The 88,411-nt window shown below is 47.9% G+C and carries 70 protein-coding genes and 3 tRNA genes; 51 read left to right on the top strand and 22 right to left on the bottom strand.

Features of this window, described 5'->3' with window-relative positions; genetic code table 11:
• Positions 1-7 precede the first annotated feature (7 nt).
• The 4 genes from BM082_RS15290 to BM082_RS15275 all read left to right on the top strand — a co-directional run bounded on the left by BM082_RS15290 (position 8) and on the right by BM082_RS15275 (position 3,253).
• A tRNA-Met gene (locus BM082_RS15290) sits at positions 8-84 on the top strand.
• A 261-nt stretch (positions 85-345) separates the two neighbouring features.
• Positions 346-840 carry an Lrp/AsnC family transcriptional regulator gene (locus BM082_RS15285; protein ID WP_017008280.1) on the top strand — a complete coding sequence of 165 codons (495 nt, stop codon included), beginning with the start codon at positions 346-348 and terminating at the stop codon, positions 838-840.
• Between the two features lie 228 nt (positions 841-1,068).
• On the top strand, positions 1,069-2,037 hold the full coding sequence (gene ctlX / locus BM082_RS15280) for a citrulline utilization hydrolase CtlX (protein ID WP_017008279.1): 969 nt from the start codon (positions 1,069-1,071) through the stop codon (positions 2,035-2,037).
• Between the two features lie 283 nt (positions 2,038-2,320).
• A complete protein-coding gene (locus BM082_RS15275; RefSeq protein ID WP_017013968.1) occupies positions 2,321-3,253 on the top strand; it encodes a DHH family phosphoesterase in 933 nt (310 codons plus the stop codon).
• Between the two features lie 98 nt (positions 3,254-3,351).
• Here BM082_RS15275 and BM082_RS15270 read toward each other — a convergent pair whose 3' ends face one another.
• The 5 genes from BM082_RS15270 to cmoA form a co-directional block, all read right to left on the bottom strand.
• Entirely contained in the window at positions 3,352-4,338 is a 987-nt protein-coding gene (locus BM082_RS15270; protein WP_017008277.1) for an alpha-L-glutamate ligase-like protein, read from the bottom strand.
• A gap of 4 nt (positions 4,339-4,342) precedes the next feature.
• Positions 4,343-5,848, bottom strand: coding sequence for an inactive transglutaminase family protein (locus BM082_RS15265; RefSeq protein ID WP_017008276.1), 1,506 nt, complete (start codon positions 5,846-5,848; stop codon positions 4,343-4,345).
• Positions 5,849-5,886: 38 nt separating this feature from the next.
• Positions 5,887-6,648, bottom strand: coding sequence for an ATP-dependent zinc protease family protein (locus tag BM082_RS15260; RefSeq protein ID WP_074927583.1), 762 nt, complete (start codon positions 6,646-6,648; stop codon positions 5,887-5,889).
• 91 nt (positions 6,649-6,739) lie between these two features.
• Positions 6,740-7,711: a tRNA 5-methoxyuridine(34)/uridine 5-oxyacetic acid(34) synthase CmoB gene (cmoB, locus tag BM082_RS15255; protein WP_017008274.1), complete on the bottom strand. Its 972-nt coding sequence runs from the start codon at positions 7,709-7,711 to the stop codon at positions 6,740-6,742.
• Between the two features lie 67 nt (positions 7,712-7,778).
• Complete coding sequence (gene cmoA, locus BM082_RS15250) at positions 7,779-8,507, bottom strand: carboxy-S-adenosyl-L-methionine synthase CmoA (protein ID WP_017013967.1); 729 nt, start codon at positions 8,505-8,507, stop codon at positions 7,779-7,781.
• A 266-nt stretch (positions 8,508-8,773) separates the two neighbouring features.
• On the opposite strand from cmoA, the gene BM082_RS15245 reads away from it, so the two are divergent.
• The 4 genes from BM082_RS15245 (at position 8,774) to BM082_RS15230 (ending at position 14,120) form a co-directional block, all read left to right on the top strand.
• The gene (locus BM082_RS15245) at positions 8,774-9,544 is read left to right on the top strand and encodes a TetR/AcrR family transcriptional regulator (RefSeq protein WP_017008272.1); all 771 of its coding nucleotides are present in this window, start codon (positions 8,774-8,776) and stop codon (positions 9,542-9,544) included.
• 268 nt (positions 9,545-9,812) lie between these two features.
• The gene (locus tag BM082_RS15240; protein ID WP_074927581.1) at positions 9,813-12,134 is read left to right on the top strand and encodes an efflux RND transporter permease subunit; all 2,322 of its coding nucleotides are present in this window, start codon (positions 9,813-9,815) and stop codon (positions 12,132-12,134) included.
• Positions 12,135-12,153: 19 nt separating this feature from the next.
• The gene (locus BM082_RS15235) at positions 12,154-12,948 is read left to right on the top strand and encodes an outer membrane lipoprotein-sorting protein (protein WP_074927579.1); all 795 of its coding nucleotides are present in this window, start codon (positions 12,154-12,156) and stop codon (positions 12,946-12,948) included.
• A gap of 8 nt (positions 12,949-12,956) precedes the next feature.
• On the top strand, positions 12,957-14,120 hold the full coding sequence (locus tag BM082_RS15230) for a hypothetical protein (protein ID WP_017008269.1): 1,164 nt from the start codon (positions 12,957-12,959) through the stop codon (positions 14,118-14,120).
• 160 nt (positions 14,121-14,280) lie between these two features.
• Here BM082_RS15230 and BM082_RS15225 read toward each other — a convergent pair whose 3' ends face one another.
• Positions 14,281-15,171, bottom strand: a complete 891-nt coding sequence (locus BM082_RS15225; RefSeq protein WP_074927577.1) for a DUF72 domain-containing protein — start codon at positions 15,169-15,171, stop codon at positions 14,281-14,283.
• 283 nt (positions 15,172-15,454) lie between these two features.
• Here BM082_RS15225 and aspS point away from each other — a divergent pair, with 283 nt between their 5' ends.
• From aspS to BM082_RS15195, 6 genes are all read left to right on the top strand, one after another.
• Entirely contained in the window at positions 15,455-17,242 is a 1,788-nt protein-coding gene (aspS, locus tag BM082_RS15220; RefSeq protein ID WP_074927575.1) for an aspartate--tRNA ligase, read from the top strand.
• A gap of 429 nt (positions 17,243-17,671) precedes the next feature.
• Positions 17,672-18,418, top strand: a complete 747-nt coding sequence (locus BM082_RS15215) for a YebC/PmpR family DNA-binding transcriptional regulator (RefSeq protein WP_017008266.1) — start codon at positions 17,672-17,674, stop codon at positions 18,416-18,418.
• A gap of 6 nt (positions 18,419-18,424) precedes the next feature.
• Positions 18,425-18,946, top strand: a complete 522-nt coding sequence (gene ruvC, locus BM082_RS15210; RefSeq protein WP_017008265.1) for a crossover junction endodeoxyribonuclease RuvC — start codon at positions 18,425-18,427, stop codon at positions 18,944-18,946.
• A 323-nt stretch (positions 18,947-19,269) separates the two neighbouring features.
• A complete protein-coding gene (locus BM082_RS15205; RefSeq protein ID WP_017008264.1) occupies positions 19,270-19,695 on the top strand; it encodes a hypothetical protein in 426 nt (141 codons plus the stop codon).
• Positions 19,696-19,956: 261 nt separating this feature from the next.
• Positions 19,957-21,738, top strand: coding sequence for an ABC transporter transmembrane domain-containing protein (locus tag BM082_RS15200; protein ID WP_017013964.1), 1,782 nt, complete (start codon positions 19,957-19,959; stop codon positions 21,736-21,738).
• Positions 21,739-21,993: 255 nt separating this feature from the next.
• Positions 21,994-22,152, top strand: coding sequence for a DUF3012 domain-containing protein (locus BM082_RS15195; protein ID WP_074927573.1), 159 nt, complete (start codon positions 21,994-21,996; stop codon positions 22,150-22,152).
• 82 nt (positions 22,153-22,234) lie between these two features.
• On the opposite strand, the gene deoD is transcribed toward BM082_RS15195, so the two are convergent.
• Positions 22,235-22,963, bottom strand: coding sequence for a purine-nucleoside phosphorylase (deoD, locus tag BM082_RS15190; protein ID WP_074927571.1), 729 nt, complete (start codon positions 22,961-22,963; stop codon positions 22,235-22,237).
• Between the two features lie 244 nt (positions 22,964-23,207).
• On the opposite strand from deoD, the gene BM082_RS15185 reads away from it, so the two are divergent.
• The 18 genes from BM082_RS15185 (at position 23,208) to BM082_RS15105 (ending at position 39,013) form a co-directional block, all read left to right on the top strand.
• Entirely contained in the window at positions 23,208-24,647 is a 1,440-nt protein-coding gene (locus tag BM082_RS15185) for a cytochrome ubiquinol oxidase subunit I (RefSeq protein WP_017008261.1), read from the top strand.
• Complete coding sequence (cydB, locus tag BM082_RS15180; protein WP_074927569.1) at positions 24,647-25,645, top strand: cytochrome d ubiquinol oxidase subunit II; 999 nt, start codon at positions 24,647-24,649, stop codon at positions 25,643-25,645. The genes BM082_RS15185 and cydB (BM082_RS15180) overlap by 1 nt, the downstream gene beginning before the upstream one ends.
• Positions 25,638-25,757 (top strand): hypothetical protein, encoded by a 120-nt coding sequence (locus BM082_RS24810; RefSeq protein WP_017008259.1) that lies wholly within the window; start codon positions 25,638-25,640, stop codon positions 25,755-25,757. The genes cydB (BM082_RS15180) and BM082_RS24810 overlap by 8 nt, the downstream gene beginning before the upstream one ends.
• Positions 25,758-25,859: 102 nt before the next feature.
• Complete coding sequence (ruvA, locus tag BM082_RS15175; RefSeq protein WP_074927567.1) at positions 25,860-26,489, top strand: Holliday junction branch migration protein RuvA; 630 nt, start codon at positions 25,860-25,862, stop codon at positions 26,487-26,489.
• A gap of 13 nt (positions 26,490-26,502) precedes the next feature.
• Positions 26,503-27,510: a Holliday junction branch migration DNA helicase RuvB gene (gene ruvB, locus BM082_RS15170; RefSeq protein ID WP_017013960.1), complete on the top strand. Its 1,008-nt coding sequence runs from the start codon at positions 26,503-26,505 to the stop codon at positions 27,508-27,510.
• 619 nt (positions 27,511-28,129) lie between these two features.
• Positions 28,130-29,716 carry a cytochrome ubiquinol oxidase subunit I gene (locus tag BM082_RS15165; protein ID WP_017008256.1) on the top strand — a complete coding sequence of 529 codons (1,587 nt, stop codon included), beginning with the start codon at positions 28,130-28,132 and terminating at the stop codon, positions 29,714-29,716.
• A 14-nt stretch (positions 29,717-29,730) separates the two neighbouring features.
• Positions 29,731-30,867 carry a cytochrome d ubiquinol oxidase subunit II gene (gene cydB / locus BM082_RS15160; RefSeq protein ID WP_017008255.1) on the top strand — a complete coding sequence of 379 codons (1,137 nt, stop codon included), beginning with the start codon at positions 29,731-29,733 and terminating at the stop codon, positions 30,865-30,867.
• Positions 30,868-30,882: 15 nt separating this feature from the next.
• Positions 30,883-30,993, top strand: coding sequence for a cytochrome bd-I oxidase subunit CydX (gene cydX, locus BM082_RS15155; protein ID WP_017008254.1), 111 nt, complete (start codon positions 30,883-30,885; stop codon positions 30,991-30,993).
• A 10-nt stretch (positions 30,994-31,003) separates the two neighbouring features.
• A complete protein-coding gene (ybgE, locus tag BM082_RS15150) occupies positions 31,004-31,288 on the top strand; it encodes a cyd operon protein YbgE (protein WP_026024901.1) in 285 nt (94 codons plus the stop codon).
• Positions 31,289-31,455: 167 nt separating this feature from the next.
• Positions 31,456-31,869 (top strand): tol-pal system-associated acyl-CoA thioesterase, encoded by a 414-nt coding sequence (gene ybgC / locus BM082_RS15145; RefSeq protein WP_074927565.1) that lies wholly within the window; start codon positions 31,456-31,458, stop codon positions 31,867-31,869.
• Positions 31,859-32,545 (top strand): protein TolQ, encoded by a 687-nt coding sequence (gene tolQ / locus BM082_RS15140; RefSeq protein ID WP_017013958.1) that lies wholly within the window; start codon positions 31,859-31,861, stop codon positions 32,543-32,545. The genes ybgC and tolQ overlap by 11 nt, the downstream gene beginning before the upstream one ends.
• A gap of 3 nt (positions 32,546-32,548) precedes the next feature.
• Positions 32,549-32,995 (top strand): protein TolR, encoded by a 447-nt coding sequence (gene tolR, locus BM082_RS15135; protein WP_026024418.1) that lies wholly within the window; start codon positions 32,549-32,551, stop codon positions 32,993-32,995.
• A gap of 13 nt (positions 32,996-33,008) precedes the next feature.
• Positions 33,009-34,100 (top strand): cell envelope integrity protein TolA, encoded by a 1,092-nt coding sequence (gene tolA / locus BM082_RS15130; protein WP_017016507.1) that lies wholly within the window; start codon positions 33,009-33,011, stop codon positions 34,098-34,100.
• 15 nt (positions 34,101-34,115) lie between these two features.
• Positions 34,116-35,468 (top strand): Tol-Pal system beta propeller repeat protein TolB, encoded by a 1,353-nt coding sequence (gene tolB, locus BM082_RS15125; protein WP_074927563.1) that lies wholly within the window; start codon positions 34,116-34,118, stop codon positions 35,466-35,468.
• 33 nt (positions 35,469-35,501) lie between these two features.
• On the top strand, positions 35,502-36,023 hold the full coding sequence (gene pal, locus BM082_RS15120) for a peptidoglycan-associated lipoprotein Pal (RefSeq protein ID WP_017008247.1): 522 nt from the start codon (positions 35,502-35,504) through the stop codon (positions 36,021-36,023).
• Between the two features lie 18 nt (positions 36,024-36,041).
• Complete coding sequence (gene ybgF, locus BM082_RS15115) at positions 36,042-36,779, top strand: tol-pal system protein YbgF (RefSeq protein WP_017008246.1); 738 nt, start codon at positions 36,042-36,044, stop codon at positions 36,777-36,779.
• A 149-nt stretch (positions 36,780-36,928) separates the two neighbouring features.
• Positions 36,929-37,990 carry a quinolinate synthase NadA gene (nadA, locus tag BM082_RS15110; RefSeq protein ID WP_026025111.1) on the top strand — a complete coding sequence of 354 codons (1,062 nt, stop codon included), beginning with the start codon at positions 36,929-36,931 and terminating at the stop codon, positions 37,988-37,990.
• Positions 37,991-38,158: 168 nt separating this feature from the next.
• Positions 38,159-39,013 carry a bile acid:sodium symporter family protein gene (locus BM082_RS15105; protein WP_017016510.1) on the top strand — a complete coding sequence of 285 codons (855 nt, stop codon included), beginning with the start codon at positions 38,159-38,161 and terminating at the stop codon, positions 39,011-39,013.
• Between the two features lie 89 nt (positions 39,014-39,102).
• On the opposite strand, the gene dbpA is transcribed toward BM082_RS15105, so the two are convergent.
• The 5 genes from dbpA to BM082_RS15080 all read right to left on the bottom strand — a co-directional run bounded on the left by dbpA (position 39,103) and on the right by BM082_RS15080 (position 45,855).
• Positions 39,103-40,515 (bottom strand): ATP-dependent RNA helicase DbpA, encoded by a 1,413-nt coding sequence (gene dbpA, locus BM082_RS15100; protein WP_017016511.1) that lies wholly within the window; start codon positions 40,513-40,515, stop codon positions 39,103-39,105.
• A 353-nt stretch (positions 40,516-40,868) separates the two neighbouring features.
• Entirely contained in the window at positions 40,869-41,444 is a 576-nt protein-coding gene (locus BM082_RS15095; protein ID WP_026024416.1) for a UPF0149 family protein, read from the bottom strand.
• 170 nt (positions 41,445-41,614) lie between these two features.
• Positions 41,615-43,108 carry a CoA-acylating methylmalonate-semialdehyde dehydrogenase gene (locus BM082_RS15090; RefSeq protein WP_074927561.1) on the bottom strand — a complete coding sequence of 498 codons (1,494 nt, stop codon included), beginning with the start codon at positions 43,106-43,108 and terminating at the stop codon, positions 41,615-41,617.
• 18 nt (positions 43,109-43,126) lie between these two features.
• Positions 43,127-44,287: an iron-containing alcohol dehydrogenase gene (locus tag BM082_RS15085; RefSeq protein ID WP_017016512.1), complete on the bottom strand. Its 1,161-nt coding sequence runs from the start codon at positions 44,285-44,287 to the stop codon at positions 43,127-43,129.
• Positions 44,284-45,855: a BCCT family transporter gene (locus BM082_RS15080; protein WP_017008239.1), complete on the bottom strand. Its 1,572-nt coding sequence runs from the start codon at positions 45,853-45,855 to the stop codon at positions 44,284-44,286. Before BM082_RS15080 ends, BM082_RS15085 begins: the two co-directional genes overlap by 4 nt.
• A gap of 277 nt (positions 45,856-46,132) precedes the next feature.
• Between BM082_RS15080 and gcvA the strand changes: the two genes are divergently transcribed.
• The 8 genes from gcvA (at position 46,133) to BM082_RS15040 (ending at position 59,839) form a co-directional block, all read left to right on the top strand.
• A complete protein-coding gene (gcvA, locus tag BM082_RS15075; RefSeq protein ID WP_074927559.1) occupies positions 46,133-47,059 on the top strand; it encodes a transcriptional regulator GcvA in 927 nt (308 codons plus the stop codon).
• Positions 47,060-47,217: 158 nt separating this feature from the next.
• Complete coding sequence (locus tag BM082_RS15070; RefSeq protein ID WP_017013949.1) at positions 47,218-49,728, top strand: CoA transferase; 2,511 nt, start codon at positions 47,218-47,220, stop codon at positions 49,726-49,728.
• A gap of 180 nt (positions 49,729-49,908) precedes the next feature.
• Positions 49,909-49,996, top strand: a tRNA-Ser gene (locus BM082_RS15065).
• Positions 49,997-50,438: 442 nt separating this feature from the next.
• On the top strand, positions 50,439-51,023 hold the full coding sequence (locus tag BM082_RS15060; protein ID WP_229491831.1) for a DUF1449 domain-containing protein: 585 nt from the start codon (positions 50,439-50,441) through the stop codon (positions 51,021-51,023).
• Between the two features lie 24 nt (positions 51,024-51,047).
• The gene (locus BM082_RS15055; RefSeq protein WP_017008235.1) at positions 51,048-53,132 is read left to right on the top strand and encodes a flotillin family protein; all 2,085 of its coding nucleotides are present in this window, start codon (positions 51,048-51,050) and stop codon (positions 53,130-53,132) included.
• A 59-nt stretch (positions 53,133-53,191) separates the two neighbouring features.
• Positions 53,192-58,057, top strand: coding sequence for a DNA repair ATPase (locus tag BM082_RS15050; RefSeq protein WP_074927556.1), 4,866 nt, complete (start codon positions 53,192-53,194; stop codon positions 58,055-58,057).
• Positions 58,058-58,762 carry a phospholipase D-like domain-containing protein gene (locus BM082_RS15045; protein ID WP_017013946.1) on the top strand — a complete coding sequence of 235 codons (705 nt, stop codon included), beginning with the start codon at positions 58,058-58,060 and terminating at the stop codon, positions 58,760-58,762.
• Positions 58,763-58,777: 15 nt separating this feature from the next.
• Positions 58,778-59,839 (top strand): toxic anion resistance protein, encoded by a 1,062-nt coding sequence (locus BM082_RS15040; protein ID WP_017016515.1) that lies wholly within the window; start codon positions 58,778-58,780, stop codon positions 59,837-59,839.
• 72 nt (positions 59,840-59,911) lie between these two features.
• Here the strand turns inward: BM082_RS15040 and BM082_RS15035 are convergent, their stop codons facing one another.
• From BM082_RS15035 to BM082_RS15020, 4 genes are read right to left on the bottom strand one after another with little or no spacing between them, the layout of a single operon-like run.
• The gene (locus tag BM082_RS15035) at positions 59,912-60,190 is read right to left on the bottom strand and encodes a S24/S26 family peptidase (protein ID WP_017008231.1); all 279 of its coding nucleotides are present in this window, start codon (positions 60,188-60,190) and stop codon (positions 59,912-59,914) included.
• Positions 60,191-60,233: 43 nt separating this feature from the next.
• Positions 60,234-60,734, bottom strand: a complete 501-nt coding sequence (gene sodN, locus BM082_RS15030) for a superoxide dismutase, Ni (protein ID WP_017008230.1) — start codon at positions 60,732-60,734, stop codon at positions 60,234-60,236.
• A gap of 2 nt (positions 60,735-60,736) precedes the next feature.
• Complete coding sequence (locus BM082_RS15025; protein WP_017008229.1) at positions 60,737-60,937, bottom strand: hypothetical protein; 201 nt, start codon at positions 60,935-60,937, stop codon at positions 60,737-60,739.
• Positions 60,934-61,335 (bottom strand): tetratricopeptide repeat protein, encoded by a 402-nt coding sequence (locus tag BM082_RS15020; protein ID WP_017008228.1) that lies wholly within the window; start codon positions 61,333-61,335, stop codon positions 60,934-60,936. The genes BM082_RS15025 and BM082_RS15020 overlap by 4 nt, the downstream gene beginning before the upstream one ends.
• A 277-nt stretch (positions 61,336-61,612) precedes the next feature.
• Here BM082_RS15020 and BM082_RS15015 point away from each other — a divergent pair, with 277 nt between their 5' ends.
• The 4 genes from BM082_RS15015 (at position 61,613) to BM082_RS15000 (ending at position 64,722) form a co-directional block, all read left to right on the top strand.
• Positions 61,613-62,095 (top strand): YehS family protein, encoded by a 483-nt coding sequence (locus tag BM082_RS15015; protein WP_017008227.1) that lies wholly within the window; start codon positions 61,613-61,615, stop codon positions 62,093-62,095.
• A 105-nt stretch (positions 62,096-62,200) separates the two neighbouring features.
• Positions 62,201-63,448: a DEAD/DEAH box helicase gene (locus tag BM082_RS15010; protein ID WP_074927554.1), complete on the top strand. Its 1,248-nt coding sequence runs from the start codon at positions 62,201-62,203 to the stop codon at positions 63,446-63,448.
• A gap of 142 nt (positions 63,449-63,590) precedes the next feature.
• Positions 63,591-63,678: transfer RNA gene (locus tag BM082_RS15005), tRNA-Ser, on the top strand.
• A gap of 156 nt (positions 63,679-63,834) precedes the next feature.
• A complete protein-coding gene (locus tag BM082_RS15000) occupies positions 63,835-64,722 on the top strand; it encodes a LysR family transcriptional regulator (RefSeq protein WP_026024414.1) in 888 nt (295 codons plus the stop codon).
• Between the two features lie 64 nt (positions 64,723-64,786).
• Here BM082_RS15000 and BM082_RS14995 read toward each other — a convergent pair whose 3' ends face one another.
• Positions 64,787-65,197, bottom strand: coding sequence for a nuclear transport factor 2 family protein (locus BM082_RS14995; RefSeq protein ID WP_017008224.1), 411 nt, complete (start codon positions 65,195-65,197; stop codon positions 64,787-64,789).
• A 492-nt stretch (positions 65,198-65,689) separates the two neighbouring features.
• Here BM082_RS14995 and BM082_RS14990 point away from each other — a divergent pair, with 492 nt between their 5' ends.
• Complete coding sequence (locus BM082_RS14990) at positions 65,690-66,628, top strand: Dyp-type peroxidase (RefSeq protein ID WP_074927552.1); 939 nt, start codon at positions 65,690-65,692, stop codon at positions 66,626-66,628.
• Positions 66,629-66,734: 106 nt separating this feature from the next.
• Here BM082_RS14990 and BM082_RS14985 read toward each other — a convergent pair whose 3' ends face one another.
• The 3 genes from BM082_RS14985 to BM082_RS14975 form a co-directional block, all read right to left on the bottom strand.
• Entirely contained in the window at positions 66,735-68,333 is a 1,599-nt protein-coding gene (locus BM082_RS14985) for a methyl-accepting chemotaxis protein (protein ID WP_017008222.1), read from the bottom strand.
• Positions 68,334-68,571: 238 nt separating this feature from the next.
• Positions 68,572-70,122 carry a trypsin-like serine protease gene (locus tag BM082_RS14980; RefSeq protein ID WP_074927550.1) on the bottom strand — a complete coding sequence of 517 codons (1,551 nt, stop codon included), beginning with the start codon at positions 70,120-70,122 and terminating at the stop codon, positions 68,572-68,574.
• A 225-nt stretch (positions 70,123-70,347) separates the two neighbouring features.
• Complete coding sequence (locus BM082_RS14975; protein ID WP_017008220.1) at positions 70,348-71,241, bottom strand: LysR family transcriptional regulator; 894 nt, start codon at positions 71,239-71,241, stop codon at positions 70,348-70,350.
• 121 nt (positions 71,242-71,362) lie between these two features.
• Between BM082_RS14975 and BM082_RS14970 the strand changes: the two genes are divergently transcribed.
• From BM082_RS14970 to BM082_RS14945, 6 genes are all read left to right on the top strand, one after another.
• On the top strand, positions 71,363-71,797 hold the full coding sequence (locus BM082_RS14970; RefSeq protein WP_074927548.1) for a RidA family protein: 435 nt from the start codon (positions 71,363-71,365) through the stop codon (positions 71,795-71,797).
• A gap of 61 nt (positions 71,798-71,858) precedes the next feature.
• The gene (locus tag BM082_RS14965) at positions 71,859-73,307 is read left to right on the top strand and encodes an aldehyde dehydrogenase family protein (RefSeq protein WP_074927546.1); all 1,449 of its coding nucleotides are present in this window, start codon (positions 71,859-71,861) and stop codon (positions 73,305-73,307) included.
• Positions 73,308-73,423: 116 nt separating this feature from the next.
• Entirely contained in the window at positions 73,424-74,413 is a 990-nt protein-coding gene (locus tag BM082_RS14960; RefSeq protein WP_074927544.1) for a membrane dipeptidase, read from the top strand.
• A 91-nt stretch (positions 74,414-74,504) separates the two neighbouring features.
• Complete coding sequence (locus BM082_RS14955; protein ID WP_026024412.1) at positions 74,505-76,070, top strand: BCCT family transporter; 1,566 nt, start codon at positions 74,505-74,507, stop codon at positions 76,068-76,070.
• A gap of 117 nt (positions 76,071-76,187) precedes the next feature.
• Complete coding sequence (locus BM082_RS14950; RefSeq protein WP_074927542.1) at positions 76,188-77,921, top strand: hypothetical protein; 1,734 nt, start codon at positions 76,188-76,190, stop codon at positions 77,919-77,921.
• The gene (locus tag BM082_RS14945) at positions 77,918-78,637 is read left to right on the top strand and encodes a DUF3726 domain-containing protein (RefSeq protein WP_229491832.1); all 720 of its coding nucleotides are present in this window, start codon (positions 77,918-77,920) and stop codon (positions 78,635-78,637) included. Before BM082_RS14950 ends, BM082_RS14945 begins: the two co-directional genes overlap by 4 nt.
• A 683-nt stretch (positions 78,638-79,320) precedes the next feature.
• Here the strand turns inward: BM082_RS14945 and BM082_RS14940 are convergent.
• Both BM082_RS14940 and BM082_RS14935 read right to left on the bottom strand, forming a co-directional pair.
• Positions 79,321-82,200 (bottom strand): VCBS domain-containing protein, encoded by a 2,880-nt coding sequence (locus BM082_RS14940; RefSeq protein ID WP_074927540.1) that lies wholly within the window; start codon positions 82,198-82,200, stop codon positions 79,321-79,323.
• A gap of 490 nt (positions 82,201-82,690) precedes the next feature.
• A partial coding sequence (locus tag BM082_RS14935; RefSeq protein ID WP_074927538.1) for a VCBS domain-containing protein occupies positions 82,691-88,411 on the bottom strand: 5,721 nt, incomplete at its 5' end.

Here is an 88,411-nt window from a genome sequence, read left to right as displayed (position 1 = left end):
AATCGGACGCGGGATGGAGCAGTCTGGTAGCTCGTCGGGCTCATAACCCGAAGGTCGTTGGTTCAAATCCGGCTCCCGCAACCACTTTCGAAAAGCCTGACTGCAAAGTCAGGCTTTTTTCGTTTTCGTCATGGATTGTCATCACCCTCAGGCCGTTGCAAAGGGTTTGCCCGTACAAATCCGTCACCCACATCACGCTCGAAATATCGGGCTGTAAAGTCAGGCTTTTTTCGTTTTTGCTATTTCTCTTCTCAATATCTATTCCCTTAACTTGGCCACTTCTATAGGTAATTTCTCTGTGTTACGTTATTGGACTGGTTATCTAGGACAGAGGAGAGAACTTACATGGCAGCTTCTGATACGTCGAACCTCGACCGCATTGATATCGAGATCCTTCGAATTCTGCAATCTAATGGGCGATTACCTGTCGTTGAATTAGCAAAGAGGGTGAACCTCACGACAACGCCTTGTTCAGAGCGTGTTAAGCGGTTGGAGAGGGAAGGGTATATCTCGGGTTATCACGCGGATATTTCTGCTGAGAAGCTTGGGTTAGAGGTTGTAGTATTCATCCATATCCGGCTAGACCAAACGAACTTGTCGATCTTTGATAAATTCGCAAAATCGGCGTTACTGATCCCCGAAATTGAAGAGTGTTACTCTTTGTCTGGTGACTTCGATGCAATGATTAAAATCCGCGTCAAAAACATAAAAGCCTACCAACAATTCATGTCGACGCGAATCATTCAGCTACCTGGCGTTATCCAAACACGCAGCGAAATCGTCATTGCTGAATACAAACGAAGTGCAGGGATTAATCCTGAGTTGATGTCTCCCTGTTGATCTCGTCAACACACGCTCGCTGAATCACCACCTTTAGATTGTTTAGGTTAAGAGAAAGTGACGGGGTGATTCTGTGCTATAAAGGTAAATTACCCATATATTCATTATAATTAAGGTTATTTACCTTTTGGTGGCCAAAGAGTTTCTGCAATTTAGGTAAATGTCTCTTCAGAGTGTTACTAAAATAAACCTCATAATAACAATGTTAATAAAATGTTGAGGTGTAAGATGGTCGCACCAGCGCTTAGAGATATGATCCCTGCTCCAAAAGAATATGTGCACTCGACCAATGCGGTTGTGATGGTGCCGCCTGTCGATTTCAAATTTAATGCTGAAACCAGCGCAGACAATGAATTTCAAAAGAAACTGGCCCTGACGGACGAACAAGTGCGTCAACAAGCTCTGTTGGAATTTAACGGTATGGTTGAGTTGCTTCGTCGTCATGGTGTGAACGTGACGGTGATGAATTACGAACAAGGCAAAGATGAAACGCCTGATGCCGTCTTTCCCAATAATTGGTTTTCTACCTCGCCGACGGGTGATGTGTATTTGTTTCCTATGGCATGTGAAAACCGCCGTCGAGAAGTGAGGACGCGACAATTGGTCTCGTCACTTGTCGCGCAAGGCTTCAATGTTCTGAATGTGCAGGAAATTGGTGACTTGAAGGCACCTCAATCTTTTCTAGAAAGCACCGGTGTCATGATCATGGATCATATCAACGCCACCATTTACGCCGCGTTATCTGTGCGATGTGACCGTGAGTTACTCCAGCAATTTGCTCATGAAGCGGGATTCAAGGATGTGGTCTTTTTTGACACGAAAATGGCGTCAGGGCAGGCTGTGTACCACTCCAACGTAATGATGGCAGTGGGTGAAGGGTTTGCGGTGATCTGTGATGAGATCATTGAGGAATTCGAGCGTCGTCGTGTTCTGTCATCACTTCAGAAAACGAAAGACGTGGTTTCAATCACCGAAGAACAGATGAACCACTTCTGCGGCAATATTTTGCAGCTGCGTAATGACAAAAATGAAAAGCTCATTGTGATGTCGATGTCCGCTTACAATGCGTTCACGAAGGAGCAGAAAGATGTGCTTCGTCATCATGGCCAATTGATTCCTATTGATGTGTCTACCATAGAGACCATTGGTGGTGGTAGCGTGCGCTGTATGCTGGCGGAAAATTTCCTTCCTCGCTAATGCGGTCGCTTTTCAGCAAAAGCCCTATCTCTTGATGGGCTTTTTGTTTTTGAACTGTCTCGTCCTGGAATAAGTTGACACTTTGTATAACAGCGATGTTTTCAATTCAGCTTCTCGCGTGCTGCCAAACAAGCTCTCGTTGTACAAGCACCTTGAGGTTGTTTGGGTATAAAAGCAATTAGTTGCACAATTGGGTATCCGTCTTATCCTTAAGAGAGTCTATAAGAATAAGCTAGTTAGCAATGAGAGGGGAATGTCTCCACCTCGATAAGGGAGAGTTGCTATGCCGGAAAGACGATACCGCCTTATCACTCGAAGCGATTTCGATGGGTTAGTGTGTGCGGTACTGCTCAAGCACATCGACTTGATTGACGACATCAAGTTTGTTCATCCGAAGGATATGCAAGATGGTGTGATTGATATCAACGAGTACGACATAACCACCAACCTTCCTTACAACCCGAAAGCACACCTTTGTATCGATCACCATGCGTCTGAGTTAATCCGAAACGGAGAACTCAGCCCTAACCATATTATCGATCCTGATGCCCCTTCTGCGGCGCGCGTTGTATGGAAGCATTTTGGTGGCGACAGCACGTTCCCTGCGGAGTGGGACGAAATGATGGAAGAAGTGGACAAAGGCGACTCTGCGCAATACACCAAAGATGAAGTTTTATACCCCGCAGGGTGGGGCTTGTTGAATTTCATTATGGATTCCCGCACAGGGCTAGGTCGATTCCAAGACTTCCGCATCTCTAATTATCAATTGATGATGGATTTGATTGACCACTGTCGTGATAAGAGTATTGATGAAATCATGTTGCTGGACGACGTGAAAGAACGCGTTGATCTGTATTTTAGTCATCGTGAGAAGTTTCAAGAGCAACTGCGTCGTTGTGGTTCGATATGCGGAAATTTGGTCATTCTCGACCTTCGCCATGAAGACAAGATTTGGGCTGGGAATCGCTTCGAAATCTATGCGTTGTTTCCACAATGCAATATTTCCATCCATGTACTGTGGGGCTTCAAAAAGCAAAACACCGTGTTTGCGTGTGGCAAATCCATCTTCGATAAATCCTCGAAGACGAACATTGGTGAATTGATGTTGAACTTCGGCGGCGGTGGACATGAGAACGCAGGAACCTGCCAAGTGCCGAACGAAATGGCGGCGCAGATCCAAGATGATCTGATCGTGAGGATCAACACGGACGGCTAGCCCCATGTGCAAGCCGAATGGCGAATGACATAACGGATAATAATAAAAAGTCGGGCATGCCCGACTTTTTCTGTTTTCGTCATGTGTAAACACTAACCCTAATTGGATGGCGTGTACGTGCCTACAAAGTGTTTTGCGCAGTAAGCCACACGCTCTTCGGGTGTTGGCGGTGTGGCAAGCACACCCATACGTTCAATATGACGAAGACGCGGTAACAAACCACAGTCATTAGCGATCTGAATGGCCAAACCTGGACGCGCGTTAAGTTCGAGCACCATCGGGCCTTTTTCTTTGTCCAACACCATGTCTGTACCTAGGTATCCAAGGCTTGTCATTTCCCATGCGCTGGCAGCAAGGGTTAATAATTGCTCCCAGTGAGGGACATGCAATTCTGACAGCGCACGACCAGTGTCTGGGTGATGCTCGATAGGACGGTTAAATTGCACGGCGCGAAGGGCTTTTCCAGTGGCGATATCAATACCGACACCCACAGCACCTTGGTGAAGGTTCGCTTTCCCGTCAGAGGCTGATGTCGAAAGACGCATCATCGCCATGACAGGGTAGCCTTTGAACACGATGACGCGAATATCAGGCACACCTTCGTAGCTAAAACCATCAAAGACATCGTCAAATTGAATCAAGTTTTCGACTACTGCGACATCGTTTTTTCCGCCAAGGGAGAAAAGGCCAGCAAGCGTGTTGGTGATATGGCGTTCAACTTCAATCTTGCTAACTTCAGTGCCTGAGGGCTTTTTGTAAATGCCATCTTGGTTTGAGGTAACAACCAGAATGCCTTTACCGCCAGAGCCTTGCGCGGGTTTGATAACAAAGCCTGGCCAGTCTTTCACCATGTCGTGAATGGATGGTACGCTGTGTTGCTCGCTGATGACGCCGATAAGCTCAGGTACGGTTGCCCCCGCGTGTTGTGCGAGGGTTTTCGTCTTGAGCTTGTCGTCCACTAAAGGGAACAACTTACGGTTGTTATAACGTCCAATGTAGCTGATGTTACGTCGGTTCATGCCCATGATGCCAGCGCGGTTCAGCTTAAAAGGGGACGTAAATTTTTTCGTCAGCAAAGAAAACATGGCGTTAATCCTTCACCAGCGGCTTGAAGCGCTTTAGCTCGCTCAAGCGATAACCCGTGTAGTTACCCAGCATCAAAATAACGGCCAGAATCACCAACTGAATACCGATGAAGTTAAACGTAATGTGGCGAACGAAATCATTGGTCATTGCCATGTAAACCAGCACGGCAGTAAGCAAAGAACCACCACCTTGAACAATCACTTCTTTCGCGCCTTCCTCTTCCCAAAGAATCGACATACGTTCGATAGTCCAGGAAAGAATGATCATTGGGAAGAAGGTAATCGTGAGGCCTTCCACCAAGCCAATCTTAAAGGCGACGACGGTGAACACGGAGATAATCAGAATCACCGTAATGATCACGGCTGATATTCGCGCAACGAGTAACAAGTTAAGCCGCGACAAGTAACTTCGGATGATCAGACCCGTACCAACGATCAGCAAGAAGCCAACAATGCCCGGGACCAATTGCGTTTGTACAAACGCGACGGCAATCAAAACAGGCATAAAGGTGCCTGACGTTTTAAGGCCAATGAGTACGCGCAACATGACCACAATCAGCGCGCCAATAGGAACAAGCATGATGGTTTTGAACATCGCTTGCTCTTCAATGGGTAGGCTGTGGATCGAGAAGTTCAGCAGGCTTTCGGCTTGGATCTTTTCATCCGTGGCTTGTTGCGGGCTAATGTCTTGCGCGATGATGGAGAAGCTGACTTGGCTATTCGTGCCTCCCATAACTTCAAGCAGTGGGGTGCCTTTTTGATTCCAAATCATCAGGTTCTTGGTGGTGTCTAATGCGCCTGTATCGAGGTTAAACAGTTCCCACTTGTCGTTATTCCAGATTTCTACCATTGGAATAATGCTTTGGCGGCGACGACCATCTTCAAGATGAAGCGCACCGACGACACGAGCATGAATGCCTTCTAAAGAAAGAATCGCTGAGATGGCATCCGCTTTGCTCATTTCTTTTGTTAGCAAGCCAGCATTCTGGCTTTCATTGTCGTTGAACTGTTTAATCAACTCGCGCGTGAGTGTGCTGTTATCCGCAGAACGTTGACGCGCCTGCGACAGCATGGCTTCAGCCGCGGTCATTAATGGGCTATCAAGCACGACGGGTTTGGCATCACCGAGGGGTGGCTCAGTGGGGAATTTCGCGTTTTCATCCACCAACATTTGGTTTTTGAAATAGAGGATCTGGTTACCGTTGGCCTCGCGCTTCGTCCATTCTGCACGACGTCCATTTTCCGTGTTTATCAATGCAAAACCATACCCTGGCGAGCTTGTGTTCTCATTGATCAGCGTAAAACCTTGCTGTGTGTCTGGCGTGGCGAGTGAAATCTTAACAGGGTCGCCTTTTGCCTGAAATTCAACGCGGGCTTCCACTTCCCACACTTGATGTTCTTGTCCCGCTGTCCACGGCACGCCGTACACATCATGACGATATAAACTCATGCCGAGACCAACAATGATCAGCATGGTGATGAGTAAGTAGAAAGGAACGCGTGAAGTCATTTTGTCCTCGTTATTTGCACTGATACTGACTCAGTGGCTTATTTATCGTCGGCTACGTATTTCGGGTGGATATACGATTTGCTGACATCAACAACCGCTATATCTTTGAAAAATTCGCGACCCAACAAGACTGGGAATTCCATGTGTGAGCGGTCTGCTAGTGTGAACTGTGCTTTTTCGTGCAAGTTACCGAGGCGAACACGAAGTTCGACGACAGGGCGACGCTCAAGTTGTTCAGAGGAGGCTTGGCGGATCTTCACCCAGCGCTTTACAGGCGCTTCGAGAGATTCTTCCGGCTCAATATCGCCTTTTTCGTTTTTGGTGTGCGCGAGGGTGAAACTGACCCATGTTTTACCGTCGCGTTCAAATTCTTGGATATTGGTGGCATTCAATGATGAGGTGGTTGCGCCGGTGTCGATACGCGCTTTGAAATTTGCGCTGGCAGCATCTATCCACACCCATTCTTGCTCGCCCAAAATGGCTTTATTGTCTGCCAGCGGCACAGGCACTTTCTTTTCTACATAGACAATTTCTGGCTCTGGGCGGTTGGCGGCTTCGCGCGCTTGCGTTTTGCGCATGATCTTGAGCGTTTCTGTCAGCTCATTCACTTGCGATTCTAGCGTGCTGATCTGTGTTTGCTGTTCCGTGAGTCCACCACTCAGCGTTGTTAGGTCGTCTTGAATTGACGTTTCTACGTTGTTTATTGCGTCCAAGGTTTGCTGATGCTGCTGTTGCGATGTAATCGAACAACCAGAAAGTGCAGCAGAAAAAAGTATCAGCAATCCGATGCGAGTTGGCATGAGGAGCTCCGTGCTGGGTGATTAAGGAGTTGATTTTAGGGCGCTAGTCTAGCCTGAAAAAAAGGGCGCGAGAAGCGCCCTATGTCATAGATCAGTCAGGATTCTTGGCTACAAGGATAGCACGCTTCGGTGCCGGGTAGCCCTCTACTGTCTTGGTTGGGTCGTTAGGATCCAAGTAGTCTGGAAGCGAGTTGTGGGTCATCCACCCCGTCGTACGCTGCTCGTCGGTGGTAGTGACACATTCATCAACAATGCGCACATCAACAAATCCCACTTTTTCGAGCCATACTTTCAAGGCTTTAGCCGACGGGAAAAAGTACACATTTCGCATTTGGGCATATCTGTCAAACGGAACCAATACCGCATTTTCGTCGCCATCAATGACCAGTGTTTCCAAAACCAGCTCGCCGTTTTTTACCAATTGGTTCTTTAATTGAATCAAATGGTCCAACGGTGAACGGCGGTGGTAAAGCACACCCATGCTGAACACAGTGTCGAAAGCTCTTAACTCTGGCAGGCGTTCAATCCCCAAAGGTAAAAGGTGCGCACGTTGGTCATTTCCCATCAAGCGACGGATCGCCTCAAATTGAACAAGGAAAAGTTCAGATGGGTCGATACCTACGGTGAGTTCTGCGCCTTCACCCAGCATGCGCCACATGTGATAACCATTGCCACAACCCACGTCGAGAACATAGCGACCTTTTAATGGAGAAATGTGCGGAAGCACGCGGTCCCATTTCCAATCTGATCGCCACTCTGTATCAATGTCGATGCCATGAACGCGGTATGGGCCTTTACGCCATGGGTGGAATGAGCGCAGCAAGTTTTCCAACTTAGCACGCTGACCTTCTGGTAACTCATCATCGCTGCCAACCGTTACGCTGTCTTTTAGTTCAAACGAGGATGGTGCGTCTGTTGGGATCTTCTTTAGTACGCGCATCCATTTTGGCATGTCGCCGTGCGGAAGCTCTTGCCACTCCGCCAGTTGAGCTGGCAAGACATTCAGCCAGTTTTGAAGACGGTTTTTAGCGATGAGTTGGTAGAAGTCAGAAAAGTCGAACATGGCGTATAAGTCTGTCTGTTAATGTATTTAATGAGTGCTGTGGGTTAGCGCGCGTTGTGTACCTGATTTACTTAATGGCAAACATAGAGCCAAAGTTAAAGCATTGGAACCACACAGCAACACTGCTGAAACCTATATTGCTCAAACGTTGCTTATGGCAATCGATGGTGTCGGGTTTCATCACGTTTTCAAGTGCGCTGCGTTTTTGGCTGATTTCGAGTTCGCTGTAACCGTTCGCACGTTTAAAATCGTGGTGAAGGTCAATAAGTAACTCATGCGCAGTTTCATCAGCAAAGCTGTATTTTTCTGACAGGATCAGAATACCGCCTGGCTTTAGTCCAGCGTAAATGCGTTCTAGCAGGGCTTGGCGGTCATCAGGGTTTAGAAACTGAAGCGTAAAGTTCAGCACAACCACAGAGGCGTTTTCGATATCGACATGACGAATATCATTCTCGATAACCGATACATCCGTTTCTGAACGGTAAGCGTTAACGTGCAGTTGGCAGCGTTCAACCATTGCTGGAGAGTTATCAACGGCGATAATTTTGCAGTTCGGCGCACTAATGTGGCGACGCATCGATAACGTTGCTGCACCCAGGGAGCAGCCAAGATCATAGATGTTTGAACCGTCTGAGGCATAACGTTCAGCAAGCATACCGATGGCAGAGATGATGTTGCTGTAGCCTGGAACCGAACGTTGGATCATGTCGGGGAAGACTTCAGCAACGTTAGCGTCGAACGTGAAATCGCCGAGTTTCTCAATAGGAGCAGCAAAAATATTGTCGTGATTGGCCATCTTAAACCTGCCTTGAAACTATGCTTACCGGCACGTTTTTCAGATCCTGACATGCGGTGAAAAATACAAGTGTGGCATCAGCATCCAGCAAACACCAAAAGGGCGCGTATTGTAGTGAATTTTGCTTTTGTTGTCTCTAATTACGGGGATATTCAATTGTATGAACCCTAAACTTGTTGATTTCATGGGATCAGAAAGTGAGGGATGACTGCGATTATATTTCTTATTTATGCTATAAAAGTAAGGATCTCTTGAGGATATTCACAATGTTAGAGCAAGCAGTTTTAAATCTAAGCAGTGATGACACGACATTAAGCCGTAAGCAAGTGGCCATGCGTGAGCGTGAAAGTGAGTTATTGGATATTGCATGTGGCATTGTGGCTAGGGAAGGGTTTGCGCAACTCAACATGGATAAAGTTGCCGCGGCCAGTCCGTATTCTAAAGGGACGATTTACAACCACTTTAACAGTAAAGAAGATTTGTTTGCTGCGCTTGCTATCCAAGCGCTAGGGAAAAAAATCCCGCTGTTCAAACGCGCGCTCGACTTTGAAGGCACAAGCCGTGAAAAGTTGATAGCCATGCATACAGGCATGCACCTTTTCTCCAAACTCTCTCCTATCCTGGCCATGTGCGCGTTAGTGAGTCGCACACCTGCTGTCACTGAAAAAAGTGCACCAGAGCGCTTAGAAAAGCTTAACGCTCTGGAAGAGTTAGTGGTGTCGTTTGGTGACAAATTCATCGAACTTGGCCAAAGATCAGGCGATCTGACCCTTGCTCCAGGCATCACGAGTGACAGTATTGTGTTTGCTAACTGGGCGATGGCATTTGGCACCAGCTCGCTGGTGAACAATGCAACGCAGAGCAGTTGTGTCTCTCGTCAACTCAGTACCAATATTGTGCTTCAAAATCTTAACTTCCTTCTTGATGGCATGCACTGGGCACCTTTGTCTTGTGATTTTGATTATCAGAAAACGTGGGAACGTGCCGAAAAAGACCTCTACGGAAAAGAAATCGCCCTGCTCGAAAATCAATCGTAGTTGCGAAAGATGTATCATTGTTGACGATTCGTCAAAATGAGCTTTAACATGTTGTAAAATTGTACTATATTGACGTTTCGTCAGAAATTGACGGAGCGTCATTGGAGAACGTAGAACAACGAACTACATTTTATTCATGTGAACGCGTATTTATATTTTGCTTGAACAGGATCCGAGTGACTGAAGTCCATGTTCTGGAAGTATTAAGCCATATCACTTGGCTTTTTAAAGCAGAGAATTTGACGAATCGTCACAAACGGAGTGTGTGATGAAAAAAGAACTATATCGAATGCCAACGGCGCGTCCTTGGTTATTCTTGATCCTCAGTGTGTTGCTTGCAGTTGTGGCAGCGATGGGCAGTCAGAACTTGTATTTCCGAGGCGACTACCAGATCTTTTTTGACAAAGGGAATCCACAGCTAAAAGCCTTCAAAGAGCTAGAAGCAACATTCAATAAGACGGATACGTTGGCCATTGTGGTTGCACCTCACAACAAAGACGTGTTTACAAAAGACAACCTCTCGCTGATTCAACAGCTCACCGATGAAGCTTGGCTAACGCCATATGCAAGTCGCGTGGATTCCATCACAAACTATCAGCATACCTCTGCAGAAGATGATGATCTTCTGGTTGAAGATCTCGCGCCCGATTATTACGAACTCGATGAGGCGCGAATCGATTATATCCGCGATGTTGCGTTGAGTGAGCCTCGCTTGGTGGGGGCGATTGTGGGTCAAACTGCGCAAGCTGCCATCGTGAACATCACTTTCCAATTACCCGATGGTGACCAAACGGCACAAGTGCAGGAAGTGGCTAATTTTGCGAAAGGGGTGTTGGCGAAAGCCAATGAAACCTATCCCGATGTTGACTTCCATTTGGCGGGCATTATTGCCATGAACAAAGCCTTTGCTGACGCTGCACAAGCAGACAGCCAAACGCTCGTGCCAATGATGTTTCTGGTTGTGCTGGTGTTCCTCGGCATTATGTTGAGATCTTGGAAATTTGTTGTGGCGACACTGCTGGTGATCGTGCTGACCATTGCAGCCACCATGGGCATGCTTGGTTGGGTGGGTCACTATCTGAATAACGGTACGGTGACAGTGCCGACCTTGGTAATGACGCTTGCTGTGGCTGACTGTGTGCACTTGATTACGTCATATGTGCATGCGTTGCGTGAAGGAAAAGATAAAACAGAAGCCATTAATTATGCGCTCAAACTTAACTTCCTCGCGCTATTAATCACGTCTGTGACGACGTCGATTGGTTTCCTAATGATGAATGCGTCGGATTCTCCTGTGTTGAGAGACATGGGTAACCTGGCAGCCTTGGGGGTCATGATCGCGTTTGTTCTGTCTGTAACGCTTTTGCCAGCATTGCTGCAATTGATGCCGTTCAAGGTGAAACCAGCGCGTAAGAACAGCAATAAAGCGATGTCTTGGGTGGCGGATACCGTGATCGCGAATCACAGGAAAATTCTTCCCGTCAGCGCCGTCATCATTGTGCTGAGCTCGGTATTGTTGGTGCAAAACCAAGCCAATGATAATGCGGTTGAATACTTCGATTCGGGCAATGATTTCCGCCAAGCCGCGGACTACATGGAAGATACCGTCAGTGGTACAACGGCGATCAGTATTTCCATCAAGTCCGGTCAACCTCAAGGGATCACACACCCTGAGTTTTTGAATGCTGTTGAAGGCTTCACGGAATGGTTACGTACACAACCAGAAACAGACCATGTCGCGTCAATTTCAGACACATTCAAGCGTTTGAACATGAACATGCACGGCGATGACAAAACCTATTACGCATTGCCTCAAGATCCTGAGCTCGCGGCACAATACTTATTACTGTATGAGATGTCGTTGCCTTACGGGCTTGATTTGAACAACGAAGTGAACATCGATAAATCTGCCGTCAAGCTTGTGCTGACTACCGATAACCTTGGCAGCGTGAAATTGATTGCGCTGGAAGACCGTATGGATGCGTGGTTTAAAGCCAATGCGCCTGACTACGAAATGACCTCGTCGGGCCCTAACCTTATGTTCGCGCACATTGGTGAAACAAACATTGCCAGCATGTTGAAGACGCTACCGATCGCATTGGTGCTGATTTCAGGATTGCTAGTGTTCGCACTGCGTTCATGGCGTCTTGGTGTCATCAGTCTCGTACCAAACTTGGTGCCAGCGATATTGGGCTTTGGTTTGTGGGCAATTGTGTCAGGAGAGATCAACTTAGGGCTTTCGGTGGTTATCACCTTGACCTTGGGGGTTGTGGTTGATGACACGGTGCATTTCTTGACCAAATATCGCCATGCGCGTTTGCAGGGACGAAACGTTGAAGACGGGATCCGTTATGCCTTTGATTCTGTCGGTCGCGCACTGTGGATCACCACTGTGGTGCTGGTGGCGGGTTTCAGCGTATTGGCAACATCAGGTTTCCGATTGAACAGTGACATGGGCTTACTCAGTGCCATTGTGATTTTCATTGCCCTCATCGTGGACTTTGTTCTTTTACCTGCTGTGCTCTTAATAGCAGACAAGAAAGCCTATGCCGATGAGTCTAAGCCTTTTAGCGAAGAAGCTGCGCAATAACGAATTCAAGGAGATAAGAATGAAAACAATGAGAACATTATCAAAAGCCGTTGTTATTGCATTTAGCATGATGGCGATGGCAGCGCCTGTGACGGCTGACGAAGTGAAGGGATTGGAAATCGCCAAAGAGCGAAAAGTCCGTGACCAAGGTTGGGGTGATACTGTCGCCGAAATGACCATGTTGCTGGAAAACGCCAATGGCGATACCAGTGACCGTAAACTGCGCATCAAGACACTGGAAGTGGAAGGCGATGGTGATAAAGGCCTAACCATATTTGATGAACCTCGCGATGTACGTGGCACTGTCTTCCTGAACTATTCACACATCACTGGTGCTGACGATCAGTGGCTGTATCTCCCTGCTTTGAAGCGTGTGAAACGCATTGCATCACGCAACAAGTCTGGGCCGTTCATGGGCAGTGAGTTTGCTTACGAAGATTTAAGCTCTTTTGAACTCGAAAAGTACACCTTTGACTTGGTGGGCGAAGAAGACATTAATGGTCAAAACACCTTTGTGATTGTGCAAACGCCAACAGACAAATTTTCAGGTTACACCAGCCAGAAAGTTTGGATTGATCAAGAGCACTACCGCCCGTTGAAAACCGAGTTCTATGACCGTCGTAAGTCATTGCTGAAAACCCTGACGTTCACGGATTACGAACAATATCTCGATCAATACTGGCGTGCGCACACCATGATGATGGTGAACCACCAGACAGGGAAATCGACCAAACTGACCACCACGGAATTGGCGTTTAAGACTGGGTTAGACGAAGGCGACTTCTCGAAATCTAGCTTGAAGCGCGCTCGCTAGGAGTCAGGATGAATACACGACTGTCATTGGCGGCGCTGCTTGCGCTGCCTCTTTTCCTCTCACCCAGCCATGCCTTTGACATTGAGGGCGAGGTGAGCTTCCAACAGCGTCAATTTGGACAGACAGGGGCTCAAGGTCAGGATAAAAGCCAAACGTCGATCGCCATTGAGCCTGAGCTTTATTGGGAAAGTGAAGAAGGGAACACGAGCTTTACGTTCACACCTTTCTTCCGTTGGGATTCAATGGATGATGAACGCACCCATGGCGATGTACGTGAAGCCTTGTTGATGCATTATGACGACAACTACGAACTGCGTTTCGGCGTGGGTATTGTCTTTTGGGGCGTGACAGAGTCACAGCACCTTGTCGATGTCATTAACCAAACCGACGCCGTTGAAGCGGTTGATGGTGAAGTGAAGTTGGGCCAGCCTATGGTGAGTCTCGGGCTGGAACTTGATTCTGGTTTGCTTGATTTGTATTTACTGCCTTATTTCCGTGAACGTACCTTTGCCAGTTCTGATGGCCGCTTAGCAGTGCCCGGTGCCGGAGATGCGAACGCGCAATATGAGTCTCGCCACGAAGAATTTTACCCCGATGTCGCTGCGCGCTATGGCACCATGCTGGATGATTGGGATGTGGGCTTGAGTGTGTTTCATGGCACCAATAGAGACCCCTATTTTTTCAATAGCTTGTCGCCATATTATGCGCTTATGACGCAAGTTGGCCTTGATGTGCAAGCTATCTACGGTGATTGGCTGTGGAAAGCAGAGGCCATCCGTCGTTACAGCTTGGAATCCAATACGGCGTTTACCGGTGGATTTGAATACACCTACGTAGGTGTGAACGAAGGCATCACCGATCTGGGTTTCTTAGTAGAATACCTTTACGACAGTCGCGGTGAAGACGCACCTGTTGCCGGTCAAAACGATGTGTTTGCAGGACTTCGTTGGGTACTTAACGATCACGATGGCACTGAGTTTTTGCTTGGTGGGACACTTGATTTAGATGACACCGATTCCATGACAGTGCGTTTGGAGTCGAGCGGTCGCTTCTCCAATGATTGGAGCTGGACAGTCACAGGCTGGATGTTCAATTCAGATCGCGTCACTGACCCGATTTATTCGTTAAAGCGTGATGATTTTATTGAAGCAGAAGTGAGTTGGTACTTCTAATTGAGTGGCGAGAAAGAGCAGAAACGAGATTCGAGTAAGAGCAAGAACATGCCAGATTAACCAATGCCATTACTTGCCTCGGTTGGCTTGCGCGCTTAGTTTTTCTCGTATCTCGTATCTCGTATCTCGTATCTCGTATCTCGTATCTCGTATCTAGAAACTACAGCAAACTCATCTGGCTCGAATTGTCTTCCGGTAACAGAGGCGCCAGTGGTGGCAGTGCGATTTGCTTGCTGAGCAAATCATAGAAGTGTGCTGCTAACTCTGGCGCTTGATCGTTATTCGCCGTGTGTATCATCAGATACGGCGTTTTTCCTTCCCCAATCCATTGCGGTATCTTTTTCTGCCAGTTAGCAAAGAACGCATCGTTTCGCTCCAGCGTTGGGTCACCAATGAACCTCACCATGGGTGTATTGGCGGTGGAAATGGCGTGAACCGGAACGTGAGGTTTCTTCTGCTGTGCATCAAGTAACGCGTCGGTATCTGGCGGCACTGCAAAGACAGGGCGGCTGTCCATGATGATGCGATCAGCGCCTCTTTCCAGCAACATGCTATTCAAAGCGTGTTCTTCTTCGCCTTTGGCGAAAAACGCAGGATGACGTACTTCTACGCCAATGTTAAAAGACGCTGGCATACCGTTCAGAAACTTCTGCAAATCCGGCATAGATTCAGGGCCAAACGCGGCGGGCAATTGAATTTTCCAAAGTCCGATGCGTGAATGCAGCGGTGCCATCAATGAAATGAATTCCGACACCATTTCGTCAGCGTGACGCAGCATTAGCTGATGAGTGACCGCTTGTGGAAGCTTGAAGGTAAATTCAAATGCATCGGTTGTTGCCGCTTTCCAGTTGGCAACGGTCGCGTGGGAAGGGCTGGCATAGAAAGTAGTATTGCCTTCTACCGTGTTAAACACCTCTGCGTACCGTGCCAAACGTTCACCACTCTTGGTACCTGATGGATAGAACTTACGTTGCCATGTGTTGTGCGACCATTGCGTCAGTCCAAGGCGCAGTGGTGGCGTGGTCAGTTGGTGCAGTGGTGTAGTCAGCATCGTATCCCTTCGATTTTATTTTTGCCTATTTTGGTCTTCTTGGCATTCCTGGGTCAATCCTTGTTCGTTTTTTGGCCGATTGCGATCTTTTCTGACCTTCATCTCGCTACGATTTCCCGCAAGGCCAATTTTTCCTTTATAATGCTGCGTCATTTTGAGGTATTTTTACTTTGGCGTGAGTGAACACTCAGGCGGAAGTTTGCAGAAGTATCTGCACAACCATATTTGTAGCTTTGCGCTTAATAGCGTAATAGGACAGTCAGTAACAGATCGGGAAATTCATATGCGCACCCAATATTGTGGTCACCTGAACAAAGCCCTCGTAGGGCAAACTGTAGAACTTTGCGGCTGGGTAAATCGCCGTCGTGATTTAGGCGGTCTTATCTTCATTGATATGCGTGACCGTGAAGGCGTGGTTCAGGTGGTGGTTGATCCGGATATGAAAGACGTATTCGAGGTTGCTAACAAACTGCGTAACGAATTCTGTATCAAATTTACCGGTGAAGTTCGTGCGCGCCCAGACAGCCAAATCAATAAAGACATGGCGACAGGTGAAGTTGAATTGCTTGCGACAGGTTTGGAAATCATCAACCGCGCAGCGCCATTGCCACTGGACTTCAATCAAAACAACTCAGAAGAACAGCGTCTGAAGCACCGTTACCTTGACTTGCGTCGTCCAGAAATGAGCGATCGCATCAAGCTGCGTGCAAAAGCATCAAGCTTTGTTCGTCGTTTCCTTGATGATAACGGCTTCCTTGACATCGAAACGCCAGTACTGACAAAAGCAACGCCAGAAGGCGCACGTGACTACTTGGTACCAAGCCGTGTTCATAAAGGCAGCTTCTACGCATTGCCACAATCACCACAGCTGTTCAAACAGCTTTTGATGATGTCTGGTTTTGACCGTTACTACCAAATCGTTAAGTGCTTCCGCGATGAAGACTTGCGTGCTGACCGCCAGCCTGAATTTACCCAAATCGATATCGAAACCTCATTCATGACCGCAGATCAAGTGCGTGAAGTGACTGAAAACATGGTTCGCGATATGTGGCAAGAATTGTTGAACGTGGATCTGGGCCAGTTCCCAATCATGACGTTTGAAGAAGCTGCGCGCCGTTTCGGTTCAGATAAACCAGACCTGCGTAACCCGCTAGAAATGGTCGATGTTGCCGACCTTCTGAAAGACGTTGAATTCAAAGTCTTCTCTGGCCCAGCGAATGACGAAAAAGGCCGTGTTGCTGTTATTCGTGTTCCGGGTGGTGCTGAGCTATCTCGTAAGCAAATCGATGAATACACCAAGTTTGTCGGCATCTATGGCGCGAAAGGTTTGGCGTGGATGAAGGTTAACGACCGTGCAGCAGGCATGGAAGGTGTTCAATCACCGGTTGCTAAATTCCTGAACGAAGACGTTGTTAACGGTATTCTTGAGCGCACTGGCGCTGAAACTGGCGACATCATCCTGTTCGGCGCTGATAGCAAGAAAGTAGTGACTGAGGCAATGGGCGCACTGCGTCTGAAGCTAGGTACAGACTTGGGTCTAACTGACAAATCTAAGTGGGCGCCACTTTGGGTTGTTGATTTCCCTATGTTCGAAGAAGACGAAGAAGGTAACCTGCACGCGATGCACCACCCATTCACGTCTCCTTTGGGTATGACTGCTGAAGAGCTAAAAGCAAATCCTGCGTCCGCAATTTCTAACGCTTATGACATGGTACTAAACGGCTACGAAGTGGGCGGTGGTTCTGTGCGTATTCATAATTCTGATATGCAAACCGTTGTGTTTGACATTCTGGGTATTGAATCTAGCGAACAGAAAGAAAAATTTGGCTTCCTACTAGAAGCTTTGAAGTACGGTACGCCGCCGCACGCGGGTCTAGCATTCGGTCTTGATCGTCTTGTTATGCTGCTTTGTGGTACTGACAACATCCGTGATGTTATTGCGTTCCCGAAAACTACCGCAGCAGCGTGTTTGCTAACGGATGCGCCAAGCCTTGCTAACCCAGCAGCACTTGAAGAACTCGCGATTACGGTTACCGCGGCAGCGAAGAAGAACGAAGAAAACGACGCATAAGTCGACCACCTCTTCTAACAATAAGGCCAGATTATCTGGCCTTATTTGTTCCTATACCCAAACAACCTCAGGATACTGGATTCAGAGCCTCTCATCTTGTTCAATTTGAGGAGAAAAGCCGAAGGAAGAGTCATCTCTTTCCAGACTTTTCGACAATGAAGTGGACGAGATGAGAGACTCCCAAAGGGCGAGTTTTGTTGGCCGTCATGCTTTGTTGCTGATTTTCAACGTAGAGTGACTATGTTTTAAAACCAGCGCCGCGCCTGACTGCCAACAAACTCTCGCTGAACAAGCATCTTGAGGTTGTTTGGGTATAATCCAAACAGATATGGGTGCTGTCTCAGACATTTGCGTTCTGTTTTGCTATAAATCCAAGAACTAACGTAACAACTTCAGCGGCGTGTCGGCCGCTGACAAAAGGAGTGAGAAATGGCAGGTCACAGTAAATTCGCCAACATCAAACACCGCAAAGCTGCGCAAGATGCCAAGCGCGGCAAAATCTTCACCAAACTCATCCGTGAAATCACCGTTGCTGCCAAAGAAGGTGGTGCAGAGCCTGAGAACAATCCGCGCCTACGTGCAGCCATCGATAAAGCACTGTCGAATAACATGACGCGTGACACTGTTAACCGCGCTGTGACGCGTGGGGCTGGCGGTGAAGGCGACGAGGGCATGGAAACCGTCATCTATGAAGGTTACGGCCCTGCTGGTACTGCAGTGATGGTGGAATGCATGACAGACAATCGCAACCGCACGGTGTCTGGTGTGCGTCACGCGTTTTCTAAAGCGGGTGGCAACCTTGGTACTGATGGCAGCGTAAACTACCTGTTTGACAAGAAAGGTGTGATTTCTTATGCGGCAGGCTTAGACGAAGACGACGTGATGGAAGCGGCACTAGAAGGGGGCGCTGACGACGTTGAAACACACGATGATGGTTCAATGGACGTTTACACCACGCCAGCTGAATTCGGCGCGGTGAAAGATGCATTGGATGCTGCGGGCTTTGAAGCACAAAACGCAGAAGTGACGCTGGTTCCTTCCACCAAAGCAGATTTAGACGAAACCACAGCACCTAAGCTGCTTCGTCTGATTGATGCACTTGAAGATTTGGATGACGTTCAAGAGGTTTACCATAATGGTGACATCTCTGATGAAGTCGCAGCAACATTGGAATAAGTATTTGTGGCAATTATTCTCGGGATTGACCCGGGCTCGCGGATCACAGGCTACGGCGTGATCCGCCATCAAGGCAGACACCTTGAGTATCTTGGCAGTGGCTGCATTCGCACTGACTCGGAAGATTTGGCAGGACGACTCGGCCAAATCTATGCAGGTGTGAGTGAAGTAATTACACAGTTTCAACCAGACACTTTCGCCATTGAGCAAGTCTTCATGGCGCGTAATGCTGATTCCGCCTTGAAACTCGGTCAGGCGCGCGGCGCAGCGATGGTCGCAGCGGTTAATGCTAGCTTGCCCGTTAGCGAGTATGCGGCGCGTCTCATCAAGCAATCAGTTGTCGGCAATGGTGGTGCTGATAAGAAGCAAGTTCAGCACATGGTTGTACACATGCTGAAATTGCCTTCAACACCACAAGCCGATGCCGCAGATGCCTTGGCTGTTGCGATTTGTCACGCCCACACCAACCATACGCTGGTGGCTATGGCGGGCAAAGCAACCAGCGCAAGGCGCGGGCGTTATCGCTAACGAATATCAATTCTTGTATTAGAAAAAGCAGCTTAGGCTGCTTTTTTTACATCTATCCCTCTGTCCCTTTATGACTTGGAGTATCAGGCTTATCTCAGTCCTTATGGTGCTTAAGGTATGAATCTCGGTTGAACTGTAATGTTTCAGGTGAGTCACAGGTCTAGTAATGGGACAAGATACGAAACAAAGAAAAGCAAAGCGCAATTGCGTTCAACAATGCGTGACGAAGGGAAGCACATTTCTCACTTGGGGAAGTGGCGAAATATCTGTTCTTTCCTATCGTTAAAGTACTTAATTTCAGGGTGTTATAAGGCGGAGTAATAATGAAATATCTTAAATGGGGTTTGTGTATCTTCATCGCGTTTGTGTTTGTTCAATCGCTGTTCTTTAAGTTTACAGGTTCACCAGAAACCACATTTATCTTTGGCACATTGGGTGAATGGTCTGGGCTTGCTTGGTTTGGTCAGTATGGCGCCTACATGGTGGGTATTGCTGAGCTTATCGCATCAATTTTGCTGTTCACACGTTTACATGCATTAGGCGCGTTGATGGCGGTCGGCACCATGACCGGTGCCATTTTCTTCCACCTGTTCACGCCAATCGGCGTTGCGCAGCCTGCGTTTAATGAAGTGGGTGACGTTGTCGGCAATGACGGTGGTACATTGTTTGTGATGGCGTGCTTGGTGTGGCTATCAGCGGCGTTTTTGCTGTATCAATCACGCAATGGCGATCAAGAGCAAGTGGACTAACGCTAGCCAACTAACGCGAAAGTTTTACTGTCGAATGAATCGCCCCTTGGGTATTCGCGGTCGAACCTAACGAAGAAACACAATTTCGCCCCTGATATGGTCATGATTGGAGAGACAAATCAGGGGCGAGTGTTTGAGACAACCCAAAAATAATCTTATCGTCCTTGATACGAAGTAGACAGTAATGCGTATAAACCTCAGCAACTTGAATTGGTTTGCGTATAGTAAGCACATTACTCGTAGAAAGGACTCGCCGTGTCAATGTCCAATTTATCTTCTCCTCAAAGTACGCGTTCTGTTTTGACATGGATTGCGAGCTTTCTTGCGCCTTATCGTTCGCGTGTTATCGGTGCAGTTTTCTTCCTCATGCTCGGTTCGCTCAGCTGGCTGGCTCTCGGTCAAGGCGTCAAACTCATCGTCGATGATGGGTTCTTGACGGGCAACGCATCGCGACTTGATCAGATGATGTTGGTGATCCTCGCGATTACCTTTGTCAGCGGTATTGCGACCTTCTTCCGTTTTTATCTTATGAGTTGGTTAGGTGAACGTGTCAGTGCAGATATTCGCATTAAGGTTTACCAACAGCTCTTGCACTTATCCCCAACGTTTTACGCCAAAGAACGCACGGGTGAAGTGATCAGTCGCTTTACGGCAGATACGACGTTACTGCAAACCGTGGTGGGGTCGAGCTTGTCGATGGCACTGCGATCTGCTGTTTCTGTCACGGGTGGCTTGATCATGATGGCAGTCACTAGCCTAACGTTAACGGGATTGGTGTTGTTAGCTGTGCCCGTCGTGTTGGTGCCCATAGGGGTGTTAGGGCGTAAAGTGCGCCAGTTAGCCAGAGTGAGCCAAGACAAGGTGGCGGATCTCGGATCGCACGTTGATGAAACTCTTCATGAAATCCGCACGGTTCAATCTTATGGTCACGAAGAAGCTGACTCTGTGCATTTTTCTTCTCGCGTTGAAGCGGTAATGAGCGCAGCGAGATTGCGTATTCGCTACCGTGCTTCGTTAATGGCCTCTGTGGTATTGCTCAGCATTGTTGCCATCATTCTCGTCACCTGGCTCGGCGCGTTAAATGTGTTGGATGGTTCGCTGACAGCAGGTCAGCTGTCTGCCTTTATGTTTTACGCCTTGCTGGTAGCAGGGGGCGTTGCCACCATCAGTGAAGTGATAGGCGACATTCAACGTGCGGCGGGTGCAACAGAACGTTTGATAGAGCTTTCTCGCATGCAATCTGATATCCAAGACCCTGTGTCTCCGGTTGATTTTCCGGTGCATGCGAAAGGCAATCTGACGTTTTCTGATGTTTCATTTACCTATCCTGGTGATGAAAACCTTCCTGTCTTTTTATCACTGTCGTTTGATGTCAAAGCGGGTGAACGCGTGGCCTTGGTTGGGCCTAGTGGGGCAGGGAAAAGTTCAGTGTTTACCTTGCTTCAGCGTTTTTTCGACATTCAACAAGGCCAAACCTTGTTAGACGGTGTGCCGCTGAAAGACATGTCGTTGAAATCGCTTCGTGACCAGTTTGCATTGGTGCCACAAGAGTCGGTAATTTTCGCCACCAACGTCTTAGAAAACGTGCGATATGGCGCGCCAGATGCGAGCGAAGAAAAAGTGATTGAAGCGTGCAAAGCGGCGCGTGCTCATGAATTCATTGAAGCCTTGCCACACGGCTATCATACAGAGCTTGGTGAGCGCGGAGTGCGTTTGTCGGGAGGGCAAAAACAACGCATTTCCATTGCGCGCGCGATTCTGGCTGACCGTCCTATTTTGCTTTTAGATGAAGCAACCAGTGCATTGGATGCCGTTAGCGAGCATCAGGTGAAACAAGCCCTGGATACCTTGATGGAAGGGAAAACCTCGTTAGTGATTGCTCACCGTCTTGCAACTGTCGTGAATGCTGACCGTATTTTGGTGCTAGATGATGGTCAGTTAGTGGCAAGTGGCTCTCACCAGGAATTAATGGAAACCAGTGCTTTGTACCGTGAATTTGCGTCGCTGCAACTCGTTGCATCGGAAAGCAACATGGTCAAATAGTGTGATGTTGTTGTCTATACGCTAAGTGAATAGTGAATAGCGCGGCGACAATTGTCGCGTGCATTGCATTGTGATACCGGATAAATGCTGAAGATTTTCTCGCATCGAGATATGCACTCAGGTGCGTTTCAGTGACTTTGTTGTACCTTGTTGAGTCTGATGGAGTAGCGAAGGACGGGTGGCGTTGGCTTATTCCAATGTTGCTTGAGTAAAAGCTGTCCACGAAACGTATAGAATAATCACAAGGGAAGTCACATGAAGAAAGTGTTCGCTATGTTAGCGGTAGTATTTTTTGTCGCGGGTTGTTCACCAGAAGTTGGTAGTGATGATTGGTGCAAAGAACTAAAAGAAAAGCCAAAGGGTGATTGGTCCGCCAATGAAGCAACAGATTTCGCTAAGCACTGTGTGTTCTAAGCGTGACGTTTTCGGTATTTAGAAAAGGTAGGGTTTGTACCCTACCTTTTTTCTTTTCTGATGCTGAATCACTGAGGGGAGATTACAACGAAACCGCTGTGTCTAACGCCAAATCTATCATGTCGTTTAGCGTGGTAACGCGATCTTCTGCGCTTAACCCTTCGTGACGAATGATGTGGTCGGTGACGGTGCAGATCGCCAGTGCATGAACACCGAACTCTGCCGCCAAGCTATATAAAGCGCTCACTTCCATTTCCACGCCATATACGCCGTATTTTGCAAGCAGCGGATAGAAATCCTCATCAGACCGGTAGAACATATCAGAAGAAAACACGTTACCGACTTTGGTTGATAACTGCTTTTCTTTCGCCAGATCAACGGCCGTGCGTAGCATGTCGAAGTTAGCCAGCGCTGCGACGTCATGGTCGCGCAGGCGGGTACGGTTCATTTTAGAATCAGTCGAAGCGCCCATGGCGATCACCAAATCCATCAACTGCACGTCGTCATGGATCGCGCCGCAGCTACCAATACGGATAAGGTTTTTCACGCCGTAATGGTTGATCAGCTCGTGAATATAGATAGACGCAGATGGTGCACCCATACCATGGCCCATTACAGACAGCTTCTTACCTTTGTAAAAGCCAGTGAAACCCAACATGCCGCGAACGTCTGTTACTTTTACAGCATCTTGAAGGAAGTTCACTTCAATGTACTTTGCACGTTGCGGATCGCCCGGCATTAGGATGGTTTCTGCAAAATCGCCTGGGTTGGCATTGATGTGTGGTACGGTGGCGGGATTGCTGATTTCCATCGGTGGCTACATATAAACACGATATCACTTAACTTCGATACCATTGATTTTAAAGAAAAGCGGGCATTGCCCGCTTTTTTTATGTTCGTCATCAAGTCGTAGATTCTTATGTGTAATTAGATGCTTATTCGATAAGGAAAATGCCACGTCAGCATTAAATCCTTTTAAAGGTGATCGTGAATAGTGTTTTCCGCGTTCAAACCTAGAACCGTAATCCTTTGTGACACCGACTTCGGAGGCGAGAATGTCAGAACTCGCAATAGACCTTGCTCGGATACAATTTGCATTTACTGTGTCCTTTCACATCATCTTCCCCGCCTTTTCTATTGGGCTTGCCAGTTACATTACTGTGCTTGAAGCGCTGCACCTTAAAACGCGGGATCACCAGTATTTGGAACTCTCTAAGTATTGGACCAAGATTTTCGCGGTGACCTTCGGCATGGGGGTCGTCAGCGGCATTGTCATGAGCTACCAATTTGGGACTAATTGGGGGGTGTTTTCTGACAAAACCGGCCCCGTACTCGGCCCCTTGATGGGCTATGAAGTGCTCACGGCGTTTTTTTTGGAGGCGGGCTTTCTCGGCATCATGCTTTTTGGACGTGGGCGAGTAGGAGAAAAGCTGCATTTTCTCGCTACAGCAACCGTTGCATTCGGCACCTTGCTCTCCGCGACCTGGATTTTAGCGGTAAATAGCTGGATGCAAACGCCTGCAGGCTTCGCATACAACGATTTAGGTCAATTCATTGTCACCTCCTGGTGGGACGTGATTTTTAATCCATCCTTTCCTTATCGTTTAGTTCACATGGTAATCGCCGCGTATTTGACGACAGCCTTTGTCGTCGCGGGTGTGGGTGCGTGGCATTTATTGAAAGCGCCGCACAATGAACTGGCGCGTATTAGTTTTTCCATGGGTATGTGGATGGCGGTATTGGTGACACCGATTCAAATCGTTGCTGGTGACTTGCACGGTCTCAATACGCTTGAGCATCAGCCAATGAAAGTGGCAGCGATGGAAGGCCATTTCGAGACACAAAAAGGTGCGCCGCTGATTTTGTTTGGGCTTCCTAATGAAGACACAGAAACCATCGATTACAAAGTCGCGATTCCTTACCTCGGCAGCATCATTTTGACACACAAAGTCGACGGTGAAATCAAAGGGCTGAAGTCTGTCCCCAAAGAAGAAAGGCCACCTGTCGCTATCGTCTTTTGGAGTTTTCGCATCATGGTGGCGATCGGTTTTCTGATGCTGGCCATCGGTCTGATTTCGGTGTGGCTGCGACGTAAGAAAGCCCTCTATGAAACGCCTTGGTTTTTGAAGCTTTGTGTGTGGAGTGCGCCGTGTGGGTTTGTTGCGATATTGTCAGGGTGGATCACTACGGAAGTAGGGCGTCAGCCTTATACCGTTTATGGACTGCTCACCACGGCAGAATCTGTTTCTCCGATTGATGCCAGCGCCGTTGGCGCTTCGTTGGCGGTGTTTGTAGTGGTGTATTTCGCGATATTTGGTGCGGGTATCTATTACTTGCTCAAGCTCATGCGTAAATCCCCAAGCAAATATGAGCAAGACATGGACGTGCGTGTGGTGACGAGGTTGTCCCACGGGCAGCTAGGTAAGGACAAAGACGGAAACCCCATCGCCGCTCCTCTGGGGCCAGAGGATCCACAAGCAGGGGAGGAGAGATAATGGATTATGCATTGCTTTGGGCTGGCATCATTGCGATTGCCGTTCTTCTCTATGTCATTTTGGATGGATTCGACTTAGGTGTGGGTATCTTGTTTCCTACGCTGAATGACGCAGAAAAAGATGCGGCCATGAATTCCATCGCACCCATCTGGGATGGCAATGAAACCTGGTTGGTGTTGGGGGGAGGCGGCTTGTTCGCCGTATTCCCGCTGGCGTACTCTGTCATTATGCCCGCGGTGTACGCCCCGATCATCGCAATGTTGATAGGGCTGATCTTTCGTGGGGTCGCCTTTGAATATCGCTACCGAACAAAAGCAGGACGGTACTTGTGGGATTGGTCGTTCTTTGGTGGCTCGTTCGTGGCGACCTTCTCTCAAGGCATGATTCTCGGTGCGTTATTGCAGGGCATCAGCGTAGAGGGACGACAGTATGCGGGCGGTTGGTTTGATTGGCTTACGCCTTTTACTGTGTTCTGTGGCATCGCTGTTACGTTTGGCTATACCTTGTTAGGCGGGTGCTGGCTGCTGATTAAAACTTCGGGTTCGATCGAACAGAAGCTCTATGCGCGTTGCAAACAACTTACTATGGCATTTCTTGGTTCGATAGGATTGGTGAGTATTTGGCTTCCGTTTATCTCTCAAGAAATCGCAGCACGATGGTTTACCTTCCCTAACGACGCGGCGTTCTTCCTCATCCCCATCATCTCAGCGTTTGCGGCGTTTAAGTTGTGGCGATCGCTGCACAGCGAAAAACCACTCAGCGCCTATTGCTGGACCTTGGTCATTTACCTCATGGCATTCGCAGGTTTTGCTATCAGCATCTTCCCGTACATGGTGCCAAGGGCCTTTACGCTATGGGAGGCGGCGGCGCCAGAAAATAGCCTCAAGTTCTTGTTTGCTGGCGCGGCGTTTTTGCTGCCCATCATCTTGATTTATACCGCTTACTCGTACTGGGTGTTCCGTGGGAAAGTGAAAGCAGACGAGGGATACCATGAGTAAACAAACAACCTCATTGCTTTGGTTCATCGGCTTATGGCTGGTGGGGGTTGCCAGTGTTTCTTTGCTGGCTTACTTCATTAAGTGGACAATGCGACTGGTAAATCTGGCTTGATCGCGCTGGCATTTCTGTTGGCGCTTAGGGATTAAAACTGGATATCTATCCAGTTGTTTATTATCCTAACGGCAATTAACACCAAAAATACGAGTCCACACTGTGATTGGTCGATTACGCGGAATCCTGCTTGAAAAACAACCCCCTGAAATCCTTTTAGAAGTAAACGGCATTGGCTATGAAGTCAGTATGCCGATGAGTTGCTTCTATGAACTTCCAAATGCAGGGGAAGAAGCCATTGTTTATACCCATTTCGTGGTGCGTGAAGATGCACAGCTGCTTTATGGGTTTAACACAACGGTAGAACGCGCATTGTTCCGCGAAGTCATTAAAGCTAACGGTGTTGGGCCTAAATTGGGTCTCGCCATTTTGTCTGGTATGACGGCCACCCAGTTTGTGGACAGTGTAGAGCGTGAAGACGTATCGACATTGGTGAAAATCCCGGGTGTCGGTAAGAAAACGGCAGAGCGCTTGGTGATTGAAATGCGTGACCGTTTGAAGAACTGGCATGCCTTTGATTTGCTCACACCACATGCTGATGCAGCTGCGCGTCGTGACAACGTTACAAGCACCGTGGTTGCAGCGTCTACCAATCCTAAAGATGAAGCCATGAGTGCATTGATTGCGCTTGGCTACAAAGCAGCACAAGCTGAGAAAGTCGTGAAGCAAGTTGCTCACGATGGCATGACCAGCGAAGCCATCATCCGCGACGCGCTGCGTTCGATGGTGTAATGGAGCCGATGAGATGATTGAAGCTGATCGCCTAATAAGCTCAGTGCCGCCAATGAAAGAAGATGAGATCATTGACCGTGCTATTCGACCTAAGATGTTGGAAGACTACAAAGGTCAGGATCATGTACGCAGTCAAATGGAAATCTTCATCCATGCAGCCCGAAAGCGTGAAGAAGCCCTCGACCACTTGTTGATTTTTGGCCCGCCAGGCTTGGGTAAAACCACCTTAGCGAACATTGTTGCTAATGAGATGGATGTGAATATCCGCACCACTTCAGGCCCAGTGCTTGAGAAGGCCGGTGATTTGGCAGCATTGTTAACGAACCTTGAACCTCATGATGTGTTGTTCATTGATGAAATCCACCGCCTCAGCCCAGTGGTTGAAGAAGTCTTGTATCCTGCGATGGAAGACTACCAGCTGGATATCATGATCGGTGAGGGGCCAGCAGCCCGTTCCATCAAAATTGATTTACCGCCATTTACGCTGGTGGGCGCAACCACCCGTGCTGGCTCATTAACCTCACCACTGCGCGATCGTTTTGGCATCACGCAGCGTCTTGAGTATTACAACGTTGCCGACCTGAAAGGCATTGTTCAACGAAGTGCAAACTGTTTGAACTTGGTTGTTGATGAAGAGGGTGCTTACGAGATTGCGAAACGTGCGCGCGGTACGCCACGTATTGCAAACCGCCTTCTGCGCCGTGTGCGTGATTATGCTGAAGTAAAAGCCGATGGCGATATCAATGCAGAGATCGCGTCGAAAGCGTTGGACATGTTGGATGTTGATAGCCGTGGTTTTGACTATATGGACAGAAAGCTACTGAAGTCGATCATTGAAAAATTCGACGGCGGCCCGGTTGGTCTCGATAACCTTGCAGCCGCGATTGGTGAAGCCAAAGACACGATTGAAGATGTGCTTGAGCCTTACCTGATTCAACAAGGTTACCTGCAGCGTACTCCGCGGGGGCGTATTGCCAGCCAACGTGCCTATTTGCACTTCGGGTTTGATTTGCCTGAGTAAGGTTGCGTAACCAAAAATGATAGTCAGGAGCCAGCAATCGCTGGCTTTTGTGTTTCTGTCGTTTAGCCTTTCCTGCTCTTCCTGCTCTTCCTGCTCTTCCTGCTCTTCCTGCTCTTCCTGCTCTTCCTGCTCTTCCTGCTCTTCCTGCTTTTATCTCGCCAACGACAGGTGTTCTGCAACCTGTAACACGTAATTTTCCCATTAACCTCAAATCAACAACTATTCTTGTCTCCATTCGCCCACTTTCAGGGTGAGCATGTCATTGCTCAGCGTGATCATTTGCCAAAAAAATCGCGCCAAAATTGATTGATGTCTAACAATCGCAAAATTTTGACAGCGACAATTGATTAATTTGACAGCAATCAATGTACGCGCACGCCAAATACTTTGAAGCGGCCGCTCAGAATGTTTAATATTAGACCTGGCTATATTAGGGGTTACTTAACAAAATCCTAACCAGCTGAGTACAATAGTGCAACATAAAAAGGGAGGTCTGTTTACACAGATCCCGTAAGGAAGCTTAGTTAGGCGCGGCCAGTCAGCCCCGCATGTGTTTAAGCATTTACTTATCGATACGAAAGTATCGCGCGTCAGCCAGCCTGACGAGGAAGGAGTTAACATGTTAACTGATATTGTGGATCTGTCGCGGTTCCAATTTGCTCTCACCGCGATGTATCACTTCTTATTTGTCCCACTGACTTTAGGTATGGCATTTCTGCTTGCCATCATGGAGTCGCTCTATGTCATGACTGACAAGCAAATCTACAAGGACATGACCAAGTTCTGGGGTAAGCTTTTCGGTATTAACTTCGCGCTAGGCGTTGCAACAGGCCTGACGATGGAGTTCCAGTTTGGTACAAACTGGGCATACTATTCTCACTACGTCGGCGACATCTTTGGTGCCCCTCTTGCGATTGAAGCCTTGATGGCCTTCTTCCTAGAATCGACTCTCGTGGGTATGTTCTTCTTCGGTTGGGATCGTCTCTCTAAGCGTCAACACCTTACAGTGACATGGCTAACCGCTATCGGTTCTAACTTCTCCGCACTTTGGATCCTTGTTGCTAACGGCTGGATGCAAAACCCAGTGGGTGCTGAGTTCAACTTCGAAAGCATGCGAATGGAAATGGTGAGCTTTGCTGAAGTTGTACTTAACCCTGTTGCTCAGGTGAAGTTTGTACACACAGTGGCAGCGGGTTACACCACAGGCGCAATGTTCGTTCTGGGTATCAGTGCTTACTACTTACTGAAAGGCCGTGATGTGGCGTTTGCACGTCGCTCATTCGCGATCGCCGCATCGTTTGGTATCGCCGGTATCCTGTCTACTATCGTTCTGGGCGATGAATCTGGCTATGAGCTGGGTGACGTTCAGAAGGTTAAGCTTGCTGCGATTGAAGCGGAATGGCACACAGAGCCAGCACCTGCTGCGTTCACCGTGTTTGGCTTCCCGAACCAAGAAACCATGGAAACCGATTACGCGATCAAAATCCCTTATGTGATGGGTATTATTGCGACGCGTTCTTTCGATAAGCAAGTGACTGGCCTTCATGACATCGTTGATGAGCACGAAGTGCGTATTCGTAACGGTATGATTGCTTATGGTTTGCTTGAAAAACTGCGTGCAGGTGAAAGAACGCCTGAAAACATCGCAGCGTTTGATGACGTGAAGAAAGATCTTGGTTTTGGTCTGCTACTGAAAGAACAAACACCAAACGTTGTTGATGCAACGGAAGCGCAAATCAAACAAGCTGCGAAAGACTCTATTCCGCAGGTAGCGCCGTTATTCTGGAGTTTCCGCATCATGGTTGCATGTGGCTTCGCAATGCTGTTTATCTTCGGTATGGCGTTCTACCAAACCTGTCGTCAGAAAATCGACGAAAAACCATGGCTTCTGAAACTCGCACTGATTGGTATTCCATTGCCTTGGATTGCCTGTGAAGCAGGTTGGTTCGTTGCAGAATATGGCCGTCAACCGTGGGCTGTGGGTGAAATTCTGCCTGTACACATGGCCGCGTCTAATGTTCCCGCGTCAGAAATCATCACCTCATTGGTTGCAATCGTTCTACTGTACACAGTGTTCTTGATTGCCGAAGTGTACTTGATGGTTAAATTCGCACGCTTAGGCCCTAGCAGCCTAAAAACAGGCCGTTATCACTTTGAAAAGCTAAAGACCCCGGAAACGGATCTTGCGCGTCAAGTTGAAGCATAAGGAGAGCGTGAGACATGTTTGAATACGAGATTCTACGTCTGATCTGGTGGGCACTGATTGGTGTTCTGCTGATTGGCTTCGCAGTCACAGATGGCTTCGACATGGGTGTGGGTGCCTTGGTCCCCGTTATTGGTAAGACCGATAACGAGCGCCGTGTCATGATTAACTCGATTGCCCCGCACTGGGATGGTAACCAAGTATGGTTAATCACCGCGGGCGGTGCGTTGTTCGCTGCATGGCCGTTGGTCTACGCAGTGTCATTCTCAGGTTTCTACTTGGCGATGATTCTGACGCTAGCCGCATTGTGGTTGCGCCCAATTGGCTTCGACTACCGTTCGAAAATTGAAGACCCGCGCTGGCGTAAAACCTGGGACTGGGGAATTTTCATTGGTAGTTTCGTTCCACCTATTATTTTCGGTGTGGCGTTCGGTAATCTACTTCAAGGTGTACCGTTTGAGCTAAGCGAATTCCTGATCCCGACTTACAAAGGTTCGTTCTTTGGTTTGTTGAATCCGTTTGCGATTCTGTGTGGTCTGGTTAGCTTGTTCATGATCGTGACGCAAGGCGCGGCTTACCTTCAGATGAAAACCACCGATGCGCTGCACACCCGTGCACGTAGCGTGGCGCAAATTTCTGCGATTCTGACGGCAGTATGTTTTGCTTTGGCGGGCTTCTGGGCACAGAGCATTGAAGGTTATGTGATCACCAGTGAGATCGTGACCAATGCAACGTCAAACCCTCTGAACAAAGAAGTGATGACCCTAACAGGTGCATTGTTCAATAACTACGACGCTTACCCAATCCTTTGGACTGCACCTGCGTTGGCTGTATTCATGCCGCTGCTGGTTGCTGTGTGTGCACGTTTTGAACGTGACGGCTTTGCGTTCTTGTTCAACAGCTTGGCGATTGCGGGTGTTATTTTGACAGCAGGTTTTGCGATGTTCCCATTCGTGATGCCATCTAGCTTGTTCCCGTCTCACAGCTTAACCATGTGGGATGCGACCTCGAGCGAATTGACGCTGAACATTATGACTGGCGTTGCGTTTGTTATGGTGCCAATCATCTTGTCTTACACCGCGTGGTGTTACTACAAAATGTTTGGTCGTCTTGATGACAAGTTCATCGAAGAAAACAAAACCTCACTGTACTAAGAGAAGGAGTCAACCATGTGGTATTTCGCTTGGATTCTAGGTGTATTGCTGGCGTGTTCGTTCGGTATTATCAATGCGCTTTGGTTAGAACACACTGAAGCCATGGATCACGACAGTGAAGACTAAATTCACGGCTTTGCTGGACGGTCTGCACGACCGTCTTCATAAGCGTGTGTTGATGATCATGTCATTGGTGCTTGCCCTGACATGCGCGGGATGGGTGATTTGGGATCCGCAGACCTTTGCGGACAACATTGGTGGCTTCAGTGTCGCTAATGCTCCAGCACTGATTTGGGCGACATGCACGGGAATCATTCACGGCATGGCATTCAAACCGCGCTTTTGGTTTTGGCAATTGGTCTTTTTCCCACCGCTTGCATGGGCTGTGATGATTTCAATCCTCACGATTGCATTCATTTAAAGACGCAATGACCGTTCATTTATGCAGCAGCCTGAGTGCCTTTGGCCTCAGGCTGTTTTATTTTGCGCCAATCGTGATGTACTACGGTGCAACGTGCTTTCAATACCTTGAGTAAGTCAGTTATAGTAATTCGCTAAACCTTATTATGGATTTCAGGTAATTACCGGATGAGCCAACCCCACCCATTCTGCTGGCCGGTTCGTATTTACTACGAAGATACTGATGTTGGTGGTCTTGTATATCATGCGAACTATATCAAGTACTTCGAACGCGCAAGGACAGAACTTTTACGTAGCATCGGTGTCAATCAACAAGTGCTATTTAAAGAACACACTGCGTTCGTGGTACGTCATATGGATATCGACTTTATCAAGGGCGCAAGGTTCGAAGAATTGTTAACCGTAGAAACAACGGTGTCAGAGCTGCGTCGTGTGACCCTCACTTTCTGTCAGAATTTAGTTAATTCAGACGGGCAGGTATTGTGTCGGGCCGTCGTTAAGGTAGCCTGTGTCGATTCTGAGAAAATGAAACCCAAATCCATCCCCCCATCGATTCAATCGGAGATTTTAAGTGAGCGCTGAACTGTCAATCCTTGATCTGTTTTTGCAAGCGAGTCTGCTCGTTAAGGCAGTGATGTTAGTTCTGCTTGGGATGTCAATCGTGTCTTGGGCGATGATCATCAAACGTTCTCAAATCCTTTCTCAGGCGACTGCAAAAGCAGAACGTTTTGAAGACCGTTTTTGGTCTGGAATGGATCTTTCTCAGCTGTTTCAAGAAGTGCAAGCGCGTAAAGACCAGCTGACAGGCAGTGAACAAATTTTCTATTCGGGCTTTAAAGAGTTCGCGCGCCTTCACCGCAGCAACGGCAAAGTGCCAGAAGCGGTGATGGAAGGAACAGGCCGTGCCATGCGCGTGTCGCTATCGAAAGAAGTTGAATCACTCGAAACCAACCTACCATTCTTAGCAACCGTGGGCTCAATCAGTCCTTACATCGGTCTATTTGGTACGGTGTGGGGCATCATGCATGCATTTATCGCACTGGGTGCGGTGAAGCAGGCGACGTTGGCCATGGTTGCGCCAGGTATCGCGGAAGCGCTAGTAGCAACGGCAATGGGCCTATTTGCTGCAATCCCCGCGGTAATGGCATACAACAAGTTAACCTCCAAGGTAGGTAAGCTCGAAAATAACTATGTGAACTTCATGGAAGAGTTTTCTAGCATTTTGCACCGTCAGGCATTCGCTGCACCGAAGGAGTAAGCCATGCCTTATCAATCTAAACGGCGGAAAATGACTGCCGAGATAAACGTGGTGCCATACATCGATGTCATGTTGGTGTTGCTTATTATCTTTATGGTAACAGCACCCTTTGTTACGCAGGGCGTGGATGTTGACCTTCCACAAACATCTACCGCGAAAACGGCGGCAGACCTTGCAAGTGACGCAGACAGTGGCGCATTTATCATTGTTGAGGTCGACCAAAATGGCGGCCTGGGCTTGAGTGTCAACAATGGTGATATGGAGCGTGGCTTGTCGTTGCAAGATATGTTGGTGCGCGTAAAAGCGGAACTTGAGCTAAACCCTAAATCGCCAGTATTGGTTGGCGGTGATGGTCGAGTGCCTTATTCAGAGATCATCCTAACATTGGATGCGTTGAACCAAGCGGGTGTGTCCTCGGTAGGACTCATGACCGAACCGCTTGATTCGTGAGATGAGTAACTGAATGAAGAAGAACGAGAACACAAGCTACTCAGGCGCAACGATCATATCCGTGCTTTTGCATGCCGCGTTGTTTGGAGGATTGTTGTGGGGCGCTGATTTCACAAAAGTATCGCATCAGCCTGCGGGGCAGAGTATTGAAGCGGTCGTTATAGACCCGAGCGTTGTGAACGAACAAGCGCGAAAAATTCGTCAGCAACGTGATGAAGCTAAACGACAAGAGAGCGATCGCCTTCGTCGCTTAGAACAACAAGCTGATCAACTTGAAAAGCAGCGCGAACAAGAAGAGAAACGTCTTCGCGAATTACGTGCTGAAAAGCTGGCGGCTGAAAAAGCGACACGAGAAGCGGAAACTGAGCGCAAGCGTATTTCGGAAGCCCGTAAAAAAGAGGCTGAAGAACAACGCAAAGCTAAAGAAGCCACACGCATCGCCCAAGAGAAATCTGCGGCAGCAGAAGCGGAACGCCAGCGCAAGGTCGCAGAACAGCGTAAAGCAGAAGAAGCGGCGAAAAAGGCAGAAGCTGAGCGCGTGCGTGCTGAACAAGAACGTAAGAAAGCAGAAGCAGAACGTGAGCGTCAGTTAGCAGAGAAAAAACGCGCTGAAGAAGAAGCCCGCAAGGCAGAAGAAACGCGTAAACGTAAGCTAGCTGAGCAGAAAAAAGCCGAAGAGGCAGCCCGCAAAGCGGAAGCTGCACGTGTAGAAGCTGAGCGTAAAGCTGAAGCTGCACGTAAGAAGCAGGCAGAGCAGGAGGCTGCCCTCAACGAGCTTTTTAGCGGTCTCGAGTCCGAATCGGCAAATCGCGGTTCGGCTCGAGGGCGTTTCGTGAGTGATGAAGTTGCACGTTACATCAGTATATTTAGTAAGAGCATATCAAGTAAATACAACAAAGACGCAGTGCCGAATGGCCAGATATGTGATTTGAGGTTGAAGCTTTCCAGAACTGGTTTCGTTCAGGATGTTCAAGAACTCAAGGGCGATCCAATTGCTTGTCGTATAGGAAGTGCGGCGATTTTCGCAGTAGGTACATTTCCAATGCCTGAAGACGAGGATGTTAAAAAGCAATTTCTGGAGTTTGTCTTCGAGTTTAGGCCATAGAAATAAAGGATATTTATGTTCAAACGAATTCTATTTAGTGCCATTACATTTTTCATCGTTTTTGCACCGTCAGCTTATGCTGAGTTGAGAATTGTTATTACTGAAGGGATCAGTTCCGCACGTCCTATCGCCATTGTCCCTTTTAACTGGGAAGGCGAAGGCAAGTTACCGACCAATGTGTCTGATGTTATCGCATCAGATCTTCAACGCAGTGGCAAATTCAGCCCAGTCCCAACCGACAAAATGCCACAAACGCCATACAGCGATGAAAACGTGGATTTCAACGATTGGACTGCGTTAGGGGTCGATGCGCTTGTGACAGGTAAAATCAGCCCAACACCTGATGGGAAATACCTGATTGAGTACCAATTGATCGATGTGGTTCGCGGCCAGTTAACAGGCGGCACAAGCAAAGGCTTGTCAGCAACCGGAGAATTGGTACTGACCAAAGACCACCTTTTGCTTAATAACCGCAAAACGGTCAACGGCAAGCAGCTTCGTCAATACGCGCACCGTATTTCAGATTTGGTGTATGAAAAGCTAACGGGTGAAAAGGGCGCGTTCCTAACACGTATTGCCTACGTTGTGATTGATGATAAATCGGAACACCCTTATCAACTTCGTTTGTCTGATTACGACGGTTATAACGAACTGTTGGTGCTGCGTTCAAAGCAACCTTTGATGTCCCCTGCGTGGTCGCCTGACGGTAAACAGCTTGCTTACGTGAGTTTTGAAAACGGTCAGGCACAAATTTTCTTAATGAACATTTACACCGGTGAGCGAGAAATGATTTCGTCATTTCCTCGTCACAATGGTTCGCCAAGATTTTCTCCGGATGGCAACAAGTTAGCTTTGGTTCTTTCCAAGACCGGCAGCTTGCAGGTTTATGTGTTAGATCTGAGAACGCGCAAGATGGAACAAATCACCAAAGGGCGCGCGAACAACACTGAACCTTTCTGGGATCCAGATGGGCAGTCTTTGATCTTTACGTCAGACCGGGGTGGTAAACCACAGATTTATCGAGTAAATTTAGCCGACGGTTCTACCAACAGGTTGACTTGGCAGGGTAGCCAAAACCTCGGTGGTCAGCTGACACCGGATGGTAGATTCCTTGTAATGGTTCACCGCTCGGACTCAGGTTACAACATTGCAAAACAAGATTTGCAAACGGGTGCCGTAGAAGTTCTAACCAAAACGATGCTTGATGAATCACCAAGCCTCGCACCGAATGGCAGCATGGTCATTTACAGCTCGGTCTATGGGCGTAATAACGTACTTTCACTGGTTTCTATTGATGGACGGTTTAAAGCACGACTACCAGCAACAAACGGCCGAGTTAGGGCACCAACATGGTCCCCGTTCCAATAATATTTGCGCTTATTTGAAATTAAGGAAAACGAGATGCAATTGAATAAAGTACTTAAGGGTTTGGCGGTAGCGCTACCTATGTTTACCCTAGCGGCGTGTAGCTCTAGCGACAGCTCTACTGATAGCACGGGTTCTGAAACCAACAAAGGTCAAGAAACCACTATCGTAACACCAGTAGACGGCGGCCAAGGCAGTCTGACTGAGCAAGAAATTCGTGCAAACGAACTGCGTCAGTCTCAAACTATTTACTTCAACTTTGATGACTACTCTGTATTGCCACAGTTTGAAGACATGCTAGATGCACACGCTGAATTCCTGCGTGCAAACGACAGCATTAAAGTGGTTGTAGAAGGTCATGCCGATGAGCGTGGTACACCAGAATACAACATCGCACTTGGCGAGCGCCGTGCGAGCGCAGTAGCGAAATACCTGCAAGCGCTAGGTGTTCCAGCTTCTCAAATTTCTATCGTAAGCTACGGCGAAGAGAAACCATTGGTGCTAGGCCAAGGTGAAGAAGCGTACGCGAAGAACCGCCGTGCGGTTCTGGTTTACTAAGTTAGAAGGTAAATCATTATGAACAGTAACACTTTGCGTTCTTTATCGCTGGCGTTACTGGTGAGTGTGGCAGCCCCTGTGGCTGCTGCACCTGCTCCGGTGACTGAGTTAGGTGGTGGTAGCAGTAGCTCTGTAGAGCGCTTGGAGCGAATGCTAGAAGCCCGCAACCAAATGCAAATCGATATGCAGCGCCAGCTCGAACAAATGGCAGGCGAGTTGGACGAATTGCGCGGCACTGTTGAAAGAAACAGCTATGAATTAAATCAGATGTTGGAACGCCAACGCGACTTGTACCGTGAAATCGATACGCTTCGCACCGCAAAACCAGCACCTGCTGTCGAAAACAAAACGGAAAAGCCTGCAACGTCAGAAGCGTATTCAAACAATCAGTCTGAAAACGCAGAGTACGATGCAGCCGTGAACCTGATTCTCAAAGAGAAAAACTACCAAGGTGCCACAGATGCTTTCAATGCGTTTTTGACCAAGTACCCTCAATCAATCTATAAGCCAAATGCACACTATTGGTTGGGTCAGCTTTACTTCTCTAAAAGTGAGCTAAGTCTGGCTAAGCAGCATTTTGATGCTGTCAGTCAGGTTGCAAAATCAAGCAAGCGTGCTGATGCATTGCTCAAGCTTGGCATGATTGCAGATCGTGAAGGCGATAAAGCTGCGGCGAAGAGCTTGTTCCAAAAAGTGGTGGCCGAGTACCCAGGGTCAACCACGGCAAGCCAAGCCGAAAAGCAAATGAAGAAGTAAACGTAACAACTCCCCTATAAAGCCGACCTTGAGTCGGCTTTTTCTTTGCAAATTTATTGCGTCTCTAAGCTACAACACGTTTTCTGAGATGAAAATGCTGCTATAAGGCGTGTATAATGGCCGAACTGCAAGCATATCTGAGTAAGTGGATGAGCCAGATTATTAATACCGCTGAGACGGTATATCCTTTCCCTCCTAAGCCGGAGGTGCTGTCTGAGCAGCAAAAATCAGACTACATCGAAAACATCAAACAGCTTTTGAAAGAGAAAGACGCAGTCATGATTGCGCATTATTACACCGACCCTGAGATTCAGGCGCTGGCGGAAGAAACCGGCGGCTTTGTGGGTGATTCTCTTGAGATGGCCAAGTTCGGTAATCGACACCCTGCGAAAACGTTGTTGATTGCTGGCGTCCGTTTCATGGGCGAGAGTGCGAAAATCTTGACCCCAGAAAAGAACGTGATCATGCCGACGCTAGACGCGGAATGCTCACTGGATCTAGGCTGCCCGGAAGACAGGTTTTCTGCTTTCTGCGATGCGCACCCTGATCATATTGTGGTGGTTTATGCCAACACGTCGGCAGCGGTAAAAGCACGCGCGGATTGGGTTGTCACCTCGTCGATTGCATTGGAAATCGTTGAACATCTGGATGCGCAGGATAAACCGATTATTTGGGGCCCTGACCGTCACCTTGGTTCGTACATTGCGAATAAAACCGGTGCAGAGATGTTGCTGTGGCAAGGCGAGTGCGTGGTGCACGACGAGTTTTCAGCCAAAGCCCTCAAGGACATGAAAGCGGTTTACCCAGACGCAGCAATCCTTGTTCACCCTGAATCACCTGCCAGCGTGGTAAAACTTGCTGATGCCGTGGGTTCCACCAGTCAGCTTATTAAGGCTGCAAAAGAGCTTCCTCAAAAGCAGATGATCGTGGCGACGGACAAAGGCATTTTCTTCAAGATGCAGCAAGTCGTGCCAGATAAAGAACTTATCGAAGCCCCAACCGCCGGTGCTGGTGCAACGTGCCGAAGTTGTGCGCATTGCCCTTGGATGGCAATGAACGGCTTAAAAGCCATTGAGCTTGCGCTGAAAGAAGGCGGCGTGCAGCATGAAATTCATGTTGATGAAGCCATTCGCCAGAAGTCGCTGATCCCACTGAATCGTATGTTAGATTTCGCTGCGGAGCTGCAACTCCAAGTGAAAGGCAACGCATAAAGTTTGATGCTCTCTCTAGTTTAAAGGCGAACGCATTGTTCGCCTTTTTTGATCTGTTAAATTGTTCCGCGCGTTGAACCCGCCTATTTACGACGTGAAAATCATGTACGAGCAACACGAAAACAATAATAACCAGCGGGTCGTTTCGATGTCAGTGAAGGATATTCTATGAGTCAAACCATGCTAACTATTGGCTTGCCTGTCGCGCTTGCTTGGATGATGTTTTGTGTGGGGTTAACCCTCACCGTTGCTGACTTTAAGCGTGTTTCCCAATTTCCTGGTAAGGTGGCTGCGGGCCTGTCTGCTCAGCTTATCGGTTTGCCGATCATTGCTTATGGCTTAATTCAACTCTTCAATCTTCCCGAAGTGGTGGCGGTGGGGCTGTGGATATTGGCGTTAGCACCGGGTGGTGCATCTTCAAATGCAATTTGTCATCTTTGCGGGGGCGATTCAGCACTCTCTATCACGATGACAGCGATAAGCAGCCTTATCATTCCGTTCAGTTTGCCGTTAATGCTGCCGTTTGTTTTGTCGGATGTGTCAGCCATCATTCCTATGAAAACGGCCATCATGCAGCTTATTGCGGTGACTCTGGTGCCGGTATTGTTGGGGATGATGTTCAAGCACTATTGTTCGTCGGCTGGCTTTGAGCGATTTGCTCAGTTTGCCGGTCGTACTGCGTTGTGGGCGCTATTTTTCACTGTCGCGATCACCCTCGCGGCGAACACCAAAGTCTTCAATCAACTCTTTTCCGTTGCTTCTATCGCTGTGCTTCTTCTCTGTGTTCTTGGTATGGCACTGGGCGTTGCTGTGGCGAAAGGAATTGGCGGTGATGCAAGGTTGTCGAAAACGTTATCTATCGAAGTCGGAATTCAAAATGCAGGGACAGCAATATTCGTTGCCGTGGTTCAGCTTAATCAACCACAACTCGCGCTGACGCCCTTGCTTTATGGCATTTTGATGAACATTCCTGCCATCATCATGATTGTGATGAGTCGTCGAGATGTACGTGAGGGAGCATGACGCTGGGGTGAAATTTTAGACATTAAAATGCCGTCTGTGGAGACGGCATTTTCTATTCCATAAAAGCAGCGTAACTCTTGAGGTCTAAATTAGCGCAGTTGCCACACACGATATGTGCGGCCTTTGATTTTGCCTGCAGACAATTTCTTCAGCGCTTTCTTCGCCACGTTGCGTTTAACGGCAACGTAAGAGCGGTAATCCGTGACTTTGATTTTACCAACGTCAGCACCTTGAATGCCGTCATCGCCGCCAGTCAGTGCACCAAGGATGTCACCTGGGCGAACTTTACTTTTCTTACCGCCATCAATGTGCAGTGTTGCCATCAAAGGCTCTGGTGGCAATGCTTGCATGACAGACGAATCTGGCAGTTCTTCACCTTTGATTTCGCGGCCTAGGTAATCTTCAAGCAACGCGATTTTGTAACCGTCTTCACTGCCGTAAAGGGTGTAAGCAGCACCTTGGCTACCCGCACGGCCAGTACGGCCTACGCGGTGAACGTGTACTTCAGTGTCGAACGCAACGTGGTAGTTAATCACGGCATCCAATGAATCGATGTCGAGGCCACGTGCTGCAACGTCGGTTGCAACCATCACAGTGACACTCTTGTTCGCGAATTTAAGCAGCATTTGGTCGCGGTCGCGTTGTTCCAAATCACCGTGCAATGCAACGACTGAGAAGCCTTCATTCTCAAGGCACGCCGCAACATCTTTGGTCTCACGTTTGGTGTTACAGAACACCACCGCACTTTCTGGCTGGTGATTAAGCAGCAATAACAGCAACGCGTCCATACGCTGACGGTTGCCTTCACACTGATAGAAGTGTTGTGAAATGCTGCTGTTATCGTGAGTAGATTCTACTTTCACCATCAGCGGGCTATTCATAATTTGCTTGCTGATCGCTTGGATCTGCGATGGAAACGTTGCACTGAACAGCAAGGTTTGGCGACCTGCTGGAATATCTTGAATGATGGCATCTAATGCAGGCTGGAAGCCCATTTCTAGCATGCGGTCAGCTTCATCAAGCACCAAGGTGTTCACGTTCTCTAATGACAGACGGCCCTTTTCTAGGTGGTCTTGAATACGACCTGGTGTGCCAACAACGATGTGTGCACCGTGCTCAAGTGAACCGATCTGAGGGCCCATTGGGACACCACCACATAGGGTGAGCACTTTGATGTTGTGAATGCCACGCGCCAAGGTGCGGATTTCTACGGCGACTTGGTCAGCCAGTTCACGCGTCGGACACATCACCAATGTTTGAATACGGAAACGCTTCACGTCTAAACGGTTGAGTAAACCCAAACCGAACGCTGCGGTTTTGCCCGAGCCTGTTTTTCCCTGACCAATAACGTCTTTCCCGTCCAAAATGGCAGGGAGACTTTGCGCTTGAATCGGCGTCATGGTTTCAAAACCAATCGTATTCAAGGTAGAAATTAGTTCCGCTTTTAGCGGCAATGTAGAAAACGCAGCCTGTTGGCCTGCAGAGTTTGATTCTTTGGTCACGGAGGTATCCCGAGCAATACTACCTGTTGGTAGCGTATGACATGAAAAGGTGATTATCCGATGAATCTTGTCGTGATAGTTGTATCACTGGTTGACAGGAGACACGCGAAACAGCGCCGGACATCGTTGTTTGCTGAAAACATGGGGATGTTGAAAGCAAGGGGCGGGACTATATCAGGATTATTCGAACAGTGCGCGATTTGTTTTGCTCATAAAAAGCACAATGTTTATGCCCTCCCTTCGAGCGAGCTGAATCCTGCATCTTCAGGTTGTGTTTGTATGTAGACCGCGGTTATAGAAACGGCTGCACAGTGGCAGCCGTTTGAAAGTATGTGTTTGAGATCGAGAGCGGATTACGCCTCTTCTACAAGCTGCGCTGCGCGTTGCGTCAGGCCACAAAGCATCACTGGCATGCCTTTGAATATTTCTTCGAATTGGGCCAATTCTGCGGCGCCTTGTGCTTCAAGGGTTGGCAGTGCAGCTTCTGGATCGAACAGCAGGCTAATTGACAGCAACACGCCGCCAAGCAGGGCGCTTTCTTGGGAATCTTCTGGCATCAGAATTTCCCAATCATCACGTGCAAGTGTCCAACCTTGAAGCAGGCCTTCACAGTAGAGGCGAGTGTCGGCGGTAACAATGTCGGTATCGCTCAGCGCGCAGCCTTCAGGCCATTGCCACTCGGCAGACAGCAGCGCGCCGCGTTGCTCGTTCCACAAGTTGACGATGATATTCGCGTATTGCTCAAGCTGTTCGTGACTTGAGAACGGTGACTCTTCCTCTCCGCCCCACATGAAAGCTAACCATTCACTTGGATCAATCATGTAAGGTGCTGCCGCCATGGCGGTAACAAAGCCTTTTGTTTGCATCTCAGATAACAACTGATTTTCTAAATCGTTATCTGTCATAAATTGCGTGAGCGAAACTTGCATATCTACGTCTCTGTATTGATGTTGGCTGTATTCTAGCAGTGACTTGCTAAGTACTGAAAAAAAATGGCGACTTTTCAGCGCAAAGCGCTTCACCTGTGAGAAATGGGCCATCTAAACAATCAAAACCCAGCGCGAGGCTGGGTTTTGTTGTGAGCCATGTCATTACCGAATTAGAGCACTGGCATCGAGAACGTCGCCCCTTCACGTACATTGGCTGATGGCCAACGTTGTGTAATGGTTTTCCTACGGGTATAGAATTTGACTGAATCAGGTCCGTAGGCGTGTAAGTCACCAAACAGAGATTGTTTCCAGCCGCCAAAGCTGTGGTAAGCGACGGGAACAGGGAGCGGCACATTGATACCGACCATGCCGACCTTGATGTTATCCGAGAAGTAGCGCGCGGCTTCACCGTCACGTGTAAAGATGCAGGTGCCATTGCCGTAAGCATGTTTGTCGATCAAATCCATCGCGTCTTGCATCGAATCCGCGCGGATGATTTGTAAAACAGGCCCGAAGATTTCTTGTTGATAGCTTTCCATGGTCGGAGACACATTATCAATCAACGTCGGCCCAACAAAGTACCCGCTTGAGTAACCTTCAATATTGGGGTGTCTTCCATCAGCAACAATCGTGGCGCCATCTTGCTCTGCCGAATCAATGTATGACACCACTTTTTGCTGATGTTCTCGGCTGATCAGCGGGCCAAAATCGTTGTCATTGTCATAAAACGCGCCCACGCGAAGTTCCTCTAACTTTGGCTTGAGCATGGCTGCGAGCTTATCGGCGGTTTCGTTGCCGACGGCAACTGCAACAGACAAGGCCATACAGCGTTCACCACTTGAACCGTATGCCGCACCAATCAGTTGGTTTACCGCATTGTCGAGGTCGCAATCAGGCATCACGATGGCGTGGTTCTTCGCACCGCCTAGCGCTTGGCAACGTTTGCCGTTTTGACTTGCGGTTTCGTAAATGTACTTTGCAATCGGCGTACTGCCAACGAAGCTGATGGCTTCGACGTCTGCACTTTTAAGCAGGCGATCGACCACAGGCTTGCCGCCTTGAATGACTTGCATCACGCCATCAGGCAGACCGGCTTGTTTGAGAAGATTGGCAATGTACAACGCGGCACTGGGGTCTTTTTCTGACGGCTTGAGAATAAAGCAGTTACCGCAGACGATCGCCATCGGGAACATCCAAAGTGGCACCATGGCAGGGAAGTTGAACGGCGTAATGCCCGCAACCACACCCAGAGGTTGATGTTCTGACCAAGAATCAATCGATGGGCCGACGTTCTTGCTAAATTCGCCTTTCAATAACTCTGCGGCTGAACATGCGTATTCAACGTTTTCGATACCACGCTGCAATTCGCCCGCTGCATCGTGGGCGATCTTGCCGTGCTCCTCACCAATCAGTCGGCAAATCTCATCTTTATGTTCTTCCAATAATTGCTTGTAGCGGAACATGACACGCGCGCGCTTGATCGGCGGTTCATTTCGCCATGTTTGGAAAGCCGTTCTCGCGGCTTCGATGGCTTCATCCACCAGGTCATCATTGGCCAATAACAGCTCTTTTGTGGCTTCGCCCGTTGCAGGGTTGTACACCAATTGTGTTTGCTCGCCCTCTTCTCGCTGTTCGCCGTTGATCAAGTGTCCAATTGTTTTCATTTGTGTGGTTCCTCTTCCTTAAGACCAAAGATTTAGGTAAAGATTTTTCATTTCATCGGGCGTCGGCACTTTCGGGTTGTTAGCGGGCGAGCCGGACAGCAAGGCTTGTTCGATCATGGTGTTGAGTACGGTTTCGAACATGGAGAATTCCACCCCAAATTCTTTCAGAGTGGGAACGTTGAGTTCGAGATTGATAGCGGTAAGCTCCTCGATCAAACGCGCATTGGCGACATCGATCGGATCGTCTTGTTGAGCAATGCCCATGGCAACCGCGCAGTCTGCATAGCGTTCCGGCGCTGCTTCAATGGAGAATGCCGTCACGGTAGGTAATAACATGGCGTTTGATAAGCCATGCGGCACGTGGAAGAACGCGCCAATTGGGCGGCTCATGCCGTGCACCAAGGCAACCGATGCATTTGAAAACGCGATGCCCGCGTAGGTTGCGCCGCGCATGAGTTTCTCACGTGCATCCGTGTCTTTACCGTCGTGATAAACCGTCCGAAGGTTCGGCGCGATAAGGCGAATGGCTTCAAGGGCGTGGTAATCGCTAAATGGGCTGGCCTTTTTGCTCACGTATGCCTCGATAGCGTGAGTAAGGGCATCAATGCCTGTGTCTGCGGTGGTGCGGGCAGGCAGAGACATGGTGAGTTCATAATCGACAACCGCAGCATAGGGAGCAAACCCTAATCCAACACACAGCATTTTTTCTTCAGATTCGTCATCGGTGATCACGGTAAAGCGCGTTACTTCGGAGCCAGTACCTGCGGTGGTTGGAATGGCGATGATAGGAATGCCTTCTTCATTCACCATGCGAGGCACTTTGTAATCGCGCATTTTTCCGCCAAAGCGTGCCAGAATACTGACTGCTTTCGCACTGTCGATTGCGCTCCCGCCACCCAATGCAATGATGCAATCAAAGTTGCCTTCACGCGTCACCAGCACCGCTTCTTCTATCGAACTTGAGGTTGGCTCAGGAATGGTGTCGGCATACACGCTGGATGCGATATCAGCTTCAATCAGGATGCCTTGAAGCTTCGCGACGTAACCGAATTCAACCATGTTTTTATCAGTGATCAGCAACACACGTGATGCATTCAAATTTTTGACCATGTTTGGAACTTGCGCGACGGCACCGCCGCCAATTTCCATCATTCGAGGTAAGGTGACTGATGCGCTCATTTTGCTACTCCTATGACTTCAGATTTTCCAGGAAGAGGCTCTGCTCTTAGTGCTTTGTAAAGACCAACGATGGTGGCGATGATCACGATGGAATAAGGCAATGCGGCGATGATGGAGGCGGTTTGCAATGCGCCTAACCCACCCGCAAGCAGTAATACGGCAGCGACAAGCCCAATCGACATGCCCCAAAAAATACGGTAACGCATGGGTGGGTGAGGGTTACCCATAGAGATGAGGGTGCAGATAACCAGCGTGGCGGAATCCGCAGAAGTCACGAAATACGTCACTAGCATGATGGTGCAAATAGATGCACCGAGCGTAGTCAGAATAGTGCCTGCATCCATCAGTTCGATGGTTTTGAATAAGGCCAGCGTAAGGTCGTCATTCACGGCATCTACCACGCCGCCTTGACCAAACAGTTCGATGTACATCGCTGTGTTGCCGAAAATGGTGATCCAAAATGCAGCCAACATGGTGGGGGCGATAAGCACACCAAGGATGAATTCACGAATGGTGCGGCCACGGGAGATACGCGCGATGAAAATGCCACAGAAAGGTGCCCATGCAATCCACCATCCCCAATAGAAAATGGTCCAAGAACCTTGCCACGTATGCTCAGGGTTTGGATCAACCCAAAGGCCTAGCGACGTAACATTGAGCATGTAGTCGCCTAAATTGGTAAAGAAGGATCCAATCACATATGCCGTTGGGCCAAGGATGATAAAGAACGCAAGCATGACAACAGTAAGCTGCATATTCAGCTCACTAAGAATGCGGATACCTTTGTTGACGCCAGTGATGACCGAGAACGTCGCGATGATTGAAATTACCACGATCAATACCATCTGCGTCGTTGTGCTGACTTCGATACCGAAGAGGTAATTCAGCCCTGCGTTCATTTGCTGTGCGCCCAACCCTAAGGACGTTGCAATACCAAAAACGGTGCCGAACACGGCCAATAAATCAGCAGCATGACCTATCGGGCCATAAATACGGTTACCCAATAAAGGGTAAAGGCCAGAGCGAATAGAAAGAGGTAAGCCTTTGCGATAAGAAAAATAAGCAAGAGAGAGTCCACAAAGAGCAAATAAGCCCCAACCGTGCAAACCCCAATGAAAAATACTGACGCGCATGGCAACTTGTGCCGCTTCAATGGTGAGGGCATTGTCAGGTGAGATAAACGGATTGCTTTGAAGGTGGTACATAGGCTCTGCGATACTCCAAAATAGAATACCAATGCCTATTCCTGCACCGAACAACATCGAAAACCATGAGAAAAAGCCAAACTCTGGCCTTTCATCATCTTTTCCTAGTCGAATGCTGCCGTAGCGACTAAACACCAAGTAGACAGCGATGAACAGAAACACGCTCATCAACCCCACGTAGTACCAAGCAAAGTTTGACGCGATGTAGCCTTTAGCGGCTGAATAAACACTGTTTGCGTGTTCAGGCATGATCACCGTGTATAAAACAAACAATACAGCAAGCGCGGAAGAGCCAATTGCCATGACAGGGTTAACCCCCGCAAAAATTCCTTTTGAGTTGCTTGGATTTACATCCGTTTCCATTGCATAACTCCTCGTCCGAATATGCGTATATAAATACCGTTATTCGTCACATTTTTTATTTATGTATTAAATGCGTCATGATTTTGTCGCGATTTAGCATGTGTCCTTTGGCTTTTTGACGTTAAGTAAACTTTCATATTTAGAGATGCCTTCGCAATTAATAAAAATGCGGTCATTGGTATAAGAAAATTTATACGTGAGGGTGTTGATAATTTTGATGGATTTTTACGTAATTGTTTTTATTACATTCGACAAGAAACACATCAGGAAAATAGCGATGAAAAAGAGATTACCGCCTCTGAATTGGCTTCGTTCTTTCGAAGCCGCAGCAAGGCACTTGAGCTTCACCCATGCATCCCAAGAACTGCACATTACCCAAGCGGCTATCAGCCAGCAGATCAAGGGGCTGGAAAGTCAATTAGGCACAACGTTGTTTGTGCGTCTTCCGCGGGGGCTTGAGTTAACAGAAGCGGGCGCTGCTTATCTTCCTGTGGTGCATGAGGCGATTGAAAAACTGTCTGAAATCACCGAGGAGTTGTTTGGTCAAGGACGGTCAAAGCTGCTTAATGTTCGGGTGAACTTGGTGTTTTTCATCCATTGGCTAGCCCCTAGACTTCAGACGTTTTCAGACAACAATCCAAACATAAACCTAAGAATTACCAGTAATATATGGGTGAATAACCGTGAAAATTCAAACAATTTTGATGTTGAGGTTACCCACGGTAAAGGCAAATGGGCACACTTAGAAGCACACCGTCTTACATGGGATGTACTTTACCCTGTTTGTAGCCCGACGTTTGCTGCAACATTGGATACGGCGTTCTCTCCTAGTGATTTGTTGAGACAAAAATTAATTCATGTCATTGGCTACGAAGATGGCTGGGGACACTGGTTCACACGCATGGGGTTACCCTATGCAGAGTTTGATCGTGGTAGTCAGTTCGATACCTTGGTTAATGCGTTAGAAGTGGCGGTCAATCATGGCGGGATAGCACTCGGTAGGAGCAGTTTGGTCGAAAGATACATCGATGAAGGAAAGCTGGTCCGTTTATTTGATACCAAAGTGACGACGCAAGAAGCATTTTATTTGGTGAGCTCTAAATCAAAAGCCCTCCATCCACACGCGCAAGCATTTATTGATTGGTTATTGACCGAGGTTGAAAAGGATCAGTCAAACAAGCTATTTCTTGATTTATATAATTAATTGTATGAGCCATTAATTTATTTAACGCTTAGGCCTAATTTTTATTAATGGTGAATAAATAAACGCCAAATTAATATCGGTCGCAATGAAGCTCCCTTTCTTTATAAAGGGACTTTCTCATTTCATGGATATACCTCTTTGGACAGGAGTTGGAATAAATGAGAAATACATTGCCACTTTACGGTGTGAATGTCGTGGACTTCGGCCAATACATCGCAGGGCCAGCCGTTGCAATGATCCTTGCTGATTTGGGGGCCAATGTGATCCACATTGATCCCGCGGAAGGCGCATTTTGGAAAGATCCCGCCAATGCGGTGCTTAATCGAAATAAGCTGTGTATTGAATTGGATTTGAAAGATGACGAAGGGTTAGCTCAAGCGCTTTCTTTGTGTGCATCTGCTGACATCATTATTGAAAACTTCCGTCCAGGGCGTCTGACGAAATTGGGTATCGATTTCGATCGCCTTCGCGCTGAAGACCCAAGACTCATCACGCTATCCATTCCCGGTTTCGCATCGAACGATTCTTTACGAAAAGAATGGAAGGCGACAGAGGCCATTATCGCGGCTACATCCGGTGTGTTTACTGATATGGGTTATAACCGGGTGTTGATGGGGTGCAATCCCAGCTTTTCTCCCTTGGCGTTGGGATCGGCCTATGCAACCACACTCTCAGCGAGCTCACTTGCGTTGGCATTGTTTGCGCGAGAAAAACACGGACGGGGTGACCACATTGAAGTGCCTGTCGCGTCAGCCTTAATGGAGGGCCTCTCTTATAACTCTATTGTGATAGAGGATATGCCGGATCGTTATCTCACGATGCGCCAACATGAAATCGCCCGCCGTCATGATGAAGGCCTTGAGATGAACGTGAGTTATGACGACTTACAGGAGTTTCTCGATCCCTTTTTTCGTACTTATGAATGTCTCGATGGGCGCTTTTTCTATGTTGTGTGTCCGTCACACCGTAACCATGCAAAACGTTGTCTAACCTTGTTGGGCATTTTCGACGAGCTGCTGGAAGAGGGGTTACCTGAAGTCGATGACCTCTACGTGCCGATTGCGGAGTGGTCAGGCGAAACCTCTATAGGTGTTTACCCGCTGCCTTCCAATTGGGCAGGAAAAATTGCTGAAAAGATGAAAGCTGTCTTTTTAACAAAAACGTCAGAAGAGTGGGGCAGACTGTTCGGGGAAAATGGCATACCGGGTGCGCCACACAGAACCACACAAGAATGGGTAAACAGTGAACACTGCGATCAAAGCGGTTTGATTGTCACGGTGGACGACCCTATCTATGGTGAAATGAAACAACCCGGGCCTCTCGTTTGGTTTGAAGAGTGCGCGGATGCAATGTGTGAATTGGCACCACGAAAAATCAGTGATGTTAGCGAAGCAGCGCAGTACTTTTCAGAACGCCCAGCGTATTCTTCAGCACCTTCAGCACCTTTAGCAATGGCTGCGCCGTCGGATAACCTATGGCTCAAAGGCGTGCGTATTCTGGATCTAACCAATGTCATCGCAGGGCCACATTCCACCGCATTCCTTGGCAGGTTTGGCGCAGAAGTCACCAAACTCGATCCAACGACGGCGATGTACGATCCGCTGATTGGGGTGTTGTTTAGCTATCAAACCAACATCGGCAAAAGCAGCCTCTTAATGGACATGCTGACTGACGAAGGAAAGGTGATTTTTGAGCAGTTGGTGAAAGACAGCGATGTCGTTGTGATTAATGCGCCAGAGCGCCAGGTCGAAGCCTTGGGTCTGAGCGATGAGCGCTTGAAATCAATCAACCCTGATGTGATTTTCTGCCGTCTCGATTGTCTCGGCGGGCCTAAGCGCGGCGAGAAAACCGATTACATTGGCTACGACGATATCATTCAAGCAAACAGTGGCATCATGAGCCGTTTCGGTGGCGAACAAACACCGGAAGAACACGCGCATATTGGTACGCTGGATGTGAACTGTGGTTTTGCGGGTGGGCTAAGCATCGCGGTTGCACTTTATCACCGCGAGCATACGGGTGAAGCACTGCGTGCGAGAACCTCGCTTTCGTCGACCACCAACCTCGCGCAAATCAAATACAGTTACGATTATAAAGATCGTGCGCCATTTGATGAGCCATCCGGTAGACAAGCACTGGGGTACAATGCGCTATCACATATCTATAAAACGCAAGATGGTTGGGTGTATTTGGATGCCACGGAAAAAGACCTTGAGAAGATTGAAAGTGTGTCAGGTTTTGCGGGGTTGTCTTCGATGGATGACACTCAACAGACTGAATTGATCTCACGCATGATGGCAACAAACACCAGTGATGTCTGGGCGAGTACTTTTCAGTCACTGGATGTTGCGATTGCCGACATCAAGAGCATCGAGTGGTTACGTGAACACTATACCCGCAGGCAAGATGGCAAAGTCGGCATCGACCTTGGAACGTACGCGTTCTCTGTGTATGACGAGCACCCAAGCGGTCATGTCACCACCATGGTTGACCACTATGCAATTCGACCAACCTGCGGGCAAATTCTCTCCCTTGCACCAACAGAAAGGTTCGGTACATCAAGCCGACGTATTCTGGAAGGCATGGGAATGACGCGGAGCACAGTACAAAGGTTGATCGACAAAGGTGTGGTGAGCGAAGGGTGGTCGAAATACTACCTTCCTAATTAGTGGCCACAAGCATCAACGCAACGACCTCATAATGACGCTTTCGGGCGTCATTATTGCAATTTACCCGATGAGTTGGCGGTATTTTCATCGAACAGTCACTGAGAGCCTGTGAAAGAATTGACTTTATATACCAGCCCTATATAGTACCGCCTCGTTGAGACAAGCACTCAACAACAAAACGGTGAGTTGTCCGAGTGGCTGAAGGAGCACGCCTGGAAAGTGTGTATACGGCAACGTATCGAGAGTTCGAATCTCTCACTCACCGCCAAATTTGAAACCCGAGCAGAAATGCTCGGGTTTTCTCGTTTCTGGCTTGTAGAAAAACAAGAAACAGAAAGATGAAGGCTAAAGAGTGGCGCGTACTCTCCTGTGCTGCCATTCCAAGCCCTAGAAGAAAAGCTGGGCTTGTTTTTTTCTAGCGTATAACTGATGTTAAACGCGACCCCATCACTGCAACAGCGTATAACACCCTCATTGCTGTCTCATTTTGTATGCACTGGCTAAAAGCCCGAGCCTCTGTCTTGTATAAGAATTTCCCGAATTATTTCTTTGAACCCAATCATATAAGCCTGCCTCATGGGTTTAAACCTGAGCATTCTCAGTTAGTCTGGATACCGTTGTAAAAAGTTTAGACATCAAAACAACGATAAAATATAAAATTTTGTTTAGAGTAACGTTATATGGCAGTTGGTGAGTTCCTGGGTATGCTGATGGCATTTCCTACAAGCGTATTTTTCATTCCGTTTGTAGTGTTTTTCCTCATTATGCTCGTAGATCTGGTTTTTAATGTGGTGGAAGGCTTCACGGCTGATCTTGACATTTTTGACCTTGATAATATTCCTGGCGCAGGGTTGTTATTGCCTCAGGTGTTATCCAAAGTCCCTCTTATGGTTGCGTTGTGCGTATCGTGCTTTATCGCAACCGTCATATCGTTCTACTCCGCGCAAGTGAATAACAACCTGTTTTCAGGTGTTACAAACCTTTTGATTGATCTCGTATCAATCCCAATCGTTGCTTACCTCTCCCTTGCAATATCTGCGTTGTTGTTAAAGCCACTCGCGCCATTGTTCGACCGTAAAAAGGCGTTTGCTCAGGTTGACTATATTGGTCTGAAAGCGCGGGTTCACAGCAACGTCGTTAACAAAGAAAGAGGGGAAGTCGTGGTATTGCATCAAGGTAATGAGTTCTTACTTGATGTCATGCTCCAAGACGAAAGCACGATTCAATACGGAGAAGAAGTGGTCATCGTCTTCAAAGATGACACTTCAAATCGCTACGTGGTAGCGAAAGCATAACGGACTATAAATCAGGAGTTGGAAATGGAAATTTCCCCTAGCATCATTTTTATCGGCATTGGCATCAGCGTTTTCCTTATCGTCATGGTTTTTCTCACCTCTCGTTATAAAAAAGTACGTGGTGAGGGTGACGCACTTATTGTGAACGGACTTCACCGTACACGCGCTTCGTTAACTGGTACGTTTGTGTGGCCGATTGTTAACCGATTCGAATACATGGACATTACGCGTAAGAAAATCTCTGTTGTACGCAGTGGTCGTAAAGATCAGGAAGGCGAAGAGTATGAAGGTCTTCACTGCCGAGACAACATCCGAGCGGACTTAAGAGTTGATTTTTATATCGGTGTAAATCATGAAGAAGAAGACATTGTTCGTGTAGCCAAACTCTTCACAGCACATGAAGCCTCGAATCTTGAACGTTTAAAAGAACACTTCCAACCTAAATTTTCAGAAGCATTGAAAACGGCGGTAAAGCAATTTGAGTTTGAAGAATTGCTCACCAATCGCCGTGCGTTCCGTGATGCGGTTGTTGAAGTTATCGGCAGCGAAATGGATGGTTTCAAAATCTACGATGTGGTTATCGATAAAGTTGACCAAACCGCGCTGGATGCTCATAGCCCGGATAACATTCTTGATGTTGAAGGTATTCGTAAAATCTCAGCAATTACTGCTCAAAAGAACACAGAAACGAATGCTATCCGTCAGGATGAACGCACAACGATGAAGAAGAAAAACGTTGAAGCGGAAGCAAACCGTCTGCAGTTAGATAAGCAAGAAAAAGAGAGTATTGCGCGTACTCAACGTGAAGTTGACATTATTACCGCGCAAGAAGAAGCGCTAGCGGCTGAGAAGCGACAGGAGTATTTGCGCGTCACTGAGTTGGCGAAATTAGAAACGGAAGAAGAAGTGTCCAAGAAGCGTGAAAGCGTGGAAATGGAAGTTGAAATGACCCGTATCGCCAATCAGCGCCAAGTGGCTATTCAGCAAGAAGAGCTGACCCGTTCTGTTGAAACAGAAAAAGTACGTACAGCGACGGAAGTGGCTGAGCGTGAAATGCAGAAAGAGACAACGGTTGAAGAAGCGCTCAAAGCTGTTTCCGAAACACGCTCTCAGCGTGTTGAAATTGAACGTAAAATTGCGCGTGAAGAGGAAGAGACTGAAAACCTTCGTGTTAATGAGCGTGTAGGCCGTGAAAAACGCGTGAAGATGATTGAAGCAGAAGCGGCTGCAGAAGCCGCGCAGCTTGAATTATTGGTTGGTGCTCGCGCTGAGAAAGATGCAGCAAAAGAACGTGCAGAGCGTTTGCTGATTGAAAATGAAGCCGAACTTAAAGTGAAAACCCGTGATGCGGAAAATGACCTAGCCGTGAAGACACGCGAAGCGGAAGCGGAGCATATTGTCACGACCAAACGTGCAGAAGCGGGCTATGTGGCGAAAGAACGTGAAGCCGCAGCCAAAGAGCGTATGGCACATGCTGAGAAAGAAATGATCAGTGCAACGGGTCTTGCTGAAGTCGAAGTGGATCGTGAGCGCGCTCAGGCCATTAAAGAAACTGGCGAGGCAGAAGCGTTTGCCATGCAAAGTGCAGGTGAAGCAGAAGCGCAGGCACTTCGTGCTAAGGGCTTGGCAGAAGCAGAAGCACAAACTGCACGCTTTGAAGCGGCGCAACAATACGATGAGCATACGCGCGACCACGATAAGTGGGTGATGCAACTGCAACAAGATAAAGATCTGGAAATCGCGCGCATTGATGCACAGAAAACCGTGGTCAGTGAAAACGCGAAAGCATTGGCAGAGGCACTGTCAAAAGCTGATATCCGTCTGTTTGGTGGTGAAGGTATGGAACAGATTCGCCGTACTATCATGGATGCCTCTGCAATTGATGCCAAATTTGAGCAATCGAAAGTGCTGAACCCATTGGTGTCCGAGTATGTGGATGGAAACCGAAGCCTACCAGAAGATTTGAAAGCTATTTTGGAGAACACTGAACTGAAAAGCAGTGACTTGAGCAATGTTGCGTTAGCAAGTTTGTTGAACTCGCAAGGTGGGGCAACTGAGCTCTTAAAGAAAATTCAAAGCTCAATGGAACCGTCATCAGACGATAAATAACCCTTCATTTCTTCTCGCAGAATCCCGCTTCTTATGAGGCGGGATTGATAGGTATTATTATGTCAGAGACGACTCAACAAGCTGTGAGTGAAGGCGGTGCGTACGAGGTTCTCAAATCCCGCCTGTCCCAACAGGGCAACCAGCTAAAAACCCTTTCTCAGTCTTTCAATCATCAACGTCAGGACGTATTTGGCGGCCAAGAGCTCTCGCTGATTGGTAAAGCCAATGTACAAACTGATGCCAAATGTATTCCCATCGATATGGCGCAGGTAAACCAACAATTGTTGTTTGGTTACCACGTACAGGTAGGTATGAAGGCAGCACCATCATTGGATGATGTGTTTGGCCTTTATCAACTTCATGAAAATGAAGGTACGTTTCGTGTCGAGTCTTTAACGTTAGAAAACAGCTTCTTGAATGATGCGCGCTTCGTGCATGAGTTTACCGAGTTGTTTACCTATTACCGGGACGCACGTTTATCTCAAATCTCGCGTCAGGAGAGTATTCTTTATATCGCGTTTCAAATTGGCAGCCGACCCGAAGACCGTAAGGTGTTTCGCTTCCAGTTGAATGCCAATTCCGCCGAGTACATGGACTCTTACGGTCATGCACCGCTCGAAAGCGCGACACAGCATGATTTTGATTGGATAGCTACGACGCGTGAAGATCATGTGTTGGGTGAGCATCCGCATGTGTCTATTCGAGATAAGCTATTCGTTGAGTGTGTGGGTGGGGATTTGACCATCAAGGTTGAAGACAACACCTCAGAAGGAAAAGGCATTTATCGCGAAGATGTGGAAGATGCACATCAGAGTATTGCCGATGCGCAAATCGACTATGCCTTTATTGGCGAGTTGATTGCATTGCGGGTGAAGCCAAACCGCGAAAAACATAGCCGCTACTTTCTTTACAACCCACTTAATCAATCCGTGACACGCGCAGATGCGCTGCGTGAAAGCGCAAAATCCTTGCCTGAAGATCATGGTGTGCTTTACGCAAACGGCTATGTGCTCGCCAATGGTGAAAGCAAACAGTTCGATTTTCCTGCCAATAATCTCAAATTCTTCCAAAAAGTAATTTCACCCAACGGTGAAGACATTCTGTATTTCTTCTTCAATGCGGTGGACGGTTACTACATTGCCTTCACTTATAACCTGATTGAGAAAAAGTTCGAAGCACCCATGGAAAGCCATGGTTATAGCCTTTATCCCGATGGACGCTTCCTTGTTTTTCAATTGTCTGAAAATGCGGAAGCCTCCACTATCCACCCTTTGCGTATTTGGGATACGCCGTTTTCAACGCCAGAATACTATGCCCTCGAAAATGCCAAAGGTGATGGCAGCAGCCCGTTATTTAATCTTGGCAATACTGAACTGGTTCGCGCCTTATCGTCTGTTTTGTCAATTTGCCAATTAGCACAGACAGAGGAGGTGACGCAGGCGGCGTTTGAAATGCTTCTCAAGCAATGTCAATCAACGCTTGATCATTACACCTGGCTCGGCCACGAATACGCGTTAGGCATGGGAGATGCCATTGGCGAACTGATGGGCACGGCGGACAAAATCATCGATGAATTCGCCAAGGTTCAGCAGCTTCAAAGTCATGCTGCACAAAGTATTGAAGATCAGAACAGGATCGTTTCTGACCTGATCGGAAAGATCAAACTTGCACCGAAAGAACAAGCCAACACTTTGCTTACCTTGCTTTCAGAAGTGAAAGGGCAGGTGGGTGCAGTGATGGCGCTGCGTCAGCAGCATTACATTGATGAAGAGCGGATTGATACCTTACTGGAAACACTTCAGGAGCAGCGCGAAAGTCTGAATCTGCAGTTGCTAAACCTTCTGCAGGATGAAAAGGCTTACCTGCCTTTTAAAAAGCAAATCCAGACCATTGAAACGCAGCTTGAAGAGGTGGATAAAACCGCTGAAATTCAGATCCTGCAAGATCAGGTTGAAACGCTAAGAAGCGAACTTCAATTGGTGACGGAAGAAGTCACGGACATTGAAACGGATGACCCGACACAAGCGACACGGATTTTAGATTTGACGACGGAAGTGTCGTCAATGCTCAATACTGTCTCCGCGAAACTTCGTGGTAAGTCTAAAGGCCTTCAAAGTGAAGAAGCGCAAGCTGAATTCAGTGCGCAGTTTAAGTTGCTTAGTCAATCTGTTAGCAGTGCGATGGAGCAGGCAACAAGTCCTGACGACTGTGACAATCAGCTAGCGAAACTGGTTGGTCAATTGGACAAGCTTGAATCTCGTTTTGCTGACTTTGACCAGTTTCTCGCTGAAATTTATGCCAAACGAGATGAAATTCAATCAACGCTCGATAACCACAAACAGCAATTGATTGCGGCTCAACAGCGTCGTATTCAGAACCTTCTGCAAGCTGCTAACGTCACCATGTCGAGCATCGAAAAGCGCGTGGAACGCTTTGATGATGTGGCGGGGCTTAACAGCTACTTCGCAACAGATGCAATGGTGCTGAAACTGCATCAACTGTCGACAACGATTCGAGAATTGGGTGACAGCGTGAAGGCTGACAGTGTCGATTCAAAAATCAAATCACTGCAAGATCAGTCTTTGCGTTCGCTGCGTGACAATCAGGATATCTTCGAGCAGGGAGGTAAAGTCCTTCGTCTTGGTAAGCACCGTTTTAGTGTAAATCAACAGCCGCTTGATCTCAGTCTTGTTGATCATGACGGTCAATTGTCTACCCACATTTCGGGTACGGATTTTTACCAATCTGTTGAAGATGAAACCTTCCTAACGCTCCAATCTATGTCCCGTTTGGATGTGGCATCAGAAAGTGAAGACGTGTATCGCGCAGAATATTTGGCGTACTTGATCCTGCACGGTGCTGAACTCAATACCGATGGGTTGAGTCTCGATAAGCTCTACGCTGATCAAAAAGAAGGCTTGTTGAGTGAGTGCATACAAAAATTCGCTGCACCTCGCTACAAAGAAGGTTATGTGAAAGGTATTCACGACAACGATGCCATTCGTATTTTGGACAAAGTGTTACCTATCTACCAGCAAGCGGGATTGCTACGATTCAGCCAATCAGCCCGTTCCTCTGCGTTGCTGTGGTTGCTCGCTCAAGATAGCCAAATAGTGGAACATTATCGTCAACAAGCCATCAATGCGCAGCTATTGCGTGAACATTTGAATTCGTCAGAGGCTTATCAACTGTTGCAAACTCAGCTGGTGGCGTTACTCGAGGCTGAACAAGCGAATGAGGCTGCAGAGTATCTGGTGAACTTACTGGGTCAGAGTGAACTCAACATTGAAGTCAGTCAGGATGCCCTAACGCTTTGTGAAGACTACCTTCAGTTTCGTCGCAGTCTGGGTTGGCATCAAGCTGATGAAGTCATTGAAACAGCGTTTGCTGATCACAAACAATGGTTGACTGCTTATACGTCTCGTAAGCAGTATGGCGAAGCGTTTGTTTTGGAAGCCGCGACCATCACTGTGTTGAAATCATGTTCTAATTTCTCTATCGGCAGTGTCGACTTCTCGCTGCTTTGCAGCATTGACGGCTTATTGGGTGAGCATGATCGCATTGAAAAAGGTCAGTTAACGCTGGTGTTAGATGATTTTATCCAGCGTAACGAGCATCACCGAACTGCGGTGGTTCCGCAGTTTGATGCTTACCTCAATCAACGCACAGAGCTCCTTAATACCGCGAAAGATGATTTCCGACTCGGGGAATTCAAACCTCGTCCTCTCACATCCTTTGTTCGAAACAAACTCATCAGCGAAAGCTATCTGCCATTGATTGGCGATAATTTTGCCAAACAGATGGGCACCATGGGTGATAAGAAACGCACCGATTTGATGGGGATGCTGCTACTGATTTCGCCGCCGGGTTACGGTAAAACCACCTTGATCGAATACGTAGCACACAAGCTTGGCTTGGTGTTTATGAAGATCAATGGCCCGTCCATTGGGCACCAAGCCACCTCACTTGATCCTGCTGATGCGCCTGATCAAAACGCCGCGCGCGAAATCGAAAAAATTAACCTCGCCTTTGAAATGGGTAACAACGTGCTCTTGTATCTTGATGATATTCAGCACACCCACCCTGAATTTCTTCAGAAATTCATTTCACTGTGTGATGGAACACGTCGCATTGAAGGTACGTGGAAAGGCAAAACCAAAACCTATGACATGCGTGGCAAGAAGTTTGCGGTTGTGATGGCGGGTAACCCGTATACCGAAACCGGTGAAGCGTTCCGAATTCCCGATATGTTGTCGAACCGTGCAGATATCTACAACCTTGGTGACATGCTGTCTGATCAGAAGCAAGCGTTCGAACTCAGCTTCATTGAGAACTCTCTGACGTCGAACTCTGTACTTGCACCGCTAGCGACCAGAGACTTGAATGACCTTTACCGCTTTGTTCGCATGGCAGAAGGGGAGAGCATTGCACTGAGTGACATGAGCCATTCGTATTCGGCGACCGAATCCAATGAGATTGTCTCTACGCTGCAAAAAATGATGATGGCACAGCAAACCGTGCTCAAGGTGAATCAGCAGTACATCAAATCCGCCGCTACGGCGGATCAGTATCGTGTTGAGCCACCGTTTAAGCTGCAGGGTTCTTATCGAAACATGAACAAACTTGCCGAGAAAATCTCGTCAGTCATGACCGATGAAGAACTCAACACCATGCTGCAAGATCACTATCAAGGTGAAGCCCAGACATTGGCGGCGGGTACGGAAGAAAACCTGCTGAAACTTGCTGAACTGCGTGGTGATATGACACCGGAACAACAAGGACGTTGGCAGGAAATCACTGACGGATATCAACGCCAACAAATGATGGGTGATTCCGAAGACCGTGCAGGACAAGTAGTACAACAGCTCGCCATGCTGAACCAACATGTTGCCCGCTTTGGCGGTAACAGCCAAGGAGGCAATTAAATGAATCGACAAAAATGGTCGGCGTGGCTGGAAGCCTCGATTGAAGATTACCGCTTAGACGACAATGAACGCCGAGAGCTTCAAGCTGAGCTTGCTGAATCGGTGTTAAGCGATGAAGACCGTTCTTATCTGCGTAATTTGAGTTTCAAATTGGTGCAGAAAGAAATCGCAAACCAAGGCGATGCTGCAGCTCTTGTGCGTTGGTTGGAACGCGTTGTGAAAGTGCTAGATAACATCATAAGCGCGAGTTCAACGGAAACAGCAACGAGTTGGTTCTCGCCTGGGAGAACGTGTGCTGCGGGTATTATTGAACAGCTAAAACTCGCTCGTCATTCCATCGATATTTGTGTGTTTACCATTGCAGACAATGATTTGACCAAGCATATTCTTGATGCTCACAAGCGCGGGATTAAGGTGCGTATCGTGACGGACAACGACAAGATGTACGACAGAGGGAGTGACGTAGAGTACCTCGCCGAACAAGGCGTTGCCGTCAAAATTGATACGACTCAGTACCATATGCACCATAAGTTTGCGATATTTGACGAACAAAGACTGATTAACGGCAGTTTTAACTGGACGCGCAGTGCCTCCAAATATAATCAGGAAGATATTACGCTTACCGATGATCGCAGGTTTGTTACTGCGTTCTCAAGGCAGTTTGAAACGCTATGGCAGAAGTTTCCCTGCCATAAGCCGTCATAGAGACAGGGAGATCCAATGACTGAATTGACGAATCCTCAGAGTCAGGTGCTGGATGTTGAGGTGACACCTCAAATCGTGGCTTTGGCTGAACAGTTTGATGCGTTTGATACCGTAGCCACGATTACCTTTGGTAAAGGTGCGTTGGAAAAGATCACCGCATTCTCTGATGAAGTCTTAGAGCAAGTCCGTGTTCGTGACAGCGGTGAGGCAGGAGATATTCTGCACGCCATGGTGTCATCCATGGACAGTGCTGAGTTCGACAACCTTGGTAAGAAGAGCCTGTTATCGAGGCTTCCGTTGGTGGGCGAACTTTTTGATTCTTTCAAAAAATTCTCGGCGAGTTTTGATTCGGTGAAAGGTCAATTAGAGCAGTTATCGGGCAGCTTAGAAGCGCAGGAAGTAAAACTTGCGCATGATATTACGCAGCTAGATACGCTTTATGATCATAACTTAGAGCTGCTTGCGGGGTTAGATCAGTACATCGCGGCGGGTAAATACAAACTGAACGATCTCACACAGAACGTACTGCCTGATTTGCTTGCGCAATCAGAGCAAAGTGGTGATGCCCTTGATGCGCAAAAGTACCGTGATGCTTCTCAAGCGATTGCACGTCTTGAAAAGCGTGTTCACAACCTTGAGTTAACGCGTTTGGCTGCTATTCAAACTGCGCCTCAAATTCGCCTCTCGCAGGAAGGCAATAAAATGTTGATGGAGGATATTCAAGATATCGTCCATAACACCTTCCCGCTATGGAAACGCCAGTTCTTGATTGCGATTTCCAATTATGAAAAAGAGAAAGCGCTGAAAGTGACGCGTGCGGTGAAAGACTACACCAACAAGCAGTATGTTCAGAACGCTGAGAAGCTCAAGGCGCTGGAAGAGCAAATTGCCGAGAACTATCAGCGTGGCATTCTTGATCTGGATTCATTGGAAACCGTGAATCAGCTGACGATTGAAACCTTGAATAACACCTTGTCTCGCGTCAAAGAGGGTAGAGCCCAGCGAGAGCATGCACAACAAGTGATTGAGAAGGCAGAATTGGAGCTTAAAAAAGCGTTAGAGCAGACCTTGTCTTGATGTGAAGTGAAATATCGAAAGCCCCAGTAGAAATACTGGGGCTTTTTGTTTTTGGAGAAGAGCGTCCAAGGTTCATGACGCCGTCAACGACTTCGTGGGTTTACTGATTTTAAACAACACCCGATAGAGCGGCATTGCTGGATCAATAGCGCCGAGTGTTCGGCTGCTGACACTGGATGGGTTTGCGCCTCGAAACCAATATCGGCCATGTTCATCGCTTTGCTTAAGTGTTTTGATGACACATCCAAAAATAGGGTGGGTAAACGCATAAGCTGTGCCAGTTTGCTTTCTCCACCATGATGGTTCACGCACGGTTATCACAAAGTCAGACGATTTATAGAGAGGGAACATAGAATGTCCCTCAATCCGGAAGAGTCGTAATCCGAGCATGGGTTTATGGCTTCAAATCTGGGTAAATGACAGGAAGTGCTGGCGGGTACGGGCACGTTGCGACATAAGTGGGAACGTCTTTGCTCTGCCAGAATATATCTGCAAAGCGGTTCACTTTGTCTAAAAGCGCCAGTGCTGCCTCACGATCAATTTCTTGTTTCGCCTTTGAAGCCAGCATCATGATGTCATGCGTAAGCGTGTGGATTTCAGGGAACGTATCGAATTGTGGTTGCTTGAAATAATCCCCCCAAATGACACGAATATCTTCTTTTACTTTGCTGCCATGTTCTTCCTTTTGCTGCACCAAACGAACGAAACGTGCTTGCTGATTTTGGGACAATTCCGAGGTTGGTAATTCTTCAATCAAGTCCAACATTCTTATGATCGTAAGTGCTGCGATTTGTGCATGGGAAGGGTCATAAATTTTACAAGGAATATCGCAATGCGCAGATGCGCGAGTAAACGCTGTTCTTTGGTCGAGCTTATTTAATAGGGCGTATAGCATGCTTACTCTCCTTGTTGATGATGCTTTTGATGACGTATACGGCGTAACCCCCAAAATGCAATTGCCCCTGCGACAATAACAGGTAGCGCCCATAGAAGATGAATAAGGGAGGCTGACCAATGTCCATGATCATGACCTGCATGCGCCATCAACATTGGGCTTGCTGTTAATAGGAATGCAAATAATGCCAAGCGTTGAGTCATTTCACGTTCTCCTGTGTTTGCGATGTAGCGGTTGACGCTACCGTTGAATTCATGGCTTTTTCGAATAAGCACAGCGCGTTTAATCCCGTTTGGTAGGCGCGCAGCAGCGAAATAAAAAAGGGATCGTCAGGGGGTGTGTTACCAAGCGTCTTTTCGAGGATCTCAAGAGGGGTATCTAAATAGAAACGCGCTTCTGAGTGCTTGCTTTGGGATTGGAACAAGGTGGCCAGGTTATGGTGACAGGCAAGCCAAGCAAAAAGGATGTCGCCATTTTGATGTATGACAGGTTCTTCCTTTTCCACTGCGTGTAATGCGAGGCCATAATGCCGCTCTGCATCAACCCAGTGTTTGTTGTGAAAACATCTATTTCCGTGTGTCACGTAGGTTTTCCAATCCATTCTCATCACCGTTATGCGAATAGTAATGATTATCATTATTGATCGTATCAATGAAAAGTAAAGCCCTCTCTTCGAAGATTTTGTATTTATTGCAAGAGTGGATCGGATGTTTATGTTGAGTTGGTGTAAGAATAAAGAGTGGATAACTGCAGGGCCGCTGTGTGAGAACAAGAAATCATTGGTACGTAGAGGGCATTATGCTAAAGTTGCGCGCTTTTATTTTTGCCGTCAGTGGTTGCACTGAAAGGCTAGATCAAACCTAACACTAGGAATTATTTTGACTAATAACGACATTCTCCGCCGTATCCGTTATACCTTTGACTTTAAAGATCAGTCGATGGTAGAAATTTTCGCTGCTGCTGATCACGCTGTGACGCAAGAGCAAGTGGTTAACTGGCTTCGCAAGGATGATGATGCAGCTTTTGTTAAAGCAACAGATACCGAATTAGCGATTTTCCTGAATGGTTTGATCAACACGAAACGTGGCAAGCGTGAAGGCGAACAGCCTGAGCCTGAGAAGCGCTTGAACAACAACATGATTTTCATGAAGCTGCGTATCGCGCTGAACATGAAAGCAGAAGATGTGATCGAAACGCTAGAGCTGATGGAGTTCCGCTTGAGCAAGCACGAATTGAGTGCATTCTCACGCAAAGCGGACAACAAACACTACCGTGAGTGTAAAGACCAAATCCTGCGTAACTTCCTGATGGGTGTGCAACGTAAACTTCGTCCTGAAGACACGCAAGACATCGACGCATAATTTACATCGCGAGCAGCTTTCCGTCATTCTTTGACGACGAGAGTTGCTCGCGTTTTGCTCCCCCATTCCCCGCGTTCCGATTACTCCTAATAAGTGATGTGCACGATGTCGCTCTCTACGCCTAACACCTTTTCAACGTTGCCTTTGTCGCCTGCTCTTGTTGCAGCATTGCCTGTGCAATACCAAGCACCTACGTCGATTCAATCACTTGCGATCCCTGCAATCAGCGCCCGCAAGGATGTACTTGCGATAGCGCAAACAGGCAGCGGAAAAACCCTGGCATACGGCTTACCGCTGCTCGATGGTGCCCAAGCGACGGCATCGCACGTTTGTAAGCTGGTTTTGGTGCCAACCCGTGAGCTAGCTGCACAGGTCAATGAAGCGCTGACGCCGATTGCGACTGCATTAAATCTCTCTACCGTTGTGATATGCGGTGGCATAGAGAAAGAATCGCAAATTGAACGCCTTTTATTGAAGCCAGAAGTTGTTATTGCAACGCCAGGCCGGTTGAAAGAGTTGTTAAAAGAAGGGGCTCTTGAAACATCGACGATTGACAGTGTTGTACTCGATGAGGCGGATAGACTGGTTGATATGGGGTTTTGGCCAGATGTTGAAAACATCTTGGCGGCGATACCCACATCACGCCAAATGATGTTGTTTTCAGCAACCTTGCCAGAAGAGTTAGAAGCGTCAATGAAAGGGTTACTAAACAGCCCTGCGACCATTTTTGCTAGTGCCACAAACAGCATGGTGAAGCAGATTGAAGAGCGCTTATATCTGGTAAACAAAGGCAGCAAAGCCAATGTGTTGATAGACCAAATTAAACAACAAGACTGGCCGCAAGTATTGGTGTTTATCAGTGCGCGTGATAATGCTGATGCATTGTGTAAGAAGCTGAACAAAGCGGGTGTTACCTCTGCTGCGTTACACGGTGACAAAGCTCAGTCCGAGCGCGAACAAACGCTTGCTGCTTTCAAAGACAAACAGGTGCAAGTGCTGATAGCTACTGATCTCTTGGCGCGCGGCATACATATTGACCACTTGCCCGTTGTGATTAACTTCGATGTGCCATTGAGTCCTGCTGTCTATGTTCACCGCGTTGGCCGAACAGCAAGGGCTGGGGAGCAAGGTCTTGCTATCACACTGGTTTGTCATGCCGAGACGAATTATCTGCAAGCCATTCGCAACATGATAAAGCGCGAGTTGCCTTTACATGAACTGGAAGCGTTTCCCGTTACGGACAAGCCACCGACGGGTGACAGCAAACGTGCGCCACGCGACAAACAAGCCAATCGCCGAACTTCCCAGAAAAGCAGCATTAAGCAGTTCAAGAGTAAGCCAACGCGTCGCTAATTTCGCTACTCTCTGATGGGGTGCTCAAATGCTGAACGAGTAAACCGAAGTTAAGGCTTAAAGCATTGACCCTGCATGGGGAAATCATTATAGTAGCGCCCCGTTGAGACGAACTGCTTCGCATTCGGCTTGATGAAAATTTGGTGAGTTGTCCGAGTGGCTGAAGGAGCACGCCTGGAAAGTGTGTATACGGCAACGTATCGAGAGTTCGAATCTCTCACTCACCGCCATATTTGAAACCCGAGCAGAGATGCTCGGGTTTTCTCGTTTCTGGCATATCAAATAGTCACAAAATCCGTTAATTTCCCGCATGTTATCGTCAACACTTCTATAGTTGGTAGAGATGAGTGAATTCTCCTGAGTAGTGTGATGTTCTAAGGATAGACATGCAGTTATCACGACTAAAACCCATGGCGGTGTTTGCTGCTGTGGTCAAAACAGGCAATTTTAGCCGAGCGGGGAAGTTGCTCGGAATTAGCCGTCCTGCAGTGAGCGCACAGATTCAAAAGCTGGAAGAGAGTTTGTCAGTTCGGCTTATTCAAAGGACCACCCGTAGTGTTTCCCTCACCCAAGATGGTGCGCGTTTACTGCCTTTAGCGGAATCAGTATTGTCGTCGTTGATCGATATTGATGATGTACTGACGCGAGATAAGCCCAAAGGCCCGATCCGTGTAACGGCAACGCTGGACATCATGAAGTCTTGGCTCGCGCCCAAGTTAGAAGCCTTCACGCTGCAATATCCTGATATCACCTTTGATTTGGTTATGACAGATCAAAAGATTGACCTGATCGAAAACCAAATAGATTTGGCAATTCGCGTTTCTCGCGTTAATGAGCAAGATTTTGTCGCGCGACCTGTCTTTGATGATCAACTCGCCATCTACGCCTCACCGGAATATCTCGACACACTTTTAGAGCCTATCACTGAGCAAAATCTAGAGTTTTGTCGTTGGATTGTGCTTGAGCAGTTAATGCCAAATCGTACCGTTACTGTGATGAAAGGTGACGAGACCTTGAGGTTTCAGCCTAGTCGCTACGACATTGTAAATTCACCCAGTATGCTCAATGAGTTGGTGGTAGCTGGACGGGGACTGGGGTGTTTGATCTATCAAAATGTTCAGCATCTTTTAAAGGAAGGAAAGCTCGTGCCTGTCTTACCTGAGTGGCATGGCGACAGTTTAACGTGTTACTTGTTGTATCCAAGCCGCCAGCATATTCCCATGCGTTTACGGCTATTTATTGATTACCTGTTGGAAAGTCGCGACAAGATCTGAGTAAAAAAAAGCCCATGCGTTATCGCATCGGGCTCTTGCCACAAAAGGGAGGGTTGTAGCAATACTAAACAGACCAGAAAGTATCCTCAGCTTTCTGATCTTCGGAAAATAGCCAGACTTCCATGATGTATCCGCCGTCAATGCGGAAAAGGTGAGTGCCTTTCATTGAAATCGAAAGGTTGCCGCTGGAGGCCGTGGTGTGGACTGGAACAGAAACGAGGTTGCCGCTCGTCATGAGCGAGCCATCACGTTTTATGGCGTAGGAATTATTGGTGGCATTTTGCATGCGTGAAAGCATTGCCAAAACACGTCCAACCCCCACTTTGTCCCCCGAGAAAGGGTTACGGCCCGGTTGATGCCATAGTGCGCTTCTATCAAACAGCAGTGCTAGCCCTGTCATATCACTGCTTTTCAGCGCATCAAAATAAGCAGCAACAACCGATCGATTTTCTTTCTCTGTTACCGCGGTATTCATTGTTTAACATCCTTAATAAACATGAATGGGGTGACTGTATCGCTATCTATACCCAAACAACCTGAAGGCCTCTGAAATCGAGCATCTTCAGGTTGTTTGGGTATATGCGTTTTATCTGCAAGGTGTAAGCGTATGAAAGTGCTTGCTAATAAACTGAGATAGAAGATATATCGAGTGTGATAAGGTGATAAGGGGGGTAATTGAGACTAGATTGGTACGAATAGTTGACAGGTAAACCGTTTGCAACGTCGTCATCCTGCACCATTTCTCGTTTTGCGACCGATTGCTCACTGTTTTATTTCTGGGATTATCAGGCGTAACATCTTTGCGAACGATGAAAGAAAAGCAGATTCGTTACAGGCTTCCCTTATCCCCTAGCCAAAAGCTGATCTACAGTAACAACGTATTTGTTGACCATAGATGATTCAAGGACGATGGCATCCTTCCCGCCTCTATGATTCTGAAACAGGGAGTCTTACGACAGGTGTATGTATGAATGAACTTGCAATGCTCGCGCAACCAGGTGTCCTAACCAACCCAACCTCACACGTCGAATACCTGACGTTTATATTAAAAGACCAATGGTTAAACCTCGATGAGATTGGAGAAGCTCTTAGCCAGTTGCCTGGTATCGAGAAATCCATTCGACAAAAGGATCCTTCCGCTGGTTTAACCATGACGATGGGTTTTTCTGCGAATGCGTGGCCTAGCCTATTTCCCGATGTAAACCCGCCAGCCGAGTTGCGTGTATTTGCTGAAATGCAAAATGGCGAGCGTCATTTCCCGTCAACGGCGGGTGATATTTTCTTGATGGTGAAATCTGAACGGATCGATTTGAACTTCCAAGTGGCGAAGCATGTGGCAAAGGCGCTATCAGGTATTGCTGATTTGGTTGAAGATATTCAAGGCTACAAGTACCTCGATAACCGCGACATGATCGACTTTGTGGATGGCACGGAAAACCCCGTGGATGACGAGCGTGTTGAATCCGTGCTTATTGGCACAGGTGATGATTACCAAGGCGGCAGTTACCTCACCGTGCAGCGGTATGTTGATCGTCAGGGGTTATGGGACGCGCAAGCAACGGAGCACCAAGAAAAAGTCATTGGCCGCACAAAGATGGACGACATTGAACTTAGTGATGCGGAGAAGCCTGCTTGGGCCCACAACGAAAAGAGTAAGGTCGAGATGGAGGGGGAGGAAGTCAAAATGTTGCGTCAAAATCGCCCTTACGGCAATGCCATTGAACATGGCACCATGTTCGTGGGGTTTGCATCGACCGCGTCTTTAATTGAAACGTCGTTAAGGCAAATGATCACCGCCGATGAAGACGGTAACTACGACCGATTGTTGGATTATGTCGAAGCAAAAACCGGGGCGAATTATTTTATTCCGCCTCAGGCATTTATCGATGACCGCTTTGACGCTTGATAAGTGTTTTACCCATGTTAGATGAAGAGGTATTCACTGCGGGTGAGTTGGCTGACATTGTCATAACAATGCCAGTCGACGCTTATCTAAATAACTTCGTTTTAAGCTAGGTTTTAAACTGCTCGATCAGGGTTGCCAACTCGGTTGATTGCTGGCTCAGACCATTGCTGACACTGTGTGTGCTTGTGATTGCCTCTGTGAGGGTTTGGCTACCGCGCTTTAGTACCTGTCGTCGCTCCGTTAGCTGGGCTAGCTCTCTATGCTGAGATTTTATCGCGGATTCTACAACAACACTGCGTTTCTCTAACCCCTCAAAGGTTTGGCTCATTGCACTCAGATGATGTTGAAGTTCAACGCTTGCTTTTTGGTTGTTTTCGCTGGCCAGTTTGGTGTCCCCAAGTAGCCGGCTGGCGGCATCCACATTGTTGATGAGCTCATTAATCCAGGTGCGAATGTCACCTGTTGACTCAGAAGTACGCTGAGAAAGACTGCGCACTTCGTCTGCGACAACGGCGAACCCTCGGCCATATTCGCCGGCTCTTGCAGCTTCAATAGCGGCATTTAATGCGAGCAAGTTTGTCTGTTCCGCAATACTTTCAATCACGTCCATCACACTCGCGATTTTCTTGCTTGTGTCGGTGAGGCCTTGCATGGTCGATTCTACGTTGCCGACAGTGGTAACGCTGTATGCGATCGATTTTTCCGTCGCTGTCATGTGCGATTGCAGCTCATTGTTGCCGGCAACGAGGTCGCCAATGGATTCCCTGGTTTGCTGTATGGCTGATGCAATGTCCGTGGTTGCTGTATCCATCACCGTAAGAGAGTGTGCGACCTCTGTGATCTGATCTTGTGTGTCTTTGTTAATGCTCGATACGGTCTGATTTTGCTGGTCTAGCGTACCTGATTGCTTGTCGAGTTCACCGGTTCGGGTTTGGATATTGGTGACAAACTGATTGAATTTTTCGAGCAGGTTGTTGGTTGCGAGCGCGACGGCAGAAACCTCATCGCAATATTTGTCTTCAATTCTGACGGTAAGGTCTGAGTGTGAGTCTATTCCAGTGAGTGCTTTAGCGATGCGTTTTAACCTTAATATCACGGTTTTCGTCAGCCAAAGCATCAAGGAAAATGCAACCAGCAGTGAGAGGCCAATAGCCCCAAAAATGACGTTCGCTTGCTGATCAAGGAAATGAATCAATCCATTGGCGGAGGCATGTGCGTTTGTTTGTCGCTCGAAGAGTTTTTCATCTATCGAAATAAGAATAGGGTCAACGCTAGGGTACATGTCAAAGTCAACCAAACGGCCCGCGTCATAATAGCTTTTCTCGTCAATCGCTTTCTCGAATTTTTGAATGTAAGTATCGATCTTCTCCTTATTCGCCTGGTTCTCTTCTCGCCAAAGCGTTAATGAAGGGTATTGAGAAAGCTCTTGCCAACGGTATTCATAATTCGTTTTAAAAGCCTCGAATTGAGGTTCCACTTCATTCCAAAATAACAATTGTGCTTTGACTTTTTGAGAGAGTGTGACCAAAGCACGATGGTCGCGCTCCAGTGCCATCAGGGTCCAGACTTCGGGCAGCTTTTTGTTAACATATTCGGAGTAAGCGTCTGATGATCGCGAAGAGATCCAAAGCGCCAACCCACCCATGGCGATGGTGAGTGATGTGAAGAATAAAAATGCAATCAGAAGACGCTGACGTATGCTCATAAAAACGGCCTAACATGGGGATACTATGCCGCTAACTTAATTTGGGCTTATGTCAGAAAAGTTACAAATCTATCATTAGGCAAGTCTTTAGGAAGATATGTGCTTTTTATCGCGATTATTTGTATTTTAAGGTTTTATTTACTCGTATGGTTGTGATGAAAGTTTTGATTTTCATTGCGTAGAGCGACAGTGAGAAGAAGAGTACCTCTGCAGCGAGGTACTCATTTTGGTCTCTACATTATTGTTTTGCCCAAGCGAGTTGCCAGCTTGTCCCTGTCCCTGGTGCGTAAACACTGGGAGTTCCGCTGCACCAAAGGCTATTCGGCCAAGACAGACACTCAAAGCTTTCGCCATTGTTTGTGACGATGTCCCCTGCATTGTAATTCTGACCGACTTCGTAGGCATTACCATTCGCTGGCGGCTCTGTAGGTGGCTCGGGTTCTGTTGGCGGATTCACAGGCGGCGTTGTTGGCGAACAGTCAACACTGCCTATGGCTTTCCAAACTCCCCATTCATTTGATTGAGATGGGTTGTCGCCTTGTGTCCACCATTTTGCTTGCCAGGTTGTGTTTGCCCAATTCACCGTGTCGCCAGTGAGATAAATTGTTCCTGGTTTCCATTCATCCTGACATGTCCCCGTTGGTGGTGTGGATGGATCTTTGGCGATAGCCGACACCTTTGCTCGGTATATGGTTGTGGTTTTATCAATGTCAAAGGTCAGGTTTGCTGTTGCTGTTGCTGTTCCTGCCATTGATGCGCCAAATTCAACCTCTATTTGGCAACTTTCACCTGCCGCGAGTGTTGCCATCGTACATTGGTCGTTTGCGATAACGGGAGAGGTTGCAACACCAGAGCCTGTTACGTTGACATTTTCGACGGTAAAGCCAACTGAGCCAGTGTTATTGATGGCAAACGCGTGCTGTTTAATGTCACCCCAATTAAATGCAGTGAGAGTCTCATTGGCTTTGTACTCAACAGACGGCACGTCATTGGAATTGCCAACAATCCCATCAACAAAACGTCGAAGCGCTGCAATATCACTGTATACACCATACTTCCCTGGGCGTGCGCACCCAATGCCCCAGCTCACGATGCCAAGTTGAGTAATTTGTCCTGCTTGATTGATGACCAGTGGTCCACCACTGTCACCTTGGCATGAATCGATACCACCAGCAGGAATGCCGGCACAAAATGACACGTTGCCGACATTGGCATAGTTGCCACCAGACTGACGGCAAACTGCATCAGACACTAATGGAACATCGACTTCTTGCAGCACAGTAGGTGAGCTACCACCTTCAGATGTTCGACCGAGGCCTGCCACCGTAAGCGTATCGCCTTCAACTGCATATTGGCTGACGCTGCCCGCCGCGATATCAACGGCTTGTACACCCGAAGGAACGTTGGTGAGTTTAAGGAGGGCAATGTCATTGGCCAGTGTTCTTGTGTTGAAATCGGGGTGAACGAAAATTTGTTCAACATTGACGCGAACACCGTCTGTGCCGTTGTATCGAATACCGCCGATTTTTACGGCTATGTGGTTAGGGGCATCATTGTCGACACAGTGAGCGGCGGTGAGTACATAACCGTCACCGATATAGCTAGCACCACAGAATGAGCGATTGCTTGGACGGTTCACAATTTGCGTATAGAAAGCCCAATTTTCTGGTGCTGCGGGTTTACCGCCGACAATACGCGGACTGACATCTTTTGTGTCGAGAGGTTGTGCGAGCAACAAGCTCGGCGCGAACGCAGCGCCGATAAAAAGTGTAGAGAGTTTCTTGTTCAATGGGTTCTCCTTGACTATTCATGTTGGGTATTTGTGACCCATATAAAATCAAGCAGATGAATGTATGTCTCTCCAAGTTGTCGTATGTGAAATTTATGATTTGCGATTAACAGTTCGAAAGTCACTGAGCGCTTAATTGCATTTCGATGAAATCAGTGGTTTGGCACCAAATCGCGGTCATAGAATGCGGTGAGAGGTTAATTCTTTTGCAAGAAAAATAGGCATTCATTGTCTGAGGTTTGCTTTTACTTTTAATTCTCGGATACACATTTCGTAAAAATCATAAGCTTGTGGAGACATAGCGCGCGCCTTGAGACGGAATATCCCGATCTGTCGCTCTACGTAGGGTGAGGCCAGCGGCAGCCAAGTGAGGTTTTTGGCGTTATCGGGGAAGGCGAGGCGAGGGAGCGTCGTAATGCCGATACCCAATTCGAGCACGGAAAATAGCGACGTGATGTTTTCAACTGTGTAGAGCGCTGTGTTTGTTAGCGCATTGGCGGGTGTGGATTCAAGTAGGGAGCATGTCCCGTTTTTAATGAAGGGGTAGGGTGTGAGCACCTCCCAGTCGATAGGCAATGTGTGTTGAGTCAAGGGGTGATCGCTCAGGCAAACAATGCCGACGGGGTCTGCCAGTAATGGAATAAAGTCAATGCGCTCATCTTGAATGTGCAGGCAATTCCCCAGTGCAACATCCACTTCTCCTGCCAGTAGTCGATTTTCTACGCCAGCAGCAGTGTCATCCACCAACACGACTTCAACCTCTGGGTGGCTTTCCGTATAGGTTGCCAGAATACGGGGGATCAGTTTTGCGGCCACTGAAGGCACGCTTGCGATTCTCACTTGTCCCAATTGCCCAGCCGCTGCTGCGCGAAGATCGGAGTTGAGGTCCTCATACAGCTTTAAGAACTGATTAATTTTGGGTAAGCAAAGATCACCAAACGGTGTGAGCTTCGCTTTGTGCCCTGAATCAAACAGAGATTGCCCGAGAATTTTTTCTAACTCTTTGACTGATGTAGATAATGCTGCCTGTGAGCGATTTGCTTTGGAAGCCGCCGCCCGAAAGCCACCTTGCTCGACCACCAATGAAAAATGCTTAAGCTGTTGAAGTTTGATATCCATCCCGCGTCCCGTTGATTTCTCCCTCTTCCTTCTATTGATAAATAAAACTGAACAATTGTCAAAAATTAACCGTTAGATTTATCAAAATCAAAGGTGCAATATGTAAATCAAATGAAACGAAATGGTTAAAACGGATGCGAGCGCCATGTCACTAAATACCTCTTCACCTACCAATAAAACTGCAGTGCAAACTCAGCTGTTTGCCTCAAAAGCGCCTTTAGAATGGGCGGTGACGCACAACGGTACGCTTTATACGGCTCAAATTCCTATTGATGTCCGAGGGCAGCTTGTTGAAGGTGGTATTGAAGCGCAAACACGCCAAACGCTCGATAACCTTGCTCACACCCTCGAATGTGCAGGGGTGGGGATGGATGCGGTATTACAGGTGCTTATCTATGTCACAGACAGAAGCTATCTCGCCACGGTCAATAGTGTTTACGCTGAGTATTTTGAAGCGCCTTACCCAAACCGAGCCGCCATGGTGGTCGCTGGGTTAGCGCGAGAAGGCATGCTGGTGGAATTGGCCGTGTACGCAGCCGTACCAAACACAGACTAGAATCGCAGTAAGCAATACATGCTTAGAACACGTATTTAGATAACAAAATCAAGGATTTCTCATGACGTATAACACGGAAAGCGCACTCTACATCGACGGTCAATGGCTACAAGGCGCAAACACAGTTGCAAACGTTAATCCGTCTGATACATCACAGTCACTTGGTGATTTTGCTCAAGCGAGTCAATCTCAGGTTCAGCAGGCGATTGACGCCGCGAGAAACGCGCAGCCTTCATGGGAAAGCACACCACTTGAATTCAAACAAAAAGTATTACAAACCATTGGTGATGAGCTGATTGCACGTTGTGACGAGCTAGGGCGTTTGCTATCGATGGAAGAAGGCAAGCCTTTCGCAGAAGGACGCGGCGAAATATACCGTTCAGGCCAATTCTTTCAATACTACGCCGCGGAAGTGTTGCGTCAAATGGGCGACATTGCCGATTCAGTTCGCCCAGATGTAACAGTGGAAGTAACACGCGAAGCGGTGGGTGTGGTGGCAATTATCTCACCGTGGAATTTCCCAACGGCAACCGCGTCGTGGAAAATCGCCCCAGCACTTGCGTTTGGTAATAGTGTAATTTGGAAACCTGCCAACCTGACGCCTGCAAGCGCAGTGGCACTGACAGACATTATTCACCGTGCAGGCGTTCATCCTGGTGCGTTTAACTTGCTTCTGGGTTCTGGTGCCCAAGTGGGTGACACTTTGATCAATAGCCCAGACATCGATGCCGTGAGCTTCACGGGTTCTGTCGATGTTGGCCGAACTGTTGCTGCGGCAACCGCACCAAACTTTGTGCGCTGCCAGCTAGAAATGGGCAGTAAAAATGCCTTGGTTATTGCGAGCGATGCAGATTTGAAGTCAGCGGTTGATGCAACCATTGCGGGTTCATTTTCAGGCACTGGCCAAAAATGTACGGCGTCTTCGCGTCTTGTGGTGATGGAAGACATTCACGATGCCTACGTGGAAGCGCTGATCAAACGTATGTCAGAACTCAAAGTGGGTCATGCTTTGGAAGACGGCGTGTTTATGGGGCCTGTGGTTGATGAACGTCAACTCAGCGCAAACATGAATTGGGTTGAACGCGCGAAAGAGCACGGTGCTGATTTGGCCTTTGGTGGTGAGCGTCTCGACCGTGAACACGATGGCTTCTACATGTCACCAACCCTTTTCCTTAATACCGACAACAGCTGGGACATCAACCAAGAAGAGTTGTTTGCGCCAATGGCATGCATTCAGAAAGTGAGTTCACTGGAAGAAGCTATCGCCACCGTGAATGACACACGTTTTGGTTTGACGGCCGGTATCGTGACGCAAAGCCTGCGCAGCAGCACTTTGTTTAAGCGTCAAGCTCAAACCGGTTGTGTGATGGTGAACTTGCCAACTGCAGGTACGGATTACCACGTCCCGTTTGGTGGTCGTAAAGAATCGAGCTTTGGGCCACGAGAGCAAGGCCAATATGCCCGTGATTTCTACACCATTGTAAAGACGGCTTACCAGCGTCCTTACTGAGTTATTCCTAGTATTTAACAACGATATTTGATGTTTATCTTAGAGGTGTGTTTCTACACACCTCTCCCTAAACACATTCTAACGTTACACACCGCGAACATTTGCAAGGAGTCAGCATGTATCAAGACCACCTTATTATCGATGGTTTGCAGTACTGCAACTGGAACAGAGCTTACTTCGAACAGCTCAAAGAAAGTGGTGTGACGGCGATTCATGCCACTTTGGTTTACCACGAAACGGCCCGTGAAACGCTAACGCGTTTTGCCGAGTGGAATTTACTCTTTGAGCAAAATCCTGACCTCATTATGCACGTCATGTCGATGAGCGATGTAGTGAAAGCCAAAGAAGAAGGCAAAGTTGGCGTATTTTTTGGCGCGCAAAACTGTTCGCCACTGGATGACGAAATCGGCATGGTCGAGGTGATGAGAAAGCAGGGTTTGCTCATCATGCAATTGACCTATAACAACCAAAGCCTCCTGGCGACGGGTTGCTACGAGAAAAACGACAGCGGTATTACGCGCTTCGGTAAACAAGTGATTGAAGAGATGAATCGCGTGGGCATGGTGATTGACATGTCGCACAGTGCGGAACGTTCAACGTTGGAAACCATCGATCTTTCGTCACGCCCCATTTGCATTAGTCATGCAAACCCTTCCTCAGCGCACGCAGCGCTTCGAAACAAATCAGACACTGTGATCCGTGCATTGGCGGAAAGAGGCGGCCTGCTTGGTTTTAGCCTTTATCCATTCCATTTGCCCGATGGCAGTGATTGCACCTTAGAAAGATTCTGTTCGCTCATTGCAGATACTGCCGAAATGGTAGGGATTGATCGTTTAGCCATTGGCAGCGATTTGTGCCTGAACCAGCCACAAAGCGTACTGGAATGGATGCGAAATGGACGTTGGTCAAAGAGCCTCGATTTTGGAGAAGGTTCGGCCAGCAACTCGGGTTGGCCTGCGGCGCTGCCGTGGTTCCCCGATAGTAGCGGTATGAAGAACATCTTTAAGGGACTTCGCGATAAAGGGTTTTCTGAAACGGAGACCGCCAAGATCCTTGGCGGAAACTGGATCGAATTCCTCGATGCTGGCTTAAAACCAGCGGAATAACTTACTGCGGCTGAAGGATTTGCCTCCTGCTGTCAACGAAACGGGCACCGTGGCTCTGACCATTGTGTTCGCCATCATGTGGAGACAGAAGATGTCTGACTTACTCAACTCAGAGAAAACCGTGCCACAGGCACAAAGCACCATTGAAAAGCTTGGGTTAAACAACCCTGTGTTATGGATGAGCGGAGGGTTTTTGACTGCGTTCGTTGTGCTTGCACTGGTTGATAACGAACTGTTGTCGAGCCTTGTAAATGCAGGCTTTGCTTGGTCTGTGAAAATATTTGGGCCTTATTGGCAGTTGCTGCTGCTAATTACGTTCCTGGTCGGTATGGGCCTTGCGATTAGCCCAACCACATCGAAAGTCCGATTGGGTGGTCTTGAGAAACCAGAGCTAGACGGTTTCAAATGGTTAGCCATTATTCTGTGTACGCTACTTGCGGGTGGTGGAGTGTTCTGGGCGGCGGCAGAGCCGATTGCTCACTTTGTGAATCCTCCTCCGTTGTATGGTACGCCTGAAGGCAATATTCAACGCCAAGCGTTCAATGCCTTATCACAGTCTTTCATGCACTGGGGCTTTTTGGCTTGGGCCATCCTTGGCACGCTAACAACCATTGTGTTGATGCACCTTCACTACGACAAAGGCCTTCCACTTAAACCGCGCACACTTTTGTATCCAGTTTTTGGCGATCGCGTGTTAACAGGCTTCTTCGGTTCTTTCATTGATGCATGCTGCATTGTGGCAGTGGCGGCGGGTACCATTGGTCCTATCGGCTTCTTGGGCTTGCAAGTCAGTTACGCGTTAAATGCGTTGTTCGACTTGCCTGACGGCTTTACCACGCAGTTCATCATCATTTTGGGTGCCATTGCGATTTACACCATCTCTGCATTGAGTGGGGTAAACCGAGGGATTCAAATTTTGAGCCGCTACAACATCATTCTGGCTGTTGGCTTGATGATATACATCCTTCTCGTTGGCCCAACTGATTTCATTATCAACGGTTACGTTCAGGGTGTGGGTACAATGATTGACAACTTTATCCCGATGGCGACGTTCCGCGGTGATATGGGTTGGTTGAGCTGGTGGACAGTGTTCTTCTGGGGTTGGTTCCTTGGGTATGGACCAATGATGGCGATCTTCATTGCGCGAATCTCTCGTGGACGCACCATTCGACAGTTGGTCACGACGATTAGCATTATCGCACCGCTTATTACGTGTTTCTGGTTCTCGATTGTGGGTGGTTCTGGTTTGGCATTTGAAATGGCGAACCCAGGCTCTGTGAGTGCGGCATTTGAAGGTTTTAACTTGCCAGCCTCTTTGCTTGCGATCACACAGCAACTTCCGTTCCCAATGATTGTGTCTATTTTGTTCCTGATTTTGACCACGATCTTCATCGTCACCACGGGTGACTCCATGACCTACACCATCAGTGTGGTGATCAGTGGTGAAACAGAACCGAATGCGCTTATTCGCTCATTCTGGGGTGTGATGATGGGGGCAACAGCCATCATATTGATTTCCCTAGGGGCGGGTGGTGTATCGGCACTGCAATCTTTCATTGTGATTACCGCGGTACCTGTGTCGCTCATCTTGCTTCCTGCACTTTGGAATGCGCCACAAATCGCAATGAAGATGGCGACAGCGCAAGGGTTGAGATAACCCGCTGACGCAATTGGACAGAAATATGCCGTTTCGGAACATCACGAACTCGTGATGTTCCGGATAATTATGGATAAGGACAAATAGGTAACGTCCCAGAATCATAGGTGAGCATGAATGAACGCGAGCTTTGCCAAGGAATCTGAGAATACGCTCCGAGACCCTGCAATCGTTATGGCCCCAACACGTTTGGGCGCCATGCACCAAACCCGCATCAGCTTTGTTCGATCGCTGATAAGAAAAATGGCGACTGAAAATTGGAAAGTGTCGCAAGCCCTTTGGAAAATGAGTGACAAGGGTTTTGGTACCGCAGTTTACGAACTTGAAGCTTCTTATGACACATACCAATTGGTTGTCTTCTCTGATGCGATTGCGGATGAAGATCGAAATGACCGTGTCATTGCTGAAAAATGGGATGTCACCTTCGCGCTAATCCGTGGGCGTGCGGATATGAGCACCATTGAACAACTTCGTCAAAATGTTCCCCTACAAGAAGCAGGTCGTAATTCTTCCCGTGTGCTGGTGTTGGCGCGTGCAAACAAAAGCGTGCGCGTATTCGAACACTTGGTGTCGTCATTGGCACAAGGCGAACAGCCAAACACGGCTGAGATTGCCCGCGTGGGGTATATCCTCCGTACCACGGCTGTTTACGGCAATGGGAAGTTTGGCATTGCAGATTTTGAAACTCTGCAGAGCAACGAAGATTTTAATTTAACGTTCAGCGCCCAAATGTGCGCGGTGTATATTCTTCGTCAATTCAGTCTGGATTGGGTCGAGTATATTGCCAAGCAGCGCGGCGGTGAAAAAGCATCAACAATTTGTCCTGAATTAAAACGTTACCTTGGTATAGGTAATGCGACGGGCTTGGGCATGGCTCCGTATCTTATTCGTCATCCTCGCGTGGTGGATCGCTGGTTGTCACAACGTGAAATGGCGTTGGCTTCAGCCTGCTCACAGAGTGTGAATGAAGAGAGTACAAACCGTGTGTGTGGCTTGCTGAAAAAAGCCCAAAGGCACTTTGAGCAAATCATCACGATCAACGAACAACAACAAGCGTTGAATATGGAATGCATCGCGCAGATCCCTGCATTGATGACACGCATACGACAGCAGTTTTCACCGTTCAACACTTGGGGTGATGTGCTTGATAGTGCGAGCGATTTGAGCTTGGAAACGCAAGAGGTGCTTGCTACTTGCATCATGGAGATCTTTCCTGAATGTGTTGATCGCTTCATCAACAAATTGAATACGGACGAATCTCTATCACTTGATCCTGGCATCAGTGTGAAAGACATGCTGGAGGTAATGGAAACCCGCTACCGTTGGGCGATTGATATTGACTTTACTGAGCCAGAAAACAAGTATTGGTTTTGGTATCGTTCACAAGATAAAGAAGAACCGAGAATGGGTGTTCGCGGCCAGGAGCCTGGAGAAGAACGCGAATTACCTTTGGACATTGGGCGTCAAGTGTCGAAATTGTATGCGGCACTGCAACAGGCGGATCCGTCATTGTCTTTGGCGCACTTTTTGTTGAGTAATCCTTCTCATCGCGTGATTTCACGACGTGTGTGGACCATGGCGCAGCAGCCGATGGGCGATATTCAAATGAATGTCTTGTCAGAGCGTGCATTACCGATGCATTTGTTGCGCTGTAAATTGTCGATGTTTGGTGCGACTAAGTTTGACCCTCGATCAGACCGTTGGGTGCGTGTGACCTTATTCCAAGGTGCGCCTTTAGTGAGTGATCTCGCCGCTAAACGGTTTGAGGAAAGCTGGTTGTTTCCATTGATGCCTTGTACTGAGTGCGAAGTGACAGCGTTGGCAACGTGTAAGCGAGGGGGGCTGGCATGATGTATCTCTCTCACAATGAACTGGTTACCCTGTGCAGTAAGGCTTATGAAAGCTTACATCGCCAATGTGGGGAATCGGATGTGATTGCTAACATGGTGGCAGATTTAGAAATGTCAGGGCTAAAAGGCGTCTCTCATTTTGTGTCATCCATGGATTTTTTGGCGGCAGAGCCTGACGTACCTGTTGGCGCTTTTCTGACAAACGATGCCACCATTTCTGCGGATTTGAAGGGTGCGAGTCTACTGAACCATTTTCCTGCTTTGATCGATGTTTCTATGGATCAAATGATCGGTCGCTCAGCCATTCGTATTGAAATTCTGAACAGCCATAACCGCTGGTTTGCGTACGGTGAATTGCTCAAGCTGGCGGGTAAGGGATTGTCAGTTCGTGCGCAGTGGAGCAATAGCCAAGCGCCGTTTCATGTGGATTGTGTGTGGAATGCGGGGCGACGTTTTCCTGATATCTATTTCAGTGAATTGCCCCAATTACCCAAGAAATGTCTGCATATTGACGTTCAACAGTCGGCGTTTACTGCGGAAGATTTTGGTCCCTTTACAACATGTATCACGGCAAAGTCTTTGTCTGAAGCTGACCGCAGAGCATGGAGAGACGGTATCGAGATTGATGAGTCCCATTGGCAGGCTCTTAAGCATTATGCGTCACGCAATTTAGTGGAAAGCAGTGAGCAATCAAAAATGGGGGCGGGTGGTCAATAGCTCGTGCAAATATGTTTTGATTCGTTCAAGCAAGCTCGGTGTAAATCGGGCTTTTTTTGTGCGTGTTTTTGCTGGATCGGAACGAGGTAAGGTGTTGAGGAAGTAAACTGTCCATAGCGTGTTACAGAGGATGTGAGGTTTACTGATGTTCTATCTGGCAGTCAAACGAGGGTGGTCAACTGCCAGTTTTCCCCGATGTTAAAAGCGCGTTGGGCTTCTAACATACTCTAAGGTATTCGTGCCTTACAGCACGCCGCCCCAGTACATTGCATTAAACATGGTAAACGCGATAGTTGCGCCCATTAGTACAAAAAGTGGTGCGTTCTTAGAGACTTTAGCGACGATTTTCTGTGACACAAGTTATTCCTCTCGGTGAAATTTCGAGCAGATTATGCAATTTAATGTGAGGTTGATCAACCGGAATGAAGCGAAAAGTGAAAGTTTTTTGTACGGTGTTTTTTACAGGCAGACACGCATGTTTACTGGCTTGGCTAACGCCTTGTTTTAGCGAGAAGTTGTAAAAATCGTAAAACACTGGGTGTTGAGGTGAGGGATCAGGGACAAGGGCTTTCTGTATAGGGAAGCGGCAGATGTGTACGGAAAGTAAAAAAGCCAGCGTAGAGAAATTCTCGATGCTGGCTTTTATTGGTTGGCTTTGTGTTGCTTAATCGACCTTGTGTCGTTTAATCAACCATGATTTGCGATTGCGCAATCATGGCATCGATAACCGCGGTACTGATTTGCTCTGGTGCAACGCCTGTGATGGTGATGCCATAATCGCTAGCAAAATCAGCAACACTTTTATTCTCGAAGATGATTTGTTGGTCGATATCGCCATTCCCTTCAGATGACACTTGCAGTGTGGCGTTACCACTCGCGTTATCGATGAAGTTCAAATACTGGCCAATGCTCTCTTCATGCTCGTTTTGCAGCAAGTTCGACAGATCGAGCGCATCATCTGACGTATTGAAATCACCAATGGTATCGACAGCGGGTGAGGCTGCTGTTCCAACGTCGTCGAGTTCAAACACAAAGGTGTCTTCTCCCGCACCACCATAAAGCGTGTCGTTGCCTGCACCGCCAATGACGGTGTCATCACCCATGCCTAAATCAATGGTGTCATTCCCAGCACCGCCATGAATAATGTCATCGCCGAGCAACCCCAAAAGCACATCGTCACCGCTATTACCGCGAATGAGGTCTGCATTTTCACTACCAACAAATGTGATGCTGTTGAGGTCAATAATGTCTGACAGCCCAGTATCTGCGAGGCTATCGTAATAGCTGCTGATGTCTGCTTCTGTGTGACCAATAACGATAACCACTTCTGTTTTACTGCCATCGGTGGCTTGCAACGAAAGGGTATCTTGAATCGTGGCTCCTGCTGGAATGGTAGGCAGAAGGGAAGGGTCGACGGTATATGTCCAGTTACCATTGACCAGTGTGAGGCTACCGTAACTTCCAGACTCTGTGGTGTTAGCAAACACCGCCGCCAAATCTCCGTCAGCATTCACCATCGACAACGTGCCAGTCGCTGTTGTTTGACTAAGGTTAAGCGCAAGCGAGTCTGTATTGTTACCGATGACACTGTTGGCGACATAGGGTTTGTTACCCGTGACATCGATAACGATGTTTTGTTGTGCGCCATTGGTTGCGGTGACTGTAAAGGTGTCTTGCGCCACCTCATTAGTATCTAAACTTTGGGCTTTGTCGCGCTCTAGCGTGTAAGTCCAAGTACCACTCACCAATGTAAAGGTGCCATATTCGCCTTTGATGGTTGTGTCGTTGAACACGGGTACGTCGCTTGAATCTGGGTCTATAAACGCGACTGAGCCAGATACAGTAAGCACATCTTCATCGCCAATGTCTATTTTGGCAGTGGCAGAGTTACTGTCAGCATCAACCAAGTAATAGCTACCATCTTCGGTTTGAACGATAACGGGAGGCGTCCAATCATTTTCAATATCGTCAACGGTTGATTGATAGACGAGCTTGCCATCATCGCTAATGGTGTAGAGGTCGACCCCTTCTACTTTGTTGGCGGTGACGTAAACGGGTTGCCCTTCGATGTATCCAGCCGATGCGAAGTAATGTCCATTGCCAGTGATGGTGTCAGTGAGGGTCAACGTCCCCGTGTTGCTTAGCTCATAAATGCTTGCAGAATCACGGTCATTGTTGGAGTAGATGACGTAAGTTCTGCCATCCGGCGTGTGGTAAAAGTTGACGGAAGATGCATTTCCATTGTTTGGAATCTGTGTATCAACCAGCGTCAATTCACCGTTACTTTGGTTCACCGAGAAGGTTTTTATATTGTCTCGCGATGAGGTAACAACGAAGGTGCTGTAGTTGTCGAGTGTAATGATGTCGATGGCGGAGACTGCATCGCCACCATCAATGAATTCGTTATTGTTGGTGATTTGACCCGTGACAGGATCATAAGTGAATTTGGAGACCCCATCGCCTCCTGGGCGTGTGGCAAAGATATACTCGGTGCCATCTTCTGCTTCAAACACCACGTTCTCACCAATGCTTCTTTTAAAATCTTCTGCATTGATGAAGCTTTTTCCGCCATTGAATGAAAGAGTGCCAGCGTCTGAAATTGACCACGCGGTGATAGAAGATCCGCTGTTGGATGTCAAAAACAGCGTTTCGACACCATCAACGTTAAAGGCATTGGAATGGGTCAAGTTGCTAAAGGCGATATCGTCGATACCCGCCGCGGTCAGTGCTGCTGAGAGGTCGCCGGCAGACGTCGATTCAATGGTGTTATTCGCGGCGTCGTAGGTAATGCGATCAGTTTCTGTTAACGTGCCGTCATTGTTGACGCGCGAAATGGTTGCCATACCATCTGCGCCACCCGTTGTGGTCGAAATGACAAAAGCAAGACCTGTGACCGACATGGTCGTTGTCGTTCGCGTGGGTTGTGTACCGTTAGAGATCGCGTCATTGGGGCTTGTCAGGTTACTGCCTTCATTTGGGTTTACATCAAAACCAAGAAAGTTGACGCTGCCTGTCAGCGTGCCAGTAAATACTGCTGGTTGGTCGGGCGTGATGATAGGAGTGATAACAGGAGAGGTGTCGTCAGTCGTTATTGGAATGAAACGTGATGATGCACTGATTTCATCACCATCACCGCCAGCAGAATCAGTCGCTAATGCGCTATCGTCCAGAGAAAAATCAGCAACAACTTGTACGTGTTCGCTGCCTGATTCAATGGTAGGGGGGGCGGCAATGGATGATCCTAGAAGGCCTTGACCTGCTTCTGGTTCTGAATCCTCTTCGTTGAGAGGATCTTCTCCACGCTCCAATGCTTCGATGATCTGTTGAACATCGGTAGGAAGGTCGTCTAGAGCGACTTCTTCACCATCTTGCGTGTCAACACCAAGGTCTCCCTCATTGGTATTGCTGTCATTATCGATGTCGCTGTTTTTCGCTGCCGATTTTGAAGGAATGAGAATATCACCCTCTGAAAGGGTGGGATTATCGGCAGCAATTTGAATAGAACCATCAGCTTTTATGATATATGCATTTCCGGATGCCAGACCGAGAACTGAATTCGGCATTATGCACTCCTGTTGTCCGCGTCTTTAAATTATATTTATGTGTATTTTTATCTATCAGAATTTATAAGAAAACCATCGCTGAAATATCGTCCATTCTCCCACAACATGATTTTATTTATCTAATAATTGAGACTGACGATTAATTATGTCTGAGCAGTGTAAATATCGCGCAGTGACAATATTCAACTAAATCCATAGTAAATCCACGGTGTTTTGAAGGGTGTCTAGACAGTGTGCTTTCTGAGTCTCACTAGTGAGGCGTAATTGTAATGAAATCTCTGACTATTTTTTATTGCGTGCCTAATTTATTGGTGAGTGAATGTTTGGGTAACGATAAGCTCGTAAGGTGATAGCAGTGTTTTATTTTTCTGCTTGATGATGGGTGTGTTTGTTGTTGCGTGTTGATAATAAATACCCCAAAAATCTAAACGTTAAGCGTCTAAATATTTGGGGCTAATTTATAAAAGTAACGAGTTGTTGTTGAAGTGATTTAATCAATCACCAATTTTGATTGCATAAGCATTGCGTCAATGACAGAAGTGCTTATTTGATCTGCTGTCATGTTACTGGTGTCAATTTGATATGCAGACGCCATGTCATCAACGCTTAAGTTATCAAACACAACTTGTTGATTTACCACGCCATCACCATTTTTTGATATGTTCAAAATGGCGTGCCCCTGGCTGTCATCAACAATATTGAGATATTGATCGACGGTGCTTGTTGTCTCACCCTGAAGAAGGTCGGTCAGGTTCAGCGTGTCTTCTTGTGTATTAAAGTCGCTAATATGGTCAACGGCAGGGGCTGAGCCAGTGCCTTCATCGCCACTGAAATACGCAAATGTATCTTCGCCTTCGCCTCCCGTCAGAATGTCGTTTCCACGTCCGCCAGAGACAAAGTCATCACCGAACCCTAAATCAATGGTGTCGTTCCCATCACCGCCAAAAATGCGGTCGTTACCCTCTCTCGCAATGATGACATCTTCGTCATCATCACCTTGAATGAGGTCGTCATTTGTACTGCCAAGGTAAGTGACATTGTTCATGTTGATAATGTCTGACAGGCTGTCATCGGCGAGGGACGTATAGAAATTGGTGATGGCACCTTCTGACTCTCCAATCACAATCGTGACATCCGTTGTTGTGCCGTCTGTCGCGGTCAAGGTAATGACATCTTGGACGCTCTGGTTGTCAGGAATAGCATCAAGGCGCGTAGGGTCGACCGTGTAGGTCCACATGCCGTCGACAAGCACTATCTCTCCATACAGGCCAGTTTCTGTCGTATTGGCAAATACTGCCGCAAGGCCGCTAGCTCCCACAACAGACAGTGAGCCTGTCGCCTTAGATGGTGTGTTAACGGATACTTGGTCGTTAATGGTTTCCCCCAATGTAACCGTTGCCGTTTCGCTTTCATTGTTGAGTGAATTTATCGCTTTATAGCTGAATTCAGTTCCGGTGGTGTTCACGCCTTCTGCAGAAATGCTGGTGACGTTTAGATTTGAATTCACAGTTGCAGTGACATAGAAGCGTATTTCATCAAACCCGTCAGGGTCCGCGATGTTAATGGTGGCGATACCGTCGCCGCCAGATGCTTCCCACAAGTTAGGGTAGTCATATTCACCAACGATTTGTCCATCACGATAAACGATGGCATGCGCTTGTCCATTTGCTGGACGGGTGTCTGAAAAGTTACCGTAAGCGCTACTCACCACTATGTTGCTGCTGGTGATATCCGAATTGCCAGTAAATTCGATCACCATGACTTCATTGAGGGAGGATGTGAGCTCTCTATCAGCACCAACACCAATGCCACTTTCGCCGGATTGGAACTCCCATGCGATATTGGCGGGTGTAATCGTACTGCTTGAGTCTGGTTTAGAGCCTGAGAATGTGCCACCAGAGACGGTGATCCCGTCTTTTACGATGGTTGTTTGAGTAGAGCTTGTGATATCGCTTTCGGCAAATGTGACAGATGAGCGGTCAGGTTCAAACACAAAAGCGGTGTCATCTGGCAGGATTTGATTTAACGCAACCGCAATCTTAGTGCCGCTGTCATTGAAATAATACAGCACACCATCATTAGGCAATGAGGTGATTTGGATACGTGTTTCGAGAGAATCCGAAAGATCTGCGTCATCGACAAGGTCTGCCGTATAAGCATCCAGCGTGAAAGCAACATCACCTGTAGAACTGTTTTCAACAAAACCTGGTGATGCCGCTTGTGGTGACAGATCAACAATTATACTTCCTGTGTTTTCGCCTTGCAGACTCAAATCAATGGCTGGCTGATGACCTGTCACATCGATGACGATACTTTGCACTGTTCCATCCGTTGCCGTTAGCGTGAAGATGTCCTGTGTGGTTTCATCATCTGGGATGTTTGCAGATTTCTCCTTATCCAGCGTGTATGTCCATGTCCCATCTATCAGAGTCAATGAACCGTAAGTGCCCTGAATTGTGGTGTTTTCGAAGCTAGGGTTGTCGTTCGAATCAATGTCCGAAATGCCGATAATACCTGACACTGTGACACTAGAATCGTCAGTGTTACTGCTTTCGCTATTGCCGAAGGTCAGCTTGGTGGTGCTGACAATGCCATTATCTTCGCCATCACTGTCCACCAGATAATAACTGCCATCCTCGGTTTGGACGATAACAGGTGGTGTCCAATCGTTTTCGATATCTGCCACGTTAGTTTGGAAGACTAATTTCCCATCTTGGCCAATGGTGTAGAGGTCAACACCTTGGGTTGCATTTGGCATCACATAGACAGGTTCGCCATCGATGTAACCGGCAGAAGCAAAGTAATGTCCTGCGCCATTGACGGTATCGGTTTGAGTGAGTTCGCCGGTGCTACTCACCTCAAAGATGGTCGCTTGGTTACTCGAATTATTGGCGTAGATGGCGTAGGTTCGTCCATCACTGGTGTGATAGAAATTCACACTGTTGCTCGTACCCTGTGCGACTGTTGCCGTATCGACGAGAGTTAATGCCCCTGTACTTTGGTCAATAGAGAAAATTCTCACCGCGTCATTGGAGGCAGCAGCGAGGAAGCTGTCGTAATTGTCATTGGTGAAGACATCGATGGAAGAGACAGACTCTCCGCCAAAGATAAACTCGTTGGTATTAACCATCTCACCCGTCTGTGCATCATAAGCGAGCTTGGAAATGCCGTCGGTTCCTGGTCGTGTTACATAGATGTAGTCTGTGCCATCTGCCCCTTCGAACGTGACGTTTTCTCTTATAAAACTTTGGCTATCATCTGAATTGATATCTGTGATCCCGCCATTGATGGAGAGCGTCCCTGTGTCCGAAATATTCCAAGCGGTGAGAGAGGAACTATTTTGCGATGTCACAAATAGCGTTGGCTGACCGTCAATATTTGATGCGTTGGATTGCGTTAATCCATTGCCAAGTGATCTTGCTTCGATACCGAGTGCAGTCAGATCCGCGGTGATATCGCCGCCTGATGATGTGACTACGGTACCGTCATTTGGGTTGTATGTGATGCGATCAGTTTCAGTGAGTGTTCCGTCATCATTCACGCGTGATAGGAAGGTAGAAACTGTGCCTGCTCCCCATTGTGTCGCGATAACGTATGGCACACCATTGATTGTAGTGGACGTTGTTGTCCATGCCGCGTTTGTCGTACTTGTAACGGCTCCGTTATCGGCATGAACATTGTTCGTTTCATCCGGATTGATACTGAATCCATCCGCATCAACGCTACCTGTGAAACTCCCCGTCACGACAGGAGCATCTTGTGTGCCTGTCACAGCGATAGAAATAACCTGCTGTGTACCATCTGTTGCGGTCAAGGTGATGTTTTCATTCACTTCTTGACCGTCGTTTAGCGGTTGAGCATTTTGATAGAGAGTGTAGGTCCAATCGCCATCAACCAGTGTTAGAGAACCATATTCCCCAACAACGGTTGTGTTGGCAAAAGTAAGCGCATTGTCACTGTCATCAATAACCTGCAACACACCTGATACAGATTGTGGGCCGACATCCTCGATCAAGGATGAAATGTCGTCATCATCGATGGTGGTTTCGATGCTGTCAGGTAGCGCAGGTTGTGCTTCAAACCCACCACCAGACACGTTTGATACTGACACCGTAAAGACATCGTTATCCGCTGATTCATTCAATGTGTCTTCGGTAGTCGCAACAGTGAAGCTTTGCGACGTTGTGCCTGCGGCTATCGTGACGGTTCTTGTTATTGGAGTGACGTCGCCAGATTCTGACGTTTTATGACCAATGACCACTGTGATATTCATGTCGGAAATTGGCGCTTCAGATATAGATACGGTATAGCTTGCTGAACTTCCTTCCTCTACGCTGCTATCTCCTGTCAGCGTAAGGGTTGGCGCATCAACATCGCCGTCGTTAATCGTGGTTTCAACCGGCGCTGGATTATCCGGCAAGACTTCAAATCCACCGCCCGCAGAACCTGTTACCGACACTTCAAAGACGTCATCGTCGTTGGTTTCAAGGATGGAGTCATCCAAGGTTGCGACGGTGAAGTCGGTCGAGGTGGTGCCCGCTGCAATCACTACACTGCGAGTCACTGGAGTCACATCGCCGTCTTCAGAGGTTTTATGACCGACAACGACGGTCACGGTTAAATCAACCGTTGGCGCTTCGCTGATAGTCAGGGTGTAACTGGCTTCTTCACCTTCGGTGACTTCGCTATCACCCGTCAATGTAAGGGTTGGTTTGTCGGTCGAGTTCGAGTCTTCGTTGATGGTGGTTTCAACCGCAGATGGGTTGTCTGGCAAGACTTCAAAACCACCGCCAGCCGTTCCAGTGACGGACACTTCAAAGACGTCATCGTCATTGGTTTCAAGGATGGAATCATCCAAGGTTGCGACGGTGAAGTCGGTGGACGTTGTGCCCGCAGCAATCACCACATTGCGAGTCACTGGAGTCACATCGCCGTCTTCGGATGTCTTGTGACCCACCACGACAGTCACGGTTAAATCTGTCGTTGGTGCTTCTGAAATGGTCAGCGTGTATGACGCTTCCGCACCTTCAACGACTTCCGGATCACCTGTTAACGTCAGGGTCGGTTTGTCAGTGGACGTGGTGTCTTCGTTGATCGTGGTTTCAACTGCAGACGGATTATCCGGCAAGACTTCAAAGCCACCGCCAGCCGTCCCAGTGACGGACACTTCAAAGACATCATCGTCAGAAGTTTCTAAGATCGAGTCATCCAAGGTCGCGACACTAAAGTCGGTCGAGGTTGTGCCTGCTGCAATCACCACATTGCGAGTGACTGGCGTGACATCGCCATCTTCGGAAGTTTTGTGACCGACAACGACAGTGACGGTGAGATCAATCGTTGGTGCTTCGCTGATAGTCAGGGTGTAACTGGCTTCTTCGCCTTCAACGACTTCCGAATCGCCCGTCAATGTCAGAGTTGGTTTGTCAGTGGACGTTGTGTCTTCATTGATCGTGGTTTCGACCGATGCTGGATTATCCGGCAGCACTTCAAAACCACCGCCAGTCGTCCCAGTGACTGACACTTCAAAGACATCATCGTCGTTGGTTTCAAGGATGGAGTCATCCAAGGTTGCGACGGTAAAGTCGGTCGATGTTGTACCTGCTGCAATGACGATATTGCGAGTAACAGGGGTGACATCGCCATCTTCTGAGGTTTTGTGTCCAACCACGACAGTCACGGTGAGATCTGTGGTTGGTGCTTCTGAAATGGTCAGCGTGTAACTGGCTTCTTCGCCTTCAGTAACTTCCGCATCACCCGTGAGCGTGAGCGTTGGTTTATCTGTCGAGGTCGTGTCTTCGTTGATCGTGGTTTCAACTGCCGCTGGGTTGTCTGGCAGCACTTCAAAGCCGCCGCCGGTCGAGCCTGTAACAGACACCTCAAAGACATCATCGTCATTGGTTTCCAGAATCGAATCGTCCAGCGTCGCAACGGTGAAATCGGTAGACGTTGTGCCTGCAGCAATGACGACACTGCGAGTGACTGGCGTGACATCGCCGTCTTCTGAGGTTTTGTGACCGACAACGACGGTCACGGTTAAGTCCGTTGTTGGCGCTTCGCTGATGGTCAGCGTGTAGCTGGCTTCAGCACCTTCGATAACTTCTGCATCGCCCGTGAGCGTGAGCGTTGGTTTATCTGTCGAGGTCGTGTCTTCGTTGATCGTCGTTTCAACTGCAGACGGATTATCCGGCAGCACTTCAAAACCACCGCCAGT

Origin of the sequence: Enterovibrio norvegicus DSM 15893 (genome assembly GCF_900115495.1) — a bacterium.
Taxonomy (GTDB): Bacteria; Pseudomonadota; Gammaproteobacteria; order Enterobacterales; family Vibrionaceae; genus Enterovibrio; species Enterovibrio norvegicus.
This window is presented reverse-complemented; position numbering and strand designations above follow the sequence as displayed.

Coding starts and splice junctions, on each gene's coding strand:
- BM082_RS15285 (WP_017008280.1), top strand. CDS start 346: ATGGCAGCTTCTGATACGTCGAACCTCGACCGCATTGATATCGAGATC.
- ctlX (WP_017008279.1), top strand. CDS start 1,069: ATGGTCGCACCAGCGCTTAGAGATATGATCCCTGCTCCAAAAGAATAT.
- BM082_RS15275 (WP_017013968.1), top strand. CDS start 2,321: ATGCCGGAAAGACGATACCGCCTTATCACTCGAAGCGATTTCGATGGG.
- BM082_RS15270 (WP_017008277.1), bottom strand. CDS start 4,338: ATGTTTTCTTTGCTGACGAAAAAATTTACGTCCCCTTTTAAGCTGAAC.
- BM082_RS15265 (WP_017008276.1), bottom strand. CDS start 5,848: ATGACTTCACGCGTTCCTTTCTACTTACTCATCACCATGCTGATCATT.
- BM082_RS15260 (WP_074927583.1), bottom strand. CDS start 6,648: ATGCCAACTCGCATCGGATTGCTGATACTTTTTTCTGCTGCACTTTCT.
- cmoB (WP_017008274.1), bottom strand. CDS start 7,711: ATGTTCGACTTTTCTGACTTCTACCAACTCATCGCTAAAAACCGTCTT.
- cmoA (WP_017013967.1), bottom strand. CDS start 8,507: ATGGCCAATCACGACAATATTTTTGCTGCTCCTATTGAGAAACTCGGC.
- BM082_RS15245 (WP_017008272.1), top strand. CDS start 8,774: ATGTTAGAGCAAGCAGTTTTAAATCTAAGCAGTGATGACACGACATTA.
- BM082_RS15240 (WP_074927581.1), top strand. CDS start 9,813: ATGAAAAAAGAACTATATCGAATGCCAACGGCGCGTCCTTGGTTATTC.
- BM082_RS15235 (WP_074927579.1), top strand. CDS start 12,154: ATGAAAACAATGAGAACATTATCAAAAGCCGTTGTTATTGCATTTAGC.
- BM082_RS15230 (WP_017008269.1), top strand. CDS start 12,957: ATGAATACACGACTGTCATTGGCGGCGCTGCTTGCGCTGCCTCTTTTC.
- BM082_RS15225 (WP_074927577.1), bottom strand. CDS start 15,171: ATGCTGACTACACCACTGCACCAACTGACCACGCCACCACTGCGCCTT.
- aspS (WP_074927575.1), top strand. CDS start 15,455: ATGCGCACCCAATATTGTGGTCACCTGAACAAAGCCCTCGTAGGGCAA.
- BM082_RS15215 (WP_017008266.1), top strand. CDS start 17,672: ATGGCAGGTCACAGTAAATTCGCCAACATCAAACACCGCAAAGCTGCG.
- BM082_RS15205 (WP_017008264.1), top strand. CDS start 19,270: ATGAAATATCTTAAATGGGGTTTGTGTATCTTCATCGCGTTTGTGTTT.
- BM082_RS15200 (WP_017013964.1), top strand. CDS start 19,957: ATGTCCAATTTATCTTCTCCTCAAAGTACGCGTTCTGTTTTGACATGG.
- BM082_RS15195 (WP_074927573.1), top strand. CDS start 21,994: ATGAAGAAAGTGTTCGCTATGTTAGCGGTAGTATTTTTTGTCGCGGGT.
- deoD (WP_074927571.1), bottom strand. CDS start 22,963: ATGGAAATCAGCAATCCCGCCACCGTACCACACATCAATGCCAACCCA.
- BM082_RS15185 (WP_017008261.1), top strand. CDS start 23,208: ATGTCAGAACTCGCAATAGACCTTGCTCGGATACAATTTGCATTTACT.
- cydB (WP_074927569.1), top strand. CDS start 24,647: ATGGATTATGCATTGCTTTGGGCTGGCATCATTGCGATTGCCGTTCTT.
- BM082_RS24810 (WP_017008259.1), top strand. CDS start 25,638: ATGAGTAAACAAACAACCTCATTGCTTTGGTTCATCGGCTTATGGCTG.
- ruvB (WP_017013960.1), top strand. CDS start 26,503: ATGATTGAAGCTGATCGCCTAATAAGCTCAGTGCCGCCAATGAAAGAA.
- BM082_RS15165 (WP_017008256.1), top strand. CDS start 28,130: ATGTTAACTGATATTGTGGATCTGTCGCGGTTCCAATTTGCTCTCACC.
- cydB (WP_017008255.1), top strand. CDS start 29,731: ATGTTTGAATACGAGATTCTACGTCTGATCTGGTGGGCACTGATTGGT.
- cydX (WP_017008254.1), top strand. CDS start 30,883: ATGTGGTATTTCGCTTGGATTCTAGGTGTATTGCTGGCGTGTTCGTTC.
- ybgC (WP_074927565.1), top strand. CDS start 31,456: ATGAGCCAACCCCACCCATTCTGCTGGCCGGTTCGTATTTACTACGAA.
- tolR (WP_026024418.1), top strand. CDS start 32,549: ATGCCTTATCAATCTAAACGGCGGAAAATGACTGCCGAGATAAACGTG.
- tolA (WP_017016507.1), top strand. CDS start 33,009: ATGAAGAAGAACGAGAACACAAGCTACTCAGGCGCAACGATCATATCC.
- tolB (WP_074927563.1), top strand. CDS start 34,116: ATGTTCAAACGAATTCTATTTAGTGCCATTACATTTTTCATCGTTTTT.
- pal (WP_017008247.1), top strand. CDS start 35,502: ATGCAATTGAATAAAGTACTTAAGGGTTTGGCGGTAGCGCTACCTATG.
- ybgF (WP_017008246.1), top strand. CDS start 36,042: ATGAACAGTAACACTTTGCGTTCTTTATCGCTGGCGTTACTGGTGAGT.
- nadA (WP_026025111.1), top strand. CDS start 36,929: ATGAGCCAGATTATTAATACCGCTGAGACGGTATATCCTTTCCCTCCT.
- BM082_RS15105 (WP_017016510.1), top strand. CDS start 38,159: ATGAGTCAAACCATGCTAACTATTGGCTTGCCTGTCGCGCTTGCTTGG.
- BM082_RS15095 (WP_026024416.1), bottom strand. CDS start 41,444: ATGCAAGTTTCGCTCACGCAATTTATGACAGATAACGATTTAGAAAAT.
- BM082_RS15090 (WP_074927561.1), bottom strand. CDS start 43,108: ATGAAAACAATTGGACACTTGATCAACGGCGAACAGCGAGAAGAGGGC.
- BM082_RS15085 (WP_017016512.1), bottom strand. CDS start 44,287: ATGAGCGCATCAGTCACCTTACCTCGAATGATGGAAATTGGCGGCGGT.
- BM082_RS15080 (WP_017008239.1), bottom strand. CDS start 45,855: ATGGAAACGGATGTAAATCCAAGCAACTCAAAAGGAATTTTTGCGGGG.
- gcvA (WP_074927559.1), top strand. CDS start 46,133: ATGAAAAAGAGATTACCGCCTCTGAATTGGCTTCGTTCTTTCGAAGCC.
- BM082_RS15070 (WP_017013949.1), top strand. CDS start 47,218: ATGAGAAATACATTGCCACTTTACGGTGTGAATGTCGTGGACTTCGGC.
- BM082_RS15060 (WP_229491831.1), top strand. CDS start 50,439: ATGGCATTTCCTACAAGCGTATTTTTCATTCCGTTTGTAGTGTTTTTC.
- BM082_RS15055 (WP_017008235.1), top strand. CDS start 51,048: ATGGAAATTTCCCCTAGCATCATTTTTATCGGCATTGGCATCAGCGTT.
- BM082_RS15050 (WP_074927556.1), top strand. CDS start 53,192: ATGTCAGAGACGACTCAACAAGCTGTGAGTGAAGGCGGTGCGTACGAG.
- BM082_RS15045 (WP_017013946.1), top strand. CDS start 58,058: ATGAATCGACAAAAATGGTCGGCGTGGCTGGAAGCCTCGATTGAAGAT.
- BM082_RS15040 (WP_017016515.1), top strand. CDS start 58,778: ATGACTGAATTGACGAATCCTCAGAGTCAGGTGCTGGATGTTGAGGTG.
- BM082_RS15035 (WP_017008231.1), bottom strand. CDS start 60,190: ATGTTCCCTCTCTATAAATCGTCTGACTTTGTGATAACCGTGCGTGAA.
- sodN (WP_017008230.1), bottom strand. CDS start 60,734: ATGCTATACGCCCTATTAAATAAGCTCGACCAAAGAACAGCGTTTACT.
- BM082_RS15025 (WP_017008229.1), bottom strand. CDS start 60,937: ATGACTCAACGCTTGGCATTATTTGCATTCCTATTAACAGCAAGCCCA.
- BM082_RS15020 (WP_017008228.1), bottom strand. CDS start 61,335: ATGGATTGGAAAACCTACGTGACACACGGAAATAGATGTTTTCACAAC.
- BM082_RS15010 (WP_074927554.1), top strand. CDS start 62,201: ATGTCGCTCTCTACGCCTAACACCTTTTCAACGTTGCCTTTGTCGCCT.
- BM082_RS15000 (WP_026024414.1), top strand. CDS start 63,835: ATGCAGTTATCACGACTAAAACCCATGGCGGTGTTTGCTGCTGTGGTC.
- BM082_RS14995 (WP_017008224.1), bottom strand. CDS start 65,197: ATGAATACCGCGGTAACAGAGAAAGAAAATCGATCGGTTGTTGCTGCT.
- BM082_RS14990 (WP_074927552.1), top strand. CDS start 65,690: ATGAATGAACTTGCAATGCTCGCGCAACCAGGTGTCCTAACCAACCCA.
- BM082_RS14985 (WP_017008222.1), bottom strand. CDS start 68,333: ATGAGCATACGTCAGCGTCTTCTGATTGCATTTTTATTCTTCACATCA.
- BM082_RS14975 (WP_017008220.1), bottom strand. CDS start 71,241: ATGGATATCAAACTTCAACAGCTTAAGCATTTTTCATTGGTGGTCGAG.
- BM082_RS14970 (WP_074927548.1), top strand. CDS start 71,363: ATGGTTAAAACGGATGCGAGCGCCATGTCACTAAATACCTCTTCACCT.
- BM082_RS14965 (WP_074927546.1), top strand. CDS start 71,859: ATGACGTATAACACGGAAAGCGCACTCTACATCGACGGTCAATGGCTA.
- BM082_RS14960 (WP_074927544.1), top strand. CDS start 73,424: ATGTATCAAGACCACCTTATTATCGATGGTTTGCAGTACTGCAACTGG.
- BM082_RS14955 (WP_026024412.1), top strand. CDS start 74,505: ATGTCTGACTTACTCAACTCAGAGAAAACCGTGCCACAGGCACAAAGC.
- BM082_RS14950 (WP_074927542.1), top strand. CDS start 76,188: ATGAACGCGAGCTTTGCCAAGGAATCTGAGAATACGCTCCGAGACCCT.
- BM082_RS14945 (WP_229491832.1), top strand. CDS start 77,918: ATGATGTATCTCTCTCACAATGAACTGGTTACCCTGTGCAGTAAGGCT.
- BM082_RS14940 (WP_074927540.1), bottom strand. CDS start 82,200: ATGCCGAATTCAGTTCTCGGTCTGGCATCCGGAAATGCATATATCATA.